This window comes from Muricoccus harenae (assembly GCF_009848505.1).
GTDB classification, from domain to species: Bacteria; Pseudomonadota; Alphaproteobacteria; order Acetobacterales; family Acetobacteraceae; genus Roseomonas; species Roseomonas harenae.
In genome coordinates this window covers 1-92,367 of the sequence record NZ_WWDL01000026.1, presented here as the reverse complement: position 1 = coordinate 92,367, position 92,367 = coordinate 1, and the positions used below count along the sequence as shown (strand labels likewise).

Sequence of the window (92,367 nt, the reverse complement as noted above, 5' to 3'; positions counted from 1 at the left end):
GCGCGATCGCCAGCATCCGGCGTGCCGCATTCGCATCACGGCTCCGCGCCGCTGACTTCCGGAGTTCGGCCGCCGAAAGATCCTGCCGTGTGATCGCCAGCGCCATCTCAGCCTCCCGAACCAACCATGGGGAGGAGCGAATCACACCTGTGGCGCTGGCGGGATCACATGCGAGTCAGCGATCAAGGCGGTTGGTATAAGGATTCAAGTCGTGTCCTACACCCGAATTCCCACATCCCTCCGCATCCTAGGTCTCGCAGCGGCGCTGCTCGGCCCCGCGATCGCACAGGACGCCCTCGCTGCCAGCACGCCCGCCCCCGCGCAGGCCATGCAGGCAACTTCAGAGACGCGGGCGCCGACCACACGCCCGGCGCAGCCTCTGGCCCAGCGCCCCAGCCCGCAGTCCATACTTGAGCAGAGCGGCGCAACGGGGAGTGGCGGCCAGCAGGGCTGACCGATCACAGCGGGCCGCCCCGCTCCTGATCCGCAATGAGGGGTCGCCGGCCATGCCGGCGGCCCTTCTTGCATGAAAGAGGGGTGCACAGCCGCCCCGAAATGCGCCAAGTCGCCCCTTGCATGCCCCTGAACCCCACACGCTCCGCCGCCTTCGCCCTCGTCACCGCCGTGCTGGAGCGCCGGCGCGGGCTGGACGAGGCGCTGGATTCTCTGCCCGGGCACATCCAGCCGCGCGACAAGGCCGCCGCGCACCGCATCGCCGCCGCCGTCCTGCGCCGGCTCGGCAGCATCGACGCGGTGCTGGAACCCTATCTCCGGCGGGAGCCCTCGCCACCTGCGCTGCAGGCGCTGCGCATCGGCGCGGCGGAGCTGCTGCTGCTGGGCACTCCGGCCCATGCGGCCGTTGGCACCGCCGTCGCCCTGGCGCCCAAGCCCTTTGCCGGGTTGGTGAATGCCGTGCTCCGCAAGGTCGCCACCGAGGGCCCAGCCGCGCTGGAAGGGCTGGATGCCGCCCGGCTGGACACGCCGGCCTGGCTCTGGACCTCCTGGCATGCCGCCTATGGCCCGAAGGTCCGCGCCATTGCCGAGGCGCATACCCTGCCGGCGCCGCTGGACCTCTCCCTTGCCCCTGGCGCCGCGGCGCCGGAGGGGGCGGAGATCCTGCCCAATGGCACCGCCCGCCTGCCCGCAGGGACGCGGATCACCGAGCTTCCCGGTTTCGCAGAAGGCGCCTTCTGGGCGCAGGACGCGGCCGCCAGCCTGCCCGCGCGCCTGCTGGCCGCGCGGCCGGGGGAGCGGGTGGCCGATCTCTGCGCGGCACCCGGGGGCAAGACGGCGCAACTCGCCACCACCGGCGCCGCCGTCACGGCAGTGGAGAAGGAGGAGCGCCGGGCAACCCGCCTGCGCGAGAACCTCGCCCGGCTGAAGCTGCAGGCCGAGCTGGTGGTGGCCGATGCCATCCCCTGGTCCGCCGAGCGGCGCGGCAGCTTCGATGCCGTGCTGCTTGATGCCCCCTGCACCGCCACCGGCACCATCCGTCGCCATCCGGAGGTGCCGCATCTGCGCCGTGCACGGGATGTGCCGAAGCTTGCCGCCACTCAGGTCGCGCTGCTCGAGGCTGCCGCCGGGCTGCTGGCGCCCGGCGGGCGGCTGGTGCTCGCCACCTGCTCTCTTCAGCCCGAGGAGGGGGAGGCGCATATGGCGCGCCTCGCCGCGCTTGGCCTGCGTCCCGATCCGGTGCGGCCGGAAGAGGTGCCTGGCCTCGAAGCCGCCATCACGCCCGATGGCGCGCTGCGGACCCGGCCGGATTTCTGGGTGGAGAAGGGCGGGATGGACGGGTTCTTCGTCGCCCGCTTCCTGCGGGGCTAGGAGCCTCCGCCGCCTCCGGTCATCCTTGCACGATCCACACCGGATGGCGGTCCTTCCCGCATCGAGGGGGCTGCACAGGCGGGGCGAAATGCGCCAAGTCGCCTCCCGCATGCCGTCACATCCCGCTTCCACCGCCCCTGGGCCGCTTCCCCTTCGGCCGAAGACGGGACGGGCGCATCGCCTCCGCCGCCCCGGCAGCCGCATGGCGCAGGGCTAGGGGCGCGCCGGATGCGGGTTCTCTTCGTCGCCAATGTTGATTTCGCGCTGCTTCACTTCATCCTGCCGCTGATGCGGGCGGCCCGGGCGCGCGGGCATGAGGTCCTGGGCGCCTGCGCTGAAGGCCCGCTGCTGGACCTGCCGCGGGCGGAGGGCTTCACCGTTCTTCCCGTGCCCATGGCGCGCAGCTTCTCGCCCAGCGCCAACTGGCGGGCCTTCCAGGCCCTCCGCCGCGTGATTCGGGAGTATCGGCCGGATCTCATTCACGCCCATTTCCCGATTTCCGCCTTGCTCGCCCGCGTCGCAGCACGGGCGGAGGGCGTGCCGCGCACGGGCTATACCTGCCACGGCTTCCTGTTCAACCAGCCCGGCCCGCTCTGGCGGCGCGGCCTGTCGCTGGCGGTCGAATGGGTCGGCGGGCGGCTGACTGACACCTTCCTGACCGTGAGCGAGGAGGAGGCGCGCGACGCCCGGCGCCTGCGCATCCACCCAAACCCCGTCGCCGTGGGGAACGGCCGCGACCCGGCGCGCTTTCACCCCGATCCCGCCGCGCGCGCCGCCATCCGCGCGGAACTGGGGGCCGCGCCAGGGGAGGTGGTGGTCACCGCCATCTCCCGCCTCGTGCGCCACAAGGGCTATCCGGAGCTGCTGCGGGCCATGGAGTCGGTGCCCGGTGCGATGCTCTGGGTGGTCGGGGAGCGGCTTGCCAGCGACCATGGCTACGACCTGGAGCCGGATTTTGCCCGCGCAGCCGAGATTCTAGGCCCGCGCCTGCGCCGCCTGGGCTACCGGCACGATACGGAGCGGGTGCTCGCGGGTTCCGACATCTTCTGCCTGCCCAGCCATTTCGAGGGGCTGCCCATGTCGGTGATCGAGGCGATGCTGACCGGCCTGCCGGTGGTGGCCACCGATATCAGCGGCCCGCGGGAACAGGTCGTGGCGGGGGAGACCGGGCTTCTCGTGCCGCCGGCGACGGTGGAGCCGCTGGCGGGCGCCTTGAACCAACTGACGGCCGATGCCCCCCTTCGCGCACGGATGGGCGAGGCCGGCCGCTCAAGGGCACTCGCCCTCTACGACGAAGCCGTCGTGGTCGCCCGAACCCTCGACCTGCTGGGCCTCTGAACCCGAAGGAAAACGATGGGGGTCCGGGGAAATTCCTTCCCCCGGCCTTCCTTCAGAAGTCGCTGACCCGCCCCTTCCGCTCCCAATCACCATAGCGCGTCGGCTCGGGGCCCTTGGGTCCCCCGATCTCGACGGGCTTGGGCGGCGTTCCGGACGGCGCATCGGATGCGGGCGGAACCGGCGTGGAAGGTTGGGTCTTGGTGTCGTCGTTCTCGGCCATGCACCCCAAATAGGGATGGAACAGCAAAGGAGGAACAGGGTCCGTGTCCGGTCTCGCGCGTACAGCCATCCTGATGGCGGGTCTGACGGCCCTTTTCGCCGGGGTCGGCTACATGCTGGGCGGGCAGCAGGGGATGGTGATCGCCTTCCTGATCGCCGCCGGCATGAACCTGTACGCTTGGTGGAACTCGGATCGGATGGTGCTGCGCATGCATAATGCGCAGCCGATCGGCCCGGCGGATCATCCGCAGCTCTATGCGCTGGTCGAGGGGCTGGCCGCGCGGGCGGGGCTGCCCATGCCGGCGCTCTACCTCATCCACGAGGACCAGCCGAATGCCTTCGCGACGGGGCGCTCACCCGAGCGCGCGGCCGTGGCCGTGAACACCGGCCTGCTTGCGATGATGCCGGAAGAGGAGGTGGCCGGGGTGATCGCGCATGAGCTGGCGCATATTCGCAACCGCGACACGCTGATCATGACCGTCACCGCCAGCCTGGCGGGCGCGATCGGGATGGTGGCGCAGTTCGGCGGGTTGTTCGGGCACCGGGACCGGAACAACCCACTGGGCGGGATCGGCCTGCTGTTGGCGATGATCGTGGCGCCGCTGGCGGCGATGCTGGTGCAGATGGCGATCAGCCGCTCCCGCGAATACGAGGCGGACCGGCTGGGCGCGCAGATCGCGGGGCATCCGCGCGGGCTGGCCAATGCGCTGCAGCGGCTGGAAGCGGGACGGCACGCCTTCATCAACCAGGGGGCCGAGGCGAATCCGGGCACCGCCCATCTGTTCATCGTGAACCCGCTCTCGGGCGCGCGGATGGACAACCTGTTCTCCACCCATCCGAGCACGGAGAACCGCGTGCGGGCGCTGATGGAGATGGCGGGTGGGATGCCGGTGGGGCGGCCGCCCTTCGGCGGCGCGGCGCCGGGGCCATGGGGCGGCGCGGCATCACGCGGCCCGGCCGGGCGCCCCTGGGAGCGGCCCGCTGGCCGCCGCCGCGGACCCTGGGCATAGTTCCGGCCTGGAGGATTCCCATGCCCTTGCAAGCGGTGCGTGCCCTGGTGTTCGACGTGTTCGGCACGGTGGTGGACTGGCGGAGCGGCGTGGCACGGGAGGCGGCGCCCTTCCTGGCGCGGCACGCGGCCGGGGCGGTGGATCCCGCTGCCTTCGCCGATGCCTGGCGCTGCCGCTACCAGCCGGCGATGGAGGCGGTGCGCAGCGGCGCGCGCCCCTTCACACGGCTGGACGTGCTGCACCGGGAGAACCTGGAGGCGGTGCTGCCGGATTTCGGCATCGATCCCGCACGGGTTCCGGCGGCCGAACTGGATGAGCTGAACCTTGCCTGGCACCGGCTGGATCCCTGGCCGGATTCGGTGGCCGGGCTCGCGCGGCTGAAGGCACGCTACATCATCGCGCCGCTGTCCAACGGCAACATCATCCTGATGACGGACATGGCCAAGCGCGCAGGCCTGCCCTGGGACGCGATCCTGGGGGCGGAGGTGTCGCGCGCCTATAAGCCCACGCCCGAGGCCTATCTCCGCACGGCGGAGGTGCTGGCGATGCGGCCGGAGGAGGTCTGCCTCGTCGCGGCCCATAACGGGGACCTGGCGGCGGCGCGGCGCTGCGGGCTGCGGACCGCCTTCGTGGCACGCCCGACGGAGCACGGGCCGGGGCAGGCGAAGGACCTGGCGCCGGAGCAGGACTGGGACGTGGTGGCGGAGGACTTCGTCCGTTTGGCGGAGCGCGTTGGGGCCTGAGGGGCGGCGACGCGGCGCCATGGTGTTTGCTTGGGTGTTTGCCGGTACGAAGTGCTGGCACGAAACTGGCACTGTAACCAATCGGAAGGTGGCGGCTGATAACGTGCTGCCTGTTCCGCGTTTTCCATGAAGTGCAAGTCAGGAACTTTGATGCTTTCACGTCGTATGATTCTGGGATCCGCCGGTGCAATTGCCCTTGCCGGCACGGCCAGCGCGCAATCCGCCTATCCCGAGCGCCCGATCCGGCTGATCTGCCCCTATCCCGCCGGTGGCGCGACGGATGTGCTGACGCGGATCCTGGCGGACGGGCTGCGCGAGCGCCTGGGACAGCCCGTGGTGGTGGAGAACCGCTCCGGCGCCGGCGGCAATATCGGCGTGGATGTGGTCGCGAAGGCCACGTCCGATGGCTACACGCTGGGCACCGCGCCGGTGGGCAACTTCGTCATTAATCCCTTCCTCTACAGCTCCATGCCCTATGACCCGGTGCGCGACCTCACCTCCATGTCGATCATCTGGGAGGTGCCGAATGTCGCGGTGGTGGCGGAGAAGCATGTTCCGGCACGCACGCTGAAGGACTTCCTGGCCTGGGCGAAGGCCAAGCCGGGCGGCGTGACCTATGGCACCTCGGGCGTCGGCACCTCGGCGCATCTGTGCTCGGAACTTCTGTTCAAGCGCGCGGGTGTCGCCTGCACCCACGTGCCCTTCCGCAGCGCGGCCCAGGTGATCCCGGCGATGCTGTCCGGCGACGTGGATTTCGCGATCGACAACCTGGCTTCCTATGCCGGCATCATCCAGCAGGGGCAGATGACGGCGCTCGGCATCACGACGGCGGAGCGCTGGCCGACGATGCAGCAGGTGCCCACCATGGCCGAGGCTGGGGTGCCGGATTTCGTGGTCACCGCCTGGTCGGCGCTGATCGGCCCGTCCGCGCTGCCCGCCGCGATCCAGGAGAAGCTCTCCGCCGCCGTTCAGGAGGTGACCGCCGATCCGGCGACCCGGCAGCGCTTCCTGGTCGCAGGGGCGCAGGCGATCGGCACCACGGCGGCAGGCGCGCGGGAGCGCGCGGAGCGCGAGCGCCCGATGTGGAAGGAAATGGTGGCGCTGTCCGGCGCGCGCATGGACTGAGCCTGGCGTATCACCATGGGTGGAATCGCGGAGGCGCGGTCCCGCCCATGGGCAGCACAGTACGGAATATCTGACGTGAACGCCTGGAAACCGCGGATGCCTCGGCCCGGGACGTTCCTGGCGCTCATCTAGGAAGGCTGCCCCGTGGAGACCGCCTGATTGAGTTTCTCCAATGATTGCAGCACCCCGCGCGCGGCGTTCAGCGCCTCCGGGGCGGGCATCGACGGACGTTCATGAGAGATGTCGGCGACACGGTGCCGCATCTCCTGCATGGCATCGTCATAGGCACGGCTCGTGGCGAAGTTCGCAGGCGCGCGCTGCGCGATCTGCCAGGAATTCCGCGCCGTCTGCATCAGGTGTATCACATCCGGTGACATGGCGCCTTGCTGGGTGGAAGCCGCGCCGCCCTCGACGCGCGAAATCTCCCCCCGCAGGTCCTGCACGGCCTTCTGCAGCATGCCGCGATAGGTCTGCATGTCCGGCGCCCGGGGCGTTGCGGTGTCCGGGTTCGGGTTTGCGACGGAAGGTGTCTGCGGCGCCGTCCCCTGCCGGTTCGTATTCGTCTGGGCGAGGGCGCTGGCCAGGAGGACAAAGCATAGCGCCGGCACCACGGCAAACAGGCGGATCTTTGCACGCATTCGGAGTCTCCGTGATCGGATTGGCGGCATGCAGCCGGTTGCTGCCCGCCTCCGTTCCTGCGGCACATCAAGGCAGCGGAACCGTCCAAACGCCGCCCGCGGCCTGCCGTTGCCGCGAAAGCGCCCCGGATGCGGATTTACGCGCCAGGATCAGCGGGGATCATCATCCCGGGACGGGTCCCTGTCCGGCGGCCGTCTGGCTCTCCACCCGGCCATCCGCGGGGCAATCTGCCACCACCTCCCGCGCCAGCACCAGCAGGAGACGCCGCAGCCAGGCATGGCCCTGGTCGGCCTCGAAGCGGCGGTGGAAGATCATCGACAGCCGCGTGTGCTTCGTGCGCTCCGCGATCTCGGCCGGCACGGGATGCAGGACCAGCCCATGCGCCGCGGCCAGTTGCCGCGCAAGGCGGGAGGAGAGCGTCATCACCATGTCCGTGTGCAACAGGATGGCCGGCACGGCGGACAGATGCGCCACCACCGCGCCCAGCCGCCGGGACTGGCCGAGCTCCTGCAGCACCCGGTCCACCGCGCCGTCGCGCGACCCGTTGGGCGAATGCAGCAGATGGGGCCAGGCGACATAGCGCTCGACCGTCATCTCGCCCTCCAGCAGCGGGTGGCCGGGGCGGGTGAGGATCATGAAGGCTTCGGGCAGCAGGCGCAGCCGCGTGTAGAGGGCCGTGGGTTCCGGCAGCACCGCGATGGCGAGCTGCGCCTCGTTGCCCTCCAGCAGCGCATTGGTATTGGTGCGGTCAGCATGGCAGATCGCTACCAGAATGTGCGGCGCCTCCTTCGCCAGCCGCGCGAAGAGGGGCGGCGCCAGCACCGCCTCCGCATATTCCGAGAAGCCGAGGGTGAAGACGCGGTCGCTCGTCGCCGGGTCGAAAGGCGCGGTGGCGGCCAGGGTTTCCTGCAGCCGGTCGAGCATCTCCTCCACCGGATGCATGAGCGCGAGGGCAAGGCTGGTCGGTTCCACCCCCTGCGGGGCGCGCAGGAACAGCTCGTCGCCCAATGCCGCGCGCAGCCGGTTCAGGGCATTGGAGACGGCGGGCTGGGAGAGGTTCAGCCGCGCCGCCGCGCGGGTGACATGGCGTTCCCGCGCCACGGCATCGAAGACGCGCAGCAGGTTCAGATCGAAGCCGGAGAGGTCCTTCAAGCGCCAAATCCGTAAAGCCGGGCCGGGTTGTCCCATAGCACCGCCGCGCGCATTGCGGGGGTGAGGGGCGCCAGGGCGGCCTCGCGCAGCGCGGCCTCGTCCTGCGGCAGGTCCGTGTTGGGATGCGGCCAGTTGGTACCCCAGAGCAGCTGCCCCGGGCCCGCGGCCGCCAGGGCGCGGATCAGCGGTCCGGGATCGCCGGGCGCGAGGGCATAGGGGGAGGAGAGCTTCACCCAGGCACGTCCGGCGGCCAGCAGGTCGGCCACCATCGGCCAGGCGGCATGGGTGGCGAAGCCCTCGGGCGGCAGCATGGCGAAATGGTCCAGCACCAGCGGGCAGGGCAGGGCGCGGAGGGCAGGGGCCATCTCCGCCAGGAGATCGGCCGGGGCGAAGACCTGCAGGTGCCAGCCCTGGTCGGCGCAGAGGCGGCCCAGCGCCGGCACGTCCCCCGGAACCAGCGGCACGCCATGGACCAGATTGGCGCGCAGCCCGCGAACCCCGGCCGCCGTCAGGCGCCGGGCCTCGGCCGCGCCTGTATCCGGCGGAAGCACAGCGACCACACGCGAAGTGTCAGGCGCCGCGGCCCGCGCCGCGAGGTGGAGGGCGTTGTCGAAGCCATAGGTGGAGGGCTGCACCAGCACATGATGGGTGATGCCAAGCCGCGCCCGCAGTGCCGCATAGGCCGCCAGCGGCGCATCCGGCGGTGGGCGGGTGCCGGGAATGGGCGGGATGGTGGCATCATAGACGTGGTGGTGCGTGTCGATGATGCGGGGCGGAAGGCTGTCAGACATGGCGGGGCGCATCCTGGGCTCCTGAGGCGGCCGGCGCCATGGGGGCGGGCCGCGGGGAGGCGACGGCGCCAAGCGCGGCCAGCTCCTCCGGCGTCGCGGCGATGCGGCGGCGGGCCAGCCAGGCCGAAAGTCCGGGAGAGGCCGTCCAGACGCAAAGGGGAATCGCCAGCACCAGCCCGGCCGTGAAGGGCAGGGACAGCAGCATGGCGGGCGCCGAGACCATGCCCAGCGCCGCCACGCAGCCCAGTCCCAGCAGTGTATGCGGCCAGAGCAGCCGTGCCGCGTCCGCCCATGCCACGCCCCGGTCCACCCGGTTCTGCGGCGCCCAGCCATTCCGGGCGCCCAGGGCCAGCCGCGCCAGGGCCAGGGTCTTGTTGGCGAGGCTCACCGGCTCGGCCAGCAGGGAAAAGAGGATTTCCGCCGTGGCGCCGCGCAGCACGGCGGCGCGGCCGCCATAGGGCGCGGCGCGGCCGGGGCGCAGCAGCAGTTCCGCGAAGCCGCAGAGCTTCGGCGCCGCATTGCCGAGCCAGGTGAGGGCGAGCAGTGCCGCCAGCGCGCCCAGCGGCGTCGTGGCGCCGCCGCCCGCCACGGCATTGCCCACCGCCGCCAGCAGCATCCCCACCCAGAGCGGCGCGCAGAGGAACAGCAGCATGGCCTGGGCCATCTGCCAGCGCCCCATCATGCGCAGCCCCGGCGCCAGGATGAGGTGGCGGTACTGCATGTTGCCGGCGCCCCAGCGCACGTCGCGTGCCAGGAATTCGGGAAGGGCGGGGGGATTGCCTTCCAGGCTGCCATCCTCGGCGGGCAGGCAGCGCACGCGCCATCCGGCGGCATGCAGCCGCACCGCCTCCAGCTGGTCATGCGACAGGATGGCGGAGCCGTCCGGCAGCGGCGCCAGCCGGGCATGGGCGCGGAAGGGTTCGATGCGGAAGATGGCGTTGTGGCCCCAATAAGGGCCGTCATCGAGCTGCCACCAACCCTGCCCCGTGGCCCAGGCGCGCATTCCGGCGCGCATGCCGAACTGGAAGAGCCGGGGGAAGGCGCTCGCGGCCGGCCGGCCGACGATGAGCTGCTGGATGAGGGCGAGGCGCGGATCGGCCTCCATCCCGCGCACCAGGCGCAGCACGGCCCCGGCCGACATCTCGGAATCGGCGTCCAGCATAAGGACAAGGTCATGGCCCGCCGCATGGTGGTCGAGGAAGTCCATGACGTTCCCGGCCTTGAAGCCGGCATTGTCGGCGCGTCGGCGGCTGCGGATGGCGATGCCGCCCCCCAGAGCACGGCGGGATGCGGCGAAGCCGTCGATGGCGGCATCCTCGGCCGCCGCATGGGCGAGGTCGCGCGTGTCCGAGAGAAACCACAGGGTGAAGCGCCCGCCCTCCCCGGCGGCCTCCAGCCCGTCCAGCAGCCGGGCCAGGGGCGGCAGGACGGATTCCATCTCCTCGTTTCGGATGCAGACGGCGATGGCGGTGCGGAGGGGCGGCCCGGCGGGCGGGGAGGCCACCTGCGGCACGAGGAAGGCCGGCGCATCCGGCTTCGTCAGCAGCAGGGCGAGGCCGATCAGGGAATTCGCCGCGCAGATCGCCGTCCAGGGCAGGGTGCCGAGATAGAGGAGGGCGACCGCCACTTCCCACCCCGTCCAGCCGCCGGGCGCCAGGACGTGCCGGAGCAGCGCAGCCAGCGGCAACGCGGCCAGCAGGCAGAGCAGGAGGAAGGCGGCGCGCCTCGCGGCGGGCCGCTCATGCGGCCAGGGGGCGCGCGGGGCAGGGGGTGGCGTCACGGCCGGAGACTCTCCCGCTCGCATGGCGGAAGCGTGGCGGCCGCGCGAAGGCCCGCCGCATGCACCGGCCGGGCACGCGCTTGTGCAATCCCCGACAGGCCGTGCGGGATTGGAAGATCAGGTACCGGCCGTAGAATGCCAGTGTGGAAAGAGATGGTTTGCGGAATGGGTGCTGGGATCGGCCAAGCTAGGATGCGATCCGCCCCATTCCCCCTCCGGATATGGCCCGGGGGCCGCGCCGCGACTGCGCGATGTGGGACGGGGCTGTGATGCCCGGCAATTGGCGGGACAACCACTGGGGGGGCTGCGCCGTTCTGCCCCCGATGCCTGTCACCGGCTCCACCCTGGCGGGGAGCGCGCAGCCGGTCCCCGGCCCTTCCTGCCCATCCCGCCTTCCAAGGCATGATCCGCCGGCGCCGCGCCGAGCGGTGGCGGGCCGTGCATGCCGCGACGGTGGCACCGCGGCCGCATGACTATCCAAACCCGCCCGAACCGCCTGCGCGGCCTCGCCGCGCAGAAGATGGCCCCCTTTGAGCCCGACTGCGCGGATTCCCTCTGCGCCCAGGAACCGATCCACATCCCCGGCGCCATCCAGCCACATGGCGTTCTGCTGGTGGCCGATCCCGCGCGCAATCTTGCCATCGTGGCGGCCAGCGAGAATGCCGGGCTACTCTCGGGCGGCACCCAGTCGAACACCCTCCTCGGCGTGCCGGTGGAGGAGGTGCTGGGGGAAGGCTTCGCCGCTTCTCTGAAGGAGTTGGCCGCGGCGGGGGAACTGCCGGGCGAGACGCCCTGGGAAACCGCGCTGGATCTTCCCGGCGGCGTGTTCGAAACGATGTCCCACACCCAGGACGGCATGGTTCTGGTCGAGCTGGAGCCGGTGGCCCCGCGCGACGAGCAGGAGGCCCTGACCGCCGCGCGTGCCCTGCAGCGGATGATCGCCCGGCTGCGCGCCTCGGGCGGCCGGCTGGAGGACCTGGCACGCGTGGCGGTGCAGGGCATCCGCCAGCTCACCGGCTATGAACGTGTGCTGATCTACCGCTTCGACCAGGACTGGCACGGCCAGACCCTGGCCGAGGACATGGTGGATGACTGGGACCAGTCGCTGGACGGGCTGCACTTCCCGGCCTCCGACATCCCGGCACAGGCGCGGGAGCTGTATCGCCGCAGCCTCATCCGCTGGGTGCCCTCACGGGATGCGGTGCCGATTCCGCTGCACAAGGATCCTGCCTGGGAGACGCAGGATCTGCCGGCGAAGCCGATCGACCTCTCCTTCTCGCGGCTGCGCAGTCTTTCGCCGATCCATCTCCAGTACCACCGCAACATGGGCGTGGACGGCTCCATGTCGCTCTCCATCCTGCATGAGGGGCAGCTCTGGGGGCTGATGGTCTGCCATCACCGCCGGCCGCACCGGCCCTCGCCGGGGCAGCGCGCGGCGGCGGCGGCGCTGACGGATGCCTTCGCCCTGCGTATCGGCGGTGCCGAGCAACGGGGGACGGAGGAGGCCCGCCGCGCGGATACGCAGCGCCTGTCCGAGCTGATGGCCCATATGGCGGAGGCCGATGATGTCAGCGCCGCCCTGACCGCGGGCTCCGTCACCATCGCCTCCCTGTTCGGCTGCACGGGAGCGGCGGTGGTGCGGGGCGAGGAGGTGGAGCGGCTCGGCACCGCCCCGCCGGCCGCCGATGTGCTGCGCCTGTCCACCTGGTTGCGCGCGAGAGGCGGCGAGGAAATATTCCACTCGGATCATCTGGGCGCGGACTTCCCCGACTGGGCGCATGCCGTCATCGCCAGCGGCGCGCTGGGGGTGTTCCTGAACGCCGAGCGCAGCGACATGATCCTCTGGTTCCGGCCGGAGGAGCCGCATCTCGTCAGCTGGGGTGGCAATCCGAACAAGGCCGTGGAGGAGGGGCAGGGCGCCATCATGCCACGCCAGTCCTTCGAGCGCTGGGTGGAGGAGCGGCACGGCTATGCCCGCCCCTGGGCCGGCTGGGAGCTGGAGATCGCGGCGACGCTGCGCCACGCCATCACCGAGGTGATCATCCGCAGCCTCAGCCGCATCACGGAACTGAACGAGCGGCTGCGGCAGGCACAGAAAATGGAGGCGGTCGGCCAGCTGACGGGCGGCATCGCGCACGACTTCAACAACCTGCTGACCGGGATCGTCGGCAGCCTGGAGCTGATGCGCAACCGTGTGGCGCAGGGACGGACCGGGGAGCTGGACCGCTATCTTGGCGTGGCGATGACCGCGGCGAACCGCGCGGCGGCTTTGACGCACCGGCTGCTGGCCTTCTCGCGCCGGCAGACGCTGGATCCGAAGCCGACCGATGTGAACCGCCTCGTCGCCTCCATGGAGGAGCTGATCCGCCGCACGGTGGGGCCATCCATCCATGTGGAAACCGTGATGTCGGGCGGGCTGTGGATGACGCTCTGCGATGCCAACCAGCTGGAGAACGCGCTGCTCAACCTTTCGATCAACGCGCGCGACGCCATGCCCGATGGCGGCCGCCTGACGATCGAGGCGGCGAATGCGCGGCTCGATGACGCCTATGCGCGCCGGCACCACGATCTTTCACCTGGCCAGTATGTCGCCATCTCGGTCTCGGACACCGGGGCCGGGATGCCGCCGGAGGTGGTGGCACGCGCCTTCGATCCCTTCTTCACCACCAAGCCGCTCGGGCAGGGCACGGGGCTCGGCCTGTCGATGGTCTATGGCTTCGCCAAGCAGTCCAACGGCTATGTCCGCATCTATAGCGAGCCCGGCCAGGGCACGACGGTGCGGATCTACCTGCCGCGCTCCAGCGAAGCGGCGGAGGCGGAACGGGATAGGGCGGAGACGCTTTTCCTTGCCCCCGCACCGGAAGGCGGCACGGTCCTGGTGGTGGATGACGAGCCTGCGGTGCGGATGCTGGTGGGCGAGGTGCTGCGCGACCTCGGCTATGGCGTGATCGAGGCTGCGGATGGCCCGCAGGCGATGAAGGCGTTGGAAGGCGACCGCCGCATCGACCTGCTGGTGACGGATGTGGGCCTGCCTGGCGGCATGAACGGGCGGCAGCTGGCCGATGCGGGGCGCGTGAGGCGGCCCGATCTGAAGGTGCTGTTCATCACCGGCTATGCCGAGAATGCCGTGGTGAGGAACGGGCTGCTGGACACGGGCATGCAGGTGATGACGAAGCCTTTCGCCATGGATGCGCTGGCTTCCAAGATCCGGTCGATGCTGTGAGCCTTGTGTCCTCCTCCATCCGGGACCGCCTGCGGGCGGAGACGCGCCCCGAGCATGACCGGCTGGAGAACGGACTACGGCTGACCGATCCGGACCTGACCCTGGAGCGCTACCGCGAGGTGATGGCGCGCTTTTTCGCCTTCTGGTCCGGTTGGGAGCCGCGCATGGCGGCGGTGCTGACGGACGAGGCCTTGCTGGCACCGCGCCGCCGTCTGCACCTGCTGCGCGCCGACCTGCTGGCCCTGGGCATCGCGCCGGAGACTCTGCCGGCCTGCGAACCCCCGCCGATCCACAGCCGCAGCGAGGCCTTCGGCTCGCTCTATGTCATGGAGGGGTCGACGCTGGGCGGGCGGGTGATCCTGAAGCGGCTCGGCGCCCTCGGCCTGTCGCCGGACACGGGTGGCTGCGCCTATTTCGCCGGATACGGGGCGGAGACGGGGGCCATGTGGACCCGCTTCCTCGAAAGGCTTGAGGCCGAGGCGGATAACGGAAATGCGCCCGCCATCATCCGCGGCGCCCGCGCCACTTTCGCAAGGCTCGGCGACTGGATGCTCGGCTGACGGGCTTGGCGGATCGTCCTATCCGTGGTCTTGCGCGGGCTTCAACACGTCAAGGAAGCGCGCATGTTCGAGGTCGTCGATACGGGAATCATCCCCTCCAAGGGGCCGGTCAGCGGCACGGTGCGGAAGGGCGGCCTGCTCATCACCGCGCAGGTGCCGAAGGATCCCGTCACTGGCGCGATCCTGCAGGGCGATATCGAGTTGCAGACGCGCCGGACGCTGGAGAACCTGAAGATGGCGGTGACGGCGGCGGGCGGCACGCTGGCCGATGTGATGCTGGTGCAGGCCTATCTGGTCGAGGCTTCGGATTCCGCAGGCATGAACCGCGTGTATCGCGAGTTCTTCCAGGAGCCCTTCCCATGCCGCGCGACCGTGGTGGTGAAAGAACTGCTCTCGCCGGGGATGCGGTTGGAGATGATCGCCACGGTGCAGATCGGCTGAAGAAGGCCGGGGAGAAGGAATTCTCCCCGGACCTCTCATCTTTTCCTGGCTATTCGGCGGCGCTGCGGATGGGGGCGTCGGCCAGGACCAGGAGATGGCCCATGGAGCAATGCTCGATGCGGGCCTCCACCTCATAGACCTTGGCAAGAAGTGCGGGGGTCAGGGTTTCCAGCGGCGTGCCGTCGGCCTGGATGGCGCCTTCGCTAAGGGCGACCAGGCGGTCTGCGAAGCGGGCGGCCAGGCCGAGATCATGCAGCACCACGACGCCCACAAGGCCCCGCTGCACCACTGTTTCGCGTACCAGCGCCATGACGGAGACCTGATGCCGCAGGTCTAGCGCGCTGGTCGGCTCGTCCAGCATGAGGATGTCCGGCTCGCGCGCCATCGCCTGCGCCAGTCCGACGAGCTGGCGCTGGCCACCGGACAGGCGGTCAAGCGTGCGCAGCGCCAGATGCTCGATGCCCAGGCGCTGCAGCACCGTGATGGCATGCGCCGCGGCCGAGGCGCCATCGGGCGCGAGGGCCGTCGGCACGGCGCGCAACGCGCCCACCAGCGTTTCCATGACTGTCAGCGCCACGCCACCCGGAAGGCCCTGGGGCATGTAGGCGAGGTGCCGCGCGCGTTCCGGGATGGACATGGCGAGAAGGTCACGCTCGCCGAGCCGCACCGTGCCGTGCGTGCCGGGCACCAGCCCTGCAATGCCGCGCAGCAAGGTGGACTTGCCCGCTGCATTCGGCCCGACCAGCGCGGTGAGCGTGCCAGGCTGCAGCGGGGCGAGGTCCAACCCGTCGACGATGACGCGCCGCCCATAGGCGACGCGCAGATTGGTCACGGAAAGCGGGACGGCGCTCATGCCATGCGCCCCCGGCCCATGACGAGCGCGAGGAAGACCGGCACGCCCACCAGCGCGGTGACGATGCCGATCGGCACCAGCAGCCCCGGCACGGCGAGCTTGCCCACTACCGAGGAGAGTGAGAGCAGCAACGCGCCGCAGAGCGCCGAGGCTGGCAGGAAGAAGCGGTGGTCCTCCCCCACCATCAGCCGTGCGGCATGCGGGCCGACAAGGCCCACGAAGCCGATGGTGCCGACGAAGGCGACGGAGACGCCAGCCAGCAGGCTGACCCGCAGCAGCGCGCCGCGCCGCGTGGCATTCGTATCCACGCCGAAGGATCGCGCGCGATCCTCGCCGAGGCGCAGCGCCGTCAGCCGCCAGGCGGCGCGGGCGGAGAAGGGGATGGCAACGAGCAGGGCGAGGGCGAGGATGCCGATCTTGTCCCAGGTGGCACGGGCCAGGCTGCCCATGGACCAGAAGACGAGTTGCTGCAGCGCCTGCTCGGTAGCCAGGAACTGGATCAGCGCGACCAGCGCATTGAAGGCAAAAACGAGGGCGATGCCGAAGAGCACCAGCGCCTGCAGCCCCGCCCCGCGCAGCTGCGCCATGAACTGCAGCAGCAGCATGGCGGCAAGCGCGAAGACGAAGGCATTGGCCGGCACCAGCCAGTCCTGCGGCACGAAGGGAATGCCCGTGCCGAGGACGATGGCGAGGGCCGCGCCCAGGGAGGCGGCGGAGGAGACACCGAGGGTGAAGGGGCTGGCCAGAGGGTTGTCCAGCACCGTCTGCATCTCGGCGCCCGAGAGGGCGAGGGCTGCGCCGACCAGCATGGCCATCACGGCATAGGGCAGGCGCACGTCCCACACGATCACCGACATCGCCCCACCGGCGCCGCGGCCGGCCAGCAGCGCGTCCAGCACCGTGCCGAGCGGCAGGCGCGCGGGGCCGGTGGCGACATCCAGCAGGAAGGCCACGAGCAGACCCAGGCTCAGCGCCAGCAGCAGCGCCGCGCGGCGCAGGATCAGCCGGCGATAGCCCAAGGCGGCATCGCCGGCCGCGAGGGTCGTGGCACTCAACGAAGTGAGACCCAGTAGGTGCCCTGGAGCGGCAGGTTCGGCAGGAAGCGCCGGTTCATCTCGGCCATGGTGGCGGCGGGATCGACGTCCCGGAACAGCTCCGGATGGATCCAGCTGGCGAGCGCCTCCAGCACCAGCAGGTTGAAGGGGCTGTCGTAGAAGCTGTGCCAGATCGCATGTGCCCGGCCGGCCTTCACCCCGGCGAGCGAGGCGATGCCGGCGCGGGAGACGGTGCGCTGGAGGGCGGCGCGCGCCTCCTCGGGCGTCACGCCGGGGCCGACGCGAGGCTGCGTGCCCTCGCCGCTCGCGCCGCCGGTGGCGATGTAGACCGCCGGGTCGCAGGCGATGACGTATTCGAGGTTCAGCGGACCGAGGGCGCCCGGCACCACCTCGGCGCCGATATTGGCGCCGCCCGCCAGCTCGATCAGCCCGCCCAGATTGCCCTTCCCGGGGGAACCGCAGCATTCCCGGGTGCCGCCGGCGCGCATCTCCATCAGCACGGTGGGACGGGTCGGCTTCGCTTCGGCGAGGCGGTTGCGGATGCGGTCGATCCGCTCCTGGGCGAAGGCCAGGTATTCGGCGGCCTGCTGCTCGCGCCCGATGGCCTTGCCGATCAGCTCGATGCTGGGCAGCGTGTTAGCCAGCGGATCCTGGCGGAAATCGACGAAGACCACTGGCACACCGGCACGGGCGAATTGCGCCACCGCCTCGCTGCCGCGGCCGGGCCCATGGCCATCCAGCCCCAGCACCACCAGGTCCGGCCGCGCGGTGAGGGCGCTTTCAATCGAGAAGCTGTCGGCGGAGGAGGCGCCGACCACCGGGATGCGCTCGGCATTCGGGTAGCGGGCCGCGAGCTGGGCATAGCCCTGGGGGTCCAGGCGGCGGAACTCGCCCATCCAGCCGGCAACCAGCTTCGTGGGATCGTCCCGCTCCAGCAGGGCGAGGACGGAGATGAGGCGGCCTTCGCCGAGCAGGACGCGCTTGGCCGGGGCAGCCAGGGTGACCTCTCGCCCTGCGATGTCGCGCAGGGTGACCGGCTGCGCCATCGCGGGCGCGGCGGCGAGCAGGGTGGGAACCAACGCGGCAAGGCGCAGCAGGCTGCGACGGATCATGGAAGCTCCGGGCGGACGAGATTGACGCACAGGATAATCATTCGCAGCTGGAGCCACAAACGGCTTGGCCGTTTCAAGTCGTGGCAGGCTGCCCCGCGTGGCGTGGGAGGCTCAGTGCTCCTCCGCCTCGCCGGCGCCGTGGCGCCAATAACCAACCGCGCGGAACCGGCCGCGCGGCAGGCGGTCCTCCTGCGTCCAGTGCTCGCGGATGGCCTGGGCCGTGGCGTGTTCGCAGGCAGCCCAGGCCGAGACCGCGTCGCTTTCCCATTCGGCGGCACGCACCGCCGCCAGCAGCTTTGCGCCATAGGCGGCGCCGTCCCGGTGCAGCCAGCGGATGGCGAAGCCGGGCGGATGGGCGAGATCCTGCTCCTCCGCCGCATCCGCCACCTCGATGAGGGCGAGGCCGCACGCATCGGGTGCCATGCTCTCCAGGAAGCGGCCGATGGCGGGCAGGGCGGTTTCGTCCCCCGCCACCAGGGTCCAGCCCTGCGCCTTGATGCCGCCGCCGCCGGGACCCATCAGGCCGAGCCAGTCGCCTGGCTGCGCCTGCAGGGCAAAGCGGGAGCCGGGGCTCGCATCGCCGTGCAGGACAAAGTCGATGTCCAGCTCGCCCGCCGCCAGGTCGAGGCGGCGGACCGTGTAGGTGCGGCGGGTGAGGGAGCAGTCGTCGAAAAGCGCCACCCCGCTCGGGCTCACCCGCGGCCAGACGGGCTCGCCCGAGCCTTCGGGGATGAGGATCTTGATGTGCTGGTGCTCGGCATCGAAGCGCTCCAGCCCCTCGCCCCTCACGGTCACCCGGCGCATGCGCGGGGTGACGTCCCGGGTGCCGACCACGCGCGCGGCGCGGAAATTATGCGGACGGGCATCGGGATTGGTGATGGCGCCGTCGCCGGTCCAGACGATGCCCAGCGCCTCGCCGGGAGCGAAGGCGTCCAGATGGCCCGAGACGCTGTTCTTGGCATCCGCCAGCATGTCGGGGGAGGAGGCCTCGATCCGTAGGTCGATCTCGCCGCCCCGCAGCCGCAGGAGGGCGGTGACGCCGGGATAGTGGATCCGGCTATCGGACGCCGGGCCACTCACCTGCAGCCCATGCTCCGCCATGTGGTCGCGGAACTGGGTGATGAGCGTCTCTGGCGCGCGGGCGCGGGCACGGGCCTCGGCGATGAGGATCATGGGGCTGCTCCTACTCAGCGGGGGCCGGGCGATGCAGGGGCCGGCAGGTCGGCCCAATGCGCGCCCTTTATGGGGATGGCCAGGAAGCGGTCATTCAGTGCGGCCATGGTGGCGGCGGGATCGAGGCCGGCGCAGTGCTCCGGATGGAACCAGCGGGCCATGGCTTCCAGCATCACGACATGGGCGGGGGTGTCGTTGAAGCCGTGCCAGATGGCATGGGCCCGGCCGGCCTGCACCGCCGGCAGGATGTCGAGCCGGTTGCGCCGGAGCACCGCGGCCAGTTCCCGCTCGGCCGTGGCCGCATCCACTCCCGGGCCGAGTGGAACGCCGCCGCGCCCGCCATAGGGGCCGCCGGTTGCCACATAGACCTTCGGGTCCTGGGCGAGGATGTATTCGAGCGAGAGCTGCCCGGTGGCGCCCGGTAGCAGGTCCGCACCGATGTTATGGCCGCCGGCGAAGCGGATCATCGCGTTGAAGGCGCCTTGGCCGGGGGAGAAGCAACAGGGCGTGCCCCCGGCATGGGCGTGCACCACGGCCTTCGGCCGGTCCTCCCCGATGCCCGCGAGGCAGGCGGCGATGCGTTCCAGCCGCTCGGCATAGAAGGCGTCGAAGGCGGCGGCGCGCTCCTGGAGGCCCAGCAGCTGGCCGAGGATCGCCATGCTGCGGCGGGTGTCGCGCATCGGGTCCACGAAGAAGTCGATCACCACGGTGGGGATGCCGAGGGCGGTGAGCTGGTCCGGCAGGGTATCGCCCAGGATCCGGAGGGAGCCGCGGCTGATCACCACCAGTTCCGGACTGCCGGCAAGGGTGGCTTCCAGCGAGAGGCCGTCGCTTTGGCCGCGCGCGATGATCGGGATGGAATCGGCGCGCGGGAAGCGGTTGCGGACGGTGGCATAGTCCGGTGGGTTCATCCGCCGCAGGTCGTCACTCCAGCCGGTGACGAGGGAGACGGGATCGGGATGCAGCAGCCCGATCGCCATCACATGTCGCGCCTGGGTGAGCGCGATGCGCCGCGCGGGGCGCGAGAGGGTGACCGTTCGGCCGAGCACATCGGTGACGCGGATCGGAGACTGGGCGCGGACCAGCCGCGGGGCGGCCAGGAGAGGCAGGGCGCCGAGGAGGAGGCGGCGGTTCATGCGGTGGCTCCGGGGGAAGTCGGCAGGGCGAAGGGCAGCGCCCGGGCAATGGCGGCGGGAATGACCGAGCCGTGGGTTTCCCCGGGAAATTCCACGAACTCCACCTGGGGCCCGCGCCCCATGAGGAGGGCGGCAAGGTCGCGCGCATTGCCGGCCATGCGGCGGGCCGCGCGCAGGGCGGCATGGGGGCCCCTATCCTCCCGTCCCTCCAGCCCCCCCGCCGTGATCAGCAGGGCGGCAGCCTCGGCGCCCTTTGGTGGGGAGGCGGCGAAGCGGCGTGCGGCTTCCATCACTGCCCCTTCTGCCCACCAGAGGGAGGGGCTGGCGGCAACCAGTCGGCAGAACAGGGTGGGGCGGGAAAAGAGGGCGTGCAGGGCCAGCAGCCCGCCGAAGGAATGGCCGAACAGGGCGAGGCGCGCGCGGTCCACCGGGAAGCGGCGCTCCAGCGCCGGGACCAGCTCGGTTTCGATGAAGGACAAGAAGGCGTCCGCCTTCCCCGTGCCATCCGGCGCCCCGGGGGCGGGCGGGGTGTAGTCGCGGCTGCGACCGGGGATGTCGAAGGGGCCTGTGCCGGGATGGCCGAGGCCGACGATCAGCGCCGGGACGATGTCCTCCGCCTCGCCGCGCCAGGCGCGGGCGCGGGAGGCTTCGACGGCGGTGGCGAAGGTGGCGTTGCCATCGGTGAGGAAAAGCGCGGGGAAGCCGCCGGGGGGCGGCGGCCCCTCCGGCCAAGCGAGGAGGATGCGGTGGTGGCGCGCCGGGTCTCCGCCGGCGCGCATTTCCCAGCAGGCGCTGCGCGGCAGCGTGACGGGCGCTCCGCGGTACGGCGCCATGCCTGCTACCACCGCACGCGGACCGATCCGAGCACGAGCCGGCCTGTGCCGTAGTAGCAGGCGGTCAGCGTGGAGCAGCTCGCGACATAGTCTTTGTCGGCGATGTTCTGCGCGTTCACCGCCAGTTCCAGCCCGCGGACGCTCTCGAAGCGCGCACCGACATCGTAGCGGATGGCAGCATCGAACAGGGTCACGTCGTTGACCTTGAAGGAGTTCGCCTCGTCGCCATAGGTCGAGCCGACATAGCGCACGCCGCCGCCAAGCTGCAGGCCGCGGAGCGGGCCCTCGTGAAAGGTGTAATTCGCCCAGCCGCTGGCAATGTGGTGCGGCACCTGCGGCACGCGGTTGCCGGCGACACCCGGGTTGTTGGACCGCGTGATCTCGGCATCGATGTAGGAGTAGGTGCCGATCAGGTCGAGGTTGTCGTTCAGGCTGGCGCGCCCCTCCACCTCGATTCCGCGGGAGCGGATCTCGCCCTGCGGGATGCTCGAGGTGGTGTAGACCGGATCCCGCGTCAGCACGTTCTGCTGCGTGATGTGATAGGCTGCGACCTGCACGAAGCTGTTCATGCCGGGCGGTTGGAACTTCACGCCGATCTCGTACTGCTCGCCCGTGGTGGGCTGGAAGTTTCCGCCGCCGCGCTGCGGGGCAAAGGTTCCGGTATTCGGCAGAAAGGAGGTCGAGTAGCTGGCATAAGGCGCGAGGCCGTTGTCGAAAAGATAGAGCCCGCCGACGCGCCAGGTCACCTCGTCGTCGAACTGGGAGATCTGCGAGGCGTTGGCGCCGCTGGCCTGGTGGGTAGTGGTGCCGATGCTGGCGCGGTCGTAGCGGAGGCCGATGTTGAAGCGCCAGCGATCGAGCGCGATCTGGTCCTGCGCATAGAAGCCGAGCTGGTCCAGCTCCTGGTTCGTCAGGCCGGACGGATCCGTCCAGATCGGCTGGACGCCCTGGAAGTAGGTGGGGTTGAAGAGATCGATGGACGGCACGCCCGCGCCGGAGGCGAGGCCCTGCCGCGCGCGGGCAGAGGTACGCTGCCAGTCGATGCCGAACAGCGCCGTGTGGCGCAGCGGGCCGGTGGTGAAGCTGGCTTGCGCCTGGTTGTCCAGCGCATAGGCATTGGCGTGGTCGGAGACGAAGGTGGCGCCACGGACGCCGATGCGATTGTTGGTGATCGAGCGCACCGACAGCACATTCACCTCCGCATCGATATGCGAGTAGCGGAAGTTCTGGCGCAGCGTCCAGGTGTCGTCGACCCGGTGCTCCAGCTGGTAGCCGATCGACGCCTGGGTGCGGTCAAACTTGTCGTAGCTCGGGTCGCCGCCGAAGAAATTGCGGCCAATGCGGCCGTTCGGATTGGGCAGCACCGTGCCGCTGGCAGGCACGAAATTGTAGAAGCCGCCTTCCGGATCCTTCTGGTAAGAGGTGAGTATGGTCAGCGTGGTGTTGTCATCCGCCCGCCAGGTGAAGGCGGGCGCGATCGCGATCCGCTCCTCCTGCGTGTAATCGTACTGGGTGTCCCCCTTCCGGGCGATGCCGGTGAGGCGATAGAGGAACTGTCCGTCGCTCGTCAGCGGCCCGCTGAAGTCGAAGGCGGTTTGCAGCAACGCGTGCGAACCGGCCTCGATCCGGACTTCATTCACCGGCGTCGCAGTCGGGCGGCGGCTGACAAGATTCACGAGGCCGCCGACGCCGGTCTGGCCGTAGAGTACGGAGGCCGGGCCGCGCAGGACTTCGATGCGCTCCAGAAGCCAGGGGTCGGTGTTCGGCACACCGAAATAGAGGCCGCGGCCCTGCCGCAACCCGTCGAGGAAGTTCACGAAGGCGGCGCCGGTGCCCTGGCCTCCGAAGCCCCGGACGAAGACGCTGTCATAGCGGGCGGAGGGACGGACCTCGGGCAGCACGCCGGCGGTGTAGCGCAGCGCCTGGGAGACGCTCTGCGCCGCCTGATCGTCGATCTGGTCGCGGGTGACGACGCCGACGGATTGCGGCGCCTCGATCAGCGGCGTGTCGGTCTTGGAGCCAGTGGTGGTTACCGGGGCGACATAGCCCTTTACGGGCTGCCAGGAGCGCCAGGCGGTGGCCTGCACATCCACCTCGGGCACCTCGATCGCCGCGTCCTGGGCTTGCGCGGCCGGCACCAGGCCGATTGCCACCAGCGCGACGCTTGCCAGCAGGGCAAGGCGTGGGGAGCGGGCTCTGGGCAGCGGGATCATGCAAGTCTTCTCGGTGGATTCGGGGAGCTTTTACCAATAATGCGAGTTAGTCGCAATAACCGAAGTGGCATCCGTGCATCAGCTATGGCTCCCGGGCATCGTCGCCCTGGGCGGGGCGGGGCGGGGCGGGGCGGGGCGGGGCGGTGCCGGCCCAGTACGCCATGGGGCTGCCACGGAGGCGGCGCTATGCTCTCCGTCTGAAAGGCGGTCTGGGTATGCGGAACATCGGGCGGCTGGCGGTCACCGAAGCCGGCTTGGGCGTGGCCCTCGCTTTCATCGCGGGCGCGATCAATGCGGGGGGATTCCTGCTGGTCGGGCAATACACATCGCATATGTCCGGCATCATTTCCGCCATGGCGGACGAGCTGGTGCTGGGCGCCATCGCCGTGGTGGCGAGCGGGCTGATTGCTCTTGTCGCGTTCCTGTGCGGTGCGGCCGCCTCGGCCGTGCTGATCAATTAGGGCCGGCGGAACCCACGCCACCACCCCTATGCCCTGCCGCTGATGCTCGAAGCCCTGCTGCTGCTTCTGTTCGGGCTGGTCGGAGGACTGCTGGACAACGAGGCGGTGTTGGCGGTCGCCATCCCGCTGCTCTGCTTCCTCATGGGGCTGCAGAACGCCACCATCACCAAGATATCGGGCGCGCGGATCCGTACCACGCATATGACCGGCGTGGTCACCGACATCGGGATCGAGCTGGGAAAGCTGTTCTACTGGAACCGCCGCAGCCTGGGGTCGGACGGGCATTTCGTGCGGGCGGACCGGGGAAAGCTGCGGCTGCTGGCCGCCATCCTCTCGGCCTTCACCCTGGGCGGGGTGGCCGGGGCGCTGGCCTTCTCGCGGCTGGGCTTCGTCTCTACCGTGCCGCTGGCCTTGGTGCTGCTGGTCCTTGCGCGGGCGATGATCCGCGCCGAACGCCGCGGCGCCGGCTCCGGGGAAAGTGCCCCGGAGCCGGACCGGAGTGCGTCTCAGCCGACGCCGAGCAGTTCCACGTCGAAGACGAGCGTCGCGTTGGGCGGGATGACGCCGCCAGCGCCGCGGGCGCCGTAGCCCATCTCGGGTGGGATGGTCAGGGTACGCTGGCCGCCGACCTTCATGCCCTTCACGCCCTCGTCCCAGCCGCGGATGACATGGCCGGCGCCGAGCGGGAAGGCGAAGGGCTCGCCGCGGTCGCGGGAGCTGTCGAACTTGCGGCCCTTGTTCTCGGGCTTGCCGGGGTCGAAGAGCCAACCAGTGTAATGCACCGTGACCTCCTTGCCGGAGACGGCCTCGTCGCCCGTGCCGAGCTTGCGTTCTTCGATCATGTCTGTCGTTCCCTGGTGGTGGGCGGGGGTTCTATCCGGCCGGCGCGGTGAGGCCAAATGATGGGCTCAGGGCCGCTATGCCGCCACGGCCGCATCCGCGGCCACTTCCGCCAGAATGGCGAAGGAGCGCTTGCGGGCGGCGTGGTCGTGGATCTGGCCGGTGACCATCAGCTCGTCCACGCCGGTGCGCTCGATCAGCTCGCGCAGGCCTTTCCGGACCGTGTCAGGGCCGCCGACGATGGAGACGGAGAGTGAGGCATCGATCATCGCCTTCGCATAGGGATCCAGGGATTCATAGAATCCCTCATTCGGGGCGGGCAGCTTGCCGGGGCGGCCACTGCGCAGGTTCACGAAGGACTGCTGGTGCGATGAGAAGAGAAGACGGGCGGCGGCGTCCGTCTCGGCGGCGTGGATGTTCACGCCGATCATCACATAGGGCTTCTCGATATGGCCGGAGGGGCGGAACTGCTCGCGGTAGGTGGCAATGGCCTGCTGCATGGCCTGGGGGGCAAAATGGGAGGCGAAAGCATAGGGCAGGCCCAGCGCCGCCGCGAGCTGGGCGCCATAGGTTGAGGAGCCGAGGATCCAGACCGGCACGTCCAGCCCCGCGCCGGGCACGGCCTGGATGCGCTGGTTGGGCTGGGCCGGGCGGAAATAGGCCATCAGCTCCATCACGTCCTGCGGGAAGGAGTCGACATCGCCCTGAAGCGTACGACGCAGGGCATGGGCGGTGATCTGGTCCGAGCCGGGTGCGCGGCCGAGGCCGAGATCGATCCGGCCGGGATAGAGGGCGGCCAGCGTGCCGAACTGCTCCGCAATGGCGAGAGGGGCGTGGTTGGGGAGCATGACACCGCCGGCGCCAATGCGGATGCGGCTGGTACCCGGGGCGATGCTGGCCAGGGCGACGGAGGTAGCCGCGCTGGCGATGCCAGGCATGTTGTGGTGCTCGGCCATCCAATAGCGGTTGTAGCCGAGGGCGTCGGCATGGCGCGCCAGATCCGCGGAGTTGCGGAGGGCGTCCCCGGCGTTGCTGCCTTCCGGCACGGGGGAGAGGTCGAGGACGGAGAGGGGGATCATGGCGGGCATATGGTTGCCTCCTTCCCGGACCGAAAGGCTTGCTGCCCCACCCGGCCCGGCACGCTTTCAGACAAAGACCGGAAGGAGGCCGGGGGAGTACCTCCCCCGGCCTTGCTCAGGCCGGTTCGAAAAACCGGTTCGCCGGCCGCGGCAGGCCCAGATTCTCGCGCAGCGTCCGCCCCTCATATTCCGTGCGGTGCAGCCCGCGCCGCTGCAGTTCCGGGATGACCTTGGCAGCGAAGTCGTCCAGCCCAGCGGGGAGGAAGGGGAACATCATGTTGAACCCGTCGCAGGCGCCGGTTTCCAGCCATTCCTGCATCTGGTCCGCGATCTGCTTCGGCGTGCCGATCATGGCCGCACCCGAATAGCCGCCGAGGCGCTGGGCAAGCTGGCGCACGGTGAGGTTCTCCCGCCGCGCGAGGGTGATGGCTCGCTCCCGGCCGCTCTTGCTTGCATTGGTTTCGGGGATGTCCTCGGGCAGGGAACCGTCCGGATCGAAGAGCGAGGCATCCGTGCCGAGGGCGACGGAGAGGGAGGCGATGGCACTATCGTAATGCACGCCGCTGTCGAGCAGGGCGCGCTTGTCATGGGCCTCCTGCTCGCTCTCACCCACAACGACGAAGCAGCCGGGTAGGACGAGAAGGTGGGCCGGATCGCGGCCGGCCTTCTCGGTGCGGGATTTCACGTCGGCATAGAAGGCGCGGGCAACATCAATGGGGCCGCCGGCGGCGAAGATCACCTCCGCCGTTTCGGCCGCAAGCTGGCGACCGTCATCGGACGCGCCGGCCTGGACGATGACTGGATGGCCCTGGATGGGCCGGGCCACATTGAGGGGACCGCGGACGGAGAAATGCTCTCCCTTATGGCCGAGGACATGCATCTTTTCTGGGTCGAAATAGACGCCGTTCTCGACATCGCGGATGAAGGCATCATCGGCCCAGCTATCCCAGAGGCCCTTCACCACATCGATGAACTCATGGGCGCGGCGGTAACGGGCGGCGTGCTCCCAATGCTCCTCCCGCCCGAAGTTCTGCGCCTCGGCCGGGTTGCCAGAGGTGACGACGTTCCAGCCGGCGCGGCCATGGCTGATGTGGTCCAGGGAGGCGAATTTCCGCGCGATGTGCCAGGGCTCGTTATAGGTGGTCGAGGCCGTGGCGATGAGGCCAAGGCGTTCCGTGACCATCGACAGGGCGGGCAGCAGCGTCATCGGGTCGAAGGATGTGGTGGTGGCGCTACGCTTTAGCGCCTGGATTGGCATGTTCAGCACGGCCTGGTGGTCGGCCATGAAGAAGGCGTCCAAGCGGGCGGCCTCCAGCGTGCGGGCGAACCGGACCAGGTGGTCCAGGTTGAAGTTGGCGTCGGGGAAAGCACCAGGATAGCGCCAGGCGGCAGTGTGGATGCTGACCGGGCGCATGAAGGCGCCGAGGCGCAGGCGGCGGGGAGTGGGCATCGGGGGCTCAATTCACGATTAGTGTTCGTGTATTGATATGACTTCCCCGATGCTGCCGTGCAAGGGCAGCCGTCAGAACCGGTTCTGAAGCCGCATGAGCATGCGCGTCTCGTCGAAATCCGCCGCCTTGTCGTAGCGCACCGCGCCACCGAGGGTGAGGGTGGGGCTGATGGCCCAATCCACCTCCGCCCGCAGCCCGCCGACGAAGCCGCTCTGCGACTGGCCGGCGTAGAAGGCGCTGACCGGGTTGGCCGAGCCCGCGCTGCTGGTGGTCAGGGCCTCCACCGCGGATTGCCGGCCAGGGTCATTCGGGAAGAAGGGCGCCCGATCCTCGCGGTAGGAGGCGTAGCCGGCGGTGGCGCCGATCCGGTAGGTCACGTCACCGGCCTTGCCGCGCCAATCCACCGGAATGTTCAGCGCCGTATATTGCTGCGGGCTGAAATAGCCGCCGTGGCCAAGGGTGAAGTAGCGCAGGTTCCGGTCGTAGCTGAAATAGACGAGGTCCACTCCACCGGTCAGCTCGCCGGCATCGCTCTTGTAGATGGGCAGGGCCACGCCCGCACCGGCCTCGACGCGCGTGTTGCTGGCGACGCCGTCGCCGTCGAAGGCGGAGTAGCCGCCGCCGGCATAGGCATAGCCGGTGCCGATCGGCACCTCGATCTGGCCACGGCCACCGGTTCGCATCACCGGGCCCCAGGAGGTGCGCGTGTTGTCGTCCACCGCGCCGTTCCAGGACAGGAGGCTGTCCGTCACCGCCCGGCGCTCGCCGGTCACGCGGATCCGCAGGCTCTCGGACAGGGCCGGGGCCAGCTCGATGCCGCCGACGATGTTGGTGCGGCGGAAGCCGAGCGGCGTGGTGCCGACATCGAGCTTCAGCCAGTCGCCCCGCGTGTAGTTCAGCACGAGCCCGACGCCCGAGGCGCTGGTGTCACGGCCCGAGGCGATGGCGGCGGCGCTGCCGGCGATGTTGGTGTTCAGCGCATTGCTGCCGTAGCGGCGCAGCGCCTGCACATCGGCGAGGGGCGAGCCGGAATCGATGGTGACGGGCTGCGCCGAGGCAGTCAGGCGGCCGCCCAGCGCGCCGGGCGAGACCTCGGCCTGGAGGACGGCCCCCAGCTCTGTCAGCCGGTCCAGCCCCTGGCCGCCGGAGCGGATGCGGGCCGTGGCGGCGCCGGCAAGGAGCATGCCGGTTTCCGAGCGCAGCGCATCGGCCTCGGTCTGGATCTGGCGCAGCACCGGATCAGCCGGCTGCGCGCTCGCGAACAGCGGGGCGTCCGTGCGCCCGCCACGGGCAAAGGGGTTGGCCAGGCCCTGCATCGGCACGGCGCCAGGGGCCGTGGCGGTGGCGCGGGCGGAGCTGCCGAGCTCGGCGCTGCGCAGGGAGGCCGCGGCCTCTAAGGCGCGGCGGGCGCGGGACTCGTCGCCGGCGGCGCGGGCCACCCGGGCCTCCAGCAGCGCCACTCGGGAATCGCGTGGGTTGGCGGATTGCGCCGCGGCCAGGAGGCCTTCCGCCCGCTGCCGGTCGCCAGTGGCGAGCGCCGCCTCGATGGCGCTGCGGCGGGCGTCGAGATTGCGCGGGTCGCGGACCAGCACGGCCTCGGCCACGCGCAGCGCCTCCTCCGGCCGGCGGGCGCCGAGATAGAGGCGGGACAGGGCGAGCCGGGCGTCCTGGTTGTTCGGATCCTCGGCCAGCACCGGGCGCAGCCGCTCGAAGGCATCCGCCTGGTCGCCGGTCTCGTTCAGCCGGTCCGAGGCGCGGACGGCGGCGCCGGCGCGGATCGTGGCCAGGTCGCGGCGCTGCTCGGGCGTGGCGGCGGCTGTCTCGGTCTCGGCGGCCAGGGCGGTGGCCTCGGCCTCCAGCCCCGCGCCGAGCAGGGCGCCGGCGATGGCGATCCGGGCGGCGGGGCTGCTGGCGCTGCGGTTGGCAATGGCGACGCGCGCGGCCTCGGCGGCGCCGGCGCGGTCATTGGCCTCCCCGAAGGCACGGATCACGGCGACGGCGGTGCCGCCCGTGGGGTCCGGCCGGGCCGCGAGGGTGAGGAGCCGCGAGCGGCCCTCGATCGGGCTGAAGGGCAGGAGGGCGGCGGCCGACTGCACTTCCCGCTGGGCGCGGATGCGGGTGGCGAGGCGCGACATGTCCGGGCTGCGCCGGTTCGGCGCAATGCGGGAGAGGAGGGCATCGGCATCGGCGATGCGGTTGTCCTCCTCGGCCAGCAGGGCGGCAGCATAGGCGGCGTCGGGGCTGGTGCTGCGGGCGGCCAGATCCTCCACCACAGCGCGGGCCTCGGCACCGCGGCCCTGTCGGCGGAGCGCGCGGGCGAGGTCCAGCCGCGTCCAGGGGTCGTCGGGCGCGGCGGCGACCGCATTGCGCAGGATGGCGGCGGCGGCGGCCGGGTCGGCCACGCGGGCGGCCTCGGCGCGGTAGGAGGCGGCCTGGGCATTGGCGGTGCTGGCGGGTGCAGGCGCGGCAGGGCGGGCGATGGCGAATTCGGTGGGGCGGCCCTGGGCGCGCAGGGCCGCGTTCAGCCCCTGCTGTGCGGCCTGAAAGCCGGGGCGGCGGCTGAGGGCTGCGCGAAAGCGGGCCTCGGCGCCTGCGGGATCGTTGCGGCGCAACGCCAATTCGCCCAGCACCACTTCGGCATCGGAGCGGTCGTCCACCTCGCGCATCGCGGCACGGCGGGCGGCCTGGTCGGCGCCCTCAAGGTCGTTGCGGCGGAGGCGGGCCTGCGCTTCGGCGAGATCCGTGGAATAGGAGGCGGCGTCCAGCGCCCGCTGCCATTGCTGGGCACGGGCGGGATCGGCGGCAACGGCGCGTTCCAGCAGCCGCCGGGCCTCGGGCTGGTTGCCCTGGCGCAGGCGGACGATGCCGAGGCCACCCAGCGCATCCGCGTCGTTGGGATTGGCGGCGAGGAGTGCCTCGAATTGCCGCGCGGCCTCGGCGGGGCTGCCGGAATCCAGCCGGGCGAAGGCGGCCTGGCGGGCGGCGGCGCTCGGGTCGGCCGGTGCCGCGGCTGGTGCGGCGCGCAGCGCCTCGAGCCGGCGGCGCTGCTCAGCGTCGTCGGGGAAGCGCTGGAGATAGGCTTCGACCTGTGGCGCGGCGGCGGGGTCGTTCCCGGCGAAGCCGAGGGCGGCGCGCCAGGATTGCCGCGCCTCCTGCGCCACATCGGGGCGGTCCACCAGCTCGGCCAGGCGGCGGATACCCTCTGCGCGCGTCGCGGCCGAATAGGTCAGCGCCTGGGCATTGGCGAGGCGGGCGCGGTCCGTGGCACCGGGGCGGCTGGCAAGCGCGCCGAGGCCGCGCTGGCCTTCGGCGCGGCCTCGGTCGGTCCCGGCGAGGGTCTGGTAATATTCCAGCGCGTAGGCCTCGGTCGGACCCTGGGCGCCAAAGATCTGCTGGTAGCGCTGGGCGGCGGCGTCGGTCCGGCCCTCCCGCGCCAGGCGGCGGGCATCCTCGATGGCGTCGCGGTCGATCTGGGCGCCGCGCACGGTGTTCTCGGCACGGGATTGCTGCTCGGCCGATCCGCCGGCGGCGCGAAGGCGGGCAAGAAAGGCATTGGCCGCATCCCGGTTGCCGCGCGCGGTCTCAAGCCGGGCGGCGACGGACAGGACCGCGGGGTCGTTGGGTGCCGCCGCCAGGGCGCGCTCCACCGCCGGCGCCGCCAGTTCCACCCGATCCTGGGATAGCCAGCGATCCGCCTGGCGCACCAGCACGTCCACCGCGCTGGGGGCGCCAGCCACATTCGCGACCTGGGCGGAGGCGATGCCGGGGGCCATCCCCGGCCAAGCCGCGAGCGCCAGCGCGATGCCCAGCGCACTCCGCCCCTTTGTCCCTCGTCCTGACACCCGGCGCATCCCCCGCATGGCCTTAATGTCCCTTCGGTGAGCGGGCGCGTAGCCGCATGGCGGCGCGGCGGCGCAGAAGCCAGTAGAAAGGCAGGCTGAGCAGCAGCGCACCCGCGATCATCATGCCCGCCACCCGCCAGGGGCTGGTGCCGAGCCAGATATAGGGCAGCACCCACCAAGGCGGATTGCCTACGGCATAGGTGGCGCCGGTGCGATAGCCGGTGGCCCGGCCGCCATTGATCAGCACGAGGTCACCCTGCACGCGCGGCGCGGCCTCGGGATCGCGCAATGTGCCGACGACGCCCGACAGGGCCGACGGGGTCGCGCCCAGCAGCGCCACGACAGACTTGCCGGCGGCCAGCGGGCTTTCGGTCGCCACCAGCACCGAGACGCCTTCGCCCATGCTGGAAAGGGCGGTTGAGGCGCGGGTCAGCTCGTCGGAGCCCGGTTGGTCAAGGAAGAGGGCGCGGATATCGGCCAGCGCATCGGGTGCGGCGATGGTCAGGCGGTCGTTCTGCACCTGCACGGGACTGTCGCGCAGCAGGGTGGCGGCGGCCGGCTGGCGGCCCAGAGTCCCCATCATCAGCAGGTCCTGGCCCGCTACCGTCTGGAGCGCGGACGGGAAGACGACCGACAGGCCCGTGGACGGGTGGCCGACATGGGCGGCGAGGGTTCCCACCAGGTCGAGGAACGCGGAGGTCTCGACCGTGTTCGGCCGCTCCGGCAGCACCACCGCCGTGCCGGAGAGATCGGCCATGCGGGTGAAGGGGAAGCCGGCCGAGGCGAAGAAGCCAAGGCTGGGCAGCCGCGCGTAACGCCAGGCGCGGGAGAGATCGATCGTGCTGTCCGGATCGACGGAGGCGCGAATATCGCCGGGCACGGCGGTGCATTCGCCCCGGTTCAGCGGGCGCATGTCGAAGCGCATCTGCAGCTCCTCCCGCCCGAAGAGGAGGTAGGTCGGCACCATGGCGCGGCCTGTGCGCACCGCAGAATCCGGCAGGAGCCAGCCGGAGAGCAGGTCCAGCGGCCAGATACGCTCCCCGGTACCGAGCGGGAACGACTTCAGGAAATTCTCGGAGACGAGCACGTCGAGGCGGGAGGCCGCGACATCCACCGCCTGCCCGTTGGGCCCGCGGAAGCGGAGATCCGCCGGGATGCCGCGATCGGACCAGGTGAACAGGTCGGGCGCGGTGCGCATGGGCACGCGGATCGTGCCGGGCGTGTAGCCATAGGCCTGCAACTCCGAGCGATCGACGAGGGAGCCGATCTGCACCGGCCGGTCCGGCGCCAGCCAGCGCGGGGCATCATAGGGCTGCCGTGGGGCGAGGTTGGGGGCGGAGACGCGAGCCAGCTCACCGCCGATGCCGCCACGCCCGGCGGCCAGGGCCAGCGCCGCCTGCGCCACCTCCTGCTCCGAACGGCCGCCGAGGATGAGCAGCGTGCCATAGGGATCGGTCGGGTTGGCGACCATGACGAGGGTCGGGCCCTCGAAGCGCGGCAGGGTGAGGCCCGGCACGGAATCCGGCCCGGCGGCGATCACCAGCGCATTGCCGAGCGCCGGCACGGCACGGTCCACCGGGAAGCTGGCGCCGCGGTAATCGGCCTGCACGGCGAACCAGGAGGTGGCGATGGCCGCCGCGCGGAGGCCCTGGGCCCCGGCATCGGCGGGGATGATCACCGGCAGGTTCAGGCTGCGGCGCAGCACGCGCCGATCGAAGAGCGGCTCCGGCAGCCGGGCGAGGTCGCGCTGCGGCGGCAGGCGTTCGATGGTCAGTTGCAGCGTCGAGAGGTCGGAGATGTTGGCGTAGAGCAGACCGGAGAGCGGGTCGTTGCACTCCGTCGCGTAGCGGCCGGCGAAGCGGAAGTTCAGCCGGTTCACCTCCGAGAAGTTCAGCGGGTCGATGTCGAAGGATAGCGGGCCGAAGGCCTGGCGCGCGGGGTCGAGCCCGATATTGCCGACGAACTGCTCGTTCAGCGTCACGGCGATCTGGCTGAGGGATGGGATGAGGGCGGCGGAGGAGCCGCCCTGCACCGTCAGCCGCGCGGAGGTCACTACCTCGTCCCGCGAGAGGCCGAAGAGCACGCCCTGCAGGTCGGAGGTGCCGCGGAACTGCATCGGGCCGGTCAGGCCGAGGTCGCGGAAGGTCAGCCGCGCCTCCCGCGTGCTGCCCGGCGGCGAGGCGACGGGGGCGGCGGCCGGCAAGGGCGCGGCGGGGGCGGATGCGGCTGGAGCGGACAGAACCGGCACCTCGGCGGAGGGTGCGGCGGCAGGCGCGCCGGCGGGCGGCGGCGGAACGGCAGGCCGCGCGACGGGCAGCGGCGCCTGGCCCTGCGGACGGCTCTGCGCCTCGGCCGCGCCGGGCAGCAGCAGCGCCAGCAGGGCAATCGCGGCCGCGGTGGTCTCTTTCGCGCGGGCGGCTTGGGCCTTCGGCCGCACCACGTCAGACTTGCGGATCTGCTCGACGGGAACGGGTTTGCTCACGCGGCTGGGCGCCTTTGTCATCTTGAAGCGGTACTTCCGGAACACGGCGTCCTTGGTGGCCATCACCACGTCCTTCAGCGCACGCAGCGGACGGTCCTGTGGCCAGTTATCCCAATGCACCCAGGCATCGGGGCGGCCGAAGAAGACGCGGACCATCGCCGCCTCATCGACCACGTTCTCGATGTGGAAGCGCAGGAAGGCCTCGCCTTCCTCCCAGTGCAGGAGGGTGGCGTGGACCTCGACGAACTCGCCGCCGAGGTTGAAGCAGACGCTGCAGCGTTCGCCATCGGCGATGCCGAGCGGGCGGTCGAGCAGGAGGCGGGCGCCGGACATGGAGATGTCGGAGGAACGGGCCGGCACGCGCCGCCCGTCCGAGAGGATGATCTCGGCGGGAAGGTTCACCTCCACCCGCGCGCGGCCGCGCATCTGCTCGCGCTCCAGCCCCACGGCCACGGCGGCGGAGACCGGGACGAGGCAGAGCGTGGCCCAGAGCGTGTTGAGCAGATAGGCCTGGAACTCCAGCGATCCCGTCTCGCTTGTCAGCGTGCCGTAGAGTCCGATGCTGACGCCCACGACCAGCGCGCCGAGCAGGATCAGCGTTGGCAGCACGGCGCGAACGTCGAGATAGCCCTCCTCCAGCCGCCCGCCCTTGTCAGTGACGTTGAACTTGCCCTTGCGTGGATCCCAGAGCGTCGCGATCGTCACCAGGATCAACGGCGCGGCCATGCAGGCTTCGTAGATCTCGGACCAGAAGGAGTGGCGGTTCTTGCCGTTCAGGCGGGATGCCGTGCCGAAGGCGTGGAACATGTGGCTGCCCGCATAGGCAACGATCGCCAGCGGCGAGGCCGCGATGATGTTCTGGCCCAGGAAGAGGAAGGCGAGCGGCGAGGTGAGGAAGACGATGCGGGGGAGCGCGAAGAGGAAGGAGAAGCCGGCGGTGAAGTAGCAGAGCCGCTGTGCCCAGGTCAGGCCAGGGGCAAAGGGCGTGTTCTCCTGCCGCATGATCTGGATCATGCCGCGCGCCCAGCGCATTCGCTGGCCGATATGGATGGACAGGCGCTCGGTCGCGAGGCCGGCCGCCAGCGGCAGGCGGATATAGGCGGTGTGCCAGCCCTTCTGCTGCATGCGCAGCGAGCAGTGGCAGTCCTCCGTCACCGTCTCATGCGGCACGCCGCCGACTTCCATGAGTGCAGTGCGTCGGATCAGGGCGCAGGAGCCGCAGAAGAAGGCGGCGTTCCACAGGTCGTTCCCTGGCTGGATGGCGCCGTAGAAGAGCAGGCCCTCATTCGGCACGGGGCGGCTGCGGGCGAGGTTTCGCTCGAAGGGATCGGGCGAGTAGAAGTAGTGCGGCGTCTGCACCATCGACAGGCGCTGGTCCCGCACCAGCCAGCCGGCGGTCATCTGCAGGAAGGCGCGGGTGGGAGCGTGGTCGCAGTCGAAGATGGCGACGTAGTCGCCATCCGTGTGCTTGAGGGCGTGATTGATGTTGCCGGCCTTGGCGCCCTTGTTGTCGGGACGGATGATGTAGCCGCAGCCCACCTCTTCGCAGAACTGGCGGAAATCCGGGCGGCGGCCGTCGTCCAGCACGTAGACGTTCAGCTTGTCCCGCGGCCAGTCGATGTTCATGCAGGCCAGTACCGTCGGCCGCACGATCTCCAGGCTCTCGTTGTAGGAGGGAACATAGACATCCACGCTCGGCCAATCGTCCGGATTGGCGGGCAGGGCGGCGGGCTTGCGGTTCAGCGGATAGGTCAGCTGGACATAGGAAAGGAAGAGCAGCGAGCCCGCGTAGCATTCGGCGGCGAACAGGCCGAGCGAGAGGAAGCCCTGCAAGAAGCCGCCGAATTCCAGCGTCTCCGTCACGCGCCACCAGAGATAGCGCGAGGTGATGGCGAAGGAGAGCACCACCAGCAGCACCGTCGCGCGGCGTGACTTCGAGCGTCTGATCAGCAGGAAGGCCGCGATGCCGAGCAGAGTCAGCACCGCCTGCTGCTCCCCGTTCAAGGGCACGGTGATAACGAAGATATAGGCAAGCGCGCCTAGCAGGATGCTGGCGATCCGCAGGGCGCGTCCCATGGCGGGAAGGCGGTCTGTGGCGGCAGTCATCCGCATGGCCGTCATCTGCGGAGTCCCCAGTTGGTGAGTGCGGAACGGCCGCTGTCCGGTGCGGCGGGTGGCGGCAGGGAAAGGCGGCCGAGAAGCGTTTCGGCGATCAGGGAGAGGTCCTCGGCGGCCCGTCCGCCTGCGGCCTCCACCGGCAGGCGGCGGTCGGCCAGCGCCTCCGCCACCGCCGGATCCCGAGCGACGACGCCGAGGAGGCGGCTGCCCAGCATCGCCTGCGCGCAGTCGAGCACGGCTGTGGAGAGGGGCGTGTCCAGCTCGATCTGGTTCAGCACCAGCACCGCGCGATCCGCTGCCCGGGTCGCGAGCGTGCCGCGCCCGAGGAAGCGGTCATCGGCGATCTGCGGGATGAGGGAGGCGCTGCCGCCATCGGCCAGCAGCACCACCACCGGCAGGTCCAGCATCGGCATGAGGGCCAAGAGGGCGGGAGAGGGGCCGGGAGGGCTGTCCACCACCAGGATGCGGAGCGGGTCGGCCAGCATCTCGCGGACCGGATCGGCCAGGATCTCTGGCCGGTCCATCAGCAAGCGGGTCAGCTCCAGCGCCTGACGCGGCTCCGCTCCGCCATGGGGCAGGAGGGAGACGCCATAGGGCGTTTGCCGCAAAGCGGCGCGCCAGGCGATGCCGCTGCCCAGGCTCGTGACGAAGCCCTCCTCGTCCCGCACCGGCAGGCCGAGATGCAGGCGGAGGGCGTTCTGGGGATCCAGGTCCAGGCCGAGCACGTCATGGCCGCGCGCGGCCAGCAGGGCGGCCACATTGGCGGCGAGCGTGGTTTTCCCGACACCGCCCTTGGGCGAGACGAAGGCGAGGAGCGGCATTACGTGCTGCCCCCAGGCTGGACGCGCCGCCGCACCCGCAGGCGTGGCGGGGCAGGCGGGGCCTCGGGCGCAGGAGGGGGAGGCGGGGAAACGGGCTCGCGGGCCCGCGGCGCGGCGCGCGGCGGTGCGGCCTCGGCCGAAATCTCATCAAGCAGGGCGAAGCGCCGCGCAGCCGGCGGCGGCGGGGCAGCGGAACGAGCCGGGGCCAGCGCGGCATGTCGCCTCAGCGGCGGCTCGGGCAGGGGCGCCGATGGCAAGGGAGCGGGCACCTGGAGGGAGGCCGGAGCGGGGCGGGGCAGGCGTCGCACGACCTGCGGGCGCGCCGACGGTTCATGCGCGAAGGCGGCCGGCGGGGCGGCTGGGGGTTCCGGGCGGGGACGCGGCGGACGGTGCAGCCGGGTGAGGCTGACGCGCTGCGCGCCGCGCGCGAGCGGTGTGACCGCGGCTGATGCTGCCGTAGGCGTTGCGGCTGCGAGCGGCGGCGATGATTCCTCGGTCAACCTGACTTCGTCCTGCGGAGCGGCCGGCGCTTCGGCTGCGGGCTCCGGCGCCCACATCTCGATCTGCACGGGGGGATAGCGAAGGTAAGAAAAGCTCCGCAGCCCACAGGCGCGCAGAAGGCGATCGATCGGCTCGTCCACGCGGGCTGAAACCCTCATCTTGATGACTTAGGACAGCATAGGCATTGGTCCGTAAACCGGGAAGAGGACATTGTTCCTGCTACCCATGCGAGCAGACGCGCCCTGGACCGTCCATCAGCGGGTGCGGTGCCTTGCGGCAACGCGCATTCGTCCTCTGAAGCCTAGAAATTATCGTGCATGATCGGGTTGTGATGCGGAGAAGTGCGGACTGCACAACAGAAGATGTAATCCGGATGATGTGTAACGTTCCGGCCAGCGATCACGCATGGTATACGTTCGAAAGATTGGTGCTACGGACAGGATGGGCAGATGTGCGAGGAGACGTTGCGGAGGACAATGGCCGCCGCCATCCGCACCGTTCTCGAGGAAGGCCTGCGAAAGAGCGATGATCCGATCACCTATCTCCGCTCCGCAGCGGAGGAGGTGCGACAACTCGTCGAACTGTTCGAGCGGAGCGGCCCTGCCGGCCGGCTGGATGGCGCGGCCATCCGGACCATCCTGGTGGAGGAGGTGGAGGCCGCTGCGCAGGAAATGATAAAGCGGCTGCACCATTAGGTTTCCGCGCACCGCGTCCGCCAACGCTGAACCGGTTCAGGCCGGCTCCACCTTCCAGATGTCCTCGGCATATTCCCGGATGGTGCGATCGGATGAGAACCAGCCGACATGAGCGGTGTTGAGTACCGCCGAGCGCCACCAGGAATCCGGCTGAGCCCAGCGCACCGCCACGTCCCGCTGCCGGGCGTGGTAGGCGTCGAAATCGGCCGTGACGAGATAGCGGTCGTCGTTCAGGAGTCCCTCGACGAGGCCGCGGTAGCGGTCCGGCTCTTCCGGAGAGAAGACGCCGGAGGCGATGGCGTCGAGCGCGCCGCGCAGATCCGGAGAGGCAGCAACGGCCGCGCGTGCGTCGTAGCCCTCGCGCTTGCGTTCGGCGACCTCATGGGCGGTGAGGCCGAAGATGAAGATGTCATCCTGGCCCACGCGGTCATTGATCTCAACATTGGCGCCGTCGAGCGTGCCGATGGTCAGGGCCCCATTCAGCGCGAGCTTCATGTTGCCGGTGCCCGACGCCTCAAGCCCTGCCGTCGAGATCTGCTCGGAAAGATCGGCTGCGGGAATGATCGCCTCGGCGAGGCTGACATTGTAGTTCGGCAGGAAGGCCACCTTCAGCATGCCGCGTACTGTCGGATCGTCGTTGATGGTGGAGGCCACGTCGTTCACAAGACGGATGATGAGCTTCGCCTGATGGTAGCTCGGCGCAGCCTTGCCGGCGAAGATCTTCACGCGCTTTACCCAGCTTCCCGTCGGCCGGGCGCGCATCGCATTATAGAGCGCGACGGTGTGCACGATGTTCAGAAGCTGGCGCTTGTACTCGTGGATGCGCTTGATCTGCACGTCGAACAGCGCATCCGATTCTACCTTCAGCCCGATCCGGGTGGCGATGAGGCCGGTGAGGCGCTCCTTCGAGGCGCGGCGCTGGGCGGCGAATTTCTGGCGGAAGGCGGCATCAGCCGCGAGGGGGACGAGGTCCTCCAGCCGGTCCGGATCATCGAGCACGGCGGGGCCGATCGCATTCACCAGCAGCTTCGTCAGGTCGGGATTGGCACGGTGCAGCCAGCGGCGGAAGGTGATGCCGTTGGTCTTGTTGGTGATCCGGTCGCCGCAGACATGGTTGAGGTCGCCGAAGACTGTGTCGCGCATGAGTTGGGAATGCAGCGCGGAGACGCCGTTGATACGGTGCGAGCCGACGAAGGCGAGATGACCCATCCGCACGCGGCGGCCGCTCCGCTCGTCGATCAGGGAGACCGATGAGAGGAGGGTATCCCCGGCGCCCTTCCGGCGCGCATGGTCCAGGTGGTTGGCGTTGATCAGGTAGATGATCTGCATATGGCGCGGCAGCACGCGCTCCATCATCGGCACGGCCCAGGTTTCCAGGGCCTCGGGCATCAGCGTGTGGTTGGTGTAGGAGAAGGTAGCCTGGGTGATGCTCCAGGCCGTGTCCCAACCCATGCCATGCACGTCGACTAGCAGCCGCATCAGCTCGGCGACCCCGATCGCCGGATGAGTATCGTTCAGCTGAACCGCCACATAATCCGCCAGATTCGTCAGGTCCGGATGGCGGGAGAGATGGCGGCGGATGATGTCCTGCAGTGAGGCAGAGGCGAAGAAATACTCCTGGCGCAGCCGCAGCTCCTGCCCCGCCTCGGTCTCGTCGCCGGGATAGAGGACGCGGGAGATGGCTTCCGCCCGCATCCGCGCGGCCTGGGCGCCCACATGGTCGCCGCGGTTGAAGTCGCTCAGATGCAGCGGGTCGGTCGCACGGGCGGACCAGAGGCGCAGCGTGTTCACGCGCTTGCGGCGCCAACCCACCACAGGCGTGTCATAGGCCAGGGCGTTCACGATCTCCCCGGCATGCCAGACCATGCGGGTGGAGCCGTCCACCGAGACCTCCGGCCGAACATGGCCGCCAAAGCGGATCTCATAGATCAGGCCCGACCGCTCGAATTCCCAGGGATTGCCGAGGGCGAGCCAATCTTCCGGCACCTCATGCTGGACGCCGTTGGCGATGATCTGGCGGAACAATCCATTTTCGTATCGGATGCCGTAGCCATAGGCCGGCACCCCGATGCTTGCCATGCTCTCCATGAAGCAGGCGGCGAGGCGGCCGAGGCCACCATTGCCCAGCGCCGCGTCCGGCTCCTGCCCCGCGACGGTCTCCAGGTCGACTCCGAGGCCGTCCAGCGCCTGCCTCGCCGTTTCCGTCAGGCCGAGATTCCCCAGCGCGTCCGACAGCAGCCGGCCGATCAGGAACTCCATGGACAGGTAGCAGACGCCCTTGCGGTTCTGCGCGCGGGTCTCGTCGTTGGAACGGCGCCAGTCGTCCACCACGTGGTCGCGGGCGGCCAGGGCGGTTGCAATGAACCAATCGCGCGCGCTGGCTCGATCCCGCCGGCCGCCGACCTGATAGATCAGCCTAGCCAGAATGGCCTCACGGAAGGCTGCCACCGTTGCCTGGTCCGGGGTATCGGTCCCGGCCAGAGCAGGGGCCAGGGCATGGGAGGAACTGTCGTTCATTGCCGTCCTGTACGAGCTTTTCCATCTCCTGGGAAAGATCGCTTGTAAACGTGAAACGCGAGTCTGCCGGGGATAGTGCGCGCAGGACGCGAATTAGCCTGCCCCACTGAGCTCCCGGTAGACTGCCGCATAGCGGGCGGCGGACCGCGCCCAGCCGACGGGGGCATGCAAGGCATTTGCCTGGGTCGCGGCCCAAGTGGCGCGGTCCTGCCACAAGGCGGCCAGCCGGGCCAGTGCGGATTCCAGGACCGGCGCCGTGGTGGGGGCGAATTGCAGACCGGTGGCCACTTTCATGGCAAGCGCTGCCTCATTCGCATCGATCACCGTATCGGCCAGCCCGCCCACCCGCGCGACCACGGGAAGGGCGCCATAGCGCAGGGCACAGAGTTGGGTGAGGCCGCAAGGCTCGAAGCGCGAGGGAACGAGAAGGGCATCGCAACCGCCCTGGATCAGATGCGCGAGGGCTTCGTCATAGCCGATCTGCACCCCGATCCGGCCGGGATGGGCTGCGGCGGCGGCCAGGAAGCCGGCTTCGAGCCCCGGCTCGCCGGCGCCCAGCAGCGCGAGGCGCATGCCATGGCCGAGCAGGACCGGCAGGGCCTCCAGCAGCAGATCCATGCCTTTCTGGCCGGTGAGGCGGGTGACCACGCCGATCACCAGCGCCTCGGGAGCGTCCTCAAGTCCCATTCGGGCGCGCAGGGCGGAGCGGTTAGCTTCCCGCCCCTCCGGATGCTCCGCATCGAAGGATGCGGCAAGGTGGGGATCCGCGGCGGGGTTCCAGGCGACTTCGTCGATCCCGTTCAGGATCCCGTGCAGCACGCCGGCCCGGGCACGAAGGAGCCCATCCAGCCCCATCCCCTCCGCCGGCGTCGCGATCTCCCGCGCATAGGTGGGGGAGACGGTGGTGATGCGATCCGACAGGCGCAATCCCGCCTTCAGCGTTCCGATCGCGCCGTAATATTCCACCCCGTCCAGCCCCCAGGCCTCCGGCGGCAGGCGCAGGGCGGCGAGTAGGGAAGCGTCGCACTGGCCCTGGAAGGCCAGGTTGTGGACGGTGAAGACGGTGCCGGGCCGTGGCCTGCCGCCATAATGGAGATAGGCGGGAACGAGGCCCGCCTGCCAGTCATGCGCATGCACCACATCCGGCCGCCAGCCGGGCAAGGCGCCGCGCCCGATCTCGGCGGCGGCCCAGCAGAGGGCGGCAAAGCGCTGCGGGTTGTCGGCCCAGTCCCGGCCCTGCGGGTCCGAATAGGGGCCGCCCGCGCGGGCGTAGAGATGCGGGGCATCGAGGACCAGCAGGTCCAGCCCTGCCGCATGGGCAGCCAGAATCCGCGCAGGACCGCCGAAAAGATCGTCGAATGCGTGAAGGGGATCGGCCTTGCCGACCTTGGCGATCACTCCTGGATAGCCGGGCACCAAAGTCCGGACCGCCACCGATTCGGCCGCGAGTGCCGCCGGCAGGGCCCCCACCACATCCGCCAGCCCGCCAGTCTTAACCAGCGGAAAGCATTCGGAGGCGACCGAAAGGACGCGCAGCGCGTTCATTTCGTCAGGGCGTCGATCATGGGCTGGGTGATGAGGCAGACGCCGCCAGCCGAGCGGCGGAAGCGCCGCGCGTCCTCCTTGGGGTCCTCGCCCACCACCAGTCCCTCGGGCAGGATGACGCCGCTGTCCACCACCACCTTCCGCAGCCGTGCATGGCGCCCGACCTCCACGCCGGGCAGCAGCACGCAGCCCTCCACCTGGCCGTAGGAATGAACGCGGGCATTGGAGAAGAGCAGCGAGCGCCGGACATGGGAACCGGAGACGATGCAGCCGCCGGCGACGAGAGAATCCACCGCCATGCCGCGGCGCCCCTCATCGTCCAACACGAACTTGGCGGGCGGCGTCACCTCGCCATAGGTCCAGATCGGCCAGTCGCGGTCATAGATGTCGAGCGAGGGGACCACATCCGTCAGGTCGATATTCGCCTGCCAATAGGCGTCCAGCGTGCCCACGTCGCGCCAATAAGATTCGGCCTCGTGGCCGGAGCGAACACAGGATTCCTCGAACCGGTGCGCGACGGCGGTACCGCGCGCGACCAGGGCGGGGATGATGTCCTTGCCGAAGTCACGGCTGGACTCGGGATTGGCAGCGTCCCGGCGCAACTCCTCCATCAGGAGCCGCGTCTCGAAGACATAGATGCCCATGGAGGCGAGGGCCACGTCCGGGCGTCCGGGAATAGGGGGCGGATCGGCCGGCTTCTCCAGGAAGGAGATGATGCGGTCGGATTCGTCGACATGCATGACGCCGAAGGCGCTGGCCTCCAGCCGCGGCACCTCGATGCAGGCCACCGTCACCTCGGCGCCCGAGGAGACGTGGCGCTGCAGCATCACCTCATAGTCCATCTTGTAGACATGGTCCCCGGCCAGGATGACCATGTAGCGGGGACCATAGCTGTCTATGATGTCGATGTTCTGGAACACGGCGTCGGCCGTGCCGGAATACCACTCCGTCTCCGACACACGCTGGCTTGCGGGGAGGATGTCGAAGCTCTCGTTCCGCTCGGGGCGCAGGAAGTTCCAGCCGCGCTGCATGTGGCGGATGAGGCTGTGCGCCTTGTACTGCGTCGCTACCCCGATGCGGCGGATGCCCGAGTTGATGGCATTCGAGAGGGCGAAGTCGATGATGCGGGACTTGGCACCGAAGAAGACGGCGGGTTTGGCTCGGCGGTCGGTCAGTTCCAACAGGCGGGAGCCGCGTCCTCCGGCAAGGACATAGGCCATGGCGGAGCGCGCCAGGGGCACCGAAGGAACCGGCCTTGTCGTCATGTTTCTTATGGGTCCTCCCGAGCGAGCGCGCTGAGTATGGCAGCTTTCAGCTATGTCGAAACGGGGGGCTGGTGGACACGGACGCGCGAGTCCCGCAGATCGATGGAGGCGAGCCGGTGCAGCTCGGCCAAAAGGAACGGGCCGTCCCGGCAAGGAAACGGCCCGTCCGAACCTGGGAGGGTGTCGGGATCAGTTCATCGACATGGTTGCGATGTCGATGAACCAGCTGCGTGGCTGCACAACGCCGCTCACGCGTGGGGAGATGGCGCGGGGGCCGACGTCATGCGCGATCCAAAGAAAGGGGGCTTCCTCCACGATGCGGGCATGCAGCTTTGCCAGGGCGGCGTCACGCCCCGGCCCGTCGAAGGTGGTGCGGGCGGTGGCGATGAGCTGGTCGAACTCGGGGTTGGAGAAATAGCCCCAGTTGTTCGAGACCGGCGGCTGCGCGGCGGTGGCCACGAAGCGGACCATGGCGAAGAAGGGATCCATGGCGGCGAAGCTGATATTGGTGGCATTCGCCCCGCGGGCACCCGGGCTACGCGCCCCCTCGCGCCAATTGTTGAAGATGGCGTTCCACTCGCCAACCTCGAGCTGCACGTCGAAGTAGCAGGCGCGGAGGGCCTCCTGCATGAACTCGTTCATGGTCAGCGGCTGCATCTGGCCGGAGCCCGAGGCGGAGGTGAGGATCTTCACCCGCAGCGGGTTCTGCGCGGAATGTCCGGCCTCCCGCATCAGCCGCTGCGCCTCGGCGAGATCATAGCGGATCTTGAAGGACGGATTGCCCCACCAGGGGTGGCCGGGACCGACCGTGCCCTGCGGAACCTCCATCAGGCCCGAAAGGAGGGTCTTCAGCTCCGAACGGTCCACGCAGAGATTGGCGGCATGGCGGACGCGGCGGTCCAGCCAGGGCGAACCTTCCGCGAAGGAGAACTGCCAGGGCCAGACATGCGGCTGGGCGTTCTGGTACATCTTGAAGCCGCGCGACGTGATCTGCTGCACCGCATCCGGCGCCGGCGCCTCGATCCAGTCGACCTGGTAGCCCAGCAGGGCGGCGGTGCGGGTGTTCGCCTCGGGAATGGGCAGCAGGACCACGCGGTCCACCTTCGGGCGACGGGCCGAATCCCAGTAGTCGCGGTTGGCCACCATCTCGAAGCGCTCGCGCGGAACCAGGCGGGTGCCGCGGAAGGGCCCGGTGCCGGAGGGATCGCCGGCGAAGGCGGCCCAGGCCTGGTTGGAGCGCTGGCGGGCATCCGTCACGCTGGCCGGCACGGCGGCCAGCTTCGCCGCCCAATGCGTGGGGGAGGCGATGAAGAGGTTTGTGAGGTTGATCGGCAGGAAGCTGTCTGGCTCGCTCGTCGTCAGCTCGACCTCATGGTCGGAGATGGCGCGGGCGGACTTCAGCGTTGGCATGCGGCTGACGGTCAGGCCGACCTGGGCGGCGTCGTAATGCGGCGCGGACTGGTCCAGCACCTTCTGGACGTTCCAAACGACGGCGGCGGCATTGAAGGGACTGCCGTCATGGAACTTCACGCCCTGGCGCAGGGTGAAGCGCCACTTGGTCTTGTCGCTCTCGTCCACCCGCCATTCGGTAGCCAGGCCGGGGATGATGACGGAGGGCTTGTCGGCGCTGGAGAGGTCCCAGTTCACCAACGCGTCATACATCGGGATGCCGGTGAAGCGGTTCCCCTCGAAGCCCTGGTCGGGCTGGCCGGAGGTGCGGGGGATGTCGGCGGCGGTCATGCCGATCCGCAGCACCTTCTCCTGGGCACTGGCCGGGCCGACGCCGAAGCCGCCCAGGCCGGCGAGCAGGGCGCCGGCCATCAGCCAGCTCCGCCGCGTGATCTTCCTCATTCGTGCCCTCTCCGTGGATAACGATGCGTCCAGGTTCAGGCAAGTTCGATGCCATAACGGCTAGCGGCTCTGGCCTGGGGATTGCAAGCTCCGTAACGGCTGTGCCTTCCTGCCCGGCCCGATGGGAAAGACATGACGGCTCCATCCGACACCTTGCCGCCGCTGCCGGATATCGGCGGCCCCGCCCAGCCGCTGCTGACCGTGCGCGGGCTGACGAAGCATTTCCCGCTCAAATCCGGATTCCTGGGCCGGGGCGCGGGTGTGGTGCAGGCGGTGGACAACATCGACTTCGACGTGCGCAAGGGCGAGACGCTCGGAATCGTGGGCGAATCCGGCTGCGGCAAGTCCACCACCTCGCGCCTGATCATGGCGCTGATGGCACCGACCGCCGGCGAGGTGGTGTTCGACGGGCAGGTGGTGGGCGGGCGCGAGCTGCCGCTGAAGGAATACCGCCGCCAGGTGCAGATGGTGTTCCAGGACAGCTACGCCTCCCTGAACCCGCGCCTGACCATCGAGGAGTCCATCGCCTTCGCGCCGCAGGTGCATGGGCTGGGACGCGGCGATGCGCGTGGCCGGGCAAGGGACCTGCTGGCGGCAGTGGGGCTGAACCCGGACCAGTTCGCGCGACGCTACCCGCATGAGCTTTCGGGTGGGCAGCGGCAGCGCATCAACATCGCCCGTGCCCTGGCCCTGCGCCCAAGGCTTGTGATCCTCGACGAGCCGGTCTCCGCCCTCGACAAGTCGGTGGAGGCGCAGGTGCTCAACCTGCTGCAGGACCTGAAGGGGCAGTTCGGCCTCACCTATGTCTTCATCAGCCATGACCTCAACGTGGTGCAGTACATGTCGGACCGGCTGCTGGTGATGTATCTCGGCAAGGTTGCGGAGATCGGGCCGGTGGAGACGATCTATGCCGCGGCCGTGCATCCCTACACCGCGGCCCTGCTGGCCAGCCGCCCTTCCATGGACCCGGACCTCCGCCGCACCGAGCCGCCGCTGACCGGCGATCCGCCCAATCCCATCAATCCCCCCTCGGGCTGCCGCTTCCACACGCGCTGCGCCTTTGCCGAGCCCGTCTGCTCCACCACCGTGCCGCCGCTGCATCCGGCGCCGGCGGGGCAGCAGGCGGCCTGCCTGATGGTCGTTCCGAACAGCGGGCACAGCCATGCCCCGAAGGTGGCCGCATGAGTGAATCCCTTGTTCATGTACGGGATCTGAACGTCCGCTTCGTCACCCGCGACGCCACTGTGAATGCCGTCAACGGTGTGTCCTTCGACCTGGCGGAGCGGGAATCCCTTTGCATCCTGGGCGAGAGCGGCTCGGGCAAGTCGGTGACGCTGCGCGCCCTGATGGCCTTGAACCCGCCGCGGCGCACGAAGCTTTCGGGCACGGTGCGCGTCGGCGGGCACGACATCATCACGGCCTCCGAGCGGCGGATGGCCGATATCCGCGGCAGCACCGTCTCCATGATCTTTCAGGAGCCGATGACGGCACTGGACCCGGTCTTCACCATCGGCCGCCAAATCGCCGAGACGGTGATGCGCCATGAGGGGCTGAGCCGCGCCGAGGCCGACAAGAGGGCGCTGGAGCTGCTGGAACTGGTGCAGATTCCCTCGGCCAAGCGCCGCCTTGCGGCTTATCCGCATGAGCTTTCGGGCGGGCTGCGGCAGCGCGCGATGATCGCCATCGCCCTGTCCTGCCGCCCGAAACTGCTGCTGGCGGATGAGCCGACCACGGCGCTGGACGCCACGGTGCAGATCCAGATCTTGCTGCTGCTGCGCCGGTTGCAGCAGGAAATGGGCATGGGCGTGATCTTCGTGACGCATGACCTCGGCGTGGCGGGCGAGATCGCGGACCGGGTGGCCGTGATGTATGCGGGCAAGTTCATCGAGGAAGGGCCGGTGCGCGACCTCATGCGCGGCCCGCTGCATCCCTATGCCCAGGGCCTGCTCGGCGCCACGGTACATGCCGGGATGCGGGGAGAACGCCTAACCACCATCCCCGGCGCACCGCCGAATCTCGAGCGTGTGCCGCAGGGCTGCGCCTTCGCCCCCCGCTGTCCCTATGTGGAGGAGGCCTGCCTGCCCAAGGTGCCGGACTTCCGCAGCCCCGTCCCTGGCCATGCCGCGCGCTGCGTGCGCGTGCCCCAGGCCGCCTGAGCCGGAGGAACCATGCTCCTCTACCTGATCCGCCGCATCCTCTACGCCATTCCCATTGCCCTGGCCGTGGGGCTGGTCTGCTTCATGCTCGTGCAGATCGCCCCGGGCGATCCGATCAACGCCATCGTGCCCGCCGACGCCCCGCAGGAGGTGGTGGAACAGGTCCGCCGTGACTATGGGCTGGACAAGCCGCTACCGGTGCAGTTCGGGATCTGGCTCTCCCGCGTGGTGCAGGGCGATCTCGGGCGCTCGCTCGCCACCGGGCGGCCGGTCACGGCGGATCTGGTCTCGGCCATCGGGAACACGCTGATGCTGGCGCTGGCCGCGGCCGGGATCGGCTTCGTGATGGGCTCGATCCTGGGCACCATTGCCGCAGTGTTCCGCGGCAGCTGGCTGGACAAGCTGGCGGTGGGCTTCGCGGCGGCGGGCGTCTCCATTCCGCACTATTGGCTGGGCATGGTGATGGTGGTGCTGTTCAGCGTAACGCTGAACTGGCTGCCCGCCATGGGCGCGGGGCCTGGCGGCTCCGGCTCCTGGGCCTGGGACTGGGAGCACATCAAGTACCTTGTCCTGCCGGCCGTGACCCTTTCGGTCATCCCCATGGGCATCATCACCCGCACCGTGCGTGGCGTGGTGATGGAGCTGCTGAACCAGGACTTCGTGACCACCCTGCGCGGCAAGGGGCTGCGGCGGGGCGGGATCGCGCTGCATGTGGTGAAGAATGCGGCGCCCTCCGTGCTGGCGGTGATGGGTCTCCAGCTTGGCTACCTGATGGGCGGCTCCATCCTGGTGGAGACGGTGTTCTCCTGGCCGGGCACCGGCTTCCTGCTGAACAGCGCCATCTTCCAGCGAGACCTGCCGGTGCTGCAGGGCACGATCCTGGTGCTGGCCATCTTCTTCGTGGCGCTCAACCTCGCGGTGGACCTCATCCAGACCGCGCTCGACCCCCGGATCCGCCGCGCATGAGCACCACCACCGCGACAACACCCGTCATCGCCGTGCCGCAGCCTGTGCCGGCGCCTAACCGGGGCTACTGGCAAGGCGTGGCCCGGCGCCTCTCGCGCGACCCGGTCACGCTCTTCTTTGGCTTCGTGCTGCTGCTGATGGCCCTGGCCATCATCTTCGCGCCCTGGCTTTCCCCGCATGATCCCTACCAGACGAGCATGATTCGCCGGCTGCGGCCGATCGGCTTCCAGGACTGGCGCTATCCGCTGGGCACGGATGAGCTGGGGCGGGACATGCTCACCCGGCTTCTTCATGGCGGACGGCTATCCTGGTTCCTCGGCATCACGCCGGTGCTCATCGCCTTCGTCATCGGCGGCACGCTGGGGCTGATCGCGGGCTTCGCGGGTGGCTGGGTCAACATGGCCATCATGCGGACGACGGACGTCTTCTACGCCTTCCCTTCCGTGCTGCTGGCAGTGGCCATCTCCGGCGCGTTGGGGCCTGGCATCTCCAATGCCATGCTGTCGCTGACCCTGGTGTTCATCCCGCAGATCATCCGCGTGGCGGAAAGCACCACCACCTCTGTCCGCAATCTGGACTATGTGGAATCAGCCCGGGCGAGTGGCGCGGGGGCGATGACCATCGTGCGGGTGCATGTGCTGCCCAATGTGCTGGGGCCGATCTTTGTCTATGCAACCAGCCTCATCAGCGTCTCGATGATCCTGGCCTCGGGCCTTTCCTTCCTCGGCCTCGGCACCAAGCCGCCGGAGCCGGAATGGGGGCTGATGCTGAACACGCTGCGGACGGCAATCTACACCCAGCCCCTCATCGCCATGCTGCCGGGCGTTTGCATCTTCGTGACGAGCATGTGCTTCAACATGGTCAGCGATGGGCTGCGGACAGCGATGGATGTGAGGGGGTAGCAAAGGCCGGGGGAGGTATCCCCCGGACCCCCTTCAATTTTTATCGGTTTGCGGGTGCGCCAGGGAGACTGGGGCGCCCGGTTCTTTTTTGCGGCATAACCATTGCAACGGGCTTCGGGACAACCCGGAGCAATCCATGAACCTGTCGCGCCGCGCCCTGCTGGGCGCCACCGGCCTCGCCACCCTGCCGTCCGGCCTCATCATTTCCGAAGCCCAGGCCCAAACCGCCGAGCGCGTGCTGCGCTACGGCATCTCGATGGCGGACATCCCGCTCACCGCGGGCCAGCCGGACCGCGGGGCGGGTGCCTACCAGTTCACCGGCTACACCATCTACGATCCGCTGGTCGCCTGGGAGATGGATGTGGCGGACCGGCCTGGAAAGCTGGTGCCAGGCCTCGCCACCTCCTGGGAGGCCGATCCAGCTGACCGCAAGCGCTGGACCCTGAAGCTGCGCGAGGGCGTGAAGTTCCATGACGGCTCGGCCTTGGACGCCGACGCGGTGATCTGGAACTTCGAGAAGGTGATGAACAATCAGGCGCCGCATTTCGACCAGCGCCAGGCGGCGCAGGTCCGGCCGCGCCTGCCTTCGCTCGCCTCTTGGAAGAAGCTGGATGCAATGACGGTGGAGCTGACCACCAAGGCGGTGGACAGCCTCTTCCCCTATCAGCTGCTGTGGTTCCTTGTCTCCTCGCCGGCGCAATACGAGAAGCTCGGCCGCTCCTGGGACCGCTTCGCCTCCGAGCCTTCGGGCACCGGACCCTTCAGGCTGGCGCGGCTGGTTCCGCGCGAACGGGCGGAGTTGGTGAAGAACACGGCTTATTGGAACCCGGACCGGATGCCGAAGGTGGACCGCGTGGTACTGGTCTGCGCCCCCGATGCCGTGACGCGCAGCAATGCGCTGCTGAGCGGGCAGGTGGACCTGATCGAAACGCCGGCGCTGGACATGGTGCCGCAGCTCAAGGCGGCCGGGAACCGGGTGGTGGAGAACGTCACCCCGCATGTGTGGAACTACCACCTGTCCATGCTGGAAGGCTCGCCCTGGCGCGACCTGCGGCTGCGGCAGGCGGCGAACCTCGCCATCAACCGGGATGATATCGTCGCCCTTCTCGGCGGTCTGGCGAAGCCGGCGACCGGCGTGGTGGACCCGGCCTCCCCCTGGTTCGGCAATCCCTCCTTCAAGGTGCGCTACGACCCGGACGAGGCGCGCAAGCTGGTGCAGGCGGCCGGCTTCTCCCCGCGCAACCCGATGAAGACGAGGTTTCTGATCGCCACCGGCGGCTCGGGCCAGATGCTGTCCATGCCGATGAATGAGTTCATCCAGCAGGCCTGGAAGGAGATTGGCATCGAGGTGGAGTTCCAGCCGGTGGAGCTGGAAGTGCTCTACACCGCCTGGCGCAACGGCGCGGCGCATGAATCCATGCGCGGCATCACGGCCAATAACGTAGCCTATGTCACTTCCGATCCGCTTTACGCCCTTGTGCGCTTCTTTCATTCTAACCAGGTCGCGCCGGTGGGCGTGAACTGGTCCCACGCCAGGGACGCCGAGACCGACAAGCTGATCGACCAGGCGGTGCAGTCCTTCGACGTAGCGGAGCAGGACCGGCTGATGGCACGCGTGCATGAGCGGGTGGTGGACCAGGCGCTGCTGGTCTTCGTGGTGCATGACACCAACCCGCATGTGCTGGGCCGGAACGTCCGAAACTACACCCAGGCGCAGCACTGGTTCCAGGACCTGACGACGCTCGCCTGATCTGCACAGGGCCGCGGCCCCGCGTCCAACCATCTGTGCTTCCTGGCGTTGGCCCTTCGGTCCGGCCCAGGGAGCATGATGGCGCAGATCTTCACCACCCAGGCTGACGCCCGGTTGCGGCTGGCGCTGATCGTCGGTGCCGCCCTGGTCCTGCTGATCGGGGCGGCGGTCTTTGCCTATGTGCGATCGGGCAATGCCTGGGCCATCGGGCGCCCGGCGGCGCAGCCCATTCCCTTCAGCCATGCGGTCCATGCCGGCGACCTCGGGCTCGATTGCCGCTTCTGCCATGCGGGGGTCGAGCGCAGGACGGATGCAGGGATGCCGAGTGCCGAGACCTGCCTCGGCTGCCATGAGCGTGTCTGGAACGTCACGGCGCAGTTCGCCCCCCTGCGGGCGGCGATCGCGCGCAGGGCGGCGGTGGAATGGTCCTCGGTCAGCCGGCTGCCGGACCATGCGCGCTTCGACCACGCCGCCCATAGCCAGGCGGGGGTCACCTGCGAGAGCTGCCACGGCAAGGTTCAGGAGATGCCGCGCACGGCACGGGCCGAAACGCTCTCCATGGGCTTCTGCCTCGACTGCCACCGGAACCCGGCAGCCGGCACGCAGCCCGCGGCGGCGCCGGCCGTCCGGCCCCATGGCCTGCAATCCCTGCGCTACGAGCATTACGGCGTGGAGGTCTCGCCATTGACCCGCTGTTCGACCTGCCACCGATGAGCGACCGTACCGGACCCCGGCGCGGCCCCGATCCGGCGGCCGAGCCGCCGCAGCCCGCCGCCCTAGCCTCCGCCCCCCAGGCTGCGCTGGAGCGGCGCGACGCGCTGCGGTTGATGGGGGCGTCCCTCGCCCTGGCGAGCCTGGCCGGCTGCGACGACGTGCCGGAGCACGGCCATCCGCTGCACGCCCCCGCGCGCGCCGCCGATGCGGCGGCCGCTTCGGCCGAATACGCCACGGTGCTGGAGATGGATGGGCTGTCGCGCGGCGTGGTGGTCCGCACCCGCAACGGCCATGCGGTGAAGCTGGAGGGCAATCCGCGCCATCCCGCCAGCCTCGGCGCCACCGATATTTTCGCGGAGGCGGCCGTGCTCTCGCTGCACGACCCGCACCGGTCCCGCCGCATCCGGCGGGACGGCCGCCCGGTACCAACGGCGATGCTGCAGGACGCCCTCGCCAACATGCGGGCCGAGCTGGCGCCGCGCGGCGGGCGCGGGCTGCGTATCCTCACCGGCCCGGTTTCCTCCCCCACCCTGGGCCGGGTAATGGGGCAGGTGCTCGCCGCCTTCCCGGAAGCCCGCTGGCACCAGCACGATCCGCTGGCCGATGATGCGGCGCTGGAAGGCGCAATGCGTGCCTTCGGCCGACCCGCCACCGCGGTGCCGGAGATGGGGCGCGCCCGGACCGTGCTCTGCCTCGGCGCGGACCCGCTGGGCACGATGCCGGGGCACCTGCGCCACGCGCGGGACTGGATCGGTGCGCGCAGGGCCGGGCGCGCACCGAGGCTCATCGTCGCGGAGGCCGCGCTTAGCCTCTCCGGCGCGCGTGCCGATCACCGCATTCCGCTCCACCCCGCCGAGGCCGAGCCCTTCGCCCGCGCGGTCGCCGCGGCGCTGGGTGTTGAGGGATTAGCAGCCGGCGGCCAGCATCCGGCAGCGGCGGAAGTCGCCTCCGCCCTGGCCGCGGCGGGGCCGGAGGCATTGGTCATCGCGGGCCATGGCAGTGCGGCCCTCCATGCGCTCGCCCATGCGATGAACCGGCGGCTCGGCAGCAGCGCCTTGCGCCTGCTGCCCCACCCGCTGGCGCGGCCGGAGCCGATGGGGGCTTCCCTCGCCACCCTGGCAGCCGAGATGGCGGCGGGGGAGGTGACGCATTGTCTCATCTTCGGCGCCAACCCGGCCTATGATGCCCCCGCCGCCCTCGGCTTCGAGGCTGCCCTCCGCAAGCTGCCCTTCGCACTGCATCTCGGCTTCCGGCAGGACGAGACGGCCCGCCTCTGCAGCTGGCATGTCCCTTTGCCGCATCCCCTGGAAGCCTGGGGCGATTCCCGCGCCTTCGATGGCACCCCGGCCATTCGCCAGCCCGCCACCGTGCCGCTCGTGGAGGAGGCCTGGGGGGAGGTGGAGCTTCTCTCGGTGCTGCTCGGCGCTTCCGTCACCGCCCGGGCGGCGGTGGAGGCCAGCTGGCGCGCGGCCTGGGGCGAGGAAGGTTTCGACGCGCGCTGGGCTGGTGCGCTGGAGGAAGGAATTGCGGGCGATCCGCCCACCCCATTGGAGCTTCCCCTGGGTGCGAACTGGGACCGCCCGTCGCCACTCCTGCCGTCTGGACTGGCAGCGGTTTTCGCGCCCGATTCCGGCACGCGCGGCGGCGCGGAGGCGCATGAGGCCTGGCTGCAGGAGATGCCGCGCCCGCTAACCAAGATCACCTGGGGCAATGCGGCCCTGATGGCCCCGGCCACCGCCGCGGAGTTCGGCCTATCGCCTGGGGATGAGGTGGAGCTGAGCCTCGGCGGGCGCAGCCTCCTCGCCCCCTTCTGGCCTATGCCGGGCCACGCGCCGGGCTGCGTCACCCTGCCGCTCGGCGGCGGTCGGCGGGCGGGCGGGCCGGTGGGGGAGGGGCGGGGCTTCGACGCCTATGCGCTCCGGCCGGCGGATGGCGCCTGGGTTGCGCCGGGCCTGTCGCTGCGTCCCACGGGTCGCAAGGCACCGCTCGTCACGACCGACTCCCACCACCGCATCGATTCCAGCGAGGCCATCCGCACCGTCGCCCCGGGCGAGGCCCTGCCGCAGCCGGAGCGCGACGCTTCGCTGTACAAGGATTGGCCCTATCCCGGCCATGCCTGGGGCATGGCGATCGACCTGGATGCCTGCATCGGCTGCAACGCCTGTGCCCTGGCCTGCCAGGCGGAGAACAACGTGCCCGTGGTCGGGCCGCTTGCCGTCAGCCAGGGGCGCGAGATGCACTGGCTGCGCGTGGACCGCTACCACCACGGGCCGGAGGAGAATCCCGCCGCCAGCTTCCAGCCCGTGCCCTGCATGCATTGCGAGCAGGCGCCCTGCGAGCCCGTGTGCCCCGTGAACGCCACGCTGCACGACCATGAGGGGCTGAACGTGATGGTGTATCCGCGCTGCATCGGCACGCGCACATGCTCCAACAACTGCCCCTACAAGGTGCGGCGCTTCAACTGGTCGGACCATCGCCGCTTCCTCGACACGCCGGCGCGCAACCCGGATGTCTCGCTCCGCCCGCGCGGAGTGATGGAGAAATGCACCTATTGCGTCCATCGCATCACGACCGCCCGCAGCGCCGCCTCCACGGAGGGGCGCGCGTTGCAGGACGGGGAGGTGGAGACGGCATGCCAGCGCGCCTGCCCGACGCGCGCCATCACCTTCGGCGACATCAACGACCCTGAAAGCGACGTCTCCCGTGCGCGGCAGGGCGGGCGGCATTACGCCATGCTCGGGCAGCTCGGCACGCGGCCCCGCACCACCTATCTCGCGCGTGTCGCGACGGATACGGAGGACGCGCCGTGAGTGACATCACCGCGCCCGTCGCCGAGGCCGCGTTGCGACCGGGAGCCTGGGGCTTCCGGATCGCGGTCCTGCTTTGCGCGGCGGGGATACTGCTGCTGGGGATTTCCGTCTCCGCCGTGCTGGTGGCGGGCATCGGGGTCTGGGGGAACAACATTCCCCATGTCTGGGGCTTCGACCTGATCGCCTATGCCTGGTGGATCGGCATCGCCAATGCCGCCAGCCTCTTCGCTGCCATCCTGGTACTGCGGCGCCACGGGCTGCGCACCGCCGTGAACCGCTTCGCCGAGGCGGCGGCCCTGGCCGCCATCCTCGCGGCCGCCCTCTACCCGATCCTGCATCTGGGGCGGCCGTGGCTGTTCCACTGGACCCTCGCCTATCCCCATCGCGCGGGCCTCTGGCCGCAATTCGGCAGCCCGCTGGTCTGGGATTTCTGGGGAATCATGTCACATGTCATCGTCACCTCCCTCTTCTGGTTCATCGGGCTGATTCCGGATCTCGCGACCATGCGGGATCGCGCGGCAGCGCGCGGGCGCATCCGTGCGGCGCGGGCCTATGGCCTGTTCGCGCTCGGCTGGCGCGGCTCGGTCACGCATTGGCACCGGCACCAGGCGGCCTATCGCCTCGTCGCGGCCATGGTGCTGCCGCTGCTGCTCTGGGCGCAGACGGTGGTGGCGCTGGAATTCGCCACCACCCTCGTGCCCGCCTGGCACCAGGCGCGGCTGCCGCTGCATGTGGTGGTCACGGGCCTGCCCTCGGGCCTCGGCGTGGTGCTGGCCCTCGCGGCGGTGCTGCGGATGGCGCTCTCGCTGGAGCGCTTCGTGGATGATGCGGACATGGACCTGCTCGCGCGGCTGCTGGCCTGCGCGGGGCTGGCGGCGGGGCTGGCCTATGCGCATGAGCTGCTGGTCGGCTTCCTGGAGGAGGACGAGACCACCCGAGCGGCGCTTTCCGCGCGCGTGCTCGGGGCAGGTGCGCCGGCCTATTGGGGCGCGGTGCTGCTGGGTGCCCTGCTGCCGCAGGTTCTGTGGTTCGCGGGCTTACGGTCCCGTGCCGCCGTGGTCGTGCCGGTCGGGATCCTGGCGGCGGCGGGTGTGTGGCTTGATCGCTGGTCCATCGTGGTCGACGGGCTGCTGCGGGACCACCTGCCCACCATGTCGCGCGGCTACACGCCGAGCCCTGCGGAATGGGGACTGCTGGGCGGCACGGTCGCGCTCTTCGCCATGGTGCTGCTGCTGTTCGGCCGCATGATCCCCGCTGTATCCATGTTCGAGACACGGCACGAGGAAAGCGAGACCGAGGCGGAGGAGGAGGAGCGTTGAGCCATCCGCCTCCTTTCGGCCTGATGGCCGAATTCGATGAAGCCGAGACCATGACGGCGGCCGTGCGCACGGCCCGTGCCGCTGGCTGGACCCGCCTCGAGGCCTATTCGCCCTATCCGGTGCCAGAGGCGGCGGAGGCGCTGGGCGTCAGCGCGGCGCCGGTGGGATACATTGCCATGGCGGCAGCGGCGGCTGGGGCGGCGATCTCGGCGGGGGCGGCGTGGTATGTCTCCGTTCACCTCTATCCCGTGAATGTCGGGGGGCGGCCACCGAATGCCTGGCCGGTCTTCCTGCCCACCACCTATCTCGTCGCCATCCTCTGGGCCTGTGCCGCGGCGCTGATCGGGATGCTGGCGCTGAACGGCTTGCCGCGGCTGCACCACCCGGCCTTCTTCGCGCGCGGCTTTCACCGCGCAAGCGAAGACCGGTTCTTCCTGTTCCTCTCCGCCGAGGATCCGCTCTACGACGAGGATGGGGCGGCCCATTTCCTACGCGGCCTCGCGCCGCTGCGCGTCTCGGAGGTAAGGAGCGAGTGAAATGCTTGGTCCTCCTTCTCCTACTGGCCGGATGCGACGGCTGGCCGGAGAGCCCCAAGCCCCCGCCGCCGGCACCGCCGCCCGAAGGCTCGGTGCCGCGCGGCGCGGCGGCGCAGGCCCGGGTCCTAGCGCCGCCGGGCCCGCCGGTGGATGCCGCCCTGCTGGCCGAAGGGGCGGAGCGCTACGGTATCTACTGCACGCCCTGTCACGGGGCGCGCGGATTGGGAGACGGGGTGGTCGTTTCGCGCGGGCATCCGCCGATCGCGCCGCTGCCGGCCGATCCCGCGCGCAGCATGGCGGCAATCGCGGAGAACCGCCTCGGCGCCCATCCGCTGTCGGACCGGCTCGATCCCCGCCAGCGCTGGGCCGTGGCACGGCATGTGGAGGCGCTCATGCGTGGCGCGCCATGACCGCCTTCGCCGAGGCCTGGCTGCTCGCCTTTCTTCTTACGGCCAGTTTGGGTGCGGGGGCGCTGGCCGTGCTGTCCTCGGGCATCCTGCTGCGGGAGCTCTGGGTGGAGCCCTTGCGGCCCGCCTTCTCTGCCGCAGGCCGGGCCATGCCCGCCTTGGTCCTGCTGGCCCTGCCGTTGCTGCTCCTGGCTGGGCGCCTCTATCCCTGGGCGGGGCAGGGGAGGGCGCTTCTCATCGAGGCGGTGAGTGCCGTGATCCTGGTGCTTTGGGCGGTGCTCGGCCGGATGCTGATCCGCACCGCCAGCCGGCGGAAGGCGGGGTTGGCGCTGCTGCTGATGGTGATCTCGGCTGCGATCGGATTCGAGGACTGGGCCCTTTCCCGTGATCCCGGTTGGGTGGGAAGCCTGCATGGCATCGCCCTGCTGACAGGGGGCGCCGCGGCCTTCCTGTCTCTGGCCGTGCTGGCCCAGGGACGCCCGCAAGATCCGGAGGCCCGCACCGGGGTGGAGCGTGCCCTGCTGACTCTGGCCATCTTCACGCTTTGGCTCTGGTTCGTGCAGTTCATTACGGTCTGGGCGGCCGACCTGCCGCCCGAGGCCGCCTGGTACCTGCGCCGGCAAGAAGGGCCATGGCTCTGGCTGAAGGCGATTCTGGTCGTTCCCGCCCTGCTCGGTGCGATCGTCCTCGCCGTCGTGCCGCAATGGCGGCCATGGCGGATGCGCGTGGTCTGCGGGTTGCTGTTGGCGCAGCACTCGGCGCTGTTGCTGTGGATGGTGCGGCCGGATGCGCCAATCGCACCTGGGGCCGCTCAGGGGGCACCGAGCCCGATTGTGGACGCTATTGTGATCGGTTTCTTGGGCTTTCTCCTCCTGCTGGGCTGGCGCGCGGCGAAGCGCGGCGGCGCGCATCCTGTATGATCGTCCATGTATCAGCGAGAGGAGGGCGGAGCGCGTGATCAGGACGGATGTGGTGCCCTTCTGCGGCCTGCCGCCCCGGCCAGGCGAGCTCGCCTGGACGCTCGATCCGCTGCTCATCGGCGTGCTGCTGGCCGGGCTGGGCCTCGGCTGGGCATTGGCCAGCGAGCGCCGTCTCTTCCTTGCAGGCTGGACGGTGCTGGCCGCGGCGCTGCTCACGCCGCTCTGCAGCCTGGCGGTCGCGCTCTTCTCCGTACGGGTGGGGCAGCATCTGCTGGTGATGCTGCTGGCGGCGCCGCTGTTGGCGGTGGGCTTCCGCGCCCACATTGCGGCGCCGGGGGAACTGGCCCTCTCGGCCATCATCTTCGCCGTGGTGCTGTGGCTCTGGCACCTGCCTGCGCCCTATGCGCTCACCTTTGTCTCCGATGCCGCTTGGTGGGCGATGCATGCCTCGCTGCTCGGCACGGCTGCCTGGTTCTGGCATGGCGTGCAGCGCGCGACGCGGGCCGATGCGGCGCTGCTCTCGGGCCTGGCCACGGCGGCGCAAATGGGCGCGCTCGGCGCCTTCTTGACCTTCGCGCCACGCCCGCTCTTCGCGCCGCATGCGGCGACGACCCTGCCCTGGGGGCTGACGCCGCTGGAGGACCAGCAGCTTGGCGGGCTGCTGATGTGGGTGCCGGGCGGGGTGGTCTTCGCGGGACTTGCCCTCTGGGCGCTCTCCCGCGCCCTGCGTTCCGCGCCGGATCATCGCGCGGCGTGAGGCGATTTCTTCCGCTTCTTGCTCTCGCCGGCTGTTCGGGGGCGCAGACGCCGCTCGATCCCTGGGGCATCCAGGCGGAGCGGATCGCGGATCTGACCCATGTGCTGTTCTGGGGCGGTGCGGCGATCTTCGTGCTCACCATGGGCTTCCTGGCCCTTGCCATCCTGGCGCCGGGATCGCTGCGACGGAGCATGGGATCGCGGCGCTTCCTCGTCGGCATGGGGATCGTCTTTCCGGTGACCGTGCTGACCGCGCTGCTGGCCTATTCCCTCGGCGTGTCACGCGCTTTGACGCAACCCATGTCCGAGGCGCCGCTCCGCGTGGAGATCATCGGACGGCAGTATTGGTGGGAGGTGCGCTACCCCGACCTGGGGGAGGGTGCCGTCACCGCCAATGCGCTGCATCTGCCGGTCGGGCGGGAGGTGGAACTGCATCTCACCTCGGCCGATGTGATCCATTCGGTCTGGGTGCCAAACCTGCACGGCAAGCTGGACATGATCCCCGGCCGCGTGAACCGCCAGCGCCTGCGCGCCGACCGTGCCGGCGTGCTGCGCGGCCAGTGCACCGAGTTCTGCGGCCAGCAGCACACGCTGATGGCCTTCGACGTGGTGGTGCAGGAACCCGCCGAGTTCGAAGCCTGGATCACCCGCCAGCGCGCCCCTGTCCCCGAGCCGCAGACGGATGAGCACCGTCGCGGCATGCAGGTTTTCGGCGAGGCCGGCTGCGGTGCCTGCCACGCGGTGCGCGGCACGCCCTGGGCGGCGCGGATCGCGCCCGATCTGTCGCGCGTCGGCTCGCGCCCCACCCTCGCGGGCGGGGCACTCCCGAATACCCGCGGCAATCTGGCGGGCTGGATCGCGGCGCCGCAGGACATCAAGCCCGGGAACGCCATGCCCGCCTATGCCCGTGCCCTCGAGGGCTCCGATCTCCTCGCTCTCGCTTCCTGGCTGGAATCGCTGCGTTGAGCGATCTGCCGAATCCGCTGCCGCGCCCGCCGGAGGAGTTGGGGCGGCTTGAGCATGCCTGGGCCTTCCCGCGCGGCATTTCGGTCATCACCGAGATCAACAACAACCTGATTGGCCCGCTTTTCCTGGCCACGGCACTGATGTTCCTGTTCCTGGCCGGGCTGCTGGGCGTGCTGATCCGCCTGCAGCTTGCCGTGCCCGGGATGAACATCCTGAGCGCGGACACCTACAACCAGGTCTTCACCACCCATGGCGTGGTGATGATGTTCCTCTTCGCCGTGCCGGTGGTGGAGGCGGTGGGGATCACGCTGCTGCCGGCCATGCTGGGCGCGCGGGAGATGCCGACGCCGCGCCTTGGCGCCTATGCCTACTGGATCTACCTGATCGGTGGATCGGCCTTCTTCGCATCGCTGTTCTTCGGCGCGGCCCCGGACGGTGGCTGGTTCATGTATCCGCCCCTGACGGGCAAGGCAGCCTCGCCGGGCGTCAACACGGACATGTATCTGCTGGGCATCGGCTTCATCGAGATCAGCGCAATCGCCGGCGCGATCGAGTTGATGACGGGCATCCTGCGTTGCCGCGCCCCGGGCATGACGCTGGGGCGGATGCCGGTCTTCGCCTGGGCGATGCTGGTCTTTGCGGGGATGGTGATCTTTGCCTTCCCCGCCGTCATCATCGCCTCCACGCTGCTGGAGCTGGAGCGCGCCTTCGACTGGCCCTTCTTCATCCCGGAGCGCGGCGGCGATCCGTTGCTCTGGCAGCACCTGTTCTGGTTCTTCGGGCATCCGGAGGTCTACATCATCTTCCTGCCGGCGGCGGGCATGGTCTCCATGATCGTGCCGGCCATGGCACGCGCGCGGCTGATCGGGCATTCGCTGGTGGTGCTGGCGCTGGTGGGGACGGCCTTTCTGTCCTTCGGCCTCTGGGTGCACCACATGTACACCACGGGAATTCCGGGGCTGAGCCTGTCCTTCTTCGCATCGGCAGGGTTTGCGGTTTCCGTTCCGTCGGGGATTCAGGTCTTCGCCTGGATCGCGACCTTCGCCTCGGGGAAGAAGGTGCGCATCGCGACGCCGACGCTCTTCGTCCTCGGCTTCATCTTCATCTTCACCCTGGGTGGGCTGACGGGGGTGATGGTTTCTGTCACGCCCTTCGACTGGCAGGCGCATGACACCTACTTCATCGTTGCGCATCTGCATTACGTGCTGATCGGCGGCATGGTCTTCCCGGTGCTCGCGGCGCTCTACTACTGGGCGCCCGCCATCGGCACGCCGCTGTCGGAGCGGCTTGGAAAATGGGTGTTCTGGCTGCTCTTCCTCGGCGTGAACCTCACCTTCTTCCCGATGCACATCTCGGGATTCATGGGAATGCCGCGGCGCATCTACACCTATCCCGCCGGGATGGGGCTGGAGGTCTGGAACGCGCTTTCCACCATCGGGGCATTGGTGGTGCTGGCGGGCGGCGTGCTGCTCTTCATCGACATTGCGCGCAATTTCCGGATGAGCGGCGGTAGCGGCAATCTCTGGGATGCCGGCACGCTGGAATGGCTGCCGAACGAGAATTACGGGCCACGCAGCCTGGCCGCGGTGGATAGCCGCTACCCGCTCTGGCGGAAGCCTGGCCTGGCGGCGGAGGTGGAAGCGGGTGGACATTACCTGCCCCGCACCATCACCGGGCTGCGCGAGGGGCTCGTGGTCAGCCCCGCCGAGGGCATCCCCCAATATGTCGCCGTGCTGCCGGGGCCGAGCTGGTCGCATATTGTCGCCGCCATCGGCACGGCGGGCTTCTTCCTGGTGCTGACAGTGGAGCTGGTGGTGCCGGCCATTGCATTCGCGGTGCTGGCCCTGGGTGCCTTCCTCTACTGGCTCTGGACCGCCACGGATTTCGGTCCAATCGGCGAAGGGCGCGGCGATATCGGCGGCGGTATCGTGCTGCCCACCTATGTGACGGGCCCCATCTCGACCTCCTGGTGGGTGATGGTGGGGCTGATGCTGGTGATGGGCTCCTGCTACGCCTGCCTCATCGGCAGCTATCTCTTCCTGTGGCTGGTGAATGGCGACGGAATGTGGCCCCCGGCCGGAATGGGCTTGCCGCTGCTGGAGCGGGGTGGCCTGGCGCTGCTGCTCTACGCGCTGGCTGCCGGGACGATGCTGCTTGCGGGCCGTGCCTTGCGGCGGGGCGATGCGCTGCCTGCCTGGGCCATGCCCGTGGCGCTGCTGCTTCTGCTGGCGGGGTATGGCGCAGATCTCTCCGCGCTTCTCGGCTCGGGGCAGCGGCCGGGGCAGCATACCCATGCCGCCATTTCCTACACGCTGCTGGCCTGGCACGGCGCGATCGTCGCGGTCGCGGTCATCATGGCGCTCTACACCCAGGCACGGTCCTGGGCGGGGATGGTCGACGGCACGCGGCGGCTGACCTTCGACAACACGATGCTGTTCTGGCTCTACGTGGCCGGCCAGGGGGCGGTGGGAATCGTGCTGCTGCACGGCTTCCCGCGGCTGCTGTGACGGAAATGGCCGCCTCTGCCGCACGGGCGGTGCTCTGGCCTGCGGCCGGGCTGGCGGTCTGGGGCGCGCATTTCGGCGGGATCTATGCCGTCCACGGCTTTGCCTGCGAGCGCGGGATGCAGGATGCGACGCTGTTCGGCCTCCCCTGGGTTGCCACCCTCGTCGTGGTCCTGACGATTCTCGCCCTGGCGGTGCTGTTCCTCCTGTTCCGCCTCGCGCGGCCAGGAGGGACGGTGACGGAAGGCGGGCAGGCGGAGCCGGACTTCACCCGCTGGTTCGGGGCGGCGGCCTGCGTCTTCGCGGCCTTCGCGGTGCTGTTCGAGGCGGCGCCGGCCCTGGTGCTGCCGGCCTGCTGGTAGCGGATCAGGCGCGGGGGCGGATACGCGGCTCCTCCCGGGGGCCGGCCTCCTTCGGCCCCATCGGCTGCCCGGCCGGCACCGGGGGCAGCCGCTCGGCGCCTAGGGTGAAGAGATAGGCCGCGGTGTCCCGGGCCTCGGCCTCGGTCAGGCCGAGATTCGGCATGGCGCTGCCGGGTGCGATGGCCTGCGGATCGCGCAGCCAGGCGACAAGGTTCTCAGGCGAGTTCGGCAGATGCCCGGCCAGATAGCCGCGCCTCGCCCATTCGCTGAGCGGCGGCCCAGCCCAGGAAACCGCGCCGCGGACACCGGGGATGACGTGACAGGCGCCGCAGCCATGGTTCAGCGCCACCACCCGCCCGCGTTCGGCATCGCCGCCGGTGACACGCAACTGCGCGGGCGGCTCGCTGTCGCAGGCGGCGAGGAGCAGGGCGGCAAGGGCCAGGAAGGTGCGGATCGGCGGCCTCCCTGGCGCTGCACTCGCCCCGCGAACGCAGGTTCGCCGGGCGGGTTGCGTCAGATCGGCTCGCCGGCGCCCGTGCCGTTGTGCGGGGTGGGGAAGCACCACTCCTCGCCGCGCGGGGTGGAGACGTATTCCGGCCAGCGCAGGTCGACCGGCGGATCGAAATCCGCAGGCAGAAGCGGGCCGACCCATTCCGTGCCGCCGACGCCGCCGCCCGTGCGCTCGCGGAACTCGGCCTGCACGGTATCCAGCGCACCGGCCTTCGTGGCGAGGTCCACCAGCGTCAGCGCCATAGTCTTGCCCGCGACGAACATCCCCGGATCGACCACCGCGGGCAGGCCGCCGAGGGCGTTGTAGGCCCAGTTCGGATAGGCATAGCCGGGGGAGGGGGGGCGCAGCCGTGGGCGGGCGGCCAGCAGCCGGACCGTCGGGCAGTGCCAGGAATATTCCACATAGTCGTCAGCGCTGAGATGCGTCTGCCAGCCGGCCAGGGTACGGCGCAGCCCCTCGTCGTTCTCCGCCGGGGTGGTGAGCTTCGTCACGCTCGCGATGAAGGGGTTCTCCATCGGCTCCAGCCCCAGGTTCTTCTGGATCTCCCGCCCGAAGGCGAGCGCCTCCTCGCTGTAGCTCGGCGCGCCCACCGCCTTGAGGTTCTGCCAGGTCAGTTCCGTCAGTGCGGAATTGGGCAGGCCTACGCGTGTTTTGGTCACCCAGCGCACGAAGGCGCGGCAGCCCGTCGCCATGGCGGCGGACTTCGCGTTGTTCGCCAGAACGCGCCAGATCTGCTCCTGGATCGCGAGAGAGGAGGAGCGCCAGGAATACTGAATCTGGCTGAAGCGCGGGGGCAGGTTGTCCGAGGTCGCGCCGGCATCGCCGAGGACGAATTCGTTCAGCGTCCAGGACCCGCTATGCGGGAACATTGCCTCCTTCGTGTACTTGGTCGTCGTGTACATCAGGCACATGGCGTCCAGCGTGCCCGGTGCGCGGGCCACGGCATGGGCTGCCTGGGTGGGCATGAGGGAGGGATCGACCCAGTTCTCCGGGTTGTCCGCCTCGAAGGTAATCACGGCGCTCCAATAGGCGCCGAAATGGATGTCGCCGGTGACGGTGTTGCTCGGCCAGGGGTGCCACACCACAGCGGCATCGAGCCCATCGAAATAGCCCTTGGCGGCGTGGATGGGCTTGGAGCCGCAGACCTTTTCCGCCGGCTCGCCGAACAGCTTCAGCGTGGCGCTGACGCCGTGCTGCTCGAAGGCAGCCTTGGTGGCGAGGAAGGCGGTGAGGGAGGCGGTGCCGAGCACCGAATGCGGGTCCGTGTGCCCGGCAGCATAAGGATGCAGCCCCGCGCGCGGCGCCTGGTACGGCACGACCTGCTGCGAGTTGCCGGGCACCGCGTCATATTCCGAGAAGCCTGCCAGGACAGGCCCGCCCTTGCCCCAGCGCGCGGCGAAGGCCGTGGGCATGCCGCCCGAGCCCTCCTCCACCGTGAAGCCCTCTTCCCGCAAGATCTCGGCATAGGCTTGGAGGGAGCGGTATTCGCGCCAGGCCGGCTCGGCATACTCCCAGATGCGCTCATTGAAGGCGGAGAGGCGGGGTTCGTTCCGCGCGATCCAGTCCAGCGCAGATTGTCGAATGGCATTCGGATCGGTCATCGCGGCGCATCGCTCCTCTCGGCACGCGGATCAAGGCGGGCCGTGCGCGGAGCCTAGGAGGGATCGGCGGCGTCGTGAATCCCGCCACCGGCCGCAGATGCGAGGTTGGCCGAGCCATGTTAAGCGTAGCCTCCATGTCCAGGGCCCCAACCGCAGTGACGACGCGCAGCGCGACGCCTCCGCGCCCGGCGCGGCCGCGCGCGAGGCCCGGCGTCGCCCCGCGTACCCAGCCGCCCGCCTCCCCGCCGGCCGCAGGGCCCGCCGTGAAGGCGCGGCGGCGCCTGGCGCGCCGGATCGCCGCCTGGTCGCTGATCGGAACGGTTTGGGGCGGGCTGGCCCTTGGGCTTCTGCTGCTTCTCTTCGCCTGGGACCTGCCGCGGCCGGAGGCGGCGCTGGAGACGACGCGCCGCCCCTCCGTGACCCTCGAGGCGGCGGATGGTCGCCTGCTTTCCACCAGCGGCGACCTGTATGGCGAGACGGTGCGGCTGCGGGACGTGCCGATTCACCTGCCCACCGCCGTGCTGGTGATCGAGGACCGACGCTTCCGCGACCATTTCGGCCTAGATCCGATCGGGCTGCTGCGTGCCGCCTGGGTGAACCTGACCATGGGCCGCGTGGCCCAGGGCGGATCGACCCTGACGCAGCAGTTGGCCAAGAACCTGTTCCTGACGCCCGAGCGCTCCTATCGCCGCAAGGTGCAGGAGGCGATGCTGGCGCTCTGGCTGGAGAGCCGCTTCACCAAGGACCAGCTGCTCGAGATCTACCTCAACCGTGTCTATCTCGGCGCCGGGGCCTATGGGGTGGATGCGGCGGCGCGGCTTTATTTCGGTGTGCCGGCGCGGCGGCTGGCGATCTGGCAGTCGGCGGTGCTGGCGGGGCTGCCGCGCGCCCCCTCCCGCTACAACCCGCGCGCCAATCCCGTGGCAGCGGCGGAGCGCGGGGCGGAGGTGCTGCGCGCCATGGCCGCGACCGGTGCGCTGACGGAGGCACAGGCTGCTGCCGAGGCCGAGCGGATCGCCTTCCCCCCGCGCCCTTCCCGCGATTCCGGCTGGTTCGCCGACTGGGTGAACGAGGACCTCGCCGCCCGCTTCCCGGGCTCCGCCGACCTGACGCTGCGGACCACGCTGGACCTGCGGGTGCAGGCGCTGGTGGAGGCGAAGCTGGAGGCGCTGCTCGCCGGGCCCGGCGCGGCGGCCGATGTAGGGCAGGGCGCCGTGGTGGTGATGGATGTCGCGACGGGCGCGGTTTGGGCCATGGCGGGTGGGCGGGACTACCGGCGCAGCGCCTTCAATCGGGCCGTTTCGGCGCGGCGGCAGCCTGGATCGGTCTTCAAGCCCTTCGTTTATCTCGCGGCGCTGGAGCATGGGCTTCATCCGGAATCGACGGTGTCCGACGCGCCGATTACCCTCGGGCGCTGGTCGCCGGGCAACGGCAACTGGCGCGCGCGGGGCGACCTGCCGTTGGACGAGGCCTTCGCCCATAGCGTGAACACCGCCGCCGTGCGCGTGCTGGCGCGAGCCGGCGGAGCGCGGGAGGCGGCGGCGGTTGCGCGCCGGCTGGGGCTGGCCGGGCCTTTCCCGAAGGATGCGACCATCGCCCTCGGCACCGGGGAGGCGAGCCTGCTGGAACTGGCCGCGGCCTATGCCACCTTCGCCAATGGCGGAATGCGGGTGACGCCGCATGGGATCGGCGCCGTCCGGGCCGAGGGGCGCGCCCTGCCCGCCGGCAACGCCGCCCCCGTCCGGGCGGTGCAGCCTGACGATGCCCTGGCGATCCGCCGCATGATGGAGGCGGTGGTTTCACGCGGCTCCGGCCGCGCCGCGGCGGTTCCTGGCCGGGGCGCCGCCGGCAAGACGGGCACGACGCAGGATTCCCGCGATGCCTGGTTCGTCGGTTTCGCCGGCGGCACCGTTATAGGCGTGTGGCTGGGCAATGACGACGCGACGCCCATGGACGACGTGCGCGGCGGCACGCTGCCTGCCCGCCTGTTCCACGATATCCTGGAGGGGCTTCCCCGATGAGGACGAGCTTGCCGCAATTGCCCGGAGGTGCCGCCTGATGTCGGAGGGGAAGCCACCCCATGGTCGGGCGGCCGAGCAGGCCATGGCCCTGCTCCTGCGCCCGGTGCGTCACGCCGTGAACAATCTCTCCATGGTCCTGACCGCTAATCTGGACGCCGCCCTGCCGCGGCTGCCGGAGGGCGAGCGGGTGACGAAGCAGGTCGCCCGTGCCCGGGAGGCGGCGATGGATTATGACCATCTGGCCCGCGGCTTCCTGGCCCTGGGACGCGAGGAGGGCGTGCGTCCCGCGCCGGCGGCGCGGCTGTTGCAGGAATTGCTGCCGCTGCTGTCGCTCGCCGCGGCTGGGCCGGTGGAGGTGCGGACGCTGGGCAGCGCCGTGATCGAGCGCCGGTCGCCAGCCCTGGAAGGGGCGCTGATCCTGAGCGCCTCGGGAGCCGCCGGATTGCCGCCGGGGCCTCGCCCGCCCCTGAGGCTGGATGGCGCCCGCTTGGTGATACCCTGGGCACTCCCGGACGACGCGCGGCATGCGTTCGAATCCCTGGGCGCGGCCATGGAGCCGGAGGGGGAGGGGGTGGCGATCACCCTTCCGCCCGGCTGACCGTCCGGGGCGGTTCGCGGGCCTGACTTCCTGCCCGGGTGCTGCCTCAGGCTGCTGGGGATCCACCCCAGTGGCATGCAGTGAAGGCCAGGATGTCTCCGTGCGTCCATGGGGCGAATCGTGGGCGACTGAATACGAGCCCTGCGGCACGAAGCTTGCCTAGCCATGCGCCGAGATGCCCGACGCTGTTTTTGTAGCATCCGAAATCATGGGGAAGCAGCCCCACCGGTGGGGATTTGCGATCAGCCTGCGGGCCGGGTAAGGGCGTGCATTGCGGTCTACGCAATACCGCATTGATCCAGGCACAACCCTGGCGCAGCATGAGGACGGGTTTCCAAATTGAGACTCAGGGAGAGATTGATGACGATGCAGCCCATGCGGCGCAGGATGCTTGGCTTCCTAGGTGGTGTTCTCGGAGCTGTTGCCGTGACCTCGCTCGGCGCGGGTCCCGCGGCCGCACAGGCTCCGGCGGCCGGCTCCTCGATCCTGGATGCGATCAAGGCGCGCGGAACGCTTGTTTGCGGCGTGAACACGGGTCTCGCGGGTTTTGCCCAGCCGGACAGCCAGGGCGTGTGGCGCGGCTTCGACGTGGAATATTGCCGCGCCGTGGCGGCCGCCATCTTCGGCGACCCGAGCAAGGTGCGCTACGTGCCCACCACGGCGCAAAGCCGCTTCACCGCGTTGCAGTCCGGCGAGGTCGATCTTCTCGCCCGCAACACGACCTGGACGCTGTCGCGAGATACGAGCCTGGGTCTCGATTTCGTCGGCGTGAACTTCTATGACGGCCAGGGCTTCATGGTGAAGACCTCGACCGGCGTGAAGACCGCGAAGGAGCTGCAGGGCGCGACGATCTGCGTCCAGCCCGGCACCACCACCGAGCAGAATCTGACCGACTGGGCCCGCGCCAACAACGTGCGCTTCACCCCCGTGGTGATCGAGCGCGTGGAAGAGGTTGTCGGCGCCTATGCCTCCGGCCGCTGCGACGCCTATACCACCGACGTGTCGGGCCTGGCTTCGACGCGCTCCAGCCAGCCCAACCCGGCCGAGCACACGATCCTGCCGGACGTGATCTCGAAGGAGCCGCTTGGCCCGCTGGTGCGTCATGGCGACCAGCGTTACGCCGACCTCATCCGCTGGGTGCACTTCGCGCTTGTGGGCGCCGAGGAGATGGGCATCACCCAGGCGAATGTCGCGGAGAAGGCGGGCAACGACCCCCGGCCCGACGTTCAGCGCATGCTGGGCAAGAACGGCGAACTCGGGCAGATGCTCGGCGTGTCGCCCAACTGGGCCGTGAACGTCATCAAGGCGACGGGCAATTACGGCGAAATCTTCGCCCGCCATCTGCAGCCGATCGGCATCCAGCGCGGCCCGAACGCGCTCTGGACCACGCCGGGCGGCCTGCAATACGCGATGCCCTTCCGCTGATCCCTGACCGAGGGGGCCTCCTGCAGGCCCCCTCGACCTGACGACTGAAGAGCAAGAATCGAGGCCTCACCGGATGTCGCAGACTGCCACCGACCCGCGGCACCTCCGCACCCCCCCGAAGAAAAGGCTCCGCCTGTCCTGGGCGGATGAGCGGGTGCGCGCCGTCATATGGCAGTTGCTGATCGTCGGAGCCGTGGTTGCCGTCGTCTGGTGGCTGGTGCGCAACACGCAGCACAATCTGGAAGTCCGCCGGATCGCGACGGGCTTCGGCTTCCTGCAGCGTGAGGCGGGGCTGCCGATCGGCGAGTCACTGATCGAGTACACGCCGGCCAGCACCTATCTGCGCGCGCTGACGGTCGGCGTGCTGAACACGTTGAAGGTCGCGGTCATCGGCATCGTGCTGGCCACGATCTTCGGTACGCTGATCGGCATCGCGCGGCTTTCGAAGAACTGGCTGCTGGCGAAGATCGCGGCTGTCTATGTCGAGGTGATCCGCGACATCCCGCTGCTGCTGCAGCTGCTGTTCTGGTACACCATCCTGCAGGGGCTTCCGGCGCCGCGGCAGGCGTTGAACCCGGTGGCCGGGGTGTTCCTCTCCAACCGTGGGCTGAAGCTGCCGTTTCTCGATTGGGAAGCCGGGCATAGCTGGGCGCTGCTCGCCTTCGTGGCGGGTTGCTTCTTCACCTGGCTCTATGCCAAGGCGATGCGGCGCAAGCAGTTCGCTGACGGGCAGCCGCGCCGGGTCTGGCCTGCCGCCATTGGCTTCCTGATCGGCCTGCCGGTGCTAGCCTGGATTGCGGGGGGTGCCCCCACCGGCGTCACCTGGCCGGCGCTGCGCGGCTTCAACTTCCAGGGCGGCATGACGGTCAGCCCGGAATACTTCGCGCTGCTGATCGGGTTGGTTACCTACACTGCCGGCTTCATCGCCGAGATCGTGCGCGCCGGCATCCTGGCCGTGCCGCATGGGCAGTGGGAGGCGGCGCAGGCCCTTGGGCTGCGGCCCGGCGTGGTGCTGCGGCAGATCGTTCTGCCCCAGGCGCTGCGTGTGATCGTGCCGCCCATGACCAGCCAGTATCTGAACCTGACGAAGAACTCGTCCCTGGCTGTCGCCATCGGCTACCAGGACATCGTCAGCATCGCGAACACGACCCTTAACCAGACCGGCCAGGCGATCGAGGGCATTGCCATCATCATGCTGGTCTACCTGACCATCTCTCTGTCCATCAGCCTCTTCATGAACTGGTACAACAACCGCATCGCGCTGGTTGAGCGCTGAGGGGAGCAACGCAGATGAGCGACATTCCTCTCAACACCTCCGCCGCCGGCGTGCCGGAGGCGGTGCCGCGCCATCCGCCCGCCCTCACCACGGGGCCGGTCGCCTGGCTGCGGGCCAATCTCTTCTCCTCCTGGCTGAACACGGCGGTGACGCTGGTGGTGGCCTATTTCCTCGTGCGCTGGGCCATGGGCTTCGTGGACTGGGCCTTCATCAATGCGATCTGGTCCGTCGAGAACAACCAGACCCAGGCCTGCCGCGCGCTGAAGAATTCCGCCAATCCTGGCGCCTGCTGGGCAGTGATCACGGAAAAGCACCGCTTCATCCTCTTCGGCACCTATCCCTATGAGGAGCACTGGCGCCCGGCGCTGGTCTGCGTGCTGTTCACCGCGCTCTACGTCGTCTCCGCCATGCGGCGCTTCTGGCGCTGGGAGCTGGCGATCGTCTGGGCCCTGACGCTGGTGCTGATCGGCGTGCTGATGTGGGGCGGCGTCTTCGGCCTTTCCTACGTGCCGCAGGAGCGCTGGGGTGGGCTGCCGATTACGCTCATCCTCGCCACCTTCGGCCTTGCCTTCGCCTTTCCGCTGGCCATTCTCGTCGCCCTCGGCCGGCGCTCATCCATGCCGGCGATCCGCATCCTCTGCATCGCCTATGTGGAGCTGATCCGCGGCGTGCCGCTGATCTCCCTGCTCTTCATGGCCAGCGTGATGTTCCCGCTCTTCCTTCCGGAAGGGGTGAATATTGACAAGCTGCTGCGCGCCCAGGTGGCCGTGATTCTCTTCGCCGGCGCCTATCTCGCCGAGGTGGTGCGCGGTGGCCTGCAGGCCCTTCCGAAGGGACAGTATGAGGCAGCCGAAGCGCTCGGCCTCTCCTACTGGCAGAAGACCGGCTTCATCATACTGCCGCAGGCACTGCGGTTGGTGATTCCGCCGCTGGTGAACACCTTCATCGGCTTCTTCAAGGACACGTCGCTGGTGCTGATCATCGGCATCTTCGACCTGCTGACCGCTGGCAAGACGGCGATTGTGGAACCGGCCTGGCAGGGCTTCGGCATCGAGGTCTACATCGCCGTTTCCTGCATCTACTTCGTCTATTGCTTCGCCATGTCCCGCTACAGTCAGAACCTGGAGGCGGATCTGAACCGCCACCGGGCACGCTGAATCCCGGACGAAAGGATCACGCCATGAGTGCCGCCCTCGCCGAAGGCCCCTCCGTCGCATCCTCCATCCGGACGGATGCGCCCCCGGCCATCCTGCTGGACAAGGTCAACAAATGGTACGGCGCGATGCACGTGCTGCGTGACATCTCGCTGCAGGTGGCGACCGGGGAGCGCGTCGTGGTCTGCGGCCCCTCCGGGTCCGGCAAGTCCACCATGATTCGCTGCATCAATCGCCTGGAGCAGCACCAGGAAGGCCGGATCGTCGTGGACGGCACCGAGCTGACCGACGACGTGCGGGCGCTGGACGCGATCCGGCGCGAGGTTGGGATGGTATTCCAGTCCTTCAATCTCTTCCCGCACCTGACCATTCTCGAGAACTGCACCCTCGCCCCGATCTGGGTCCGCCGCACGCCGAAGAAGCAGGCCGAGGAGCTGGCGATGCACTACCTGAACCGGGTGAAGATCCCGGAGCAGGCGGGGAAGTACCCCGGACAGCTTTCCGGCGGGCAGCAGCAGCGCGTGGCGATTGCCCGCGCGCTGTGCATGCAGCCGAAGATCATGCTCTTCGACGAGCCGACCTCCGCCCTCGATCCCGAGATGATCAAGGAGGTGCTGGACACCATGGTCAGCCTCGCTGAAGACGGCATGACCATGATCTGCGTGACCCATGAGATGGGCTTCGCCCGCCAGGTGGCCGACCGGGTGGTGTTCATGGACCGCGGCGAGGTGGTGGAGCAGGGCGTGCCGGAGCAGGTCTTCAACAACCCCTCCACCGATCGCTTCAAGGCCTTCCTCTCGCAGATCCTGCGCGGGCACTGAGCCGCAGGGTTAATCAGCGGCTCGTTCCGGCCACAAACGCATGTCGGACTTGCAACCGAGGGGCATGGACGGGGGTTGCAGCGTCCGGGCCGGTGGACCTATGCCGCCGCCCACCAACCATCGTGGGCGACGGACGTGACACCCCAGGCCAAGAATGGCGATCGGCAGCCGGTCAACGCGGCCGTTCTGCTGGGCGTGCTCGGCATCGTCTATGGCGACATCGGCACCAGCCCGCTCTACTCCATGCGGGCGGCCCTGCTGCACTTCTCCTCCGATGGCTTGGAGCGCTGGGAGATCCTCGGGATTCTCAGCCTTATCCTTTGGTCGCTCATCATCGTCGTGACGGTGAAATACGTCTGGCTGGTGACGCGAGCAGACAATAAGGGCGAGGGCGGCATCCTCGCCCTGATGGCCCTCGCCCAGCGTGCCGCCCGGACGGAGCGCGGCCGCTACACCATCGCCATGGTGGGGATCGCGGGTGCAGCCCTGTTCTTCGGTGACGGCGTCATCACCCCCGCTATCTCGGTGCTGTCTGCGATCGAGGGGCTGAAGATCATCTCCCCAGCCTTTGAAGGCGCTGTCGTTCCTCTCTCCGTGGCCGTGCTGCTCGCGCTGTTCCTGTTCCAATACCGGGGCACGGGCAGCATGGGCGCCGTCTTCGGGCCGATCACCGTCGTCTGGTTCGGCGTCATTGGGCTATTGGGGCTGATCGAGGTGGTGCGTGAGCCGGGCGTGCTCGTCGCCCTCTCGCCGCATTATGCGGTGCAATTCGCCTTCGCCTATCACTTGGCGGCCTTCATCGCGCTCGGCTCCGTGGTGCTGGCGGTGACGGGGGCGGAGGCGCTCTACGCGGATATGGGGCATTTCGGGCGGCGGCCGATCCAATTGGCCTGGATAGCCTTCGTGCTGCCCTCCTTGGCACTGAACTATCTGGGCCAGGGCGCGCTGATGCTGTCGGACCGCGCGGCGCTCGAGAACCCTTTCTACCTGCTGGCGCCGGAGTGGCTGCGCCTGCCGCTGGTGATCCTGGCGACGGCGGCCACCATCATCGCGAGCCAAGCGATGATCTCGGGCGCCTATTCGATCGCGCGGCAATGCGTGCAGATGGGCTTCATGCCGCGCCTCGTCGTGCAGCACACCAGCGAGACGGAGGAGGGGCAGATTTACATGCCCCAGGTGAATTTTGCCCTTTTGCTCGGGGTGCTCGTCCTCGTCATCGCCTTCCGCGATTCGGATAGCTTGGCGGCGGCCTATGGCCTCGCGGTCACTGGTACTTTCGTCGCCACCTCCGTCCTGGCGGGGCTGGTCTTTCGGCGGACCTTTAGCTGGCCGCTGTTGCTGGTCATCGCAGTGTTCATGCCGCTCCTGCTGCTCGATCTCGCCTTCTTCATCTCCAACGTGCTGAAGATCCCGGATGGCGGCTGGGTGCCGCTGGTGTTCGGCGGGGGGCTCTTCACCCTGATGGTGACCTGGCGCCGCGGGCGTGACCTGCTCTTCGCCCGCTTCCGGCAGGACAGCCTGCCGCTGAAGTCCTTCCTGGCCCGGCTGCCCCAGTCACGCACCACCCGCGTCCCGGGGATTGCGGTGTTCATGACGAGCCAGGCCGATTACGTGCCCAACGCGCTGCTGCACAACCTGAAGCACAACAAGGTGCTGCATGAGCGCGTGCTGTTCGTCACTGTGAGCGTGCAGGACGTGCCGCAGGTCACCGATCGCCGGAACGTGGAGGAGCTGGCACCAGGCATCCACCGCGTTTCGCTCTGCTACGGCTTCCAGGAGAGCCCGAACATTCCCCGGGAACTCGAGGGATTGCGGGAGCTGGGTGTGGACTATGAGCCCATGCAGGCGTCCTATTTCCTGGGCCGGGAGACGGTGGTGGCCTCCAGCGTGCCCAAGATGGCCAAATGGCAGCAGTGGCTCTTCGGCATCATGTCGCGCAACTCGGTTCCGGCGACTGAGTTTTTCCGTATCCCCAGTGACCGTGTGGTCGAGCTTGGGGTTCGTGTCGCCATCTAGCGGGCTGCGGCCTGCTTCTGTTCCTGGAGGTTGCCACCATGCCGCTCGTCGTTCTTTCGCCGAGCGGCGGAACGGGCCTCCCCGAGGGCAGTCCCGAATATCGCTACGAGTTCCAGATGACGCTCGACCCGCAGGGTTTTCCGGATCCCGGAGCCTGGCAGGCGGATAAGGCCAGCTGGCTCGCCCGGCGCTTCTGGCCGGGCCAGGGGCTGATGGATGGAGACGTGCTCTTCGATCCCGATACAGGCTGGGCGTTGCGCTTCTTCCGCCGGGACGACAGCCCAGTGGATGCACCGATCCAGGCCCTGATCCGCAGCAACGTTCCCTGCCGACCAGGGGAAAATGTGACGATCGCCGAGCCGGACGGGCGGGAATACGCCTGGAGGATCGTCGGCGTCGGCTGATCACTTGGCGAGGGACCAAAAAGAGAGCGGGGCGCCCGTTCCCAGGCGCCCCGCTCATCCCGTCAAACTGGTGGAGCCAATCGGAATCGAACCGACGACCTCTTGAATGCCATTCAAGCGCTCTCCCAACTGAGCTATGGCCCCCCACTCGGGTGCGGCGATATAGCCCCAGCCATCGGGGCAGGCAATCCCCCCTTTGGCGCTTTCTTGCCCCTTCCGACCATGGCGAGGGAGGGCTAGCCTTCCGCCACAGAGAGGCTGGAGGACGTCGCCGAATGAGCAGGAAACTCTACCCGGATGCGAAGGCGGCGCTTGACGGGCTGCTGCGCGACGGGATGCTCATTCACTCTGGTGGCTTCGGCCTCTGCGGCATCCCGACCCTGCTGATCGAGGCGATCCGCGACAGCGGCGTGAAGGATCTCACCTTCGTCTCGAACAATGCCGGCGTGGACGATGCCGGGCTGGGCCTGCTGCTCAAGACCCGCCAGATTCGAAAGATGATCGCCTCCTATGTGGGCGAGAACGCCGAGTTCGCCCGCCAGTACCTGGCCGGGGAGCTGGAGATCGAGTTTAACCCCCAGGGCACCCTGGCCGAGCGCATACGTGCCGGCGGCGCCGGCATCCCGGCCTTCTTCACCCGCACCGGCGTGGGCACCGCCGTGGCCGAGGGCAAGCCGACCCAGGAGTTCGACGGCGCCACCTATGTGATGGAGCGCGGGATCGTGGCGGATCTCGCCATCATCCATGCCTGGAAGGCCGATCCGGAGGGCAACCTCGTCTTCCGCAAGACGGCACGGAACTTCAATCCGGTGATGGCCACCGCCGCCCGTGTCACCGTGGTGGAAGTGGAGGAGATGGTCGGCCAGGGCGAGTTGGACCCGGACCAGATCCACACCCCCGGCATCTTCACCAAGCGCATGATCGTCGTGCCGCCGGGCACGGACAAGCGGATCGAGCAGCGCACGACCCGCAAGCGCGCCGAGCCTGCCACCCCGGCCGCCGCCGGCACCGACCCCCTTCCTGCCCGCTGAGCCGAGAGGAACGCGCCCCATGGCCTGGACCCGCGACGAAATGGCCGCCCGCGCCGCCCGCGAGCTGGAGGATGGATTCTATGTGAACCTGGGGATCGGCATCCCGACCCTGGTCGCCAACCACATCCCGGAGGGAGTCTCCGTCCAGCTGCAGAGCGAGAACGGGATGCTCGGCATCGGTCCCTTCCCCTATGAGGGGGAGGAGGATGCGGACCTGATCAATGCCGGCAAGCAGACCGTCTCCGAGTTGCCGACGACGAGCTATTTCTCCTCGGCCGACAGCTTCGCCATGATCCGCGGCGGGCATATCGACCTGTCCATCCTCGGCGCCCTGCAGGTGGCCCAGAACGGCGATCTCGCCAACTGGATGATCCCAGGCAAGATGGTGAAGGGCATGGGCGGCGCCATGGACCTGGTGGCCGGGGTAAAGCGTGTGGTCGTGCTGATGGAGCACACTGCAGGCGGCAAGCCGAAGCTGCTGAAGTCCTGCAACCTGCCGCTGACCGGGCAGGGCGTGGTCGATCTGGTAGTGACCGATCTCGGCGTGATGGAGATCGACAAGGTCGCAGGTCGGATGCGGCTGATCGAACTGGCCCCGGGCGTTACCGAGGAAGAGATGCGGGCCAAGACCGAGGCCGATTACGAGGTGGCGCTGCAGGCCGCCTGAACCGGCCGAAGGGGCGTCGCCATCGCGGCGCCCCGCAAAAGGGTGCTTCCTGGCGCTGGCCCGGGTTTCAGCGCGGCGTCACCGTGGCCGCCGGGTTGATGCTGAACAGGCTGCCGGCGGAACGGGCCGCGGCGCTGCGCGGCTCCGAGGCTCGCTGCCTTTCCTGGTCGACCTGCTGCTGCAGCTGCGCGATCTGCCGTCCGCGCGCCGCCAGCTCACGCTCCAGCCGATCGATCCGGCTTTCCTCCTGGGTACGCGTCTCGGCGTAGCCTTGCCCTTCGGAACTGCGGACAGCGGTCACGTTGCCCTGGCTGCGGCGCCGGGCGTCACGCCGCGCGGCGCGGCGCGGCGGCGTGCGGTTCACCATCGGGGGTGGCGCACCGATCATGGGCAGCCCGACTTCGACCGAACCAATCGGAAGATCGAAAGCAGTGAGGTCCGGCACCGCGCGCTCACCCATGCCGGTTTCGATGGGCGGGGGCCGAAGCCGCTCAAACTGACGAATCGTCAGGCCCAGCTGGTCGCCGGTGGGGCCAGATTCTCCGGGCCAGCCCTGCGCCGCAGCTGGCAGGACCAGCAATCCAGCCAGACCCGCGCCCAACAGCCCCAGGCGCATCCGCGAACCCAGCATTCAGCCCTCTCCTCTTCCGCGGCGCCCGTATTGGCCCGCCCTACGGAAGCCTCGCCGCGCTCACCCTAGCAACGATGCTAGCGCAATGCCAGCCAGACGAGAATGATCCCGCCAAGGGCAATCCTGTACCATCCAAAGGGCGAGAACCCGATTTTTGAGATGGAGGCTAGCACCACCCGCACAACGACCAGCGCGACCACGAAGGCGGCCACGAAGCCGATCGCGATCTGTCCCAGCCCGGAGAGATCCAGGTCGGCTCGCGCCTTCCAGAGGCTGTAGACGGTCGCCGCCAGCATGGTGGGGATGGCGAGGAGGAAAGAGAATTCGGCGGCCGCGCGGCGTTCGACGCCCAGCAGAAGGGCCGCGATGATGGTAGCGCCCGACCGGCTGGTGCCGGGGATCATGGCCAGCACCTGGCCGAAGCCGATCAGGAAGGCTGCGAAGGGCCCGATTTCGGGCACAGACTGGATGCTCGGGGCAGGCCGCTTCCGCTCGATCAGGATGATCGCGACGCCGCCGAGCACCAGGGCAACGGCCACTACCCAGGGGTTGAACAGCAGGGTGGTTATTGGCCCGTGCAACAAGGCCCCGATGACCAGGGCTGGCAGGAAGGCCAGGAGAATGTTGGTGGCGGTGTATCGCTCCACCGTCTGCGGCCGCCACATACCGAGAGCAATCCGCCATAGGTCGCCCCAATAGGTCACCACCACGGCCAGGATGGCGCCGAGCTGGATGGCGATCTCGAAGACCTTCCCCGGCGGTCCCCTGAAGCCGATCAGTTCGCCCAGGAGAATAAGGTGCCCGGTTGAGGAGATGGGCAGAAATTCGGTCAGCCCCTCCACCACGCCCATCAGCAGGGCGGACAGCAAACCGAGAATGTCCATGAGATCCGTCGCAGAATCGAGAAGGGAGCGGAACCCCCCGGTCCCGCCCCCTTCCTTTACGCCCTGAAACGGTTCAGCGCACCGTCTGCGAGGCGGTGAAGGCGAAGTTGTCGAATGAATTCTCGCTCACGCGGTGCCAGGTGTAAACCTCGTCACGATAGCGGCGCTGGCTCTCCATTACTTTCTTGAAGCGCTCGTTCTTGCTGGCGAACTCATCCATCACCTCGTTGGTCGCGCGCCAGGCGGCCTCGAGAATCGGGCGGGACCAGAAGCGGAGCTGGGCGCCGGAGGCAACGAGCCGGCGCAGCGCCTGCGGATTCGCAATGTCGTACTTCGCCAGCATCTCGATATCCGCCTCGGCGGTCGCGGCGGCGATCGCGGCCTTGTACTGGGGCGGCAGGGCATCATAGGCACGCTGGTTGGCAATGAAGTGCAGCCGCGCGCCCGGCTCCCAGAAGCCCGGGGCGTAGTAGTTCGGCGCGACACGGGCGAAGCCGAGCTTCTCATCGTCATGCGGGCCGACGAATTCGGCGGCGTCGATCGTGCCGCGCTCCAGCGAGGAGTAGATGTCGGCGGCCGGCGTCACTGAGGGGGTGGCGCCCATCTTGGCGAAGACCTGGCCGGCGAGGCCGGTGATGCGGAACTTCAGCCCCTTCACGTCGTCCACGGTGCGGATCTCGCGACGGAACCAGCCGCCCATCTGCGCGCCCGTATCGCCGCAGGGGAAGGCGATCGCGTTGTACTCGCGCATCATCTCATTCATCAGCTCCTGCCCGCCGCCGAAGCGAAGCCAGGCAGTGTTCTGTCGGGCGTTCAGGCCGAAGGGCACGGCCGTGAAGAAGGCCAGCGTCGGGTCCTTGCCGATGTAGTAGTAGGAGGCGGTGTGGGCGCATTCGACGCTGCCCGACTGCACGGCGTCCAGGGCCGACAGCGGGGGCGCGATCTCGCCGCCCGGGAAGGCCTGGATGCGGAACTTGCCCTCAGTCAGCTCACCGACGCGCCTCGCGACGGCCTCGGCCGTGCCCCAAAGGATGTCCGTGTTGCGGGGGAAGGAGGAGGTGAGGCGCCAGCGCACCTCGGGGTTGGTCTGGGCAATGGCCGGGGCAGCAAGGGCAATCGGAACGGCGGCAGCGGGCGCGGCCGTGAGCAACGCGCGGCGGTTCACGCGGGAAGTCATGCGGGACGTTTCCTTTCCCTCAAGCGGACTTGATTGAAGCTTCATTACGTCATGGGCGGGCGCGGCGGAAGGCTGGATCGCGGCGCCGCAATCACTCCGCCGCCTCGGCCTGCTCCTGCCGGTACGGGTGGGCGGGGTAGCAGCCGAGCACATGCAGCTCCCGTGAGAAGAAGCGCAGTTCCTCCAGCGCCCGGCGGACCGGCGGCTGGTCAGGATGGCCATCCACGTCGCAGAGGAACTGCACCGCCGTGAAGCGGCCATCCAGCATGTAGGATTCGAGCTTCGTCATGTTCACGCCATTGGTCGCGAAGCCACCGAGGGCCTTGTAGAGCGCGGCCGGGACGGAGCGGACGCGGAAGACGAAGGTGGTGACGCTGTCGGGGGCCGTGACCGGCGGCAGGGCCGGCTCATTCGCCATCACGTAGAAGCGGGTGGTGTTGTGCGCCTCGTCCTCCACGTTCCTGCGGAGCACCTGCAGACCGTAGATTTCTCCGGCAAGGGATGAGGCGATGGCCGCGTCCTCCACGCCCCCGCGCTGGGCGATGAGCTGCGCGGCGCCGGCGGTGTCGGCTTCGATCACCGCCTGCCAGCGCATGTCGCGCAGCAGGTTCAGCACCTGGCCGAGCGCGACCGGGTGTGAATGGGCGCGGCGGATCGTCTCCAGCGTCGCGCCCGGGGGCGCGAGGACGCAGTGTTCCACGCGCTCGAAATGCTCCCCCACCACATGAAGGCCAGAATCCGGCAGCATCCGGTGGATGTCGGGCACGCGGCCGGCCAGCGAGTTCTCGCAGGGCAGCATCGCCAGATCGGCCCTGCCTTCCCGCACCGCAGCCATCGCCGCTTCGAAGGACGGGCAGGGAAGGGTGGTCCAGCCAGGATAAGCAGCGCGGCAGGCGAGGTCGGAATAGGCGCCGGGTACGCCCTGGAACGCGATGGTCTGGGTCACGGGGTCTCTCTTTGCGCGGCGATGCCGGGGTGCAGCACTGCACGGGCGCGGGCAAGGTCGGCGGGGGTGTCCACGCCGAAGGGAGCATGGTCCACTCGGGCGACCGCGATCCGCATCCCGGCCTCGAGCGCGCGCAGCTGTTCCAGCTTCTCGCGGATCTCCAGCGGGCTGGCGGGAAGGGACACGAAGCGCGCCAGCGCCGCGCGACGATAGGCGTAAAGGCCGATATGGTGCCAGAGCGGCCCCTCGCCTGAGGGGATGGGGTGGCGGGAGAAGTAGAGGGCCGGGGCAACCTGCACGCCGGGCGGAAAGGCGCAGGCGCATTTCACCACGCTCGGTGCTGCAGCCTCCTCCGTGCTCACCACCGGGGCGACGAGCGAGGCGATGTCGACCGACGGATCCGCCAGCGGGGTGAGCACCGCGCGGAGCAGCTCGGCGGGGATGGCCGGCAGGTCGCCCTGCAGGTTCACCACGGTGTCATGGATGCCGCCCGGATCCAACATGGCCAGGGCGCGCTCGATCCGGTCGGTGCCGGAGGGCAGGTCCTCGGCCACCATCACGGCGGTTCCGCCGGCAGCGGTCACGGCGGCTTCGATCTCCGGTGCGTCGCAGGCCACGGCGACCGGACCAATCCCGGCGGCGCGGGCGGCTTCCAGCACATGGACAATCATCGGCCGGCCGTGGATGTCCGCCATGGGCTTGCCTGGCAGGCGGGTTGAAGCCATGCGGGCGGGAATCAGGACGATCGGGTTCAAGGTTGTCCCTTCTTGGCGGCACCCGCTGCGGGGGCGGGCTACCACGGGTTGTCGTGGAAGCCCGGGAACATTATGGTCCGCCGGCTTCTAGCCGCGACGGCGGGGCCGCGCAAACACGCGGCCCGCCGGGCGTTTGGATGCGGCACAACACGGGACTGGGCAGGGCGTATGAGCCTGGAAGCTAACAAGGCGTTCGCAGCGGTACTGACCGCTGGCATCAGCTTCATGGTGGCCGGCCTGGTCGGCGGGCTGGTGGTGCATCCGCATCGTCTGGAGAAGCCCGCGATCGAGACGGGCGAAGTGGTGGCTGCAGCCGCTCCGGCCGCGCCCGCGGCGCTGGACCCGATCGGGCCGCTCCTGGCGAATGCCAATGTGGAGAACGGCCGGACCATCGCGAGCCGCGCATGCGCGGCCTGCCACACCTTCACCGAAGGCGGGCGCAACGCGGTCGGGCCGAATCTCTATGGCGTCGTCGGCGGTCCGCATGCGCATCGGGAGGACTTCAACTACTCCCCGGCCATGAAGGCGTTGCACGACAAAACCTGGGACTATGAGTCGCTGAACGCCTTCCTCAACCGCCCCGCCGCTGCCATCCCCGGCACCCGCATGGCGTTTGCAGGCTTGAACCAGACGCAGCAGCGAGCGGATGTGATCGCCTATCTGCGCAGCCTGTCGGCAACCCCGCAGCCACTTCCCTGATGGACAAGCTCGTCGCCTCGGCCGAGGCGGCGGCGGATCTGGCTGGGGCGGCGATTCGTCCTCTCTTCCGTTCGGCCCTGATGGTCGAGGCGAAGGGTGATGCCAGCCCCGTCACCGAGGCTGACCGCTCCGCCGAGCGCGCCATCCGCGACCATATCGCCCGGCACCATCCCGACCATGGCGTGATCGGGGAGGAATACGGCTCCGACCGCGCCGATGCCGAATGGGTCTGGGTGCTGGACCCGATCGACGGCACCCGCGCCTTCGTCACCGGCCGGCCGATCTTCGGCACGCTGATCGGGCTGCTGCACAAGGGCCGCCCGGTCCTGGGCATCATTGACCAGCCGGCGACCGGGGAGCGCTGGATCGGCGCCGAAGGCCGCCGCACCAGCTTCCGCGGCCCCTTCGGCGGTACCGTGGGCTGCCGGCCCTGCCCGGATGTCGGCCAGGCCGAACTGTCCTGCACCAGCCCCGATATGTTCCCGCCTGGGCAGGATGCCGGCTTCCAGGCCCTGCGCCGTGCCTCGCGCCGGACCACTTGGGGCGGGGATTGCTACACCTATGGCCTCGTGGCCCTCGGGCTGGTCGATATCGTGGTGGAAGCCGCGATGAAGCCCTGGGACTGGGGCGCGCTGGTTCCCGTGGTGGAGGGCGCCGGCGGCCGCGTGACCGATCATGCCGGGCGCCCGCTGACCCTCGATTCATCGGGCGATGTGCTCGCCGTGGGCGACCCGGCGCTGCTGCCCGCCTGTGCCTCGTTGCTTTCCGTTTGATGGCGGGCTGTTGAGGGATGGGGCTTTAGGCCCCACTCTCCATCCCATGCGCCGCCGCACCCTTCTCGCCACCGGCCTTGCCGCCGGATTGCCCGCCCTGCCCACGCTCGCCCAAGTGGCGGCCCAGGGGCCAGCCCAGGGCACAACGCCAGCCCCACGCCGGGTGCATGCCCTCTCCCTTCTGGGGGAGCCGGCGCTGCCGGCGGACTTCACGCATTTTCCCTGGGTCAATCCGAATGCGCCGAAGGGTGGGGAGATCACCCTCTACGCGCTCGGCAGCTTCGACAGCTTCAACGCCTATATCCTGCGCGGAACCCCAGCCGTCGGCAGCGGGCTACTCTACGACACACTGCTGAAGGAGAGCGCGGACGAGGCCAGTGCCGAATACGGCCATCTCGCCGGTATGGTCGAACTGCCGGCCGATGGTCGCGGCGTGACCTTCGAGCTGCGCGAGGGTGCCCGCTGGCATGATGGCCGCCCCATCACCGCGGATGACGTGGTCTGGACCTTCAACACGCTCCGCCAGCATGGCCGCCCCTTCTATCGGGCTTATTGGGCCGACGTATCCGAGGTGGTGGCGGAGAGCCCGCGCCGCGTCACTTTCCGCTTCTCGACCGACCAGAATCGCGAGCTTTCGCTGATTCTCGGTCAGCTGGCCGTGCTGCCGAAGCATTGGTGGGAAGGGCGCGACTTCGCCCGGCCGCTGCTGGACCCGCCGCTGGGTTCCGGCCCCTATAGGATCGAGCGCTTCGAGGCCGGGCGCTCAATCCTCTATCGCCGGGTGGAGGATTACTGGGGCCGCGACCTGCCCACCATGAAGGGCACGAACAACTTCGACGTCATGCGATACGAATATTTCCGCGACGCAACCGTCTCGCTCGAGGCCTTCAAGGCCGGGCAGATCGAGTTTCGCACCGAGAATGTGGCGCGTGACTGGGCGACGGCTTACGACTTCCCTGCCGTGCGCCGCGGCTGGGTGAAGCGCGACGAGATCCGGCACGAGCTGCCGACCGGCTTGCAGGGCTTCATCATGAACGAGCGCCGGCCTCTCTTCCAGGACCGGCGTGTGCGGGAGGCGCTGGGGCTGGTCTTCGACTTCGAGTGGATGAACGCCAACCTCTTCTACAATTCCTATGCGCGGACGAGCTCCTACTTCTCCAATTCCGACTTCGCCGCGCGTGGCCTGCCGGAGGGGCGCGAGAAGGAGATCCTGGAGCGCTTCAAGGACCGGCTGCCGCCCGAGGTGCTGACCCGCGAATTCAAGCTTCCCGTCAACGATGGGAGCGGCAACAACCGCGAGCAGGCCCGCCGTGCCCTGGAGCTGCTGCGCGAGGCTGGCTGGACCGTGAGGGACCGCCGCCTGACCAACGCCCAGGGACAGCGCTTCGAGTTTGAGATCCTGCTGAACGGCCCGACCTTCGAGCGCGTGGCGCTGCCCTATATCCAGTCCCTGCGGCGCCTGGGAATCGAGGCGCGCGTCCGGACGGTGGACCCGCCGCAGTACCAGGTGCGGATGGATGGCTTCGACTATGACATGACCGTCGATGTCTTCGGCCAGTCCTCCTCCCCCGGCAACGAGCAGCGGGACTACTGGACCAGCGCCAAGGCGGATGAGAACGGCAGCCGCAATACGATCGGGATCAAGGATCCGGTCGTGGACGAGATCGTCGAGATGATCGTCAACGCGCAGGACATCCAGGAGCTGACGGCCAGCTGCCGGGCGCTGGACCGCGTGCTGCTCTGGGGCTTCCACACCATCCCGCAATGGCACAGCCGCACCTTCCGCCTCGCCTGGTGGGACAAGTTCGGCCGGCCGGAGCGCAACCCGAAGCGCGCCTTGGGACTGGACAGCTGGTGGGTCGACCCGGCGAAGGAACGCGCCCTCGCGGCAGCCCGGAGCGCGGGCTAGGCCTTGGGCTCCTATATCCTTCGCCGGTTGCTGCTGCTGGTGCCGACGCTGTTCGGCATCATCCTCATCAACTTCGCCGTCACGCAATTCGCGCCAGGCGGGCCGGTTGAGCAGATGATCGCGGAGCTGCGAGGGCAGGGTAACACCACCCTGGGCCGCCTGACCGGCGAGGGCAGCGGCGAAACCCGTGCCCCCCGTCCGCAGGACCAGACGAGCGGAGAGGGACCGCGCTCCACCTATCGTGGCGCGCGCGGGCTGGATCCTGCGGTGGTGGCGGAGATCGAAAAGGCCTTCGGCTTCGACAAGCCGGCGGCCACGCGCTTCTGGGAGATGATCACCAGCTATCTGCGCTTCGATTTCGGCCGGTCCCTGTTCCAGGATCGCCCGGTGGTGGACCTGATCCTTGAGAAGATGCCGGTTTCCGTCTCGCTCGGCCTCTGGTCCACGCTGATCATCTATCTCGTCTCCATCCCACTCGGCATCCGCAAGGCGGTGCGGGACGGGACGCGCTTCGATGCTTGGACCTCCGGCGTGGTGCTGCTGGGCTATGCAATTCCCGGCTTCCTCTTCGCCATCCTGCTGGTGGTGCTCTTCGCCGGCGGGTCCTTCGTGCAGTGGTTCCCGCTGCGCGGGCTGACCACCAGCGGCAGCGAGAACTGGCCCCTGTGGCAGCGCGTGGCGGATTATGCCTGGCACATGGTGCTGCCCACCATCGCGCTGGTCGTCGGCGGCTTCGCCGGGCTGACTATGCTGACGAAGAACGCCTTCATGGACGAGATCAACAAGCAATACGTGCTCACCGCCCGTGCCAAGGGAGCGGGGGAGAAACGGGTGCTTTATGGCCACATCTTCCGCAACGCGATGCTGCTGATCATCGCAGGATTTCCGGCCGCCTTCATCGGCATCCTCTTTACCGGCGCGCTGCTGGTGGAGATCGTGTTCAGCCTGGATGGGCTGGGGCTGCTCGGCTTCGAAGCGGCGATCCGGCGGGACTACCCGGTGATGTTCGCCACCCTCTACATCTTCACGCTGCTTGGCCTCGTCATGCAGATCGTGGGCGATATCAGCTACACGCTGGTAGACCCGCGGATCGATTTCAGCGCACGCCGTTGACGCTCTCGCCACTTACCCGCCGCCGCTTTGCCAATTTCCACGCCAATCGGCGGGGATGGTGGTCGCTGTGGATCTTTGCCCTGCTGTTTTTCGTCACCCTCTTTGCCGAGGTAATCGCCAATGACCGGCCGATCGTGGCGCAGGTGGAAGGCAAGTGGTTCTTCCCCGTCGTCATCGAATACGCCGAGAGCGACATATTGAGCGACGGCTTCCCCACCACCGCCGATTGGCACGACCCAATGCTGGTGGAGGAGGTGGAGAAGCGCGGCTGGGCCATTTGGCCACCGGTCCGCTACAGCCACCGCACCGTCGTGCGGGATCTTGGACGCCCGGCGCCCTCGCCGCCTTCCATGAAGAACCTGCTGGGCACGGATGACCAGGCGCGCGACGTGCTGGCCCGCGTGATCCATGGCTTCCGCATTTCCGTGCTGTTCGGCTTTACCCTGACCATCATCTCCTCCGTCATCGGCGTCGCGGCCGGAGCGGTGCAGGGTTATTACGGCGGCTGGGTGGACCTGATCTTCCAGCGGGTGATCGAGATCTGGTCGGGCATGCCGCAGCTCCTGTTGCTCATCATCCTGGCCAGCGTCATCGAGCCGAGCTTCTTCTCCCTTCTCGGCTTCCTGCTGCTGTTCTCCTGGATGGCGCTGACCGGCGTGGTGCGGGCGGAGTTCCTGCGCGGCCGGAACCTGGACTATGTGCGTGCCGCACGGGCGCTGGGCGTGTCCGACATGCGGCTGATGGCGCGCCACATCCTGCCCAACGCCATGGTGGCAACCCTGACCATGCTGCCCTTCATCCTGGCCGGCTCCGTCACCGTGCTGGCGAGCCTGGACTTCCTGGGCTTCGGCCTGCCGCCCGGCTCGCCCTCGCTCGGGGAGCTCGTCTCTCAGGCGAAGAACAATCTCCAGGCGCCCTGGCTTGGCATCACCGCCTTTGTCGTGCTGGGCGGGATGCTGACGCTGCTGGCCTTCATCGGCGAGGCGGTGCGTGACGCCTTCGATCCGCGCAAGCAGCCGGGAGGTGGGCGATGAGCGGACCGCTGCTTGATGTGCGCGACCTGTGTGTCGCCTTCCGGGGGCACCCGGTGGTGCAGGGCGTCTCCTTCTCGCTGAAGCCGGGCGAGACGCTTGCCCTCGTGGGCGAGAGCGGCAGCGGCAAGAGCGTCACGGCGCTGTCCTGCCTCCGCCTCCTGGGCCCCGGCGGCTCGAACCCCACGGGGCAGGTGACGCTGGACGGGGTGGACGTGCTGAACGCCTCCTCCGACGAATTGCAGCGCCTGCGGGGCGGCGTGGCGGGGATGGTGTTCCAGGAGCCCATGACCTCGCTCAACCCGCTGCACACGATCGGGCGGCAGGTCTCCGAGGCCATCACCCTGCACCGGCCAATGCGTGGCGCGGCCCTGCGGCGGCGGGTGATTGAACTGCTGCATAGAGCCGGGCTGGGTGCTGCGGCGGAGCGTCTGGACGCCTATCCGCACCAGCTCTCTGGCGGGCAGCGGCAGCGGGTAATGATCGCCGTGGCCCTCGCCAATGACCCGCGCCTGCTGATCGCCGACGAGCCGACCACGGCGCTGGACGTCACCATCCAGGCGCAGGTGCTGGACCTGCTGGCGCAGCTGAAGCGGGAGCTTGGCATGGCCATGCTCCTCATCACCCATGACCTGGCCATCGTCCGCCGCCATGCAGACCGGGTGGTGGTGATGAAGGATGGGGCGGCGGTGGAGCAGGGCCTGGTGTCCGAGGTCTTCGCCCGGCCTGCCCATCCCTACACGCGCATGTTGCTGGACACCCAGCCGCATGGGCGCGCGGCGCCGCTGCCAAAGGACGCGCCGGAGATCCTCCGTGCCCGCGACATGATGGTGCATTTTCCTATCCGCCGCGGCTTGCTGCGCCGGGTCGTGTCCCATGTGAAGGCGGTGGATGGCGTCGACCTGACCTTGCGGCGGGGCGAGACGCTCGGGGTGGTCGGGGAAAGCGGCAGCGGCAAGACCACCCTCGGCCTTGCCCTGCTGCAGCTGGCGCACTCCCAGGGCGAGGTGTTGCTGGATGGCGAGCCCATCCAGGGCCTGTCCCGCGCCGGGCTGCGGCCCCTGCGCCGGCGCATGCAGATCGTTTTCCAGGATCCCTATGGCAGCCTCTCGCCACGCATGAGCGTGGGCGAGATCGTGGGCGAAGGGCTGGCGGTGCATGAACCCTCCCTCTCCCGTGCAGAACGGGATACGCGGGTCGCCGGAGCGCTGCGGGAGGTCGGGCTCGATCCCGGCTGCATCATCCGCTACCCACATGAATTCTCCGGCGGACAGCGCCAGCGCATCGCCATCGCGCGCGCCCTGGTGCTCGAGCCGGAGCTTGTGGTGCTGGACGAGCCGACTAGCGCACTTGACGTCTCGGTGCAGGCGCAGGTGGTGGAGCTGCTGCGCGACCTGCAGGCGAGGCGGGGCCTCTCCTACATCTTCATCTCGCATGACCTGCGCGTGGTGCGGGCGCTGGCCCACCGCATCGTCGTGATGAAGGACGGCAAGCTGGTCGAGGAGGGCGAGACGGAACAGGTGGTCGCCGCGCCCCGGGCGGCCTACACCCGCGCCCTTATGGAAGCGGCCTTCGAGCTGCGCGCCGGAGCTGGGGTCGAGACGTGAACGAACTTGAACGCCTGAAGGAACTGCTGGACCAGGAGCAGGTGAAGCTGGGCATCAACATCCGGCAGATGAATGCGCCGGGCTCGCCCGTCTACCGCACCTGGGAGAACATCACGGTGCCGGTGATCCTGCTCGGCGCCAGCATGCTCGCCACCCTTTACATCCACACCTGGGTTGGCCTGGCGGTCCTGGTCGTGGGCGCAGCCTGGTGGATCCTGAAGGTGCTGCCCAAGGTGAGGGACGAAGTCTTCGACCGCAGCGCTGCCTTCGCCTTGTCGAGCGAGGCGACCTTCGATGCCATGTGGGCGAAGGGCGTGCTCAGCCTGTATGCGAAGATGCCGGACGGAACGGAGCGGGCTGCGGCGAAGCGGCAGGATTGGCGCGCCTTCGTGCGTGCCCTGTCGGAGGGCTAGAGCAGAACTCTGTGGGGCGGGATCGCTCGGAAGTGTGAATCCGCTCTTCAACAAAGAGCCAGAGCATTGGCCAGGGCATTTGGAGTGATCGCATGTGAGCGGCAGGCGCCGGCCTATCGGGGCGGTCCTGCCATCCACACGCGCTCGGGCTTGCGCGCGATCAGCTCGCGCGCTTGGTCTGCATCTGGCTGTTGGCCGGCTGCGTGACCACGGTCTCGGTCGTGTCCTCGGCGGCGGCGGCGGCCTCACCCATGATGCTGCGCATCTCGCGCAACAGGGCGGCGCCCTTCACGGTGCGCTGGACGAGCACGGAGCGGCGGTCCTGCGGGTCGGTCTTGCGGCGGGCGAAGTCCAGCTCGCCCAGGCGGTCCAGCGCGCGGGTGATGGCGGGCTTGGACACATTGAGCGAGGCGGCCAGGCCGCGCACCGTATGCGGGCCCTCGCCCAGATAGACCGTCAGGAACACGCCGAGCTGCCGTGCTGAGAGGTCGGGGCCATCGCGGCGAACCAGCGCCACCACCGTGTCCCGGAGAATGCCGACGAACTGGTCCGGTGTGCCTTGCACGGGCATCGGGAAACATTCCTTCTCTTGGGGCGCCCCACAGGGGGCGCCGTATCAGAATCAACCGTTGAGCCGGCCTCCCGTTGGGGAGCGGCCCAAGCCGGCTTTGCGGATCACCCGCTCAAGGGCCGGCCCAAACGGGCAACAGCGCCATCAGTCCGGCGTAAAGGGCCCGCAGGCCCATCGCCTCGCCACCTTCTGGACGTCCCGGTCTCGCCGAATCGTTCCAGGCGTAAACGTCGAGATGCGCCCATTCGATGCCATCCGGAACGAAATGGCGAAGAAAGAGCGCGGCCACGACGGATCCAGCCATCGGTCGGCTGCCGATGTTGTTGATGTCGGCAGCCGAACTGTCGAGCCACGAAGCGTAACCTTCGTGCAACGGCAGTCGCCAGAGCGGGTCGTGGCACGCCTCGCCCGCGGCGGAAAGAGCCGAGGCAACCGTTTCGCTATTCGTGAACAGCGCTGGCAGATCAGGACCGAGTGCGACGCGGGCGGCGCCCGTGAGGGTCGCCGCATCGATCATGACCCTCGGCCGCTGCTCGCCCGCGAAGGCCAGGAGGTCGGCCAGCACCAGCCGCCCCTCGGCATCCGTGTTGCCCACCTCGACCGTCAGCCCCGCGCGGGTGCGCAGCACGTCCAGCGGGCGCATCGCAGTGGGGGAGACGGCATTCTCCACCGCGCCGATCGCGACCAGCAGGCGGATCGGGGCCTGCAGGCGCATCAGCGCCTCCGCCAGCCCGAGGATGATGGCCGCGCCGCCCATGTCCTTCTTCATGCGCTTCATGCCGTCGGGCGACTTCAGGTCCAGCCCGCCCGTGTCGAAGCACACGCCCTTGCCGAGCAGGGCGATCAGTGGCCCCTCAGCCGCACCTTCCCAGCGGAGCACCGCCACGCGAGGCGCGCGGTGGCTGCCGCAGCCAACGGCCGCGACGGCGGGGAAGCCTTGGGTCAGGGCATCGCCCGAGATCTCTTCGAACGCAGCGCCGCAACGCTCGGCGACGCCGCGCGCGGCATCCGCCAGTTCGGCAGGGCCCAGATCGGCAGCAGGGAGGTTGATCAGGTCCCGTGCCCTGAGGATTGCCTCCGCCAGTACCTGTGTGTCGGGGCAGCCATCCGGCGGGACCAGCCGGGCGGGTTGCCGGCGCGAGGCCTTGTGGCGCGTGAAGCGATAGGCGCCGAGCATCCAGCCCAGCAGGGCTGCCGCGGGGTCGCACCCTTCGCCGAGGCGCCAGTCCGTGCCTTCGGGAAGGCCGAAGGGCAGGGCGCCATAGGGCCAGGGCGGCCCGTCGCCCCGGCCGAGACCCAGCACGGCCGCCGAGACGCCGCCTGCGCCCGGAAGAAGGGCAATCTGCCCCGCCTCGGCTTGGAAGCCGCTATCCCGAAGATAGCCTGCCGCATCGGGATCCAGCCGTTCGAGCAGCGCCGGCAGCGCATCCCGCGTCGTGGCGTGGACAGGGCGGGTCGCCGCGGAGGTCCCTGCGAGGGCCCAGGTCAGCTCAGGATCAGGCATCTTTGCAACTTAAAGTTGTATGTCATTGCCGGTCATTTCGGAAGGGCTTCTTGTTCAAGATGCCGATAGCGGGCCATCCGGTGCATGGCCGGGACGGAGCGGAACGCCATGCCGTCGGTGCGCTGCCTGCCTATGCGGCAGCGCCGGGGCCCCGCCAAGGCCGACCAAGCCTGCTTTCCTACGGCGATGGCGGGTGATACGCGCCCCGGCATGCGGATTCTGCTCTGGTATTGGGGGCGGCGCGGCGGCGGGGCCCAATTCGCCCTCTGCCTCGCGCGCGGGCTGGTGGGCCGGCCGGGCGTGACGCTCGGCCTCTCCCTGTCCGACCGCAACGAGCTGCTGCCCGAGACCCGTGCGCTCGACGTACCGCTGGATGTTGTGGAGACTTTCGGCGGCGCTGCCGGTGCCGTGATCGGCCTGGCGCGCCTGCCGGTCCTCCGGCGGCGCCTGGTGGAGCAGGCGCTAGGCATGCGCGCTGATGCCGTGGTTTCGGTGATGAACCATGTCTGGACACCACTGGTGGCCGGCGCCTTGCCGCGTGCCGGGATCCCCTTCGTCAGCATGGTTCATGACGCCCTGCCGCATCCGGGCGACCCCGCCTTCGCCTGGGACTGGCGCCTGCGGCAGGAGCTGAACGCTGCCGCCGGGGCCGTCGTCTTCTCGGAGCCCGTGGCGGCGGCGGTGGCCGCGCGCCGGCCCGGCCTGCCCATCCTGCGCCTGCCGCTGGGCGCCCATATTCCGGCTGTCGGCTCCTCCCCGGCGTCGCCTGTGGCCGATTTTCTCTTCTTCGGACGGCTACGCGCCTACAAGGGATTGGACCTGCTGCGGGACGCCTTTGCCGCCCTGCGCGCCCGCCATCCTGGTGCCACCCTGCGCGTGGTGGGGGAGGGTGATCCGGAATCCTGTGCCCCTGGGCTTGCCGCCCTGCCGGGTGTGACGGTCGAGCCACGCTGGGTGGCCGATGCGGAGATGCCGTCCCTCGTCGCCTCCGCCGGCGCGGTGGTGCTGCCCTATCGGGAGGCCAGCCAGTCCGGTGTCCTGCCGATCGCCCTCGCGCTGGGCGTGCCGGTGGTGGCGACGCCTGTGGGCGGCCTCTCCGCCCAGTTGGAGCATGGGGTGACAGGGCTGCTGGCGAGGGAGGTTTCCGCGCCGGCCCTGGCCGAGGCGATGGCGGCGATGCTCGACCCCGCCCGCCGGGCGGCGCTGTCCGCCGGCGCCCGGGTGGCCGGGGCCCGGCTGAGCGATTGGGATGCCCAGGCCGCGACGCTGGTTGAATGGCTGGAGCGCCGAAAGGAAGCGGGGCGATGAGCCTGCTGCATCGGATCTGGTCCCGCCTGCCGCGCTCCGCCCGGCGCGATGCTCTTTTCTCGCTGACCGCCGCCCTGGCACCCCGGATCGCCGGGCCGGCGCCACCCCCGACGCTGCCGGTGACGGTGGCTGGCTATTTCGGGGCTACCACCGGCCTTGGGGCCGCCACGCGGCGCCTCGCGGCCGGGCTGCGCGACCAGGGACTTGAGGTGGCGGAAGCCGATCTCACCGGTCCGCTGCGCCAAGGACCGGCCGGGCCGCCTCCGAATGTCCCGCTCGGGCCGGGGACGCTGCTGGTGCATGTGAATGGGCCGATGCTGCCCTGGGCGCTGTTTGCTCTGGGGCGCCGGGCGGTCGCGGGAAAGCGGGTGATCGGCGTGTGGAACTGGGAGCTTCCGGCCCTGCCGCCCGACTGGAATCGCGGCTTTGCCGCCTGCCACGCCATCTGGGCCGGGACGGAGTTCGTGGCCGCGGCCTGCCGTCGCCCGGGCGGCCCGCCGGTGCAGGTCGTGCCCTATCCCCTGCCGCGTCCGGCTCCCTCCGCCCTCGGTCGGACCGATTTCGGTCTGCCGGAGAAGGCTTTCGTCACGCTGCTGGTCTTCGATGCCACCTCCTCCCTCGCGCGGAAGAACCCGCTGGGCGCCATCGAGGCGCATCACCGCGCTTTCGGCGACGATCCCGACCACATCCTGGTGGTCAAGACCCATGGTACCGCCCATGCCGGGCCCGGCTGGGCGGCCGTGGCGGCGGCGGCCGAAGCCCGGCCAAATGTGCGGGTGATGGACGCCGCCCTGTCCCGCAGCGACCTCTGGGCGCTGATGGCGGCGAGCGACGCGCTGCTCTCCCTGCACCGCTCGGAGGGCTATGGCTTCGCGATCGCCGAGATGATGGAGCTGGGCCGCCCCGTGGTGGCGACCGGCTGGTCTGGCAACACCGATTTCATGCAGGGCCCTGGCTGCCATGCCGTGGGCTGGCGGCTGGTGCCGGCCCGCGACCCGCAGGGCATCTATGATATGCCCGAGGCGCGCTGGGCCGATCCGGATCTCGACGAGGCCGCCGCGATCCTGCGCCGGATCGCGGGGGACGAGGCCCTGCGGCGCCCGCCGCCGGTCCGCCTGCCGCCGCCGGACTACCGCGCCGCGCTGGGCCTTTCCTGACCCGTTTCCAGCCCTGTTCGGGGCTGATCCGAACACGCGGTCTAGCAAGGCCCGAGCAAGGCCGCTAAAGGCTGCCGGCCTATCACCAGCGAAACTGGATCTGATGCCGCGCGCGCTCATCACCGGGGTGACCGGACAGGACGGGGCCTACCTGTCGCAACTGCTGCTCGAGAAGGGCTACGAGGTCTTCGGGCTGCTCCGACGCTCCTCCTCGGGGGATGTGATCGACGAGCGGTTGCGCTGGCTCGGCATTGCCGGGCAGGTGCGGATGATGGATGGCAACCTGATCGACCTGTCGTCGATGTTGCGCATCATGCAGGAGGTCAAGCCGGACGAGGTGTACAACCTCGGTGCCCAGTCCTTTGTGAAGACCTCCTGGAACCAGCCGCTGCTGACCGGGCAGGTGACGGCGCTGGGCGCGAACAACATGCTCGAGGCGCTGCGGCTGGCGGCGCCGAACGCCCGCTTCTACCAGGCCTCCTCCTCCGAGATGTACGGGCTGATCCAGGAGCCGGTGCAGAGCGAGAAGACCCCCTTCTACCCGCGCTCGCCCTATGCCGTGGCCAAGCTCTATGCCCATTGGATGACGGTGAACTACCGGGAGAGCT

The 92,367-nt window shown here is 69.4% G+C and carries 76 protein-coding genes, 1 tRNA gene and 1 pseudogene; 46 read left to right on the top strand and 32 right to left on the bottom strand.

What is annotated here, in order from left to right:
• Positions 1-211: 211 nt before the first annotated feature.
• The 3 genes from GSE44_RS18135 (at position 212) to GSE44_RS18125 (ending at position 3,162) form a co-directional block, all read left to right on the top strand.
• Positions 212-454, top strand: coding sequence for a hypothetical protein (locus GSE44_RS18135; RefSeq protein WP_159350237.1), 243 nt, complete (start codon positions 212-214; stop codon positions 452-454).
• Between the two features lie 122 nt (positions 455-576).
• Entirely contained in the window at positions 577-1,824 is a 1,248-nt protein-coding gene (locus tag GSE44_RS18130) for an RsmB/NOP family class I SAM-dependent RNA methyltransferase (protein ID WP_159350236.1), read from the top strand.
• A gap of 228 nt (positions 1,825-2,052) precedes the next feature.
• A complete protein-coding gene (locus GSE44_RS18125; RefSeq protein ID WP_159350235.1) occupies positions 2,053-3,162 on the top strand; it encodes a glycosyltransferase family 4 protein in 1,110 nt (369 codons plus the stop codon).
• 52 nt (positions 3,163-3,214) lie between these two features.
• On the opposite strand, the gene GSE44_RS18120 is transcribed toward GSE44_RS18125, so the two are convergent.
• Positions 3,215-3,382, bottom strand: coding sequence for a succinate dehydrogenase assembly factor 4 (locus tag GSE44_RS18120; protein ID WP_159350234.1), 168 nt, complete (start codon positions 3,380-3,382; stop codon positions 3,215-3,217).
• A 43-nt stretch (positions 3,383-3,425) separates the two neighbouring features.
• Between GSE44_RS18120 and htpX the strand changes: the two genes are divergently transcribed.
• The 3 genes from htpX to GSE44_RS18105 all read left to right on the top strand — a co-directional run bounded on the left by htpX (position 3,426) and on the right by GSE44_RS18105 (position 6,259).
• Entirely contained in the window at positions 3,426-4,391 is a 966-nt protein-coding gene (gene htpX, locus GSE44_RS18115; RefSeq protein ID WP_159350233.1) for a zinc metalloprotease HtpX, read from the top strand.
• 20 nt (positions 4,392-4,411) lie between these two features.
• Positions 4,412-5,134, top strand: a complete 723-nt coding sequence (locus tag GSE44_RS18110; protein ID WP_159350232.1) for a haloacid dehalogenase type II — start codon at positions 4,412-4,414, stop codon at positions 5,132-5,134.
• Between the two features lie 150 nt (positions 5,135-5,284).
• On the top strand, positions 5,285-6,259 hold the full coding sequence (locus GSE44_RS18105) for a Bug family tripartite tricarboxylate transporter substrate binding protein (RefSeq protein ID WP_159350231.1): 975 nt from the start codon (positions 5,285-5,287) through the stop codon (positions 6,257-6,259).
• Positions 6,260-6,387: 128 nt separating this feature from the next.
• Here GSE44_RS18105 and GSE44_RS18100 read toward each other — a convergent pair whose 3' ends face one another.
• The 4 genes from GSE44_RS18100 to mdoH all read right to left on the bottom strand — a co-directional run bounded on the left by GSE44_RS18100 (position 6,388) and on the right by mdoH (position 10,621).
• On the bottom strand, positions 6,388-6,897 hold the full coding sequence (locus tag GSE44_RS18100; RefSeq protein WP_159350230.1) for a hypothetical protein: 510 nt from the start codon (positions 6,895-6,897) through the stop codon (positions 6,388-6,390).
• A 163-nt stretch (positions 6,898-7,060) separates the two neighbouring features.
• Positions 7,061-8,050 (bottom strand): LysR family transcriptional regulator, encoded by a 990-nt coding sequence (locus GSE44_RS18095; RefSeq protein ID WP_159350229.1) that lies wholly within the window; start codon positions 8,048-8,050, stop codon positions 7,061-7,063.
• Complete coding sequence (locus GSE44_RS18090; protein ID WP_159350228.1) at positions 8,047-8,841, bottom strand: amidohydrolase family protein; 795 nt, start codon at positions 8,839-8,841, stop codon at positions 8,047-8,049. Before GSE44_RS18090 ends, GSE44_RS18095 begins: the two co-directional genes overlap by 4 nt.
• Positions 8,834-10,621: a glucans biosynthesis glucosyltransferase MdoH gene (gene mdoH / locus GSE44_RS18085; protein WP_235924918.1), complete on the bottom strand. Its 1,788-nt coding sequence runs from the start codon at positions 10,619-10,621 to the stop codon at positions 8,834-8,836. The genes GSE44_RS18090 and mdoH overlap by 8 nt, the downstream gene beginning before the upstream one ends.
• A 469-nt stretch (positions 10,622-11,090) precedes the next feature.
• On the opposite strand from mdoH, the gene GSE44_RS18080 reads away from it, so the two are divergent.
• The 3 genes from GSE44_RS18080 (at position 11,091) to GSE44_RS18070 (ending at position 14,845) form a co-directional block, all read left to right on the top strand.
• Positions 11,091-13,844, top strand: coding sequence for an ATP-binding protein (locus tag GSE44_RS18080; RefSeq protein ID WP_159350226.1), 2,754 nt, complete (start codon positions 11,091-11,093; stop codon positions 13,842-13,844).
• Positions 13,841-14,404, top strand: coding sequence for a biliverdin-producing heme oxygenase (locus GSE44_RS18075; protein WP_159350225.1), 564 nt, complete (start codon positions 13,841-13,843; stop codon positions 14,402-14,404). The genes GSE44_RS18080 and GSE44_RS18075 overlap by 4 nt, the downstream gene beginning before the upstream one ends.
• A 63-nt stretch (positions 14,405-14,467) precedes the next feature.
• Positions 14,468-14,845: a RidA family protein gene (locus GSE44_RS18070; protein WP_159350224.1), complete on the top strand. Its 378-nt coding sequence runs from the start codon at positions 14,468-14,470 to the stop codon at positions 14,843-14,845.
• 49 nt (positions 14,846-14,894) lie between these two features.
• On the opposite strand, the gene GSE44_RS18065 is transcribed toward GSE44_RS18070, so the two are convergent.
• The 7 genes from GSE44_RS18065 to GSE44_RS18035 form a co-directional block, all read right to left on the bottom strand.
• Positions 14,895-15,698: an ABC transporter ATP-binding protein gene (locus GSE44_RS18065; RefSeq protein WP_159350223.1), complete on the bottom strand. Its 804-nt coding sequence runs from the start codon at positions 15,696-15,698 to the stop codon at positions 14,895-14,897.
• Positions 15,695-16,753: a FecCD family ABC transporter permease gene (locus tag GSE44_RS18060; protein ID WP_159350222.1), complete on the bottom strand. Its 1,059-nt coding sequence runs from the start codon at positions 16,751-16,753 to the stop codon at positions 15,695-15,697. The genes GSE44_RS18065 and GSE44_RS18060 overlap by 4 nt, the downstream gene beginning before the upstream one ends.
• On the bottom strand, positions 16,750-17,865 hold the full coding sequence (locus GSE44_RS18055) for an ABC transporter substrate-binding protein (protein ID WP_159350221.1): 1,116 nt from the start codon (positions 17,863-17,865) through the stop codon (positions 16,750-16,752). The genes GSE44_RS18060 and GSE44_RS18055 overlap by 4 nt, the downstream gene beginning before the upstream one ends.
• A 111-nt stretch (positions 17,866-17,976) precedes the next feature.
• Entirely contained in the window at positions 17,977-19,038 is a 1,062-nt protein-coding gene (locus GSE44_RS18050; protein WP_159350220.1) for a siderophore-interacting protein, read from the bottom strand.
• 14 nt (positions 19,039-19,052) lie between these two features.
• Positions 19,053-20,174, bottom strand: coding sequence for an ABC transporter substrate-binding protein (locus tag GSE44_RS18045; protein ID WP_159350219.1), 1,122 nt, complete (start codon positions 20,172-20,174; stop codon positions 19,053-19,055).
• On the bottom strand, positions 20,171-21,007 hold the full coding sequence (locus GSE44_RS18040) for an alpha/beta hydrolase (protein ID WP_159350218.1): 837 nt from the start codon (positions 21,005-21,007) through the stop codon (positions 20,171-20,173). The genes GSE44_RS18045 and GSE44_RS18040 overlap by 4 nt, the downstream gene beginning before the upstream one ends.
• Positions 21,008-21,012: 5 nt before the next feature.
• Positions 21,013-23,220, bottom strand: coding sequence for a TonB-dependent siderophore receptor (locus GSE44_RS18035; protein ID WP_159350217.1), 2,208 nt, complete (start codon positions 23,218-23,220; stop codon positions 21,013-21,015).
• A 161-nt stretch (positions 23,221-23,381) separates the two neighbouring features.
• On the opposite strand from GSE44_RS18035, the pseudogene GSE44_RS18030 reads away from it, so the two are divergent.
• Positions 23,382-24,269, top strand: a pseudogene (locus tag GSE44_RS18030) (YoaK family protein).
• Here the strand turns inward: GSE44_RS18030 and GSE44_RS18025 are convergent.
• The 6 genes from GSE44_RS18025 to GSE44_RS18000 all read right to left on the bottom strand — a co-directional run bounded on the left by GSE44_RS18025 (position 24,188) and on the right by GSE44_RS18000 (position 36,314).
• Entirely contained in the window at positions 24,188-24,523 is a 336-nt protein-coding gene (locus GSE44_RS18025) for an FKBP-type peptidyl-prolyl cis-trans isomerase (protein ID WP_159350216.1), read from the bottom strand. The pseudogene GSE44_RS18030 and the gene GSE44_RS18025 sit on opposite strands and share 82 nt — an antisense overlap.
• A gap of 75 nt (positions 24,524-24,598) precedes the next feature.
• Positions 24,599-25,600, bottom strand: coding sequence for an LLM class flavin-dependent oxidoreductase (locus GSE44_RS18020; protein ID WP_159350245.1), 1,002 nt, complete (start codon positions 25,598-25,600; stop codon positions 24,599-24,601).
• A 115-nt stretch (positions 25,601-25,715) separates the two neighbouring features.
• Positions 25,716-27,050, bottom strand: a complete 1,335-nt coding sequence (locus tag GSE44_RS18015; RefSeq protein ID WP_159350215.1) for an LLM class flavin-dependent oxidoreductase — start codon at positions 27,048-27,050, stop codon at positions 25,716-25,718.
• Between the two features lie 72 nt (positions 27,051-27,122).
• A complete protein-coding gene (locus GSE44_RS18010; protein ID WP_159350214.1) occupies positions 27,123-30,893 on the bottom strand; it encodes a cellulose synthase subunit BcsC-related outer membrane protein in 3,771 nt (1,256 codons plus the stop codon).
• A 22-nt stretch (positions 30,894-30,915) separates the two neighbouring features.
• Positions 30,916-35,481 carry a UDP-forming cellulose synthase catalytic subunit gene (gene bcsA / locus GSE44_RS18005; RefSeq protein ID WP_159350213.1) on the bottom strand — a complete coding sequence of 1,522 codons (4,566 nt, stop codon included), beginning with the start codon at positions 35,479-35,481 and terminating at the stop codon, positions 30,916-30,918.
• An 11-nt stretch (positions 35,482-35,492) separates the two neighbouring features.
• Positions 35,493-36,314 (bottom strand): cellulose synthase operon protein YhjQ/BcsQ, encoded by an 822-nt coding sequence (locus tag GSE44_RS18000; protein ID WP_159350212.1) that lies wholly within the window; start codon positions 36,312-36,314, stop codon positions 35,493-35,495.
• 950 nt (positions 36,315-37,264) lie between these two features.
• Here GSE44_RS18000 and GSE44_RS17995 point away from each other — a divergent pair.
• Positions 37,265-37,510 carry a hypothetical protein gene (locus GSE44_RS17995; RefSeq protein ID WP_159350211.1) on the top strand — a complete coding sequence of 82 codons (246 nt, stop codon included), beginning with the start codon at positions 37,265-37,267 and terminating at the stop codon, positions 37,508-37,510.
• 36 nt (positions 37,511-37,546) lie between these two features.
• Here the strand turns inward: GSE44_RS17995 and GSE44_RS17990 are convergent, their stop codons facing one another.
• The 4 genes from GSE44_RS17990 to GSE44_RS17975 form a co-directional block, all read right to left on the bottom strand.
• Entirely contained in the window at positions 37,547-40,027 is a 2,481-nt protein-coding gene (locus tag GSE44_RS17990) for a glycogen/starch/alpha-glucan phosphorylase (RefSeq protein WP_159350210.1), read from the bottom strand.
• A gap of 93 nt (positions 40,028-40,120) precedes the next feature.
• Positions 40,121-41,563 (bottom strand): glycogen synthase GlgA, encoded by a 1,443-nt coding sequence (gene glgA / locus GSE44_RS17985; protein WP_201306128.1) that lies wholly within the window; start codon positions 41,561-41,563, stop codon positions 40,121-40,123.
• Between the two features lie 5 nt (positions 41,564-41,568).
• Entirely contained in the window at positions 41,569-42,837 is a 1,269-nt protein-coding gene (glgC, locus tag GSE44_RS17980) for a glucose-1-phosphate adenylyltransferase (protein ID WP_159350208.1), read from the bottom strand.
• A gap of 189 nt (positions 42,838-43,026) precedes the next feature.
• The gene (locus tag GSE44_RS17975; protein WP_159350207.1) at positions 43,027-44,688 is read right to left on the bottom strand and encodes an ABC transporter substrate-binding protein; all 1,662 of its coding nucleotides are present in this window, start codon (positions 44,686-44,688) and stop codon (positions 43,027-43,029) included.
• Positions 44,689-44,820: 132 nt separating this feature from the next.
• On the opposite strand from GSE44_RS17975, the gene GSE44_RS17970 reads away from it, so the two are divergent.
• From GSE44_RS17970 to GSE44_RS17900, 15 genes are all read left to right on the top strand, one after another.
• Positions 44,821-45,873, top strand: a complete 1,053-nt coding sequence (locus GSE44_RS17970; protein ID WP_201306125.1) for an ABC transporter ATP-binding protein — start codon at positions 44,821-44,823, stop codon at positions 45,871-45,873.
• A complete protein-coding gene (locus tag GSE44_RS17965; RefSeq protein WP_159350206.1) occupies positions 45,870-46,844 on the top strand; it encodes an ABC transporter ATP-binding protein in 975 nt (324 codons plus the stop codon). The genes GSE44_RS17970 and GSE44_RS17965 overlap by 4 nt, the downstream gene beginning before the upstream one ends.
• Positions 46,845-46,856: 12 nt before the next feature.
• Positions 46,857-47,810, top strand: a complete 954-nt coding sequence (locus GSE44_RS17960) for an ABC transporter permease (protein WP_159350205.1) — start codon at positions 46,857-46,859, stop codon at positions 47,808-47,810.
• Positions 47,807-48,712, top strand: a complete 906-nt coding sequence (locus GSE44_RS17955; RefSeq protein WP_159350204.1) for an ABC transporter permease — start codon at positions 47,807-47,809, stop codon at positions 48,710-48,712. The genes GSE44_RS17960 and GSE44_RS17955 overlap by 4 nt, the downstream gene beginning before the upstream one ends.
• A gap of 136 nt (positions 48,713-48,848) precedes the next feature.
• Entirely contained in the window at positions 48,849-50,462 is a 1,614-nt protein-coding gene (locus tag GSE44_RS17950; protein WP_159350203.1) for an ABC transporter substrate-binding protein, read from the top strand.
• Positions 50,463-50,540: 78 nt separating this feature from the next.
• Positions 50,541-51,176 (top strand): cytochrome c3 family protein, encoded by a 636-nt coding sequence (locus GSE44_RS17945; RefSeq protein WP_159350202.1) that lies wholly within the window; start codon positions 50,541-50,543, stop codon positions 51,174-51,176.
• Entirely contained in the window at positions 51,173-53,986 is a 2,814-nt protein-coding gene (locus GSE44_RS17940) for a 4Fe-4S dicluster domain-containing protein (protein WP_159350201.1), read from the top strand. The genes GSE44_RS17945 and GSE44_RS17940 overlap by 4 nt, the downstream gene beginning before the upstream one ends.
• Entirely contained in the window at positions 53,983-55,305 is a 1,323-nt protein-coding gene (gene nrfD / locus GSE44_RS17935; protein ID WP_159350200.1) for an NrfD/PsrC family molybdoenzyme membrane anchor subunit, read from the top strand. The genes GSE44_RS17940 and nrfD overlap by 4 nt, the downstream gene beginning before the upstream one ends.
• Positions 55,302-55,841 carry a DUF3341 domain-containing protein gene (locus GSE44_RS17930; protein WP_159350199.1) on the top strand — a complete coding sequence of 180 codons (540 nt, stop codon included), beginning with the start codon at positions 55,302-55,304 and terminating at the stop codon, positions 55,839-55,841. The genes nrfD and GSE44_RS17930 overlap by 4 nt, the downstream gene beginning before the upstream one ends.
• A 5-nt stretch (positions 55,842-55,846) precedes the next feature.
• Complete coding sequence (locus GSE44_RS17925; RefSeq protein ID WP_159350198.1) at positions 55,847-56,251, top strand: c-type cytochrome; 405 nt, start codon at positions 55,847-55,849, stop codon at positions 56,249-56,251.
• Positions 56,248-57,168, top strand: coding sequence for a hypothetical protein (locus GSE44_RS17920; RefSeq protein WP_159350197.1), 921 nt, complete (start codon positions 56,248-56,250; stop codon positions 57,166-57,168). The genes GSE44_RS17925 and GSE44_RS17920 overlap by 4 nt, the downstream gene beginning before the upstream one ends.
• Before the next feature lie 34 nt (positions 57,169-57,202).
• The gene (locus GSE44_RS17915) at positions 57,203-57,925 is read left to right on the top strand and encodes a cytochrome c oxidase assembly protein (protein ID WP_235924917.1); all 723 of its coding nucleotides are present in this window, start codon (positions 57,203-57,205) and stop codon (positions 57,923-57,925) included.
• Positions 57,922-58,890 carry a cytochrome c oxidase subunit II gene (coxB, locus tag GSE44_RS17910; protein WP_159350196.1) on the top strand — a complete coding sequence of 323 codons (969 nt, stop codon included), beginning with the start codon at positions 57,922-57,924 and terminating at the stop codon, positions 58,888-58,890. The genes GSE44_RS17915 and coxB overlap by 4 nt, the downstream gene beginning before the upstream one ends.
• Positions 58,887-61,397 (top strand): cbb3-type cytochrome c oxidase subunit I, encoded by a 2,511-nt coding sequence (locus tag GSE44_RS17905; protein ID WP_235924915.1) that lies wholly within the window; start codon positions 58,887-58,889, stop codon positions 61,395-61,397. Before coxB ends, GSE44_RS17905 begins: the two co-directional genes overlap by 4 nt.
• Before the next feature lie 5 nt (positions 61,398-61,402).
• Positions 61,403-61,756: a hypothetical protein gene (locus tag GSE44_RS17900; protein ID WP_159350195.1), complete on the top strand. Its 354-nt coding sequence runs from the start codon at positions 61,403-61,405 to the stop codon at positions 61,754-61,756.
• A 4-nt stretch (positions 61,757-61,760) separates the two neighbouring features.
• Here GSE44_RS17900 and GSE44_RS17895 read toward each other — a convergent pair whose 3' ends face one another.
• Both GSE44_RS17895 and GSE44_RS17890 read right to left on the bottom strand, forming a co-directional pair.
• A complete protein-coding gene (locus GSE44_RS17895; protein WP_201306124.1) occupies positions 61,761-62,318 on the bottom strand; it encodes a c-type cytochrome in 558 nt (185 codons plus the stop codon).
• Positions 62,270-63,868 carry a zinc-binding metallopeptidase family protein gene (locus GSE44_RS17890; RefSeq protein WP_159350194.1) on the bottom strand — a complete coding sequence of 533 codons (1,599 nt, stop codon included), beginning with the start codon at positions 63,866-63,868 and terminating at the stop codon, positions 62,270-62,272. The genes GSE44_RS17895 and GSE44_RS17890 overlap by 49 nt, the downstream gene beginning before the upstream one ends.
• Positions 63,869-64,002: 134 nt before the next feature.
• On the opposite strand from GSE44_RS17890, the gene GSE44_RS17885 reads away from it, so the two are divergent.
• From GSE44_RS17885 to GSE44_RS17850, 8 genes are all read left to right on the top strand, one after another.
• On the top strand, positions 64,003-65,889 hold the full coding sequence (locus GSE44_RS17885) for a transglycosylase domain-containing protein (RefSeq protein ID WP_159350193.1): 1,887 nt from the start codon (positions 64,003-64,005) through the stop codon (positions 65,887-65,889).
• Between the two features lie 37 nt (positions 65,890-65,926).
• Positions 65,927-66,487: a hypothetical protein gene (locus tag GSE44_RS17880; protein ID WP_159350192.1), complete on the top strand. Its 561-nt coding sequence runs from the start codon at positions 65,927-65,929 to the stop codon at positions 66,485-66,487.
• Positions 66,488-66,853: 366 nt separating this feature from the next.
• Positions 66,854-67,912, top strand: a complete 1,059-nt coding sequence (locus GSE44_RS17875; protein ID WP_159350240.1) for an amino acid ABC transporter substrate-binding protein — start codon at positions 66,854-66,856, stop codon at positions 67,910-67,912.
• 73 nt (positions 67,913-67,985) lie between these two features.
• Positions 67,986-69,188: an amino acid ABC transporter permease gene (locus tag GSE44_RS17870; RefSeq protein WP_159350191.1), complete on the top strand. Its 1,203-nt coding sequence runs from the start codon at positions 67,986-67,988 to the stop codon at positions 69,186-69,188.
• Between the two features lie 14 nt (positions 69,189-69,202).
• On the top strand, positions 69,203-70,345 hold the full coding sequence (locus GSE44_RS17865) for an amino acid ABC transporter permease (RefSeq protein ID WP_159350190.1): 1,143 nt from the start codon (positions 69,203-69,205) through the stop codon (positions 70,343-70,345).
• A gap of 23 nt (positions 70,346-70,368) precedes the next feature.
• Positions 70,369-71,163 carry an amino acid ABC transporter ATP-binding protein gene (locus GSE44_RS17860; RefSeq protein ID WP_159350189.1) on the top strand — a complete coding sequence of 265 codons (795 nt, stop codon included), beginning with the start codon at positions 70,369-70,371 and terminating at the stop codon, positions 71,161-71,163.
• A gap of 135 nt (positions 71,164-71,298) precedes the next feature.
• On the top strand, positions 71,299-73,179 hold the full coding sequence (locus tag GSE44_RS17855) for a potassium transporter Kup (protein ID WP_268893664.1): 1,881 nt from the start codon (positions 71,299-71,301) through the stop codon (positions 73,177-73,179).
• A 38-nt stretch (positions 73,180-73,217) separates the two neighbouring features.
• Positions 73,218-73,583 (top strand): hypothetical protein, encoded by a 366-nt coding sequence (locus GSE44_RS17850; protein ID WP_159350188.1) that lies wholly within the window; start codon positions 73,218-73,220, stop codon positions 73,581-73,583.
• A gap of 68 nt (positions 73,584-73,651) precedes the next feature.
• Here GSE44_RS17850 and GSE44_RS17845 read toward each other — a convergent pair.
• Positions 73,652-73,727, bottom strand: a tRNA-Ala gene (locus tag GSE44_RS17845).
• Between the two features lie 131 nt (positions 73,728-73,858).
• On the opposite strand from GSE44_RS17845, the gene GSE44_RS17840 reads away from it, so the two are divergent.
• On the top strand, positions 73,859-74,614 hold the full coding sequence (locus tag GSE44_RS17840; RefSeq protein WP_159350187.1) for a CoA transferase subunit A: 756 nt from the start codon (positions 73,859-73,861) through the stop codon (positions 74,612-74,614).
• A 19-nt stretch (positions 74,615-74,633) separates the two neighbouring features.
• The gene (locus GSE44_RS17835; protein WP_159350186.1) at positions 74,634-75,281 is read left to right on the top strand and encodes a CoA transferase subunit B; all 648 of its coding nucleotides are present in this window, start codon (positions 74,634-74,636) and stop codon (positions 75,279-75,281) included.
• A gap of 67 nt (positions 75,282-75,348) precedes the next feature.
• Here GSE44_RS17835 and GSE44_RS17830 read toward each other — a convergent pair whose 3' ends face one another.
• The 5 genes from GSE44_RS17830 to GSE44_RS17810 all read right to left on the bottom strand — a co-directional run bounded on the left by GSE44_RS17830 (position 75,349) and on the right by GSE44_RS17810 (position 79,674).
• Entirely contained in the window at positions 75,349-75,912 is a 564-nt protein-coding gene (locus GSE44_RS17830) for a hypothetical protein (protein WP_159350185.1), read from the bottom strand.
• Positions 75,913-75,989: 77 nt separating this feature from the next.
• Positions 75,990-76,796, bottom strand: coding sequence for an undecaprenyl-diphosphate phosphatase (locus GSE44_RS17825; RefSeq protein ID WP_159350184.1), 807 nt, complete (start codon positions 76,794-76,796; stop codon positions 75,990-75,992).
• A 73-nt stretch (positions 76,797-76,869) separates the two neighbouring features.
• Positions 76,870-77,973, bottom strand: coding sequence for a TRAP transporter substrate-binding protein (locus GSE44_RS17820; RefSeq protein WP_159350183.1), 1,104 nt, complete (start codon positions 77,971-77,973; stop codon positions 76,870-76,872).
• 91 nt (positions 77,974-78,064) lie between these two features.
• Positions 78,065-78,919: a prephenate dehydratase gene (locus GSE44_RS17815; protein WP_159350182.1), complete on the bottom strand. Its 855-nt coding sequence runs from the start codon at positions 78,917-78,919 to the stop codon at positions 78,065-78,067.
• The gene (locus GSE44_RS17810) at positions 78,916-79,674 is read right to left on the bottom strand and encodes a 3-deoxy-manno-octulosonate cytidylyltransferase (protein ID WP_159350181.1); all 759 of its coding nucleotides are present in this window, start codon (positions 79,672-79,674) and stop codon (positions 78,916-78,918) included. The genes GSE44_RS17815 and GSE44_RS17810 overlap by 4 nt, the downstream gene beginning before the upstream one ends.
• 168 nt (positions 79,675-79,842) lie before the next feature.
• Here GSE44_RS17810 and GSE44_RS17805 point away from each other — a divergent pair, with 168 nt between their 5' ends.
• From GSE44_RS17805 to GSE44_RS17775, 7 genes are read left to right on the top strand one after another with little or no spacing between them, the layout of a single operon-like run.
• The gene (locus GSE44_RS17805) at positions 79,843-80,373 is read left to right on the top strand and encodes a c-type cytochrome (RefSeq protein WP_159350180.1); all 531 of its coding nucleotides are present in this window, start codon (positions 79,843-79,845) and stop codon (positions 80,371-80,373) included.
• Positions 80,373-81,146, top strand: a complete 774-nt coding sequence (hisN, locus tag GSE44_RS17800) for a histidinol-phosphatase (protein WP_159350179.1) — start codon at positions 80,373-80,375, stop codon at positions 81,144-81,146. The genes GSE44_RS17805 and hisN overlap by 1 nt, the downstream gene beginning before the upstream one ends.
• A 46-nt stretch (positions 81,147-81,192) precedes the next feature.
• Positions 81,193-83,055 (top strand): extracellular solute-binding protein, encoded by a 1,863-nt coding sequence (locus tag GSE44_RS17795; RefSeq protein WP_159350178.1) that lies wholly within the window; start codon positions 81,193-81,195, stop codon positions 83,053-83,055.
• A 3-nt stretch (positions 83,056-83,058) separates the two neighbouring features.
• On the top strand, positions 83,059-84,168 hold the full coding sequence (locus tag GSE44_RS17790) for a microcin C ABC transporter permease YejB (RefSeq protein ID WP_159350177.1): 1,110 nt from the start codon (positions 83,059-83,061) through the stop codon (positions 84,166-84,168).
• Positions 84,165-85,202 (top strand): ABC transporter permease, encoded by a 1,038-nt coding sequence (locus tag GSE44_RS17785; RefSeq protein WP_159350176.1) that lies wholly within the window; start codon positions 84,165-84,167, stop codon positions 85,200-85,202. The genes GSE44_RS17790 and GSE44_RS17785 overlap by 4 nt, the downstream gene beginning before the upstream one ends.
• Positions 85,199-86,806: an ABC transporter ATP-binding protein gene (locus tag GSE44_RS17780; RefSeq protein ID WP_159350175.1), complete on the top strand. Its 1,608-nt coding sequence runs from the start codon at positions 85,199-85,201 to the stop codon at positions 86,804-86,806. The genes GSE44_RS17785 and GSE44_RS17780 overlap by 4 nt, the downstream gene beginning before the upstream one ends.
• A complete protein-coding gene (locus tag GSE44_RS17775; RefSeq protein WP_159350174.1) occupies positions 86,803-87,219 on the top strand; it encodes a hypothetical protein in 417 nt (138 codons plus the stop codon). Before GSE44_RS17780 ends, GSE44_RS17775 begins: the two co-directional genes overlap by 4 nt.
• Before the next feature lie 160 nt (positions 87,220-87,379).
• Here the strand turns inward: GSE44_RS17775 and GSE44_RS17770 are convergent, their stop codons facing one another.
• Both GSE44_RS17770 and GSE44_RS17765 read right to left on the bottom strand, forming a co-directional pair.
• Positions 87,380-87,790: a MarR family transcriptional regulator gene (locus GSE44_RS17770; RefSeq protein WP_159350173.1), complete on the bottom strand. Its 411-nt coding sequence runs from the start codon at positions 87,788-87,790 to the stop codon at positions 87,380-87,382.
• A gap of 112 nt (positions 87,791-87,902) precedes the next feature.
• Positions 87,903-89,294, bottom strand: coding sequence for a leucyl aminopeptidase family protein (locus GSE44_RS17765; protein ID WP_159350172.1), 1,392 nt, complete (start codon positions 89,292-89,294; stop codon positions 87,903-87,905).
• A gap of 210 nt (positions 89,295-89,504) precedes the next feature.
• Here GSE44_RS17765 and GSE44_RS17760 point away from each other — a divergent pair, with 210 nt between their 5' ends.
• From GSE44_RS17760 to GSE44_RS17750, 3 genes are all read left to right on the top strand, one after another.
• A complete protein-coding gene (locus tag GSE44_RS17760) occupies positions 89,505-90,602 on the top strand; it encodes a glycosyltransferase (RefSeq protein ID WP_159350238.1) in 1,098 nt (365 codons plus the stop codon).
• Complete coding sequence (locus GSE44_RS17755; RefSeq protein WP_159350171.1) at positions 90,599-91,759, top strand: glycosyltransferase; 1,161 nt, start codon at positions 90,599-90,601, stop codon at positions 91,757-91,759. The genes GSE44_RS17760 and GSE44_RS17755 overlap by 4 nt, the downstream gene beginning before the upstream one ends.
• A gap of 103 nt (positions 91,760-91,862) precedes the next feature.
• Positions 91,863-92,367, top strand: a 505-nt coding sequence (locus GSE44_RS17750) for a GDP-mannose 4,6-dehydratase (protein ID WP_159350170.1), incomplete at its 3' end; no start/stop codon positions are given.

What these genes read in the sequence shown, in the direction of transcription:
- GSE44_RS18130 (WP_159350236.1), top strand. Translation starts at nt 577, where the DNA reads ATGCCCCTGAACCCCACACGCTCCGCCGCCTTCGCCCTCGTCACCGCC.
- GSE44_RS18125 (WP_159350235.1), top strand. Translation starts at nt 2,053, where the DNA reads ATGCGGGTTCTCTTCGTCGCCAATGTTGATTTCGCGCTGCTTCACTTC.
- GSE44_RS18120 (WP_159350234.1), bottom strand. Translation starts at nt 3,382, where the DNA reads ATGGCCGAGAACGACGACACCAAGACCCAACCTTCCACGCCGGTTCCG.
- GSE44_RS18110 (WP_159350232.1), top strand. Translation starts at nt 4,412, where the DNA reads ATGCCCTTGCAAGCGGTGCGTGCCCTGGTGTTCGACGTGTTCGGCACG.
- GSE44_RS18105 (WP_159350231.1), top strand. Translation starts at nt 5,285, where the DNA reads ATGCTTTCACGTCGTATGATTCTGGGATCCGCCGGTGCAATTGCCCTT.
- GSE44_RS18100 (WP_159350230.1), bottom strand. Translation starts at nt 6,897, where the DNA reads ATGCGTGCAAAGATCCGCCTGTTTGCCGTGGTGCCGGCGCTATGCTTT.
- GSE44_RS18090 (WP_159350228.1), bottom strand. Translation starts at nt 8,841, where the DNA reads ATGTCTGACAGCCTTCCGCCCCGCATCATCGACACGCACCACCACGTC.
- GSE44_RS18080 (WP_159350226.1), top strand. Translation starts at nt 11,091, where the DNA reads ATGACTATCCAAACCCGCCCGAACCGCCTGCGCGGCCTCGCCGCGCAG.
- GSE44_RS18070 (WP_159350224.1), top strand. Translation starts at nt 14,468, where the DNA reads ATGTTCGAGGTCGTCGATACGGGAATCATCCCCTCCAAGGGGCCGGTC.
- GSE44_RS18065 (WP_159350223.1), bottom strand. Translation starts at nt 15,698, where the DNA reads ATGAGCGCCGTCCCGCTTTCCGTGACCAATCTGCGCGTCGCCTATGGG.
- GSE44_RS18055 (WP_159350221.1), bottom strand. Translation starts at nt 17,865, where the DNA reads ATGATCCGTCGCAGCCTGCTGCGCCTTGCCGCGTTGGTTCCCACCCTG.
- GSE44_RS18050 (WP_159350220.1), bottom strand. Translation starts at nt 19,038, where the DNA reads ATGATCCTCATCGCCGAGGCCCGTGCCCGCGCCCGCGCGCCAGAGACG.
- GSE44_RS18045 (WP_159350219.1), bottom strand. Translation starts at nt 20,174, where the DNA reads ATGAACCGCCGCCTCCTCCTCGGCGCCCTGCCTCTCCTGGCCGCCCCG.
- GSE44_RS18040 (WP_159350218.1), bottom strand. Translation starts at nt 21,007, where the DNA reads ATGGCGCCGTACCGCGGAGCGCCCGTCACGCTGCCGCGCAGCGCCTGC.
- GSE44_RS18035 (WP_159350217.1), bottom strand. Translation starts at nt 23,220, where the DNA reads ATGATCCCGCTGCCCAGAGCCCGCTCCCCACGCCTTGCCCTGCTGGCA.
- GSE44_RS18025 (WP_159350216.1), bottom strand. Translation starts at nt 24,523, where the DNA reads ATGATCGAAGAACGCAAGCTCGGCACGGGCGACGAGGCCGTCTCCGGC.
- GSE44_RS18020 (WP_159350245.1), bottom strand. Translation starts at nt 25,600, where the DNA reads ATGATCCCCCTCTCCGTCCTCGACCTCTCCCCCGTGCCGGAAGGCAGC.
- GSE44_RS18015 (WP_159350215.1), bottom strand. Translation starts at nt 27,050, where the DNA reads ATGCCCACTCCCCGCCGCCTGCGCCTCGGCGCCTTCATGCGCCCGGTC.
- bcsA (WP_159350213.1), bottom strand. Translation starts at nt 35,481, where the DNA reads ATGACTGCCGCCACAGACCGCCTTCCCGCCATGGGACGCGCCCTGCGG.
- GSE44_RS18000 (WP_159350212.1), bottom strand. Translation starts at nt 36,314, where the DNA reads ATGCCGCTCCTCGCCTTCGTCTCGCCCAAGGGCGGTGTCGGGAAAACC.
- GSE44_RS17995 (WP_159350211.1), top strand. Translation starts at nt 37,265, where the DNA reads ATGTGCGAGGAGACGTTGCGGAGGACAATGGCCGCCGCCATCCGCACC.
- GSE44_RS17990 (WP_159350210.1), bottom strand. Translation starts at nt 40,027, where the DNA reads ATGAACGACAGTTCCTCCCATGCCCTGGCCCCTGCTCTGGCCGGGACC.
- glgC (WP_159350208.1), bottom strand. Translation starts at nt 42,837, where the DNA reads ATGACGACAAGGCCGGTTCCTTCGGTGCCCCTGGCGCGCTCCGCCATG.
- GSE44_RS17975 (WP_159350207.1), bottom strand. Translation starts at nt 44,688, where the DNA reads ATGAGGAAGATCACGCGGCGGAGCTGGCTGATGGCCGGCGCCCTGCTC.
- GSE44_RS17970 (WP_201306125.1), top strand. Translation starts at nt 44,821, where the DNA reads ATGACGGCTCCATCCGACACCTTGCCGCCGCTGCCGGATATCGGCGGC.
- GSE44_RS17965 (WP_159350206.1), top strand. Translation starts at nt 45,870, where the DNA reads ATGAGTGAATCCCTTGTTCATGTACGGGATCTGAACGTCCGCTTCGTC.
- GSE44_RS17960 (WP_159350205.1), top strand. Translation starts at nt 46,857, where the DNA reads ATGCTCCTCTACCTGATCCGCCGCATCCTCTACGCCATTCCCATTGCC.
- GSE44_RS17955 (WP_159350204.1), top strand. Translation starts at nt 47,807, where the DNA reads ATGAGCACCACCACCGCGACAACACCCGTCATCGCCGTGCCGCAGCCT.
- GSE44_RS17950 (WP_159350203.1), top strand. Translation starts at nt 48,849, where the DNA reads ATGAACCTGTCGCGCCGCGCCCTGCTGGGCGCCACCGGCCTCGCCACC.
- GSE44_RS17945 (WP_159350202.1), top strand. Translation starts at nt 50,541, where the DNA reads ATGGCGCAGATCTTCACCACCCAGGCTGACGCCCGGTTGCGGCTGGCG.
- GSE44_RS17940 (WP_159350201.1), top strand. Translation starts at nt 51,173, where the DNA reads ATGAGCGACCGTACCGGACCCCGGCGCGGCCCCGATCCGGCGGCCGAG.
- GSE44_RS17920 (WP_159350197.1), top strand. Translation starts at nt 56,248, where the DNA reads ATGACCGCCTTCGCCGAGGCCTGGCTGCTCGCCTTTCTTCTTACGGCC.
- GSE44_RS17900 (WP_159350195.1), top strand. Translation starts at nt 61,403, where the DNA reads ATGGCCGCCTCTGCCGCACGGGCGGTGCTCTGGCCTGCGGCCGGGCTG.
- GSE44_RS17890 (WP_159350194.1), bottom strand. Translation starts at nt 63,868, where the DNA reads ATGACCGATCCGAATGCCATTCGACAATCTGCGCTGGACTGGATCGCG.
- GSE44_RS17885 (WP_159350193.1), top strand. Translation starts at nt 64,003, where the DNA reads ATGTCCAGGGCCCCAACCGCAGTGACGACGCGCAGCGCGACGCCTCCG.
- GSE44_RS17880 (WP_159350192.1), top strand. Translation starts at nt 65,927, where the DNA reads ATGTCGGAGGGGAAGCCACCCCATGGTCGGGCGGCCGAGCAGGCCATG.
- GSE44_RS17875 (WP_159350240.1), top strand. Translation starts at nt 66,854, where the DNA reads ATGCAGCCCATGCGGCGCAGGATGCTTGGCTTCCTAGGTGGTGTTCTC.
- GSE44_RS17870 (WP_159350191.1), top strand. Translation starts at nt 67,986, where the DNA reads ATGTCGCAGACTGCCACCGACCCGCGGCACCTCCGCACCCCCCCGAAG.
- GSE44_RS17865 (WP_159350190.1), top strand. Translation starts at nt 69,203, where the DNA reads ATGAGCGACATTCCTCTCAACACCTCCGCCGCCGGCGTGCCGGAGGCG.
- GSE44_RS17860 (WP_159350189.1), top strand. Translation starts at nt 70,369, where the DNA reads ATGAGTGCCGCCCTCGCCGAAGGCCCCTCCGTCGCATCCTCCATCCGG.
- GSE44_RS17850 (WP_159350188.1), top strand. Translation starts at nt 73,218, where the DNA reads ATGCCGCTCGTCGTTCTTTCGCCGAGCGGCGGAACGGGCCTCCCCGAG.
- GSE44_RS17840 (WP_159350187.1), top strand. Translation starts at nt 73,859, where the DNA reads ATGAGCAGGAAACTCTACCCGGATGCGAAGGCGGCGCTTGACGGGCTG.
- GSE44_RS17835 (WP_159350186.1), top strand. Translation starts at nt 74,634, where the DNA reads ATGGCCTGGACCCGCGACGAAATGGCCGCCCGCGCCGCCCGCGAGCTG.
- GSE44_RS17830 (WP_159350185.1), bottom strand. Translation starts at nt 75,912, where the DNA reads ATGCTGGGTTCGCGGATGCGCCTGGGGCTGTTGGGCGCGGGTCTGGCT.
- GSE44_RS17825 (WP_159350184.1), bottom strand. Translation starts at nt 76,796, where the DNA reads ATGGACATTCTCGGTTTGCTGTCCGCCCTGCTGATGGGCGTGGTGGAG.
- GSE44_RS17820 (WP_159350183.1), bottom strand. Translation starts at nt 77,973, where the DNA reads ATGACTTCCCGCGTGAACCGCCGCGCGTTGCTCACGGCCGCGCCCGCT.
- GSE44_RS17805 (WP_159350180.1), top strand. Translation starts at nt 79,843, where the DNA reads ATGAGCCTGGAAGCTAACAAGGCGTTCGCAGCGGTACTGACCGCTGGC.
- hisN (WP_159350179.1), top strand. Translation starts at nt 80,373, where the DNA reads ATGGACAAGCTCGTCGCCTCGGCCGAGGCGGCGGCGGATCTGGCTGGG.
- GSE44_RS17795 (WP_159350178.1), top strand. Translation starts at nt 81,193, where the DNA reads ATGCGCCGCCGCACCCTTCTCGCCACCGGCCTTGCCGCCGGATTGCCC.
- GSE44_RS17780 (WP_159350175.1), top strand. Translation starts at nt 85,199, where the DNA reads ATGAGCGGACCGCTGCTTGATGTGCGCGACCTGTGTGTCGCCTTCCGG.
- GSE44_RS17770 (WP_159350173.1), bottom strand. Translation starts at nt 87,790, where the DNA reads ATGCCCGTGCAAGGCACACCGGACCAGTTCGTCGGCATTCTCCGGGAC.
- GSE44_RS17765 (WP_159350172.1), bottom strand. Translation starts at nt 89,294, where the DNA reads ATGCCTGATCCTGAGCTGACCTGGGCCCTCGCAGGGACCTCCGCGGCG.
- GSE44_RS17760 (WP_159350238.1), top strand. Translation starts at nt 89,505, where the DNA reads ATGCGGATTCTGCTCTGGTATTGGGGGCGGCGCGGCGGCGGGGCCCAA.
- GSE44_RS17755 (WP_159350171.1), top strand. Translation starts at nt 90,599, where the DNA reads ATGAGCCTGCTGCATCGGATCTGGTCCCGCCTGCCGCGCTCCGCCCGG.